Source organism: Streptomyces sp. NPDC003300 (genome assembly GCF_040610915.1).
Classification (GTDB): domain Bacteria; phylum Actinomycetota; class Actinomycetes; order Streptomycetales; family Streptomycetaceae; genus Actinacidiphila.
Map to the genome: position 1 here is coordinate 1 of NZ_JBEXNE010000018.1, position 113696 is coordinate 113696.

The 113696-nt window shown below is 73.0% G+C and carries 99 protein-coding genes and 2 pseudogenes (1 of these 101 running past the window's edge); 49 read left to right on the top strand and 52 right to left on the bottom strand.

Annotated elements, in window-relative coordinates:
* The 3 genes and pseudogenes from ABZX65_RS24305 to ABZX65_RS24315 form a co-directional block, all read right to left on the bottom strand.
* A pseudogene (locus tag ABZX65_RS24305) lies at window positions 1-227 on the bottom strand ((4Fe-4S)-binding protein); the annotation flags it as partial.
* Window positions 224-994, bottom strand: coding sequence for a (Fe-S)-binding protein (locus ABZX65_RS24310; RefSeq protein WP_355343693.1), 771 nt, complete (start codon window positions 992-994; stop codon window positions 224-226). The pseudogene ABZX65_RS24305 and the gene ABZX65_RS24310, both read right to left, overlap by 4 nt.
* A 232-nt stretch (window positions 995-1226) precedes the next feature.
* Complete coding sequence (locus ABZX65_RS24315; protein ID WP_355343696.1) at window positions 1227-2366, bottom strand: NAD(P)-binding domain-containing protein; 1140 nt, start codon at window positions 2364-2366, stop codon at window positions 1227-1229.
* A gap of 175 nt (window positions 2367-2541) precedes the next feature.
* On the opposite strand from ABZX65_RS24315, the gene ABZX65_RS24320 reads away from it, so the two are divergent.
* A complete protein-coding gene (locus ABZX65_RS24320) occupies window positions 2542-3078 on the top strand; it encodes a MarR family transcriptional regulator (RefSeq protein WP_355343699.1) in 537 nt (178 codons plus the stop codon).
* A 13-nt stretch (window positions 3079-3091) separates the two neighbouring features.
* Here the strand turns inward: ABZX65_RS24320 and ABZX65_RS24325 are convergent, their stop codons facing one another.
* From ABZX65_RS24325 to ABZX65_RS24335, 3 genes are all read right to left on the bottom strand, one after another.
* Window positions 3092-3934 carry an NAD(P)H-binding protein gene (locus ABZX65_RS24325; RefSeq protein WP_355343702.1) on the bottom strand — a complete coding sequence of 281 codons (843 nt, stop codon included), beginning with the start codon at window positions 3932-3934 and terminating at the stop codon, window positions 3092-3094.
* Window positions 3935-4164: 230 nt separating this feature from the next.
* Entirely contained in the window at window positions 4165-4998 is an 834-nt protein-coding gene (locus ABZX65_RS24330; protein WP_355343705.1) for a glycoside hydrolase family 3 N-terminal domain-containing protein, read from the bottom strand.
* A gap of 167 nt (window positions 4999-5165) precedes the next feature.
* Window positions 5166-6371 carry an LLM class flavin-dependent oxidoreductase gene (locus ABZX65_RS24335; RefSeq protein ID WP_355343708.1) on the bottom strand — a complete coding sequence of 402 codons (1206 nt, stop codon included), beginning with the start codon at window positions 6369-6371 and terminating at the stop codon, window positions 5166-5168.
* A 434-nt stretch (window positions 6372-6805) separates the two neighbouring features.
* Here ABZX65_RS24335 and ABZX65_RS24340 point away from each other — a divergent pair, with 434 nt between their 5' ends.
* Window positions 6806-7228 (top strand): secondary thiamine-phosphate synthase enzyme YjbQ, encoded by a 423-nt coding sequence (locus tag ABZX65_RS24340; RefSeq protein WP_355343711.1) that lies wholly within the window; start codon window positions 6806-6808, stop codon window positions 7226-7228.
* A gap of 322 nt (window positions 7229-7550) precedes the next feature.
* Complete coding sequence (locus ABZX65_RS24345) at window positions 7551-8780, top strand: extracellular solute-binding protein (protein ID WP_355343714.1); 1230 nt, start codon at window positions 7551-7553, stop codon at window positions 8778-8780.
* A 36-nt stretch (window positions 8781-8816) separates the two neighbouring features.
* Here the strand turns inward: ABZX65_RS24345 and ABZX65_RS24350 are convergent, their stop codons facing one another.
* Complete coding sequence (locus tag ABZX65_RS24350) at window positions 8817-9878, bottom strand: ATP-dependent DNA ligase (protein ID WP_355343717.1); 1062 nt, start codon at window positions 9876-9878, stop codon at window positions 8817-8819.
* Between the two features lie 77 nt (window positions 9879-9955).
* Here ABZX65_RS24350 and ligD point away from each other — a divergent pair, with 77 nt between their 5' ends.
* Window positions 9956-10987 (top strand): non-homologous end-joining DNA ligase, encoded by a 1032-nt coding sequence (gene ligD / locus ABZX65_RS24355; protein ID WP_355343720.1) that lies wholly within the window; start codon window positions 9956-9958, stop codon window positions 10985-10987.
* Window positions 10988-11019: 32 nt separating this feature from the next.
* Here ligD and ABZX65_RS24360 read toward each other — a convergent pair whose 3' ends face one another.
* Window positions 11020-12852: a glycoside hydrolase family 35 protein gene (locus ABZX65_RS24360; RefSeq protein ID WP_355343723.1), complete on the bottom strand. Its 1833-nt coding sequence runs from the start codon at window positions 12850-12852 to the stop codon at window positions 11020-11022.
* A gap of 144 nt (window positions 12853-12996) precedes the next feature.
* On the opposite strand from ABZX65_RS24360, the gene ABZX65_RS24365 reads away from it, so the two are divergent.
* Together ABZX65_RS24365 and ABZX65_RS24370 are read left to right on the top strand one after the other, a co-directional pair.
* Complete coding sequence (locus ABZX65_RS24365) at window positions 12997-14025, top strand: LacI family DNA-binding transcriptional regulator (RefSeq protein ID WP_355343726.1); 1029 nt, start codon at window positions 12997-12999, stop codon at window positions 14023-14025.
* Between the two features lie 243 nt (window positions 14026-14268).
* Window positions 14269-18861, top strand: coding sequence for an endo-alpha-N-acetylgalactosaminidase family protein (locus tag ABZX65_RS24370; RefSeq protein WP_355343729.1), 4593 nt, complete (start codon window positions 14269-14271; stop codon window positions 18859-18861).
* Between the two features lie 78 nt (window positions 18862-18939).
* Here ABZX65_RS24370 and ABZX65_RS24375 read toward each other — a convergent pair whose 3' ends face one another.
* From ABZX65_RS24375 to ABZX65_RS24390, 4 genes are all read right to left on the bottom strand, one after another.
* Window positions 18940-19839: a MauE/DoxX family redox-associated membrane protein gene (locus tag ABZX65_RS24375; RefSeq protein ID WP_355343733.1), complete on the bottom strand. Its 900-nt coding sequence runs from the start codon at window positions 19837-19839 to the stop codon at window positions 18940-18942.
* Between the two features lie 11 nt (window positions 19840-19850).
* A complete protein-coding gene (locus ABZX65_RS24380) occupies window positions 19851-20480 on the bottom strand; it encodes a cell wall protein (protein WP_355343736.1) in 630 nt (209 codons plus the stop codon).
* 11 nt (window positions 20481-20491) lie between these two features.
* On the bottom strand, window positions 20492-20914 hold the full coding sequence (locus ABZX65_RS24385; protein ID WP_188284393.1) for a hypothetical protein: 423 nt from the start codon (window positions 20912-20914) through the stop codon (window positions 20492-20494).
* 724 nt (window positions 20915-21638) lie between these two features.
* Window positions 21639-22214, bottom strand: a complete 576-nt coding sequence (locus ABZX65_RS24390) for an Lrp/AsnC family transcriptional regulator (RefSeq protein WP_355343740.1) — start codon at window positions 22212-22214, stop codon at window positions 21639-21641.
* A 145-nt stretch (window positions 22215-22359) separates the two neighbouring features.
* Here ABZX65_RS24390 and ABZX65_RS24395 point away from each other — a divergent pair, with 145 nt between their 5' ends.
* Window positions 22360-23925 (top strand): FUSC family protein, encoded by a 1566-nt coding sequence (locus ABZX65_RS24395; RefSeq protein ID WP_355343743.1) that lies wholly within the window; start codon window positions 22360-22362, stop codon window positions 23923-23925.
* 83 nt (window positions 23926-24008) lie between these two features.
* Window positions 24009-25055, top strand: a complete 1047-nt coding sequence (locus tag ABZX65_RS24400) for a lactonase family protein (protein WP_355343746.1) — start codon at window positions 24009-24011, stop codon at window positions 25053-25055.
* A gap of 117 nt (window positions 25056-25172) precedes the next feature.
* Here the strand turns inward: ABZX65_RS24400 and ABZX65_RS24405 are convergent, their stop codons facing one another.
* From ABZX65_RS24405 to ABZX65_RS24425, 5 genes are all read right to left on the bottom strand, one after another.
* The gene (locus ABZX65_RS24405; RefSeq protein WP_355343749.1) at window positions 25173-26060 is read right to left on the bottom strand and encodes a hypothetical protein; all 888 of its coding nucleotides are present in this window, start codon (window positions 26058-26060) and stop codon (window positions 25173-25175) included.
* 81 nt (window positions 26061-26141) lie between these two features.
* Window positions 26142-27224, bottom strand: coding sequence for a BadF/BadG/BcrA/BcrD ATPase family protein (locus tag ABZX65_RS24410; RefSeq protein ID WP_355343752.1), 1083 nt, complete (start codon window positions 27222-27224; stop codon window positions 26142-26144).
* Between the two features lie 3 nt (window positions 27225-27227).
* The gene (locus ABZX65_RS24415) at window positions 27228-28067 is read right to left on the bottom strand and encodes a phospholipid scramblase-related protein (RefSeq protein WP_355343755.1); all 840 of its coding nucleotides are present in this window, start codon (window positions 28065-28067) and stop codon (window positions 27228-27230) included.
* A 25-nt stretch (window positions 28068-28092) separates the two neighbouring features.
* Window positions 28093-28770 carry a uracil-DNA glycosylase gene (locus tag ABZX65_RS24420; protein WP_355343757.1) on the bottom strand — a complete coding sequence of 226 codons (678 nt, stop codon included), beginning with the start codon at window positions 28768-28770 and terminating at the stop codon, window positions 28093-28095.
* 98 nt (window positions 28771-28868) lie between these two features.
* Window positions 28869-29963, bottom strand: coding sequence for an NADH:flavin oxidoreductase/NADH oxidase (locus ABZX65_RS24425; RefSeq protein WP_355343759.1), 1095 nt, complete (start codon window positions 29961-29963; stop codon window positions 28869-28871).
* Window positions 29964-30101: 138 nt separating this feature from the next.
* Here ABZX65_RS24425 and ABZX65_RS24430 point away from each other — a divergent pair, with 138 nt between their 5' ends.
* The gene (locus ABZX65_RS24430; RefSeq protein WP_355343762.1) at window positions 30102-30527 is read left to right on the top strand and encodes a helix-turn-helix transcriptional regulator; all 426 of its coding nucleotides are present in this window, start codon (window positions 30102-30104) and stop codon (window positions 30525-30527) included.
* Between the two features lie 145 nt (window positions 30528-30672).
* Here the strand turns inward: ABZX65_RS24430 and ABZX65_RS24435 are convergent, their stop codons facing one another.
* The 6 genes from ABZX65_RS24435 to ABZX65_RS24460 form a co-directional block, all read right to left on the bottom strand.
* Window positions 30673-32046 (bottom strand): FAD-dependent oxidoreductase, encoded by a 1374-nt coding sequence (locus tag ABZX65_RS24435; protein ID WP_355343765.1) that lies wholly within the window; start codon window positions 32044-32046, stop codon window positions 30673-30675.
* A gap of 95 nt (window positions 32047-32141) precedes the next feature.
* Entirely contained in the window at window positions 32142-32828 is a 687-nt protein-coding gene (locus ABZX65_RS24440; protein WP_355343768.1) for a TetR/AcrR family transcriptional regulator, read from the bottom strand.
* Window positions 32829-33055: 227 nt separating this feature from the next.
* Window positions 33056-33760 carry an HAD-IA family hydrolase gene (locus ABZX65_RS24445; RefSeq protein ID WP_355343771.1) on the bottom strand — a complete coding sequence of 235 codons (705 nt, stop codon included), beginning with the start codon at window positions 33758-33760 and terminating at the stop codon, window positions 33056-33058.
* A 23-nt stretch (window positions 33761-33783) separates the two neighbouring features.
* Window positions 33784-34722 carry a M56 family metallopeptidase gene (locus tag ABZX65_RS24450; RefSeq protein WP_355343774.1) on the bottom strand — a complete coding sequence of 313 codons (939 nt, stop codon included), beginning with the start codon at window positions 34720-34722 and terminating at the stop codon, window positions 33784-33786.
* Between the two features lie 81 nt (window positions 34723-34803).
* Window positions 34804-35415 (bottom strand): DUF5134 domain-containing protein, encoded by a 612-nt coding sequence (locus ABZX65_RS24455; protein ID WP_355343777.1) that lies wholly within the window; start codon window positions 35413-35415, stop codon window positions 34804-34806.
* Window positions 35416-35642: 227 nt separating this feature from the next.
* Window positions 35643-36680 (bottom strand): DMT family transporter, encoded by a 1038-nt coding sequence (locus ABZX65_RS24460; RefSeq protein ID WP_355343780.1) that lies wholly within the window; start codon window positions 36678-36680, stop codon window positions 35643-35645.
* On the opposite strand from ABZX65_RS24460, the gene ABZX65_RS24465 reads away from it, so the two are divergent.
* Window positions 36679-38106 (top strand): PLP-dependent aminotransferase family protein, encoded by a 1428-nt coding sequence (locus ABZX65_RS24465; RefSeq protein ID WP_355343783.1) that lies wholly within the window; start codon window positions 36679-36681, stop codon window positions 38104-38106. The genes ABZX65_RS24460 and ABZX65_RS24465 overlap by 2 nt on opposite strands.
* Before the next feature lie 198 nt (window positions 38107-38304).
* Entirely contained in the window at window positions 38305-38838 is a 534-nt protein-coding gene (locus ABZX65_RS24470; RefSeq protein ID WP_355343786.1) for a GNAT family N-acetyltransferase, read from the top strand.
* Window positions 38839-38916: 78 nt separating this feature from the next.
* On the opposite strand, the gene ABZX65_RS24475 is transcribed toward ABZX65_RS24470, so the two are convergent.
* The 4 genes from ABZX65_RS24475 to ABZX65_RS24490 form a co-directional block, all read right to left on the bottom strand.
* Complete coding sequence (locus ABZX65_RS24475) at window positions 38917-39687, bottom strand: amino acid ABC transporter ATP-binding protein (protein ID WP_355344107.1); 771 nt, start codon at window positions 39685-39687, stop codon at window positions 38917-38919.
* Between the two features lie 53 nt (window positions 39688-39740).
* Window positions 39741-40619, bottom strand: coding sequence for an amino acid ABC transporter permease (locus ABZX65_RS24480; RefSeq protein ID WP_355343789.1), 879 nt, complete (start codon window positions 40617-40619; stop codon window positions 39741-39743).
* Window positions 40616-41536 carry an ABC transporter substrate-binding protein gene (locus tag ABZX65_RS24485; RefSeq protein ID WP_355343792.1) on the bottom strand — a complete coding sequence of 307 codons (921 nt, stop codon included), beginning with the start codon at window positions 41534-41536 and terminating at the stop codon, window positions 40616-40618. The genes ABZX65_RS24480 and ABZX65_RS24485 overlap by 4 nt, the downstream gene beginning before the upstream one ends.
* Window positions 41537-41685: 149 nt before the next feature.
* On the bottom strand, window positions 41686-42357 hold the full coding sequence (locus ABZX65_RS24490) for a glycerophosphodiester phosphodiesterase family protein (RefSeq protein ID WP_355343795.1): 672 nt from the start codon (window positions 42355-42357) through the stop codon (window positions 41686-41688).
* A gap of 234 nt (window positions 42358-42591) precedes the next feature.
* Between ABZX65_RS24490 and ABZX65_RS24495 the strand changes: the two genes are divergently transcribed.
* The 4 genes from ABZX65_RS24495 (at window position 42592) to ABZX65_RS24510 (ending at window position 46537) form a co-directional block, all read left to right on the top strand.
* Entirely contained in the window at window positions 42592-43989 is a 1398-nt protein-coding gene (locus ABZX65_RS24495) for a DUF6421 family protein (protein WP_355343798.1), read from the top strand.
* 23 nt (window positions 43990-44012) lie between these two features.
* Window positions 44013-44771 (top strand): SDR family oxidoreductase, encoded by a 759-nt coding sequence (locus tag ABZX65_RS24500; RefSeq protein ID WP_355343801.1) that lies wholly within the window; start codon window positions 44013-44015, stop codon window positions 44769-44771.
* Window positions 44750-45841: a low specificity L-threonine aldolase gene (locus ABZX65_RS24505; protein WP_355343804.1), complete on the top strand. Its 1092-nt coding sequence runs from the start codon at window positions 44750-44752 to the stop codon at window positions 45839-45841. The genes ABZX65_RS24500 and ABZX65_RS24505 overlap by 22 nt, the downstream gene beginning before the upstream one ends.
* A gap of 93 nt (window positions 45842-45934) precedes the next feature.
* On the top strand, window positions 45935-46537 hold the full coding sequence (locus ABZX65_RS24510; RefSeq protein WP_355343807.1) for a transglutaminase family protein: 603 nt from the start codon (window positions 45935-45937) through the stop codon (window positions 46535-46537).
* A gap of 36 nt (window positions 46538-46573) precedes the next feature.
* On the opposite strand, the gene ABZX65_RS24515 is transcribed toward ABZX65_RS24510, so the two are convergent.
* Together ABZX65_RS24515 and ABZX65_RS24520 are read right to left on the bottom strand one after the other, a co-directional pair.
* Window positions 46574-47320, bottom strand: coding sequence for a lysophospholipid acyltransferase family protein (locus ABZX65_RS24515; protein WP_355343810.1), 747 nt, complete (start codon window positions 47318-47320; stop codon window positions 46574-46576).
* Between the two features lie 159 nt (window positions 47321-47479).
* Complete coding sequence (locus ABZX65_RS24520; protein WP_355343813.1) at window positions 47480-47887, bottom strand: DUF4395 domain-containing protein; 408 nt, start codon at window positions 47885-47887, stop codon at window positions 47480-47482.
* 208 nt (window positions 47888-48095) lie between these two features.
* Here ABZX65_RS24520 and ABZX65_RS24525 point away from each other — a divergent pair, with 208 nt between their 5' ends.
* The 5 genes from ABZX65_RS24525 (at window position 48096) to ABZX65_RS24545 (ending at window position 52804) form a co-directional block, all read left to right on the top strand.
* Window positions 48096-48509 carry a thioredoxin family protein gene (locus ABZX65_RS24525; protein ID WP_355343816.1) on the top strand — a complete coding sequence of 138 codons (414 nt, stop codon included), beginning with the start codon at window positions 48096-48098 and terminating at the stop codon, window positions 48507-48509.
* Between the two features lie 264 nt (window positions 48510-48773).
* Window positions 48774-49313 (top strand): flavin reductase family protein, encoded by a 540-nt coding sequence (locus ABZX65_RS24530; protein WP_355343819.1) that lies wholly within the window; start codon window positions 48774-48776, stop codon window positions 49311-49313.
* A gap of 206 nt (window positions 49314-49519) precedes the next feature.
* Entirely contained in the window at window positions 49520-50305 is a 786-nt protein-coding gene (locus ABZX65_RS24535; RefSeq protein ID WP_355343822.1) for an electron transfer flavoprotein subunit beta/FixA family protein, read from the top strand.
* 99 nt (window positions 50306-50404) lie between these two features.
* The gene (locus ABZX65_RS24540; protein ID WP_355343825.1) at window positions 50405-51367 is read left to right on the top strand and encodes an electron transfer flavoprotein subunit alpha/FixB family protein; all 963 of its coding nucleotides are present in this window, start codon (window positions 50405-50407) and stop codon (window positions 51365-51367) included.
* Window positions 51368-51511: 144 nt separating this feature from the next.
* Window positions 51512-52804, top strand: a complete 1293-nt coding sequence (locus tag ABZX65_RS24545; RefSeq protein ID WP_355343828.1) for an aldolase — start codon at window positions 51512-51514, stop codon at window positions 52802-52804.
* A 91-nt stretch (window positions 52805-52895) separates the two neighbouring features.
* On the opposite strand, the gene ABZX65_RS24550 is transcribed toward ABZX65_RS24545, so the two are convergent.
* The gene (locus ABZX65_RS24550) at window positions 52896-53885 is read right to left on the bottom strand and encodes a LacI family DNA-binding transcriptional regulator (protein WP_355343831.1); all 990 of its coding nucleotides are present in this window, start codon (window positions 53883-53885) and stop codon (window positions 52896-52898) included.
* A 177-nt stretch (window positions 53886-54062) separates the two neighbouring features.
* Here ABZX65_RS24550 and ABZX65_RS24555 point away from each other — a divergent pair, with 177 nt between their 5' ends.
* The 4 genes and pseudogenes from ABZX65_RS24555 to ABZX65_RS24570 all read left to right on the top strand — a co-directional run bounded on the left by ABZX65_RS24555 (window position 54063) and on the right by ABZX65_RS24570 (window position 57761).
* Complete coding sequence (locus ABZX65_RS24555; protein WP_355343834.1) at window positions 54063-55034, top strand: ROK family protein; 972 nt, start codon at window positions 54063-54065, stop codon at window positions 55032-55034.
* A gap of 503 nt (window positions 55035-55537) precedes the next feature.
* Window positions 55538-55978 (top strand): annotated as a pseudogene (locus tag ABZX65_RS24560) (MFS transporter); the annotation flags it as partial.
* 278 nt (window positions 55979-56256) lie between these two features.
* Window positions 56257-56421 carry a hypothetical protein gene (locus tag ABZX65_RS24565; RefSeq protein ID WP_355344129.1) on the top strand — a complete coding sequence of 55 codons (165 nt, stop codon included), beginning with the start codon at window positions 56257-56259 and terminating at the stop codon, window positions 56419-56421.
* 305 nt (window positions 56422-56726) lie between these two features.
* Window positions 56727-57761: an NUDIX domain-containing protein gene (locus tag ABZX65_RS24570; RefSeq protein WP_355343837.1), complete on the top strand. Its 1035-nt coding sequence runs from the start codon at window positions 56727-56729 to the stop codon at window positions 57759-57761.
* Between the two features lie 84 nt (window positions 57762-57845).
* Here ABZX65_RS24570 and ABZX65_RS24575 read toward each other — a convergent pair whose 3' ends face one another.
* Window positions 57846-59219: a dipeptidase gene (locus ABZX65_RS24575; protein ID WP_355343840.1), complete on the bottom strand. Its 1374-nt coding sequence runs from the start codon at window positions 59217-59219 to the stop codon at window positions 57846-57848.
* 159 nt (window positions 59220-59378) lie between these two features.
* On the opposite strand from ABZX65_RS24575, the gene ABZX65_RS24580 reads away from it, so the two are divergent.
* Window positions 59379-60632 carry a geranylgeranyl reductase family protein gene (locus ABZX65_RS24580; protein ID WP_355343843.1) on the top strand — a complete coding sequence of 418 codons (1254 nt, stop codon included), beginning with the start codon at window positions 59379-59381 and terminating at the stop codon, window positions 60630-60632.
* A 46-nt stretch (window positions 60633-60678) separates the two neighbouring features.
* On the opposite strand, the gene ABZX65_RS24585 is transcribed toward ABZX65_RS24580, so the two are convergent.
* On the bottom strand, window positions 60679-61143 hold the full coding sequence (locus ABZX65_RS24585) for a nitroreductase family deazaflavin-dependent oxidoreductase (protein ID WP_355343847.1): 465 nt from the start codon (window positions 61141-61143) through the stop codon (window positions 60679-60681).
* Window positions 61144-61293: 150 nt separating this feature from the next.
* On the opposite strand from ABZX65_RS24585, the gene ABZX65_RS24590 reads away from it, so the two are divergent.
* The 3 genes from ABZX65_RS24590 to ABZX65_RS24600 are packed head-to-tail and all read left to right on the top strand — an operon-like array spanning window position 61294 to window position 64206.
* A complete protein-coding gene (locus tag ABZX65_RS24590) occupies window positions 61294-62076 on the top strand; it encodes a TetR/AcrR family transcriptional regulator (protein WP_355343850.1) in 783 nt (260 codons plus the stop codon).
* A 58-nt stretch (window positions 62077-62134) separates the two neighbouring features.
* On the top strand, window positions 62135-63544 hold the full coding sequence (locus ABZX65_RS24595; protein ID WP_355343853.1) for a sensor histidine kinase: 1410 nt from the start codon (window positions 62135-62137) through the stop codon (window positions 63542-63544).
* Window positions 63541-64206 carry a response regulator transcription factor gene (locus ABZX65_RS24600; protein WP_355343856.1) on the top strand — a complete coding sequence of 222 codons (666 nt, stop codon included), beginning with the start codon at window positions 63541-63543 and terminating at the stop codon, window positions 64204-64206. The genes ABZX65_RS24595 and ABZX65_RS24600 overlap by 4 nt, the downstream gene beginning before the upstream one ends.
* Here ABZX65_RS24600 and ABZX65_RS24605 read toward each other — a convergent pair.
* Both ABZX65_RS24605 and ABZX65_RS24610 read right to left on the bottom strand, forming a co-directional pair.
* Complete coding sequence (locus ABZX65_RS24605) at window positions 64167-64613, bottom strand: DUF6332 family protein (RefSeq protein WP_355343859.1); 447 nt, start codon at window positions 64611-64613, stop codon at window positions 64167-64169. The two genes, ABZX65_RS24600 and ABZX65_RS24605, sit on opposite strands and share 40 nt — an antisense overlap.
* Before the next feature lie 184 nt (window positions 64614-64797).
* A complete protein-coding gene (locus ABZX65_RS24610; RefSeq protein ID WP_355343862.1) occupies window positions 64798-66375 on the bottom strand; it encodes an MFS transporter in 1578 nt (525 codons plus the stop codon).
* 87 nt (window positions 66376-66462) lie between these two features.
* Here ABZX65_RS24610 and ABZX65_RS24615 point away from each other — a divergent pair, with 87 nt between their 5' ends.
* Window positions 66463-66858 (top strand): MarR family transcriptional regulator, encoded by a 396-nt coding sequence (locus tag ABZX65_RS24615; protein WP_355343865.1) that lies wholly within the window; start codon window positions 66463-66465, stop codon window positions 66856-66858.
* A 35-nt stretch (window positions 66859-66893) separates the two neighbouring features.
* Here the strand turns inward: ABZX65_RS24615 and ABZX65_RS24620 are convergent, their stop codons facing one another.
* The 3 genes from ABZX65_RS24620 to ABZX65_RS24630 all read right to left on the bottom strand — a co-directional run bounded on the left by ABZX65_RS24620 (window position 66894) and on the right by ABZX65_RS24630 (window position 69653).
* On the bottom strand, window positions 66894-67676 hold the full coding sequence (locus ABZX65_RS24620; RefSeq protein ID WP_355343868.1) for a maleylpyruvate isomerase family mycothiol-dependent enzyme: 783 nt from the start codon (window positions 67674-67676) through the stop codon (window positions 66894-66896).
* A gap of 62 nt (window positions 67677-67738) precedes the next feature.
* Window positions 67739-68152, bottom strand: coding sequence for a hypothetical protein (locus ABZX65_RS24625; protein ID WP_355343871.1), 414 nt, complete (start codon window positions 68150-68152; stop codon window positions 67739-67741).
* A gap of 157 nt (window positions 68153-68309) precedes the next feature.
* Window positions 68310-69653, bottom strand: a complete 1344-nt coding sequence (locus ABZX65_RS24630; RefSeq protein ID WP_355343873.1) for an MFS transporter — start codon at window positions 69651-69653, stop codon at window positions 68310-68312.
* Window positions 69654-69670: 17 nt separating this feature from the next.
* Here ABZX65_RS24630 and ABZX65_RS24635 point away from each other — a divergent pair, with 17 nt between their 5' ends.
* Window positions 69671-70903 carry an ROK family protein gene (locus ABZX65_RS24635; protein WP_355343876.1) on the top strand — a complete coding sequence of 411 codons (1233 nt, stop codon included), beginning with the start codon at window positions 69671-69673 and terminating at the stop codon, window positions 70901-70903.
* Window positions 70904-71670: 767 nt separating this feature from the next.
* Here the strand turns inward: ABZX65_RS24635 and ABZX65_RS24640 are convergent.
* Window positions 71671-72582 carry a DUF2797 domain-containing protein gene (locus ABZX65_RS24640; RefSeq protein ID WP_355343879.1) on the bottom strand — a complete coding sequence of 304 codons (912 nt, stop codon included), beginning with the start codon at window positions 72580-72582 and terminating at the stop codon, window positions 71671-71673.
* 191 nt (window positions 72583-72773) lie between these two features.
* Between ABZX65_RS24640 and ABZX65_RS24645 the strand changes: the two genes are divergently transcribed.
* Window positions 72774-73094: an SHOCT domain-containing protein gene (locus ABZX65_RS24645; RefSeq protein WP_355343882.1), complete on the top strand. Its 321-nt coding sequence runs from the start codon at window positions 72774-72776 to the stop codon at window positions 73092-73094.
* Between the two features lie 273 nt (window positions 73095-73367).
* Here ABZX65_RS24645 and ABZX65_RS24650 read toward each other — a convergent pair whose 3' ends face one another.
* Entirely contained in the window at window positions 73368-73877 is a 510-nt protein-coding gene (locus tag ABZX65_RS24650; protein ID WP_355344110.1) for an ATP-binding protein, read from the bottom strand.
* A 250-nt stretch (window positions 73878-74127) separates the two neighbouring features.
* On the opposite strand from ABZX65_RS24650, the gene ABZX65_RS24655 reads away from it, so the two are divergent.
* Window positions 74128-75357 carry a PLP-dependent cysteine synthase family protein gene (locus ABZX65_RS24655; protein ID WP_355343885.1) on the top strand — a complete coding sequence of 410 codons (1230 nt, stop codon included), beginning with the start codon at window positions 74128-74130 and terminating at the stop codon, window positions 75355-75357.
* A gap of 52 nt (window positions 75358-75409) precedes the next feature.
* Here the strand turns inward: ABZX65_RS24655 and ABZX65_RS24660 are convergent, their stop codons facing one another.
* Window positions 75410-75817 (bottom strand): RidA family protein, encoded by a 408-nt coding sequence (locus ABZX65_RS24660; RefSeq protein ID WP_355343888.1) that lies wholly within the window; start codon window positions 75815-75817, stop codon window positions 75410-75412.
* A gap of 373 nt (window positions 75818-76190) precedes the next feature.
* Between ABZX65_RS24660 and ABZX65_RS24665 the strand changes: the two genes are divergently transcribed.
* The 3 genes from ABZX65_RS24665 (at window position 76191) to ABZX65_RS24675 (ending at window position 79083) form a co-directional block, all read left to right on the top strand.
* The gene (locus tag ABZX65_RS24665; RefSeq protein WP_355344113.1) at window positions 76191-76856 is read left to right on the top strand and encodes a molybdopterin-dependent oxidoreductase; all 666 of its coding nucleotides are present in this window, start codon (window positions 76191-76193) and stop codon (window positions 76854-76856) included.
* On the top strand, window positions 76840-77553 hold the full coding sequence (locus ABZX65_RS24670) for a cytochrome b/b6 domain-containing protein (protein WP_355343891.1): 714 nt from the start codon (window positions 76840-76842) through the stop codon (window positions 77551-77553). Before ABZX65_RS24665 ends, ABZX65_RS24670 begins: the two co-directional genes overlap by 17 nt.
* A 126-nt stretch (window positions 77554-77679) precedes the next feature.
* Window positions 77680-79083 carry a hypothetical protein gene (locus tag ABZX65_RS24675; protein ID WP_355343893.1) on the top strand — a complete coding sequence of 468 codons (1404 nt, stop codon included), beginning with the start codon at window positions 77680-77682 and terminating at the stop codon, window positions 79081-79083.
* Window positions 79084-79197: 114 nt separating this feature from the next.
* On the opposite strand, the gene ABZX65_RS24680 is transcribed toward ABZX65_RS24675, so the two are convergent.
* Entirely contained in the window at window positions 79198-80043 is an 846-nt protein-coding gene (locus ABZX65_RS24680; RefSeq protein WP_188286022.1) for a DeoR/GlpR family DNA-binding transcription regulator, read from the bottom strand.
* 392 nt (window positions 80044-80435) lie between these two features.
* Here ABZX65_RS24680 and ABZX65_RS24685 point away from each other — a divergent pair, with 392 nt between their 5' ends.
* Window positions 80436-82853: a hypothetical protein gene (locus ABZX65_RS24685; protein ID WP_355344116.1), complete on the top strand. Its 2418-nt coding sequence runs from the start codon at window positions 80436-80438 to the stop codon at window positions 82851-82853.
* Here the strand turns inward: ABZX65_RS24685 and ABZX65_RS24690 are convergent.
* The 4 genes from ABZX65_RS24690 to ABZX65_RS24705 all read right to left on the bottom strand — a co-directional run bounded on the left by ABZX65_RS24690 (window position 82823) and on the right by ABZX65_RS24705 (window position 87589).
* Complete coding sequence (locus tag ABZX65_RS24690; protein WP_355343896.1) at window positions 82823-85234, bottom strand: right-handed parallel beta-helix repeat-containing protein; 2412 nt, start codon at window positions 85232-85234, stop codon at window positions 82823-82825. The genes ABZX65_RS24685 and ABZX65_RS24690 overlap by 31 nt on opposite strands.
* A gap of 118 nt (window positions 85235-85352) precedes the next feature.
* Window positions 85353-85982 (bottom strand): hypothetical protein, encoded by a 630-nt coding sequence (locus ABZX65_RS24695; RefSeq protein WP_355343899.1) that lies wholly within the window; start codon window positions 85980-85982, stop codon window positions 85353-85355.
* A 93-nt stretch (window positions 85983-86075) separates the two neighbouring features.
* Window positions 86076-86903: an MOSC N-terminal beta barrel domain-containing protein gene (locus tag ABZX65_RS24700; RefSeq protein WP_355343902.1), complete on the bottom strand. Its 828-nt coding sequence runs from the start codon at window positions 86901-86903 to the stop codon at window positions 86076-86078.
* Window positions 86904-86956: 53 nt separating this feature from the next.
* Window positions 86957-87589: a DUF6643 family protein gene (locus ABZX65_RS24705; RefSeq protein WP_355343905.1), complete on the bottom strand. Its 633-nt coding sequence runs from the start codon at window positions 87587-87589 to the stop codon at window positions 86957-86959.
* 195 nt (window positions 87590-87784) lie between these two features.
* Between ABZX65_RS24705 and ABZX65_RS24710 the strand changes: the two genes are divergently transcribed.
* A complete protein-coding gene (locus ABZX65_RS24710) occupies window positions 87785-89113 on the top strand; it encodes a TerD family protein (RefSeq protein ID WP_355343907.1) in 1329 nt (442 codons plus the stop codon).
* A 69-nt stretch (window positions 89114-89182) separates the two neighbouring features.
* Here ABZX65_RS24710 and ABZX65_RS24715 read toward each other — a convergent pair whose 3' ends face one another.
* Window positions 89183-90340: a glycosyltransferase gene (locus ABZX65_RS24715; RefSeq protein ID WP_355344119.1), complete on the bottom strand. Its 1158-nt coding sequence runs from the start codon at window positions 90338-90340 to the stop codon at window positions 89183-89185.
* Between the two features lie 351 nt (window positions 90341-90691).
* Between ABZX65_RS24715 and ABZX65_RS24720 the strand changes: the two genes are divergently transcribed.
* Together ABZX65_RS24720 and ABZX65_RS24725 are read left to right on the top strand one after the other, a co-directional pair.
* Window positions 90692-91453 carry an aspartate/glutamate racemase family protein gene (locus tag ABZX65_RS24720; RefSeq protein ID WP_355343910.1) on the top strand — a complete coding sequence of 254 codons (762 nt, stop codon included), beginning with the start codon at window positions 90692-90694 and terminating at the stop codon, window positions 91451-91453.
* A gap of 46 nt (window positions 91454-91499) precedes the next feature.
* Window positions 91500-92051 carry a hypothetical protein gene (locus ABZX65_RS24725; RefSeq protein WP_355343913.1) on the top strand — a complete coding sequence of 184 codons (552 nt, stop codon included), beginning with the start codon at window positions 91500-91502 and terminating at the stop codon, window positions 92049-92051.
* A 76-nt stretch (window positions 92052-92127) separates the two neighbouring features.
* Here ABZX65_RS24725 and ABZX65_RS24730 read toward each other — a convergent pair whose 3' ends face one another.
* Complete coding sequence (locus ABZX65_RS24730; RefSeq protein WP_355343916.1) at window positions 92128-93270, bottom strand: O-antigen ligase family protein; 1143 nt, start codon at window positions 93268-93270, stop codon at window positions 92128-92130.
* 188 nt (window positions 93271-93458) lie between these two features.
* Here ABZX65_RS24730 and ABZX65_RS24735 point away from each other — a divergent pair, with 188 nt between their 5' ends.
* The 5 genes from ABZX65_RS24735 to ABZX65_RS24755 all read left to right on the top strand — a co-directional run bounded on the left by ABZX65_RS24735 (window position 93459) and on the right by ABZX65_RS24755 (window position 100897).
* Complete coding sequence (locus tag ABZX65_RS24735; RefSeq protein WP_355343919.1) at window positions 93459-93968, top strand: NUDIX domain-containing protein; 510 nt, start codon at window positions 93459-93461, stop codon at window positions 93966-93968.
* Between the two features lie 384 nt (window positions 93969-94352).
* Complete coding sequence (locus ABZX65_RS24740) at window positions 94353-97130, top strand: BTAD domain-containing putative transcriptional regulator (protein ID WP_355343922.1); 2778 nt, start codon at window positions 94353-94355, stop codon at window positions 97128-97130.
* 343 nt (window positions 97131-97473) lie between these two features.
* Window positions 97474-99129: an MFS transporter gene (locus tag ABZX65_RS24745; RefSeq protein WP_355343925.1), complete on the top strand. Its 1656-nt coding sequence runs from the start codon at window positions 97474-97476 to the stop codon at window positions 99127-99129.
* A 194-nt stretch (window positions 99130-99323) separates the two neighbouring features.
* Window positions 99324-100397, top strand: a complete 1074-nt coding sequence (locus ABZX65_RS24750) for a hypothetical protein (RefSeq protein WP_355343928.1) — start codon at window positions 99324-99326, stop codon at window positions 100395-100397.
* 242 nt (window positions 100398-100639) lie between these two features.
* Window positions 100640-100897, top strand: a complete 258-nt coding sequence (locus tag ABZX65_RS24755; protein WP_355343930.1) for a hypothetical protein — start codon at window positions 100640-100642, stop codon at window positions 100895-100897.
* 76 nt (window positions 100898-100973) lie between these two features.
* Here the strand turns inward: ABZX65_RS24755 and ABZX65_RS24760 are convergent, their stop codons facing one another.
* The 4 genes from ABZX65_RS24760 to ABZX65_RS24775 form a co-directional block, all read right to left on the bottom strand.
* The gene (locus tag ABZX65_RS24760; protein ID WP_355343933.1) at window positions 100974-101378 is read right to left on the bottom strand and encodes a PTS fructose transporter subunit IIA; all 405 of its coding nucleotides are present in this window, start codon (window positions 101376-101378) and stop codon (window positions 100974-100976) included.
* Window positions 101375-102049, bottom strand: coding sequence for a dihydroxyacetone kinase subunit DhaL (dhaL, locus tag ABZX65_RS24765; protein ID WP_355343936.1), 675 nt, complete (start codon window positions 102047-102049; stop codon window positions 101375-101377). The genes ABZX65_RS24760 and dhaL overlap by 4 nt, the downstream gene beginning before the upstream one ends.
* Window positions 102050-102122: 73 nt before the next feature.
* The gene (dhaK, locus tag ABZX65_RS24770) at window positions 102123-103115 is read right to left on the bottom strand and encodes a dihydroxyacetone kinase subunit DhaK (RefSeq protein WP_355343939.1); all 993 of its coding nucleotides are present in this window, start codon (window positions 103113-103115) and stop codon (window positions 102123-102125) included.
* A gap of 197 nt (window positions 103116-103312) precedes the next feature.
* Window positions 103313-104800, bottom strand: coding sequence for an LCP family protein (locus ABZX65_RS24775; RefSeq protein WP_355343941.1), 1488 nt, complete (start codon window positions 104798-104800; stop codon window positions 103313-103315).
* Between the two features lie 292 nt (window positions 104801-105092).
* On the opposite strand from ABZX65_RS24775, the gene ABZX65_RS24780 reads away from it, so the two are divergent.
* Complete coding sequence (locus ABZX65_RS24780) at window positions 105093-106271, top strand: acyl-CoA dehydrogenase family protein (protein ID WP_355343944.1); 1179 nt, start codon at window positions 105093-105095, stop codon at window positions 106269-106271.
* Between the two features lie 255 nt (window positions 106272-106526).
* The gene (locus ABZX65_RS24785) at window positions 106527-108818 is read left to right on the top strand and encodes a tetratricopeptide repeat protein (protein WP_355343947.1); all 2292 of its coding nucleotides are present in this window, start codon (window positions 106527-106529) and stop codon (window positions 108816-108818) included.
* 40 nt (window positions 108819-108858) lie between these two features.
* Here ABZX65_RS24785 and ABZX65_RS24790 read toward each other — a convergent pair whose 3' ends face one another.
* On the bottom strand, window positions 108859-109842 hold the full coding sequence (locus tag ABZX65_RS24790) for an Lrp/AsnC family transcriptional regulator (protein ID WP_355343950.1): 984 nt from the start codon (window positions 109840-109842) through the stop codon (window positions 108859-108861).
* Window positions 109843-110005: 163 nt separating this feature from the next.
* Here ABZX65_RS24790 and ABZX65_RS24795 point away from each other — a divergent pair, with 163 nt between their 5' ends.
* The 3 genes from ABZX65_RS24795 to ABZX65_RS24805 form a co-directional block, all read left to right on the top strand.
* Window positions 110006-111511 carry an MFS transporter gene (locus ABZX65_RS24795; protein WP_355343953.1) on the top strand — a complete coding sequence of 502 codons (1506 nt, stop codon included), beginning with the start codon at window positions 110006-110008 and terminating at the stop codon, window positions 111509-111511.
* Between the two features lie 213 nt (window positions 111512-111724).
* Window positions 111725-112870, top strand: coding sequence for a nitronate monooxygenase family protein (locus ABZX65_RS24800; RefSeq protein WP_355343956.1), 1146 nt, complete (start codon window positions 111725-111727; stop codon window positions 112868-112870).
* Window positions 112871-112928: 58 nt separating this feature from the next.
* On the top strand, window positions 112929-113696 hold the 5' end (the start) of the coding sequence (locus ABZX65_RS24805; protein WP_355343959.1) for an acyl-CoA synthetase. Its footprint extends 786 nt past the window's final position; only the first 768 of its 1554 coding nucleotides appear in the window; the start codon lies at window positions 112929-112931; its stop codon lies beyond the right edge, outside the window.

Consider the following 113696-nt stretch of genomic DNA (forward strand, 5'->3'; position numbering starts at 1 on the left):
TCCTCGAGCTGGAGGAGGTAGTGGTCGAGGTGGCGCAGGGTGTGGTCCTTGACGGCGGCGCCCGCTGCGCGGAGTTGGGGCCAGTCGGCGAGTTCTGCGATGGCTCTGGCGCGTTTGTCGCGGATGGTGTGGGTGGCGTGGGTGAGGTTCGCGCGGAGCTGGGTGTCCTTCGTGGACGAGGCGGCGGCCTTCGGGAACGACGGCAGACCCAGATACGTACCACTCATCGGACCACTTCCTGCCGGTAGGGCTGTTCCTCGGTGGACGCGAGGATCTCCGCCAGATGTACGGCCCGCAGGTCGGCGTCCTGCCGCCGCAACAGACCGTCCAGGTGCATCAGGCAGGAGTTGTCCGCGCCGCACAGCACCTGCGCGCCGCTGTCGAGCGCGTGCCGCACCTTGTCCTCACCCATCGCGGCCGAGACGTCGGGATTCTTCACGGCGAAGGTGCCGCCGAAGCCGCAGCACTCCTCCGCACCCTCCAACTCCCGCAGCTCAAGCCCCTTCACGGCTTCCAAGAGCCGCCGGGGCCGCTCACCGAGCCCCAGCATCCGCAGCCCGTGACAGGACGGGTGATAGGTCACCGCGTGCGGGAAGTACGCGCCCACATCCGTCACCCCCAGCACGTCCACCAGGAACTCCGTGAGTTCGTACGTCTTGGGCACGGCGCTCGCCGCCGCCTCGGTGAGTCCCCGGTCGCGGCTCTCGGCGACGGCCTTGGCGGCGATCCGCGGGTAGTTGTCGCGCACCATGGCCGCGCAGGAGCCGGACGGCGTGACCACGTGGTCGTAGGCGTCGAAGGCGGCGGCGTAGCGGCGGACCAGCGGCTCTGTCTCGTGCCGGTAACCGGCGTTGAACTGGGGCTGTCCGCAGCACGTTTGGGCGGCGGGGAAGTCCACCTCGACGCCGAGCCGTTCCAGCAGGGTGACGACGGCCCGCCCGGTGTCCGGGTACAGCAGGTCGTTCACGCATGTCACGAAAAGCGCTACGCGCATGTCTCCTCCGCGCCGCGCCGCGGCAGGCCGTGCGACTGACGATGACCCATGGCGCTCATACTGCCGCAACGGCGTGACGCGGGGAAGCGAGACATCCGATGTTTATCGGAATCGGTGGCCAGAGCGGCAGGCGTGCCGACGACCGGAGCGGCGGACAACGCGGAGCGCCGCCCCTCCCGGGACGGTCGGTAAGCATCAGGCGTCCCCGTGGGTCGCAGGGGACAACTCGCGTTCAGTGCACGCGTTCGAGCGAACGCTCGCTCGTGGGTTCGGCTGTTCGGGTGGCCAGGAAGGCGCGGATCTCGCGTACGGCGCTTCGCCCCGCCCGGTTGGCGCCGATCGTGCTCGCCGACGGGCCGTAGCCGACCAGGTGGATGCGGGGGTCCTTGACCACGCGGGTGCCGTCGAGCCGGACGCCGCCGCCGGGCTCGCGCAGTTTGAGCGGGGCCAGGTGGTCGAGGGCCGCGCGGAAGCCGGTCGCCCACAAGATGACGTCGGCGTCCAGCGTGCGGCCGTCGGACCATGCGACGCCGTCCGGGGTGATCCGGTCGAAGACGGGCTCGGGCCGCAGGACCCCGCGCACCTGCGCGTCGCGGATCGCGTCGGTCGCGGCCAGCCCGGTGACGCTGACGACGCTCTGCGGCGGCAGCCCCCGGCGCACCCGGTCCTCGACGAGGGCGACCGCGGAACGTCCCCACTCCTGGTCGAAGGGCGCGCTGTGGAAGACCGGCGGGCGGCGGGTCAGCCAGGTGGTGCGGGCGACCTCGGCCAGCTCCATCAGCAGCTGCACCGCCGACGTACCGCCGCCGACCACCAGGACGTGCTTCCCGGCGAATTCCGCCGATCCCCGGTACTCCGCCGTGTGCAACTGCCGCCCGAGGAAGGTCTCCTGGCCCGGGTAGTACGGCAGGAACGGCCGGTCCCAGGTCCCGGTCGCGTTGATCAGCGTCCGCGTGGACCACACACCCGCGTCGGTCTCCACCCGCAGCCGCCCCGCGACCCCCTCCCGTACGGCGGTGACGTCGACCGGCCGCCGGACATCCAGGTCGAACTCCCGCTCGTAGCGCGCGAAGTACTCGCCGACCACCTCGGCGGACGGCCGGTCGGGGTCGGCGTCGCCCAGCGGCATACCGGGCAGTTCGTGTACGCGGTGCGCCTTGCCGTAGGTGAGCGACGGCCAGCGGAACTGCCAGGCGCCGCCCGCGCCGGGGGAGTGGTCGAGGACGACGAAGTCCGTGCCGGACCGCAGCCCCGCGCGGCGCAGGAAATACCCGGCCGAGAGCCCCGCCTGCCCGGCGCCGACCACGACCGTCCGCACGTCCCGCACGCCGGACACGTCCGGCCCGTCCGCCGCGTCACCCAAGTCGTTCATGTTTCACCCAACGGTGAGGGCGAGTGAAAGCTTCCCCGCGCGCGGGCGGCCGGGGACGCGGGAGACGTCGGTGTCCGGGCGGGCGGCGGTCTGCCAAACTGTCTGCGTCGCGCAGAGAAGCGCGACGGCACGGGCGCGGGCCTCCACGGCCGCGCGGAACCACGCAGGAGGCACCATGGCGCGGACCGACGCCCCCACCGGCCGCCGCTCCGATCTGCTGTCCGAGCTGTCCGTGGCCTCGCGCCACTACACGGCGTCGTACGCCCTGTTCAACCAGGCGCTCGCCGACTACTTCGGGCTGCACCCCACGGACGTGCAGTGCCTCAATCTGCTGAGCCTGGAGTCGCGCCCGGTCACCATCGGGCGGATCGCCGAGCTGACCGGCCTCACCACCGGCTCCGCCACCCGGCTCGTGGACCGGCTGGAACGCGCGGGTTACGTGGTCCGTGAGCGGGACACCGAGGACCGGCGCCGGGTCATGGTGACCACCGTGCCCGACCGGATGGCGGACTTCGGCCGTGTGTGGGGCGGCCTGAGCGGCGGCTGGTGGCGGATGCTCGACTCCTACGACGACGACCAACTCGCGCTCCTGCTCGCCCATATGCGCCGCACCGTCGACCTGAGCACCGCGCAGATCGCGCGGCTGCGGGCGGGTGACGTGGCCGACCCCGGCGGCGCGGGCGAGGAGCACAGGGGCGCCGCCGGGGCCTGATCCGCCGTACCCGCTACGGGCGGGTGAAAGCGGCGGCGTTCTCCGCCGCCCAGGACGCGAAGGTGCGCGGCGGACGCCCGATCAGCCGTTCAAGAGTGTCGGTCACCTCCGTGGGCGTACCGTCGAGCGCCTTCCACCAGTCGAGCAGCGCCTCGGCGAACGCCTCGGGCAGATGCTCCGCCGTCTCCGCCCGCCATGCCTCACGGCTGACCGGCACGGCGGCGATCGGCTGTCCCGTGGCGTCCGCGAGCACGTCGACCTGCTCGGCGAAGCTCAGCGACTCGGGCCCCGTCAGGTGGTACGTCCCGCCGCGCACACGGGAATCGGTGAGCGCCGCACAGGCCGCCTCGGCGAGATCGGCCTCGTGCACGGGGTCGGTGTGGGCGCCGGGATACGGCAGATTCACCGCGCCTGACGCCTTGATGGGCCACGCCCACTGGAGGGCGTTGGCGGCGAAGGCGCCGGGGCGCAGCACGGTCGAGGCGATCGGTGAGGCGGCGAGCGCGGTCTCCACCTCCAAGTGGTGCCGGGCGATCGGGTCCCGCTCGGCGTCGGGCTCCATGACGCTGGCGGACGAGAGCAACACCACATGCCCGACCCCCGCCCGTTCCGCCTGCTCCAGGAACGCGCCGATGTGCGACGCCTCGGCGTAGAGAAACACCGAGTCGACCCCCGCGAGCGCGGCGGGGAAGCCGGACGGGTCGTCCAGGCTCAGGGCGGTGGTCCGCACCCCTTCCGGCGGTTCGACCTCCTCCGGCTTCCGCGAGGCGACGCGTACGTCGGCGCCCCGGTCGTGAAGGAGCGCGGTGAGGGCGCGGGCGACGCGCCCGCGGCTTCCGGTGATGAGGACGGTCATGGCGGTGTTCCCCGTTCGTGGAAAGGACTTGGGAGCGGGTGGCACAAGGAGCCGTGCGGCCGACGGAAGGTCGGAGGGAGCAGTCGTGGCGAAAACTATGCGCCACGAAGAATCTGTGTCACGCAGATAAATATGGGCGTCATCTCCAGGGCTGTCAAACGGATCGGTGACAGGGCGCCGGCGCGCGACGGACCCGCGCCGCCGCCGCGATCCGAGGAGCGTGCGCCGCCTCAGGGGGCCGGTGTGCGGGCCGACGGACCCGTGACCCCGGCCGGGGCGGGCATGCGCGGTTCCGAGGCCCAGCGCCGCAGCCGGGAGACGCGTTCCGCCGCCTCCTCCAGCCGGGACAGCGGCAGGTCGCCGTCGGCGACCGCGCGGGCCGCCGCCGTGTGGATCGCGTCGTGCACACCCGCGCCGCTCGCGGGGCCGAGGCGCACCAGGTCGACCCCGGCGATCCAGGCGAGCACGGCCGCGCCCGGCACGCCCCAGCCGTCGACGATCGACGGCGCGTCCAGGGTGTCGCTGACCACGACCCCGCCGTAACCCAGCTCGCCGCGCAGGATGCCGGTGACGGCCGGGCCGCTGAGCGTGGCGGGCAGACCGTCCTCGCCGGGTACCGGGGAGCGCCCCGCGGTGATCGCGCGGACACCGGCCGCGGCCCCCTCGGCGAAGGGCCGCAGGCTGCCCGTACCGGTGAACGGCCCCAGCGCGGCGGCCACTCCGTGCGTCTGGAGGTCGGTCACGAAGACCCGCGTCTCGTCGGCGCGGGTGCCGGGCCGTACAGCGAGGTGCAGATTGGCACCGGCCGCCATGAGTTCGGCCGCCGCGGCGCTGCCGCCACCCGGCCGGTGCGGCTCCGGGTGACCGGTGAGGGCGTCGGGGAGCGCCGCGCGCAGCGTGTCGGACGCCTTGCGCGCCGCCTGGCCGCGGGCGTGCACCGCGACGCCGGGGGTGCCGCGTTCCAGGCCGCGCAGGATCCAGTCGGGAAGTCTCTCGTCCGCGCCGTCGACGGCGGGCAGCAGGCACGAGTCGACGAGCACGGCGAGCCGGTGCAGCGCGTTCACGTGGTGGTCCCCCTTCGGGGCGCGACAGAGGCGGATGTCCCGAGCCCCGGCGATATCCCGAGGCCCGCCGAATGGTACAGACCAATGCCCGGAGGCGGCAATCACCCCAGGTCCGCGTCCCCCCGGTGACGCCCGCGCCCACAGCCGGCCCCACGGCCGCGGACCGCTCAGCGGCCCCCGGACAGCAGCAGCGGCGCCCCGCCCGGAGCGGACGGCGGGCGGCCGTTGGCGGCGGGCACGGCGGACAGTGGCGACGGAAGGGCCTCCAGCAGACCGCGCGCGGCCAGTTCCGGCATGACGCCCTCGCCGAACCAGTACGCCTCCTCCAGGTGCGGATAGCCGGAGAAGATGAAGTGGTCGATGCCCAGCGCGTGGTACTCCTCGATCCGGTCGGCGACCTCCGCGTGGGCGCCGACCAGCGCCGTGCCGGCGCCGCCGCGCACCAGCCCGACGCCCGCCCACAGATTCGGCGAGATCTCCAGCTTGTCCCGCTGCCCGCCGTGCAGCGCCAGCATCCGCTGCTGGCCCACCGACTCGCTGCGGCCGAGCGCCTGTTGGGCCGCGGCGACCGTGTCCTCGTCGAGGTCGGCCAGCAGCCGGTCCGCGGTCGCCCACGCGTCGCGCGCCGAGTCCCGCGCGATGACGTGCAGCCGGATGCCGAATCTGACCGTACGGCCCTCGGCCTCCGCCAGCCCCCTGATCCAGTCGATCTTCCGCTTCACCTGCTCGGGCGGCTCGCCCCAGGTCAGATAGACGTCGGCGTAGCGGGCTGCGACCGGCCCGGCCGCCTGAGAGGAACCGCCGAAGAAGATGTCGGGGCGGGGCTCGGGCGGCAGCGCCACCAGCCCGCCCGCCACCTGGTAGTGCTCGCCGTCGTAGTCGAACGGCTTGCCCTCCCACACCCCGCGCACCACCGACAGGAACTCCGCGGTGCGCGCGTACCGGCTGTCGTGGTCGAGATGGTCGCCGAACCGCTTCTGCTCGGTGGAGTCGCCGCCGGTCACCACGTTGAGCAGCAGTCGCCCCCGGCTGATCCGCTGATACGTGGCCGCCATCTGCGCCGCGAGGACCGGCGAGATCACCCCGGGCCTGAAGGCGACCAGGAACTTCAGCCGCTCGGTGTGCTGGGTCAGCGCCAGCGTCGTCAGCCACGCGTCCTCGCACCACGTACCGGTCGGCGTCAGCACCCCCTCGAACCCCAACTGGTCGGCGGCGCGCGCGATCTGGGCCAGATACTCGATGTCGGGGGCGCGGATGCCGGAGACCGGCGTGATCCGGGAGCGCTTCACGCCTCCGTCGGTGTAGACGTGGCGGTCCACCAGGGTGCGGCCGTCGCCGCCGGTGGGCAGGAACCAGTGCAGGTGTACGGACATCGGGCGGACGCCTTTCGATGGGCGGGATCCGGTGCGGTCCGGCGGGATCCCGGCGCGCGGCACGGGAGGTCCGCCGGATCACCGCGGGGACGTCCCGAGGGGACCGGCGGGGCCGGAACGCGAAGAAGAGCTACGGAAGCGCGGGGGAGGGGAAGCGGCGCGAAACGTCAGCGACCGCGACAACACGCGGCAGACGCCACCCGCAGGAGGTCGATGTGACCACGCGAGGTGAGCATGCAGGGACGCGGCATACAACGACGGTAGTCACGCGTCCGTCGGCAGGTCAACGCCGTCTCACCTCGCGGATGGCGGCTGATCGCGGCGCAAGCCGCCCGCCGGGCCGGAGCCCGCCCCCCCGCCGCCGGGCACGGGACCCCGGCGACCCGCCGCGCCGACACCCCCGCCGCCCCGCGGAATTGAGTGACCATGGACGTATGGCCGACAACCTCACCTCACGCGTCATCGACATCGCGACCGGCTCCAGCGAGACCGTCCACGACCTCACCGACGCCTGCGCGTCGTTCCTGCGCGAGGCGGCGGCCGGGCGCGACGGGCTGCTGAACGTCTTCGTGCCGCACGCCACCGCGGGCGTGGCCGTCATCGAGACGGGCGCGGGCAGCGACGACGACCTGCTCGCCGCGCTCCAGGACCTGCTCCCCGCCGACGACCGCTGGAGCCACCGCCACGGCAGCCGCGGGCACGGCCGCGACCACGTACTCCCCGCGCTCGTCCCGCCGCACGCCACCTTGCCGGTACTGGACGGCCGCCTGGAACTCGGCACCTGGCAGTCGGTCGTCCTGGTGGACACCAACGTCGACAATCCGCGCCGCCAGGTCCGGCTGAGCTTTCTGGGCTGACCGGCGGGCGCTCGCCGAGAAGCGCTGACCCGCACGCCGCGCCGACCACCTGGAGCGCCGCCACATCCCGACGCCCCGACACGCATCGCGCCAGTCATATCCGCCTTTTGCGGCGGATATGACTGGCGCGATTTCCGAAATACCGCGATGTGTTGTACCTGGGCGCTCCGCTTCTTCTGACGGGATATCACGTGTGGTGTTGACCGTTGGTGAAGGCATGCGGAAAACTCGGCACGGCTAATACGGGGCGAGTAATATACGAAGGCGGTAGAAAGCGGTGCGGCGGCGACGATTCCTGGGCTTAGCGGCGGTCGGTGGCTCGATGGTGCTGGCGGTGACCACCCTCGGCGCGTGCGGGAACACCTCACCGCGGAGCAAGGCCATCACCCTGCACGTGGTCGCCACCGACTACAGCGGTCTGAAGACCGCGAGTCCGGTGGCCCAGACCTGGAACAGCCTGGCCCGCTCGTTCGAGGAGCGGAATCCGAACATCACGATCGACGTGCAGTTCGTGCCCGTCGCCGACGCCGACGCGCAGGTCGCCACCATGGTCGAGGACGGCCAGGCGCCCGATCTCGCGCAGCTCGACTCCTTCAGCGCCTTCAGCGACGGCAAGCAGCTCTACAGCGCGGACGAACTGTTCCCGATCAGCATGCAGTCCGCCTTCGTCCCGTCGCTGACGGACGCCGGTTCCGTCAACCACGTGCAGTACGGCATCCCGTGGGTCGCCTCCACCCGGATGTTCTTCTACAACAAGAAGCTCTTCGCCCGCGCGGGCATCACCCGCGCCCCGGAGACCTGGGCCGACATCAGGCGCGACGCCGTCAAGCTCAAGGAGCACGGCGTCCCGGTGCCGTACGGACTGCCGCTCGGCCCGCAGGAAGCGGAAGCCGAGACCATGATGTGGATGATCGGCAACGACGGCGGCTACACCGACAACGTCGGCTCGTACAACCTGGACTCGGTGCGCAATGTCGACGCCTTCGTCTGGCTGAAGAAGAACCTCGTCGACGCCGGTCTCGTCGGCCCCAAGGACCCGGCCAGGACGAGTGTCAGCGATGCCTTCAGCGACTTCCTCGCGGGCCGCACGGGGATGCTCAACGGCCATCTGACGCTGCTTCCCTCCGCGAAGGCGGCCGGAATCGACATCGGAGTGGCGCCGCTTCCCGGAAGGACGGGCCCCAGTTCGCAGGCGCTCGGGAACGCCGACTGGATGATGGCCTTCCGGCAGAAGGGACACCGGGAGGCCGACGCCAAGTTCCTCCAGTACATATACAGCGAAGAGAATTTGTTGAAATTCCAACAGGAGTACAAGTTGCTCCCGGTCACGGTGAAAGTCGCGGAAACGGTCAGGATGGATCCGCGGTACCGCGATCTCGTGCCATTCATGAACCTGCTGTCGGACGCGGCGTTCTATCCCGTCGCCAAGGCGTCCTGGGCCCCGGTCAGCGCCGAACTGAAGAAGGACATCGGACAGGCCGTGCACCGCGACCCCAAGGTCGTACTGGCCGGCCTCCAGCGCGACGCCCAGCGCAGCGACGGCGCCAGGTAGTCCGAGGAGCGGACGAGGGCGCCGCCGCTCGGCCGGTCAGGCGCCCAGCACCTCCGCCAGGTCGTACCCCACCGGCTCCTCCAACTGCGCGTACGTGCACTCCGCGGCCTCCCGGTCCGGGCGCCAGCGGCGGAACTGCGCGGTGTGGCGGAACCGGTCGCCCTGCATGTGGTCGTAGGCCACCTCGACCACCCGCTCGGGGCGCAGCGGGATCCACGACAGGTCCTTCTTGCCGGTCCACCGGCTGGGACCGCCCGGCAGCCGGTCGGCGGCCTGCGCCTCCTCGCTCGCCCACTCCTGCCACGGATGGCCCTCGACGGACGCCATCCGCAGCGGCTCCAGCTCCGTCATCAGCGCCTCGCGGCGGCGCATCGGGAAGGACGCGCAGACGCCGACGTGCTGAAGCATCCCCTCGGCGTCGTACAGACCGAGCAGCAGCGAGCCGACCACGGGACCGCTCTTGTGCAGCCGCATCCCGGCCACCACGCAGTCCGCGGTGCGCTCGTGCTTGACCTTGATCATGACGCGCTCGCCCGGCCGGTACGGCAGATGCAGGGGTTTGGCGACGACCCCGTCGAGACCGGCGCCCTCGAAGCGGGAGAACCACTCCTTGGCCGTGTCGATGTCCTGCGTGGCGGGCGCGGTGAACACCGGCGCCGTCGCCTCCCGCAACGCCTCCACCAGCACCTCGCGCCGGTCCCGCTGCGGCACCGGCAGCAGCGTCTCGTCGCCCACGGCCAGCAGGTCGAAGGCGACGAAGGACGCGGGCGTCACCTCCGCCAGATGGCGGACCCGGGACTCCGCCGGATGAATCCGCTCCAGCAGCGCGTCGAAGTCCAGCCGGCCGCCCCGCACGATGACGATCTCGCCGTCCAGCACGCAGCGCGGCGGAATCCGCTCCCGCAGCGCCTCGACCAGCTCGGGAAAGTACCGGGTCAGCGGCTTGCCCGAGCGGCTGCCCAGCTCGATCTCGTCGCCGTCGCGGAAGACGATCGCCCGGAAACCGTCCCACTTGGCCTCGTAGAGCATGCCGGGCGGGACGGCCGCGGCGGACTTCGCCAGCATCGGCCGCACAGGGGGCATCACCGGAAGGTCCATGCTGGTGATTGTGCGCGGCCCCGCCCGGGGGCGCCCGCCGACGGGCGCCGCCCGGCCGTACGGCCTAGCGTGGTCGCATGGCCGAGACGCTGGAACTGACCGTCGGCGAGCGGGCCGTCCGGGTGTCCCACCCGGACAAGGTCTACTTCCCGCAGCGCGGATTCACCAAGGCCGACCTGGTGAGGTACTACCTCAGCGTCGGCGACGGCATCCTGCGCGCGGTCAGGGATCGGCCGACCACACTGGAGCGCTACATCCACGGCGTGGAGGGCGAGTCCTTCTTCCAGAAGCGGGCCCCGAAGAATCTGCCCGACTGGATCCCCACCGCCCGGATCGCCTTCCCCAGCGGCCGGTACGCCGACGAGATCTGCCCCACCGAGACCGCCGCCGTCCTGTGGGCCGCCAACCTCGGCACCTTCACCTTCCACCCCTGGCCGGTGCGCCGCGCCGACACCGACCACCCCGACGAACTGCGCATCGACCTCGACCCGCAGCCCGGCACGGACTACGGCGACGCCGTACGCGCGGCGCTCATGCTGCGCGAGGTGCTGGACGGACTCGGCCTGACCGGATGGCCGAAGACCTCCGGCGGACGCGGCCTGCACGTCTTCGTGCCGATCGCGCCGCAGTGGACCTTCACCCAGGTACGGCGCTCGGCCATCGCGATCGGCCGCGAACTGGAGCGCCGCGCGCCCGACCGGATCACCACCGCATGGTGGAAGGAGGAGCGCGGCGAGCGGATCTTCGTCGACTACAACCAGACCGCGCGCGACCGCACGATCGCCAGCGCCTACTCCGTACGGCCGTTCCCGCACGCCCCGGTCTCGGCGCCGCTGCGCTGGGACGAGGTGAGCAGCGCCGTGCCCGAGGACTTCGACCTGGGCACCATGCCGGGGCGGTTCGCGGAGGCCGGCGACGTGCACGCCGACATGGACGAGCACGCCTTCCGGCTGGACGCGGCGCTCGAACTGGCCGACAAGGACGAGCGCGAGCACGGCCTCGGCGACCTGCCCTACCCGCCGGAGCACCCCAAGATGAAGGGCGAGCCCAAGCGGGTGCAGCCGAGCCGCGCCAAGAAGGCCGCGTCGGACAGCGACGCGGACGGGTAGCGACGCGAAGCGGTGGCCTCCGGCCGCGCGATTCAGTCGAACGTCTCGACGTACTCCTCGGTCGGCCCCAGCTCCGGCCGGTCGCGCAGCTCGACGCGGTCGCCGAAACGCTCCAGCTCCAGCACCGTGACGGTGTTCTCGCCGGCCGTCAGCAGCGGCGCGGGCACGTAGAGGGTGACCTGCGGGCCGATCTCCCAGTACCGGCCGAGCAGCGTGCCGTTCACCCAGGCGAAGCCCTTGCCGAAGCCGGGAAAGGCCAGGAAGGTGTCGGCCGGGGCGTCCGCCGTGAACCGGGCGGTCGCGAAACCCGCGCCGCCGGACGGCGGGGCGACCGACGGCGCGCGCTCCACGTCGGCCGCGGGCCATTCGTCCAGCGGCAGTCCGTGGACCGACCAGTTGTGCACCAGGCGGCGCTCGACGCGGACCCCGCCGAGGATGCCCTTGCCCTGGCCGAGCAGCGGACCGTAGTTGATCCGGCCCTGGTTCTCGACCAGGAGTTCCAGCAGTACGGGCTCGCCGGCGCCCTCGACGGTGAGCGAGCCGGTCTCCCGGTCGAGCACACCGGCGGGCGCGCCGTCCACGAAGACCTGGGCGCGGTCGTGCAGCCCGTGCACGGTGATCTCCCGCGGGCCGCGCGGCAGACGGGGGCGGGCGCGGTAGAGCACCAGCCCCGAGGGCTGTTCCAGCTCCTCGAAGCTCAGCGGATGCGGGGACGCCACCGGCCGCGACAGCGCGGTGAGCGCGTCCAGCAGACCGGCGCCCCGGACCACGGGCAGCGCGCGAGCGGTGAGCGGCGGCGCGGTCGCGGGCAGCGGCCGGGAGGCTTCGGCCGCGCCGGTCACCGCGAGCAGCCGGTCGCGCAGGGCGAAGAACTTCGGGCCGAGGCCGCCGTGTTCGGCGACCGGCGCGTCCGAGTCGTAGCTGGTCACGGTCGGCTGGAGCCTGTCGCCGTCGTGGTTGGCGCCCGCCCACAGGCCGAAGTTGGTGCCGCCGTGCGCCATGTAGACACTCACCGAGCCGCCCTCGTCCAGGATCTCGGCGAGCGTGGCCTCGGCGCTGTCGACGGTCCGGATGTGGTGCTTCTCGCCCCAGTGGTCGAACCAGCCGTTCCAGAACTCGGCGCAGACGAACGGCTCGCCCGTTCTGCGCGAGCGCAGCAGTTCGGCGGCCTGCGCGGCGCGGGACCCGAAGGTCGCCGTGGTCAGCGTGCCCGGCAGGGCGCCGCCGTCGAGCATCAGGTCGGTCGGGCCGTCCGCGGTGTAGAGCAGTTCGGTGATGCCCCGCTCCACCAGCGCGTCGCGCACCCACGCCACATAGCCGTGGTCGTCGCCGTAGCTGCCGTACTCGTTCTCCACCTGCACGGCGACCACCGGCCCGCCGCGGGCCGCCTGGAGCGCGGCGACGCGCGGGATCAACGCGTCGAACCAGCGCGCCACTTCGTCGAGGAAGGGCCGGTGCGAGGAGCGCAGCCGCATGCCGGGCGTCCCGGTCAGCCACGCGGGCAGGCCGCCGTTGTCCCACTCGGCGCAGATGTACGGGCCGGGGCGCACGATCACGTCCAGGCCGGTGTCCCGCGCGAGCGCGACGAACCGCTCGATGTCGCGCGGGCCGTCGAAGGACGGCCGCCCCCGGCGCGGCTCGTGGAAATTCCACGGGACGTACGTGTCCACGGTGTTGAGCCCCATGGCCGCGAGGCGTTCCAGCCGGTCGGCCCACTGCTCGGGGTGGACCCGGAAGTAGTGCAGCGACCCCGCCAGGACGCGGTGCGGCTGCCCGCCGCGCAGGAACGTGCCGTGCGGATACGACAGCAGGGGCGCGGGTCGGCCGTTGGCGTCCGCGGGTGCGGTGGTGGTCGGAAGGCTCACAGCACCGAACTGTCGCACAGATTGTTATCGATGCCAACGCGGTGCCTTCAGCCGGTCCGGGGCGGGACCACGAGCTGGAGAGTGCCCCCTTTGGGCGGGTGCGACCGCTATCATCGGCGGCAGCGGATCAGCCGGAAGGGACCCATGAAGAACCAGAGCGCGCGCGACGCCTCCCGTCCGCCCGGCATGGCGGATGTCGCACGGGTCGCCGGGGTCTCCGCGCAGACCGTCTCGCGGGCCCTGGCCGGTCACCCCAATGTGCAGGACACGACCCGCGCCAAGGTGCTCGCCGCCGTCGACCAGCTCGGTTATCGCAGGAACAACGCGGCGCGCATGCTCTCCTCCGGCCGCAGCCGCACCATCGGCGTGGTCACCCTCCAGACCAGCTTCTACTCCCGCACCGCCCTCACCCTCGGCATCGAACGGGCCGCTCAGGAGGCCGGTTACGCGGTCAGCACCGCCACCACCGCCTCGCTGGACACCTCCGCCATCGAGAGCTCGATGCTGCGGCTGGCCGACCAGCACGTCGAAGGCGTCGTGCTCGCCGTTCCGCTGATCCATGTGAGCCGCCAGATCGAGCAGCTCACCAGCGCCGTGCCCACCATCACCGTCGACGGTTCGCGCACGTCGGCGACCGAAGTGGTCGCCGTCGACCAGTCGGCGGCGGCGCGGCTGGCCACCCGGCACCTGCTGGACCTGGGCCACGAGACGGTCTGGCACGTCGCGGGACCCGGCGAGTGGCTGGACGCGGCGAGCCGGTCGCAGGGCTGGCGCGCGGTGCTCGAAGCGGAGGGCAGGACGGTGCCGCCGGAGCTGACGGGCGACTGGTCGCCCGCCTCCGGCTACCGCAACGGCCTCATCCTCGGCCGGATCCCCGACGTCACCGCGGTCTTCGTGGCCAGTGACGAGATGGCGTTCGGCGTGATCCGCGCCCTGCACGAACTGGGCCGCAGGGTGCCGGAGGACATCTCCGTCGTGGGCGTGGACGACATCGCGCTCGCCGAGTACTGCTCGCCCTCGCTGACCACGGTGGCCCAGCCCTTCGCCGAGATGGGGGCGCTCGCGGTCTCCCACCTCATGCGGTACATCGCGGACCCGGACGCCACCTTGGAACCGGCCTCCGTGGAGCCGACGCTGGTCGTCCGCGCCAGCACGGCGCCCGCCCCCCGCTGACGGTCAGGCGCCGGCCGACGGCCTGAGGGCGTCACCGCGCGCGGGGGAGTACGTACCCCTGCCGTCCGTGCCGCCGCCTGTCCGCGTTCCCGGACCACACCGGCCGCACGACCGCCCGATATCGGCCGCTATCACCTGTGCAAGAAGCTCTGTCTGGCTCTGGTGTTATCGATGCCATCGCCGCTACAGTCTCCACCACTCCCGACTCGCTCCCGGCTCTTCACGGCCCTAGGTGGTACAGGAATGACCTCGCGCTCGCCCCGATCACCCCACCGCGGAAGGTGGCGGCGGCAGCGGTCCGCGACCGCCGCCGCCCTGCTCGCCTCGCTCGCCCTGCTGTCGGTCGGCGTCACTCCGGCGCTCGCCGCCCCGCCGCAGACGTCGGCCGACCCGGCCGCCGCCGCGGACACCCCGATCGACCCCGCCCAGTACACGCTGGTCCAGGCAGACTCCGAGTCGCCCGCCTACCCCGCGCCCCCGGCCCTGGACGGCACGGCGCTCGCCGCGTTCGACAACGACCCGTCGACGCAGTGGACGGTCGCCTACGACGTGGTCGGCGGCGTCGGCGTCGCCAAGACCCCGATGCCGCACTGGATCACCCTCGACGTCGGCGGCTCCTTCACCCTCACCGGTGTCGACTACTCGGTGAAGAACCAGGCCAACGGCCCGGTCAAGGGCTACCGGATCTTCGTCACCGACGACGCGGCCGTCGCCAAGGACCCGAAGGGGAACTGGGGAGCGCCCGCCGCGACCGGCTCCTTCCACCAGCCGACGAGCAACACCGAGGTACAGACCGTCGTCTTCGACAAGCCCGTCACCGGCCGCTATGTGAAGGTCGAGGCCGAGAGCGCCGTCAACGGGTCCGACAACGCCTCCGCCTCCGAGATCAGGGTCCGCGCCGTCGGCGACACCACGCCCGCGCCCGTCGACCCGCCGCCCCCGGCCGACCCCGCGACCCCCGTCGAGATCAGGCACGGCGCGCTCAAGGTCACCGTCGCCAAGGAATTCCCGCAGGTCATCTCGTACGCGCTGAACGGCGGCACCCTCGCGGGCCAGGCGTCCGTCCTGCACACCTTCGACATCAACGGCGCCGCGCACACCGCGACCACGAAGATGTCCGCGCACGGCGACACCGCGACGTACACCTCGACCTTCGCCGACCTGCCGAACGTCACCATCACCTCGACGATCACCGCGACGGCGAAGAAGACCGTCGTCTTCGCCGTCCGGAAGATCACCGGCAGCGCCGCCCGTACCGTCAACCAGTTCTCGATCCCCGGCCAGTCGCTGCTGTCGGTCGACTCCTCCGACCCGCACGCGAGCCTGGCCCGTACGAAGATCTCCACGGACTCCACGACGACGGCCGACCAGTTCCTCACGATCAGCGCGGCGGCCAAGCCCGACAAGGCGTCCGTCGGCACCCCGTACGGCTTCGTCAGCAACTCCACGCTCGCGGGCGGGCTGATCACCGACGCGACCGACGACGCCGCGCAGGACAACAACGACAACGGCAACACCCGGCTCCAGTCGCGGGTCGTGGACGCGGGCGGCGGCGCGCGCCGCGCGGAGCTGTCCGTCGGCACCTACACCTACGCGCCCAAGGGCGCCACGGACCGGCGGGTGGCGACGTACGCGCTGCCGCGGACCACGGTCGTGCTCTCCGGTGACGCCAACGGCGACAACAAGGTGACCTGGGAGGACGGCGCGCTCGCCTACCGCGCCGCGATGACGCGCCCGCTCGGCGCCGACCGGGTGCCCGAACGCGTCGTGCAGCACATCCCGTTCAACTTCGCGAGCCAGGCCACCAACCCGTTCCTCAAGACGCTCGACAACGTCAAGCGGATCTCGCTGGCCACCGACGACCTCGGCCAGTGGGTGCTGGAGAAGGGCTACGCCAACGAGGGCCACGACTCCGCGCACCCGGACTACGGCGGCGACTACAACGTCAGGGCCGGCGGCCTCACCGACCTCAACAAGCTGGCTTCCGTGGGCGCCGACTACAACTCCGACATCGCCGTCCACGTCAATGTGACCGAGGCGTACCCGCAGGCCAAGAACTTCAGCTCGGGACTCATCCAGGGCCAGGTCAACGGCTGGGACTGGCTCAACCAGTCGTACCACATCGACCAGCGCACCGACCTCGGCAGCGGCGCCGTCCTCGACCGCTTCAAGGAACTGCGCAAGCAGGCGCCCGGCATCAAGACCGTCTACATCGACGCCTACTACTCCAGCGGCTGGCTCGCCGACGAACTGGCCCGCCAGCTCCACGCGATGGGCTTCGAGGTCGCCAGCGAGTGGGCCTACAAATTCGAGGGCGACTCGATCTGGTCGCACTGGGCGAGCGACAAGAACTACGGCGGCGCCACCAACAAGGGCATCAACTCCAACATCGTCCGCTTCATCGCCAACTCCGACCGTGACGTGTGGAACGTCGACCCGCTGCTCGGCGGCTCCGACATCAAGGAGTTCGAGGGCTGGACCGGCCAGGACGACTACAACGCCTTCTACCGGAACATCTGGACCGACAACCTGCCGACCAAATTCCTCCAGCACTACCAGCTCACCACCTGGGACTTCGGCGCCTCCGCCGACCTCACCGGCGGTGTCCACGTCGCGATGGCGGGCGGCAAGCGCCAGGTGACCATGGGCGGCGCGCTCGTCCTCGACGGCGACAGCTACCTGCTGCCGTGGGGCGAGGCCAAGCGCGGCAACGGCACGTCCTCGCCGAGCGACGCCGACAAGATGTACTACTTCAGCGCGTCCGGCGGCGCCCACACCTTCGACGTGACACGGCAGTTCGCGGGCACCAAGCGCTTCACCCTCTACAAGCTCACCGACCAGGGCCGGGTGAAGGCCGCTGACATCACCCCGACCGGCGGCAAGGTCACGATCAGCGGCGACAAGAACCAGCCGTACGTGCTCGCCCCGCACTCCGGCAAGGCGCCGCACACCAACGTCGACTTCGGGCAGGGCACCGGTCTGAACGACCCCGGCTTCAACGCCGGCGACCTCACGGCCTGGAACGCCCGCGGCGGCGCGACCGCCGTACGCACCGCCAACGGTGACAACGTCGCCCGGCTCGGCGCCGCGGCCTCCGGTATCTCGCAGCAGGTCAAGGGCCTGACGTCCGGCAAGACCTACACCCTCAGCGCCAACGTCGAGATCGCCAAGGGGCAGCGCAGGGCCACCACCCTCGCCGTCACCGGCGGCAAGCTGCCCGCCGCCAACACCTTCGACACCACGCCCGCCGCCAACCAGATGGCCGCGGACGCCAAGCAGGGCACGTACTCGCAGCGCGCGTCGGTGACCTTCACCGCGCCGTCCAACGGCAAGGTCACCGTCGCCGTCAGCGCGGTGGCGGGGGGCGTGGCCGTCACGCTGGACGACATACGCCTGATGGCCGACACCACGCTGCCGCTGCCCAAGAAGGCGGCCGGTTCTGGCGGGACCGTCCTCGCACGGGACGACTTCGAGGGCAACCAGCCCGGCTGGGGACCCTTCGTCAAGGGCGACGCGGGCGGCGCCACCGACCCGCGCACCAGCATCAGCGACCTGCACGCCCCGTACAGCCAGAAGATCTGGAAGAACACCTACTCGCCGTACAACTCAGGGACCCTCAAGGGCCAGGCGGTGGACGACGTCATCGGCGGGAACCACTCGCTCAAGGCCCACGAGGAGAACAGCGGTCTGGTCTACCGGACGGTGCCCGCGACCGTGCCCTTCGTGGCGGGCCACACGTACGCGGTCTCCTTCCGCTACCAGACCAACCTCGACGGCCAGTGGGCCTGGGTGACCGGCGCGGACGTCGTCGGCGGCGGAAAGGTCGCGTCCAAGGACGTGACGCGCGACGTGCTCGCGCCCGCGCTCGACACGGCCACGTACTCCAAGGAGATCGTCGCGGGCTGCGGCGACACCTGGGTGGGGCTGCGCAAGCTCGGCGGCGCCAACGGCACGGACTTCGTGCTGGACGACTTCTCGGTGACCGACCTGGGCCCCGCCCCGGCGGGTCCGGCGTGCGCGAGTGTGACGACGCCGCCGACCGCCGAGCTGAGCCCCGGCGTGCCGAGCGAGTACGTGACCACCTTCACCAACAGCGAGCTGACCGACGCCACCGGCGTCGTCCAACGGCTCGACGGCCTGCCCGCCGGGTGGACCGCGGCGGTGAAGACCGAGCACGGCAACAGCTTCGCCACCGTGAAGCCCGGCGCGTCGGTGAGCACCACCTGGCTGCTGACCCCGCCCGCGGGAGCGGCGGGGACCGCCGCCTCCTGGAAGGTCGTGGCGGGCTACACCGACGACGGCGCCACCAAGTCGGTGTCGGCGGACGCCAAGGCGACCGTCGCGACCCGCGCGCTGCTCTCGCCCAGTTCGATGACGGCGACCGCGGACTCCGAGAACCTCTCCTCGGGAGCGGCGGAAGGACCGGTCTCCAACGTGCTCGACGGTGACCCCGGCACCATCTGGCACACCGACTACACCAACTCCGAGGCGCCGTACCCCCATTGGGTGACCCTCAAGCTGGGCGGCCCCGCCGACCTCGACGGCTTCGGCTACCTCGACCGCCAGACCGGCGGACAGAACGGCCGGGTGGCCGGCTACGAGGTCGCCGTCTCCGACAACGGCACTACCTGGACGACCGTCGCCCGCGGCACCCTCGTGGACTCCCCGTCGACCCAGGTCATCGCCTTCGACCGGGTCCGCGCGAGCTATGTCCGCTTCACCGCGCTCAGCGCGCTCAACGGACTGCCGTTCGCGGCGGCAGCCGAGATGCGGGCCTACGGCAGTTACGCCGACACGCCCATCGGTTATCCGCCGGATCCCGCACCGGGCGCCTGACCACGGTCCGAACGGGCACCACGCGGGGCGCGCCCCCCTCCCTGACCGGGGAGGGGGGCGCGCCCCGTCGTTCTCGGGTCAGTTGACCAGCGGGAGGAGCTGAAGGCGCTCGGCCGCCGAGATGAGCGGGTCCACGTCGACCGGCTCCTCCGTGACGTCGTCGATGACGGACACCCGCACCGCGGGCACGGGCGCCGTGTCGATGGTCGCCGCCAGGTCGAGCGCGAACAGCACGTTCACCGGCCGCGCCCCGCGCGAGTCCTCGTGGACGCCCGCGAACCGCAGGATGCGCCAGCCCTCGTCGTCCCAGTGGTCGAGCAGGGCGGAGCGGACGACGGGAGCCGTCGCCTGCCAGGCCAGGGAGTTCTCCAGCAGCTCCACGGACGCCGCGACCGGCACCCGTTCGCCGGAACCGCTCAGCGGATGCCCGAGGACCCGCAGCCGCAGCTTGCGCAACGGCCGCAGCCACCGCTGGTCGAGGTCGGAGGACAGACCGAGCAGTACCGCCGCGGCCACCACCAGGACGACGGCCGACGGCACCGGATCCCCGCCGATCCGCGACCACCACGTACGGTCGGCGGCCACGGCGGCCAGACCGCCCACGACGACCAGACCGGCACGGGTGAAGGACCGCCAGCCGACCGGCCCCTCGTCACGGGCGCTGCACCCGCAGGACGACTCGGGCGCCGTCGCCCGCGCGTACCCCAGATACGCGGTGAAGCCCGCGCCCAGGACCGCCGTTGCCACGGCGGGCGCCACGGCCTCGGGAACGGCGAGCAGCGCCGCCGCGATCAGCAGCTCGACCGCGCCCACCGCGCGCAGTGCCCGGGTGGCGCGGTGGCCGTTGCCCAGGACCCGCACCAGGACGGTGTTCGCGGCCAGTTGGGCCGTACGGCGGCCGAAGAGCTTCGGCGCGCCGGTCACGGCGAGCAGGACCCCGCACAGCAGCGGCGCCAGACTCGGGATGACGGAGATCATCGCGCTCCCTCCTAGTGGCCGACGGTCACGCGGGCGATGTCGACGGTGTCGTCCTCGGGACGCCAGGCGCCGAGGATCTGCGCCGACTGCCCGATCCGCACCCGCGACAGGTCCGAGGTGAGCGCGCCGCCCAGGTACGAGGCGGTGGTCGTCTCGGTGACGATCCGGCCCACGACGGCGTGGTTGTTGCCGTGCGTGAGGTGCAGCCGGTCCTTGGCGATGCCCTGGATCTCGCAGAAGAGATTCACGATGTTGACCCACACCGCGTCGGCCGCGATGGTGCCGTCGGGCATGTCGACACCGCGCGCGTACAGGCCGTCGCCGACCTTGATCTCCGCCGCGGTGGTGGGGCGCAGCTTCCAGACGCTGGTGGCGTTGGTGAGCTGGATGAGGTGCTGGTCGCCGTAGGAGCCGGCGACCTCCAGCACGGTGCCGTTGATCGCGGTGATCCGGCCCTCGGCGAACGCCGACTTGGAGATCGCCGGGTCGAGCGACGGCATCGGCGCGGCGAAGGCGGCGTCCGCGTCGATGCCGCCGAGCGCGGTGGCGCCGACGATGGTCGCACCGCCGAGCGCGGCGGTGGTGAGGAAGCGCCGGCGGTCCATCCGGCCGCGGCCCGCGGGATTCTGGTCGTGGCTCATGTCGGTCCTCCTCACTCGTAGATGTAGACGGGGAGCTTGCCGGAGCTGAGATTGCCGATCGCGGAGAACGCGGCCGGGGTCAGGTCGATGACCCGGTTGGTGCGGCAGACGCCGTTGCAGCACGCGGACTCGCCGCAGAAGCTCTTGGTGCGCGGTCCGCAGTCGGAGACCGTGACGCAGACCGTCGCGCCGGAGCACTGGTGCTTGACGTTCATCACCGAGCCGCAGCCGCGGCGCGCGATCGTCTCACCGCACAGGTCGGGCCGGGTGATGTCGAAGCACGCCTGGGAGGCGTTCGGCCACGCCGCCTGGTGGGCGTTGGACTGGCAGGTGCCGCAGGCACCGGTGCCGGTGCTGCCGCAGGGGCCCCAGGCGCTGCCGCAGCAGAACCAGGTGGTCTCACCTGCCCAGAGACTGGTCGATCCGCAAGCCATGTCGATTCCCTTCGCTCGCGCGCAGGTGTTGTGACCTGCGCATGACAACACAAGGTGCGGGCCGCGTCATGCGTGACACGTGACACGGGGCCGCCGGTGGGGACGGCGGCGGTGCTGGGCGTTCGGCGTCCGGGATGCGCGCGCTCGCGGGGGAGGTGGGGCGACGGGCGGGACCGCGAGGCGGTGGGGCGGTGTGGCGTGAATCGCACGGATGCGCGAGGTGCATGGTGCGCTCGATGTGTGGGGGGATATTGGGGGGTTCGGGTGCTGTGAGTGCTGAGGGTGGCGCGGGTCCTGTGGGGATTCCGGGGCATGTGGGGACGCCGGGAGAATTGCATGCCCATGACAAGGTGTGCGTCGGATGGGTCGGCAGTGATGGTGGAACACGGCCATGATGCGCGCTTCTACGCGCGTCCGCCAGAGGGCGGGAGACACGAGAGGCCCTTGGGGCGGGCGGCACGAGCCGTACGGTGCGGGGTACCGGGCGTTGGCCTCGGGCATCACGGCCGTGGCGCGCCGCGCGGACGCGTGGGCCGTCTTTCGCGGGGTGCCCGGGATGTCGTGATCCAGCCAGCCGCGGCCACGGCGGCTCGCGTACGCCTACGATCTGCCGCCTGCCGCCTGCCGCCTGCCGCCTGCCGCCTGCCGCCTGCCGCCTGCCGCCTGCCGCCTGCCGCCCGCGTATCGGGCGCGGTCGCTGGGGGTGTCGCCCGGCGGTGAAGGGCTACCGGGTCGCCCGCTGAGCGCCACCGCCTGATCCGTCGCCCGATCCGGCGCCGGGCCCTGGGATCCCGGCGGCCCTGCCGCCCGGTCCGCCCTGGCGTCGGGTCGCCGCGCTGCGGCCCACGGCCTCCACCAGCGGCAGCACGCGGTACGGGACCCGCTCGCGCAGGGCGATCTCCGTACGGGTGCGGACCACGCCCGGCAGTTGGATCAGCCGCTGGATGATGTCCTCCAGATGGGCGTTGTCGCGGGCCGCGACCCGGGTGAGCAGATCCCCGCCGCCGGTGATCGAGAGCGCCTCGATGATCTCCGGCACGGCCGCGAGCGCTTCGCCCACGTCGTCCAGGCGCCCCTGCGTCACCTCGATCCGCACGAAGGCCAGCACCGGGTGGCCCAGCGCGGCAGGCGACACGCGTGGTCCCGCCGTGGTGATCACCCCGTCCCGCTCCAGCCGGTCGAGCCGGGCCTGGAGGGTGCCGCGGGCCACGCCGAGTATGCGGGCGTACTCACGGACGCTGGTGCGCGGCTGCTCCAGCAGCAGCCGCAGGATGCGGGTGTCCAGTGCGTCGACGGCCATGGGCCACTGGTCTCCTCATGGTCGATGACAGGGCACCCTCACCGTACCAATGGCACAGCGCCGAGCGACCAGTTTGAGCCACTGCCCGCTCGGGTGCTTTCCTGGTGGTGACGATGGCGTTGCGGTCCTCCGCAACGCCTTTGCCATGTCCGGCGCCGACCGCCGCCGGGCACCCGTACCGGACAGGGGTGGAACCGCACACGTGAAGAAGTTGTTCGTCGCACCGGATCCGGGCCGCGCGCGGCTGCGCCACGCCTCCCGCGCCGTCCTCGGCATCGCGCTCGCCGTCACCGCGGCGGGCCTGGCCGGATTTCCGCTGCCCGCGATGTGCGGCGGCGGTCTCGCCGCGCTGCTCGCCTTCTTCGTCGTCGCCGACCCCCGCGTCGGCCAGCAGGCGGTCACCATCGCCCTGATGCCCCTGACCGGACTGCCGGTGCTCACCGCCGCGGCCTGGCTGCACCCGTACCCGCTCGCCCGCGACGCCGCCTTCGTCGCTGTCGTCCTCGCCGGGGTCTACGTCCGCCGCTGGGGCGCCCGCGGCCACGCGCTCGGCGTCTTCGGCTTCATGATGTTCTTCATCGCGCAGTTCCTGCACGCCGTCCCGGCCGAACTCCCCGAGCTGTACGCGGCGATCGGCCTCAGCCTCGCCGTCGCCGCCACCGTCCGCTTCGGCCTGTGGTGCTACGAACGCGGCGCCGCTCCCGTACCGGCCGTATCTCTTGTCCAACCGCCCGGTCTGCGCAGGCCGACCACCCGGCAGGCCGTCCAGGCCGCGACCGCCGCGGCCGGAGCCCTCGCGCTCGGCCAGGCACTGTCGGAGGACCGCTGGTACTGGGCGGTCGCCACCTCCTGGTGGATCTTCGTCAACACGGCGTCGCGCGGCGAGACCCTGGTGCGCGGCTTCCGCCGCGTGCTCGGCACCGCGCTCGGCATCGTGGCCGGATTCGCCCTCGCCCTTCCCCTGCACGGCGCCCCCGTACCGTCCGCCGTCCTCGTCGCGGTGTGCGTTTTCGGCATCTTCTACAGCGCGGCCGTCTCCTACTCCTGGATGACCTTCTTCGTCACCGTCATGGCCGGCTCCCTCTACGGGCTGCTCGGCGTCCTGCACCCGGCGCTGCTCCTGCTGCGCCTCGAGGAGACCGGGGCGGGCGCGCTCTGGGCCGCCCTCGCCGTGCTGCTGGTGCTGCCGGTCACCACGCACGCCGCCACCGACGCCTGGATCCAGCGCGCCCTGGAATCCGTACGCGACTTCACCGCGCAGGCCGCCCGGCACCTCGCCGGTGAACCCGGCGCCGACCTGGCGGGACGCGCCGCCGAACTGGACCTGGTACTCGGCCGGGTACGCGCCTGCCTGGCGCCGCTGGTGCACCCGCTGAGCCCCCTGCGGGCCCGTAGAGCGCGGGCCGGTCACGTACTGCGCCTCCTCGACGCCTGCGCCCACCAGGTTCGCGGCCTCGCCGAGGTCGTCGCCCACCCCGAAGCGGGCCACGACGAGCGGCTGTCGGCCGCTTGCCGACGGGTCGAGGACGCCGTGCGCCGCCTGGTCGTACGCGGCGTCGAGGCACCGGAACCCCGGCCGGAAACGCCCCGGGACGGCGTGGGACATCCGCACGCCGAACGCGCGCTCGGCCACCTGCGGGTCCTGGAAACGGCGCTCACCGACCTCGCCGCCCCCCTGCACGCCGACCCCCGGGCGCCGCTCGCCGCCTGACCAGTGGGACCCGGGGGCGACGCGGCCGCCGTCAGGTACTAATCTCAGCCGCCGTACAGACATCAGGCGGAAGAGGTACGGCAGTGGCCGGGCACGTTTACATCGGGTCGTTCACTTCGGCGGGCGGGCGAGGGCTCACCACGGCCGCCGTCGACCCGGACACGGGAGCGCTCACCGCGCTCGGCGACAACGCCGAGGTGCAGAATCCGTCCTTCCTCGCCCTGTCCGACGACGGGCGGACGCTCTACACGGTCGGCGAGACCGAGCCGGAGGGCACCGCCGCCGCGTTCTCGGTCGCAGACCCGGCCGCACCCCGGCTGCTCGGCGCGCCCGTGCAGGTGCACGGCGGCTGGCCCACCCACCTCGCCGTCCACCGCGGCCACCTGCTCACGGCCAACTACGCGGAGCCCGGCAGCGTCAGCGTCCTGTCCATCGGCGAGGACGGCGCGCTCGGCGGACTGCGCTCACTGCTGGAGCACGAGGGCGACGGCCCCCACCCCGAGCGCCAGACCGGGCCGCACGCGCACGCCGTGCTGACCGACCCCAGCGGACGCTGGGCGGTCAGCGTCGACCTCGGCACCGACTCGGTGCGGGTCTGCGAACTGGACACCGACAGCGGCGAGCTGGAGATCGAGCGCGAGCTGGGACTGCGCTCCGGGATCGGCCCGCGCCACCTCACCTTCCACCCGGCCGGCCACCACGCCTATGTGATGAACGAACTCGACTCCGTCGTCACCGTCTGCCGCTGGGACCCCTCCATCGGCAGCCTGCGCCCGCTCGCCGAGGTCCGCGTGCTCCCCGACGGCACCGAGGGCGAGAACTACCCCTCGGAACTGGTCGTCTCGCCCGACGGCCGCTTCGCCTGGGCCGCCAACCGCGGCCACAACAGCATCGCGGTGCTCGCCCTGGACGAGACGGGGGAGCGGCTGGAACTGCTCGACACCGTGAGCTGCGGCGGCGACTGGCCGCGCCACCTGACCCTCGACCCGTCGGGCACCCGGCTGTACGCGGCCAACGAGCGCTCCGGCGACGTCACCTGGTTCGACGTCGACCCGGGCACCGGCATCCCCAAGCAGGCCGGTTCGCTGGCGCTGCCCGCCGTGTCCTGCGTGCTCTTCGCCCGGGCCTGACACCGCGGCGGCGGGCTCGCGCGGCCCGCACGACGAGGAAACGGCGCGGGCGGGCGGTCCTGTCGAAGGACCGCCCGCCCGCGCCGTTGTCGTCGCCGTGTCGACGCGCCGCCTCGTTCAGTGCGAGGGCGCGCTCTCCTGCTGCTGCATCGCGATGCCCAGCGCGCCCGCGTAATGCGTGACCACCAGCTTGCCGACCGCCGGGTACGGGCCGAGCGCGTCGGCGCCCGAGCAGCCCGCCTCCGCCGCGGCGGTGTGCAGGAGTTGCGGCGCGATCTCCGGGCCGATCAGGCACGGGGCGAGCGCGAGCCGGCCGGAGCCGGAGGAGCGCAGTTGCTCCGCCGCCCGAGCGATGGAGCCGTCCTCGTCGAGCGCGGCGGCCAGCACCGGCACGGCGAGCCGCGCGGCCAGCAGCAGCCCGGTCACACCCGCGGCCTGCGCCGCCTCCTCGCCGCCGACGGTCGCCAGGATGATCCCGTCGGCCGCGGTCGCCACGGTGAACAGCCGGGCGCGGTCGGCGCGGGCCAGACCCGCCTCGGCGAGCCGGACGTGCAGCGCCTCGGCGAGCAGCGGATGCGGACCGAGGACGTCGGTCAGCTCCACCTGCGCCTTGGTGTCGGCGATGGCCTGCCGGATCCTGCGCAGCACCGAAGCCTCGGGTCCCGCGAGCAGCGGGACGACGACGGCCGCGGTGTCCTCCCCCGACCGCTCGTCCGCGATCGCGGCCAGGACGCCGCGCAGCGCCGGGAATTCGGTCTCCGCGCCGTCCTCACCGTCGACGAAGCCGATCCGCGGATCGAGTCCCGACAGCTCGGAGCGGGCGATGCTCACGACCTCCTCCGCCAGACTGAGCGCGGCGGCGGTGGGAGTGCCGGGGACGGCCAGAACCAGCACCGGCGCGCCCTCGGGCGCGGCCAGCGCCTCCGGTCGGCGGTGACGTCCCGGCTGGCGCGGGCGCGGCATTCGAACGGGAAGGCCGGAGGCGGGCCCTGTGGCAGTGCTCATGGCGACGCATGCTAACGCCTTGGGGCGCCTGGATGTTCGGCCGGGTCGGAGCCGCGGCAGACCTGTCCTGATCTGTCCCTTTCACCGCTCACGTTCGGTCATCGAACGAGTCTGAGCTGTGCCGGAACGCGCCGCGTCGGCACCGGAACGAACCGGTGCGGTACGCGAACGGGCCGGTGCGGCACGGGAGACGAGCCGCAGCAGCGCGGGGTCGGCCGGAAGCGGCAGCGCGTCCCGGTGCAGCGCCCCCGCGATCAGCAGCGCGCCGTCCAGCGGATCCCCGGCCGCCGGTACGAGCCTGGCGTCCGGCAGCATCCGCCCGGCCCGCTCGCGCAGCGGCCCGAGCAGCGGCTCACCCATCTTGAACAGGCCACCGGTCAGCGCCACGTCCACCGCGGCGGCGTCCGGCCGTACGGCAGCCGCCGACTCCAGGATGTGCGTCGCGGCGGCCCGCAGGATGCCGGAGGCCACCGGGTCGCCCCCCGTGGCGCAGGCGGCCACGTCGGGCGCGAACGAGGCCAGTACGGCGGGCCGGTCGGGGCGCGGGTAGAGCCGTGCGGGCATCCCGTCGAGCGGCCCGAAACGGTCCTCCGCGCGGGCCAGCAGCGCCGTGGAGCCGCCCGCCCTGCCGTCGTGCGCGCGCATCGCCGCGTCCAGGCCCGCGCGGCCGATCCAGGACCCGCCGCCCGCGTCGCCCAGCAGATGGCCCCAGCCGTCCGCGCGCAGCCAGCCGCGGCCGTCGGCCGCGGTGCCGAGCGCGATCACGCCGGTGCCCGCGGCGACGACGACGCCCGGCCGCAGACCGAGCGCGCCCGCGTACGCGGTCACCGCGTCACCGGCCAGCGCCAGCGACTCCACCCCGAAGGCGGCGGCCAGGGCGTCGGGCAGCACGGCGCGCAGGTCGGTGCCGAGTGTGGCCATACCGGCCGCGCCGACGCATGCGGCGGCCAGCGTGCCGGCCCCGGCCTTGTCCAGCAGGCCATTCACCAGGGGCACGACCTGGTCGAGCAGGCTCGCGGCGTCGATCCCGCGCTCGCCGGTCACGGCCGGGCGGGCCGAGACGGCGGGCGCGGACACCTCGGTGCCGTCGGCGCGGGCGACGGCCACCCGCACCCCGGAACCGCCGGAGTCGATCCCGAGCACCCAGTCAGCGGAAGCGGGCACGGATCAGCCGAGCCCGCGCGAGTCCTGCTTGAGCGCGGTGTCCACGGTCAGCGCCGAGGCGACGACCATGCTCAGCAGCGGGTCGGCCAGCGGCCGGTGGATCTGGAGGACGTAGTTGTCCGCCGTGGTGAACATGGTCTTGGCCAGGCCCTCCCACGTCTTGGTGATCCGGCCGATCTCCGTCTCCGTGTGGTCCACGATGGCGAAGTTCCACGCCCGCCAGTTCTCTGCCTTGATGGCACCGATCTGCTGGCCGTTGTACATGAACGCGAACTTGATCTTGCCGAAGGCGTTCTGCTGCACGATCTCGCCGAGCGGCTCACCGTTCGAGCGGTGCACCAGCACCTTGGACTTGATGAACTTCGCGGGCCGGGTGAGCACCAACTGCGGCTGCCCGTGCGCGTCCCTGACCTCCAGCTTGTGGGTCAGGAACTGGTCCACGCTGGAGACGAAGCGCAGCACCTTCTTCGCTGTGCTCTGCCCGATCTCGACGACCGAGCCGAGGGTACGGCCCTGCTGGTCGAAGACGCTGTACTCGTTGACCAGCTCGATCAGCTTGGCCTTCTGGTTCACCACCAGGATCGGCTCGGTGAACAGGGTGCCGCCGCCGAACGAGGTCGGCGCTATCCCGGCCTGCTGCTGCACCTGGCGCTGGACCTTGGACGGGTCGGGGGCGCCGCTGACATTCACCTCCCACGCGTTGCCGCCGCCTTGCTGCTGCTGCGGAATCTGGCCGGGGTTCGTGTGCTCCGTCCACTGTTTGCCGTCCCAGTAGCGGAGCAGATTCGGAGTGCCTTGCGGGTCGGCGTACCAGCCCGCCGGAGTATTGGGATGCGTCGTCACCCGGGCAGAGTACCGTCAAGACATGTCAGGGAAGGAGCCAGTCGACCGGCTGCGCACCCTGCCGGAGCAGCAGATCATTGGCGCGGCTGAAGGGCCGTGAGCCGAAGAAGCCGCGGTCGGCCGACATGGGGGAGGGGTGCGAGGACTCGATGGCGGGCAACTGCCCGAGCAGCGGCCGCAGATTGCGGGCGTCCCGGCCCCACAGCACGGAGACCAGCGGACGGCCCCGGGCGGCGAGCGCCCTGATCGCCTGCTCGGTGACCTCTTCCCAGCCCTTGCCGCGGTGCGCGGCGGGCCGCCGGGGCGCGGTGGTCAGCGCCCTGTTGAGCAGCAGCACACCCTGCCGGGTCCACGGCGTGAGATCCCCGTTGGACGGCCGCGGCAGCCCCAGGTCGGAGCCCAGTTCGCGGTAGATGTTCTCCAGACTGCCCGGCAGCGGCCGTACGTCCGGCGCGACGGAGAAACTGAGCCCCACCGCGTGACCCGGGGTCGGATACGGGTCCTGCCCGACGATCAGCACCCGCACGTCGTCGAAGGGCTGCTGGAACGCGCGCAGTACGTTCGCACCGGAGGGAAGGTACGTACGCCCCGCGGCGATCTCGGCGCGGAGGAAGTCCCCCATCGCCGCGATCCGGTCCGCCACCGGTTCGAGCGCCTTCGCCCAGCCCGCTTCGACGATCTCGTTCAATGGTCGCGCTGTCACGGTCCGTCACTCTACTGGCTCAACGGCCGTGCCGCGGACGGGGATCGGACCCGCCCGCGCAACGACGGCTCCGGTAGCGGACCGCCGGGCAGGACCGGTCAGATACCGGCCCGGCGGAAGGCTCGCCCGTACTGCTGCGGCACCGCCACCTCGGAGCCCAGCTCACGGGCGGCGTGCAGCGGCCAGTTCGGCGTACGCAGCAGTTCGCGGCCGAGCAGGACGGCGTCGGCCTGGCCGGTGGACAGGATCGTCTCGGCCTGCCGGGGGTGGGTGATCTCGCCGACGGCCGCCACCGGCAGACCGGTCTCGGCCTTCACGCGGGCCGCGAAGGGCACCTGATAGCCGGGGCCGAGCGGAATGCGTACGCCCGCGGCGTTCCCGCCCGTGGACACGTCGAGCAGGTCGACCCCGCGCACGAGCAGTTCCTTGGCGAAGCGGACCGTCTCGTCCGCCGTCCAGCCGCCGTTCTCCAGCCAGTCGGTGGCCGAGATGCGGAAGAACAGCGGCAGTTCCTCCGGCCAGACCTCGCGCACGGCGTCGACCGTCTCCAGCGCGAACCTGATCCGGTTCTCGAAGGCGCCGCCGTAGCCGTCGGTGCGGTGGTTGCTGTGCGGAGAGAGGAATTCGCCGATCAGATAGCCGTGCGCGCCGTGCAGTTCGAGCACCTCGAAGCCCGCCGCGAGCGCGCGCCGGGCCCCGGCCACGAACTGCCCGACGACGTCCCTGATGTCCGCCTCCGACAGTTCGGTCGGCACCTTGGACTCGTCGGAGAACGCCACCGGGCTCGGCGCCACCGGCTGCCAGCCGCGCTCGTCCGCGCCCAGCGGGCCGCCGCCCGCCCACGGCCGGTCCGTGGACGCCTTGCGTCCGGCGTGGCCGATCTGGATGCCGGGCACGGTGCCGTGGTCCTTGAGGAAGCGGGTGATCCGGCTGAAGGCCGCCACCTGGTGGTCGTTCCAGATCCCGAGGTCGGCGGGGCTGATCCGGCCCTCGGGGCTGACCGCGGTCGCCTCGACCAGGATCAGTCCGGCGCCGCCGACCGCCCGCGACGCGTAGTGCGCGAAGTGCCAGTCGCCGGGCGCTCCCTCGTCGGGCCCCTCGGTCGCCGCCGAGTACTGGCACATCGGCGCCATCCAGGCCCGGTTGGGAATGGTCACGGACCGCAGGGTGAAGGGCTCGAACAGCGCGCTCACGGCACTCTCCTCGTCGTCGGACTCCGTCGCGGGGCTCCACCGGTCGGGGCCTGTCGCCGCGCACTGGTGACGGCTTCTACGATAGACGCCGTAGTACGGCAGGCGTCAAACTACGACGGGTATCGTAATATGACGTTCATGACACTCCCGATTCCGTCCCACGCGCCACCGGCACCGGCACCGGCACCGTTGTCGTCGGCGCCAGCCGCAGGTGCCGACGCCCCGGCCGCCGCCGGGCGCGCGCTGGAGCACCCCGGCACCGGGGAGATCCGGCTCGAAGAGGTGCTGCACGCGCTGTCCGACCCGATGCGGCTGATCGTGGTCCGCAATCTGGCCGCGGCCCACGGTGAAGTGGCCTGCTCCGACGTGCCGTTGCCGGTCAGCAAGTCCACGACCACGCACCACTTCCGGGTGCTGCGCGAGGCGGGCGTCATCAGCCAGATCTACCGCGGCACCTCCAAGATGAACGCGCTGCGCACGGACGACCTCGAAGCGCTCTTCCCCGGTCTGCTCGACCGCGTCCTCGACGCGGCGGCCCGCCAGGCGGCCCGGCTCGACGGCTGACCGTGGGGGCGTCGGGCGCCTGGATCCAAAGTCTGTATCCGAGTCCCTGGATCCGAGTCCCTGGATCCGAGTGCCCGGATTCGAGTGCCCGGATTTCGAGTGGCTGGATTCGACGCGCCTCGATCCGTCCCGTCCGTGACGGGCCTCAGGCCGGTCCCTCCGCGGGCGGCGACGACGAGTGGCCCGCCGCCGTCAACAGCCCTTCCCAGTCGGGGATCTTGACCGTCCCCCGGTCCAGGGAACGGCCCCACTCCGCCTCCGCCGCCTCGATCGCCAGCCAGCCCCGCCAGGCGACCGGCCGTACGCCCGCGGCCCGCAGCCCGGCCAGCGGATCGGCCGACAGCTCTCGCGTCAGCAGACCCGGCGCCTCGGCGAGCAGCGCCGTCGCGGTCTCCTTGGCGCACGGCCGGTTGGTGCCGATCACACCGGTCGGTCCGCGCTTGATCCAGCCCGCCACGTACTCGCCGGGGGAGGGCGTACCGTCGCGCAGCACGCGGCCCGCGTCGTTCGGCACCACCGCGCCCCGAGGGTCGAAGGGCAGGCCGGGCAGCGGCACCCCCTGGTAGCCGACCGAGCGCAGGACGAGTCCCGCGTCGATCTCCTCGCCGCCGCCTGTATCGGACACACCGCCGCGCCCGTCAGGACCCGTTCGGGTGAAACGGACCGCGCGCACCCGCCCGGCCTCGTCGGCGAGGAACGCGGTGGGGCGCAGGAAGAACCGCACATGGAGTCGGCGCGGCCGTCCCCGCGGCGGCTGCGCGGCCCACGAGCGCAGCACCTCCACATTGCGCCGGGCCGCCGTCGGCAGACCGGAGGGGTCGGCGTACGCCGGGTCGAGCGCCAACTCGTCCTCGCGCACGATCACATCGGTGTCGGCCAGCGCGCCCAGCTCACGCAGTTCCTTGGTGGTGAACTTCGCCTGCGAGGGCCCGCGCCGCCCCACCATGTGGATGTCGGTGACGCGGCTGTCGGCGAGCGCCCGCAGCGCCGCCTCCGGTACGTCGGTGCGCCGCAGTTCGTCCGCGCGCCGGGCCAGCACGCGCGCCACGTCGACCGCGACGTTCCCCACACCGATGACCACGGCCGAGCGGGCCCGCAGCGCGAAGCCGTCCGGCGGCTCGTCGGGGTGCGCGCTGTACCAGGACACGAAGCGGGTCGCCGAGTAGCTGCCGGGCAACTCCTCGCCGGGCACGCCCAGTCTGCGGTCGGTCGCGGCGCCCACGCAGTAGACCACCGCGTGGTACAGACCGAGCAGCCGCTCCGGCGTCAGCGGCGCGGGCCCCACGCCGACGTTGCCGAGGAAGCGGACCCGCGGATCCTCCAGCACCTTGCGCAGGCTGCCCTGGAGGGACTTGATCTTCTCGTGGTCGGGCGCGACACCGTATCTGACCAGGCCGTACGGGCACGGCAACCGGTCGAGCACGTCAACCGCGACATCCGGCACCGACTCCTGACGGGTGAGCGCGTCCGCGGTGTACACCCCGCTCGGACCCGAACCGACGACTGCGACGCGTAACACGACGGTGCTCCCTTCGGCGGGATGTCACCAGCATGCGCCCTCCGGACGCGTCGCGGCAGAGCGCCGCACCCGGCGCCCGGTCGAGGCGCACGGTTTCAGCCCACCGGTCGCCGGTCCCCGCCGTCCCCGCCGCCCCCGTCCCCGCCCGCGCCGGCCTTCGCGGGGGCCACCGCGCAGTCCTTCGGCGGCACCCCCAGCGTCCACTCCAGCCCGTACCGCTCGAAGAGTTCGGCCCGCAGCCGCGACAGCGGCATCGGAGCGCCCGGCAGCAGCAGCGCCACGGTCGCGCCCATCAGCAGCGCGCGCAGCAGCCGGTACTCCGCCTCCGGACCCTCGGGTCCCGACACGATTCCCGCGCCGTCCACCGCCTGGCTCAGCAGCGCCGCGAGTTTCTGCTGCTCCGGGCACTGGATGAAACCCTCCGCCTGGAGGATCGACGCCATGTGCGTACGCATCAAGGTGGTGTGCGTCTGCGTGAGGCCGAGGATCGCGTCGATGGCCCGCGCCATCCGTTCCTGGCCGTCCTCCGACCGCGGCTCGCGGTCCAGCGCGGCGGCCAGTTCCATGTGCATCAGCCGGTGCACGGCGGACTGCAACAGTTCGCGCTTTCCCGCGAAGTAGTACGAGACCAGGCCGCGTGCCGACCCCGCCCGCTGGGTGATGTCCGCCAGCGTGGTGGCCGCGTAGCCGCGTTCCTCCACCAGCTCCACGGTTGCCTGGAGCAACCGTTCCCGGGAACGCTGACGCATAGCTTCATTGACCGATGCGCTCCGAGGGGACATTATTTACTCCTGCGTTGACTGGCTGCGAGCCAATATACTCAGCGCAACCCGGCGGGCTTCGCCCTGTCCGGGAGACGGGGGATGGTGCCGGGCCCGGCGGCGCGGGGGATCGCCGGGACCGGCGCCGATCCCGAAAGCGCTTGTCATCGAGGCTCGTGTCCTGAAAGCGCTTGCCCCTTCAGCGGCCGGTTCATGAGCGCTCGGCGCGTACGGTGCGCGGTGCCGCATCAGCCCAGTCGGTAGCCCAGTCGGTCCAGGACGCCGAGCAGCGCGTCGGGACGTGCCGTCACCGGCAGATGGTCCACCAGGAACACCGGGCAGCCCAGCGCGGCGGCGCCGCCGTCCGCCGCACGGCTGTCGCCCACCATCGCGACGTCCGCGGGCTCCAGCCCGAGCCCGTCGCAGGCGATCCGGAACAGCCGCTCGTCCGGCTTCTGGACGCCGTGCTCGAAGCTCAGCGCGAAGACGTCCACCAACTCGTCCAGCCCGTGCTCCCCGAAGACCGGCCGCAGATCCCATCCGATGTTGCTCACCACCGCCACCGGCACGCCCCGGTCCCGCAGGGCCCGCAGCACGCGCTCGGTGTCGGGGTACGGATTCCACGCGGCGGGCGCCATGTGCCGGTCGTAGAGCGCGTCGTGCACATCCCAGGGGAGCGCGACGGTACGGGACAGGCCGCCGTACGCCGCCCGGTGCTCGGCCGCGCTGGTGTCGCGCCGGGCCCAGGCCGCCGCCAATCGCGGCGGAATCCGCTCGGGCGGTCCGCCGCCGGGCAGCGCGCCCGCCCGCTCCAGCGTTCCGGCGTACGCCGCGACCTCGTCGTCGGTGGCCGTGACGCCCTCGGCGGTGAGCGCCGACCGCAGCCAGGACTCGGCCGCTTCGACCCGCATCAGGGTGCCGGAGAAGTCGAACATCACGCCTTTGACGGCCATGGCCCCGCCTCTCCCGCCGCCGCTCAGGTCAGCGCGCCGAGGCCGGGGCCGAAAGCGATCAGCAGCGGGACCGCCGGGACCAGCAGCGCGAAGGCCGTCATCCGCACCCGTTGGCCGAGCGGCAGCCGGGGCGCGGGATCGAGCAGCCGGTGCACGCGGCCGGGCAGCGCGGCGAGCGGCGTGGGGCAGGGGCCGAAGACACCGCGTTCCGCGTTGAGTTCGACCAGCGCGAGGGCGGTGGTGAGGCGGCCGAAGCGGCGCGAGGCGGTGTCGTCGGCCGCCAGTTCCACCAGGTGGTGCACCTGGTCACGGAAGGCGGCGAAGACCGGCACCTGCGGGAAGCCGCCCGCGAGCGCGCCCGAACAGTGCAGCAGCACGTCGTGCCTGGCGCGTACGTGTCCCTGCTCGTGGGCCAACACGGCGTCCAGTTGGCGGCCCTTCAGGCGGCGCAGCGCGGCCGTGGTGATGACCAGTTGGGGCTCGGCGCCGGACAGCCACCAGGCGTCGGAGCGGGCGTCCTCCAGGACCACCAGGCGCTCGCCGGGCGTGACGGTCTCGCCGGGCAGCCGGGGCGCGCGCACGCGGAGTTCCGCGCGGCGCTGCTTGCGCCGCGACCGTGTGCCGCGCACCTCGCGGGTGAGCATCGCCGCGGTCCACACACCGCCGAGCGCGAGCAGGACGGCGATGGTTCCGGCCCAGCGGCCGTACTCGGACAGCGCGTAGGCGTCGACCACACCGCTCGGGGCGAACGCGAAGAGATTGCCGCGGACCGCGGCCCAGGCGGCCGAGGCGGAGAGCGCCATGGCCAGCACGCAGCACAGCAGTACGGCGGCGACCACACACTGCCAGACCCACAGGGCCAGCACCGGTTCGCGTTCCGGCCACTTGGCACGGGACAGCAGACGCGGCGCCATCGCCGCCGCAAGTGCGCCGAGAATCAGCAGCACGAACGGGACCGTCATGGTGATCAGCCTAGGAGCCGCGCGGTTCACGGGGGACGGACCACGACCCGATGTGACGCATGACTCACGGCAGCGAGTCCGTCACAGGGTCAGCAGCATCGCGAACATCCCCAGCGCCATCGCCACCCGGCAGGCCGCCGCGACCTCCGGCGCGTGCCGCAGCGGGACACGGTCCCGGCCGCCGCCCGCGCCTCCTTCCGCCTGGCCGGTGGATATCAGCGGGCCGCCGCCCGGCGCGCCGTGCGCCTGCGCCGGGAGCGCGACCAGGGTGGTGCCGCTGCGCAGGACGTAGCCCGCGAAGTAGAGCAGCAGCAGGCCGGTGAGCAGCGGGGTGCCCGCGCCGGTGGCCGCCATGTGCTCGGCGTGGCCGCCGTGCGCCGACGCCGCCCCGCCCATCGCCACGGCCATGTAGACCATCGCGGCCGAGCACACGGAGTGGTGCAGATGGTGGCCGGGCCGCCGGACCAGCAGCAGCGCCCGTACCCCGGCCAGCGCGAAGACCACGCCGAGGACGACGGCGAACAGCGGCGTCCCCCACGGCCGCGGGTCGAGGACGGACATCGGGACGGCCATCACCGCCATGCCCGCCGCCATCACCGCCTCGTCGCGCGCTTCGCGGCGCAGCAGGCACGCGACCGCGGCGACGGTGCTGAGCGCCACGAGCAGCCAGGCCACCAGCGGTGGTCCGTGCATGCCGTCCTCCCCCTCATCCCCACGCCTCTTCGGCGCGCCCCGGTCCGTGCGGTGACCCTCGGCCGGTCCGGTCCGGTCCGGTCCGTGACGTCCGGTCCGGTCCGTGACGTCCGGCCCGGTCCAGTCCGTGACGACCGGGCCGCCGGACGGTTGTTCGGCGGTCCCAGGAGAACTGCCCAGGTCCGAGGGCGCACACCCGAGCGCATCGGGGTAGTCGGGGGAGCGTGTCACCGCGGCGCGCGCCGTCGCGGATCGCCGTGTGCCACGATCTCGTGCGCGTCGCCCGACCGCAACGCCTCCGGGCCGGCGTCCGGCGCCTCGGCCCCGCGCGCCCGCGCCGCGGCCCGCGACCTGCGTACTTCCCGCGCCTGCCGGGCGCCGGAGCGCTGGGTGACGGCCACGCAGACCAGTACGGCGAGCGCCGCGGGCAGTGTGGCGCGGCCCAGGTGCTCACTGAGCAGCGCGGCGGACCACACCAACGTCAGCACGGGCTGGGCGAGTTGGAGCTGGCTGGCCCTGGTCACCCCGATCGCCGCCATGCCGCGGTACCAGACCATCAGGCCGAGGAACTGCGACACCACCGAGACCCACACCAGCCCGCCGACCGACTCGCCGGTCAGCCGTACCGGCTCCAGCGACAGCGACACGACCGCGGCGGGCAGCGTGAGCGGCAGCGTACCGACCAGCGCCCAGCCGACCACCTGCCAGCCCGGCAGCACCGACGCCAGCCGCCCGCCCTCCACGTAACCGGCGGCGCAGACCAGCAGCGAGGCGAAGAGGAAGCCGTCCCCGGCGGTCGGCGCGCCGCCGCTCTCGCCGAGCGAGAAGGCGGTGACCACCGCCGCGCCCGCGACGGCCGCGATCCAGAACGTACGGGACGGCCGCGCGCCGGTGCGCACGGCCGCGAGCACCGCGGTGCACAGCGGGAGCGCGCCGACGACGACGGCGGCGTGCGAGGTGTCGGTGGTGCGCAGCGCGAGGGTGGTCAGCAGCGGGAAGCCGATGACGACACCGCAGGCGACCACGGCCAGTCCCGCCCAGTGCTCCCGGTCCGGCACCTTCGCCCGGCCCGCCGCGAGGAAGGCCCCGGCGACCGCGGTGGCCAGGACCGCCCGGACCGTCACCGCCGACCAGGCGCCGAATCCGCTCAGCGCCCAGTGGGTGGAAGGGAAGGTGAGCGAAAAGGCGGCCACACCGAGACAGGCGAGCGCGGTGCCCGCGACCGCTACTGAGGCGCGGGGAGTAGCGCTATTCTTATCCTTCATGAATGACGATAGCAGTGCCAGTGCGCTGGCAGAATCCCTCCGAGGAGAGCTGGACCGCTTCTCACCCGGAGCGAAACTGCCGTCGAGCCGGGCCCTGGTCGAGCGGTTCGGGGTCAGTCCGGTGACGGTCTCGCGGGCGCTGGCGACGCTCGCCGCGCAGGGACTGGTCGTCACCCGGCCCGGCGCGGGCACCTACCGGGCCGCCGAGGGCACGGCGACCACCACCGCCGTCGACACCTCCTGGCAGCAGGTCGCGCTCACCGCGGAGGACCCGGACGTGGCACCGCGCGTGGTCGACGCCTCCGGAGTGCTGGGCTGCCTGGTCGGCCCGCCGCAGGGCGTCATCCCCCTCAACGGCGGCTATCTGCACCCCGGCCTCCAGCCCGAGCGGGCGCTCGGCGCCGCGCTGGCCCGCGCCGCCCGCAGGCCCGGCGCCTGGGAACGGCCGCCGCTGGAAGGGCTCACCGCGCTGCGGAACTGGTTCGGCCGCGAGGCGGGAGTCCCGCCCGCCCAGGTGCTGATCACCTCCGGCGGCCAGGCCGCCCTCACCACGGCCCTGCGCGCGCTGGCCGCGCCGGGCTCCGCCGTACTCGTCGAATCGCCCACCTACCCCGGCGCGCTCTCCGCCGCCCGCGCCGCGGGGCTGCGGCCGGTGCCGGTCCCGCTCGACGCGGACGGCGTCCGGCCCGATCTGCTCGCCGACGCCTTCGAGGCCAGTGGCGCGCGGGTCTTCTTCTGCCAGCCGCTCTTCCAGAATCCGACCGGCGCGGTGCTCGCCGCCGGGCGCCGCCGCCAGGTGCTCGACATCGCGCGGGCGGCGGGCGCCTTCGTGGTCGAGGACGACTTCGCCCGGCGGCTCGGCCACGGCGACCCGCTGCCGCCGCCCCTGGTCGCCGAGGACCCGTACGGCACCGTCGTCCACTTCGCGTCGCTCACCAAGCCGACCTCGCCCAATCTGCGCGTCGGCGCGCTGATCGCCCGCGGCCCGGTGATGGAACGGCTGCGCGCCATCCAGGTGGTCGACAGCTTCTTCGTGCCCAGGCCCCTCCAGGAGGCGACCCTGGAACTCGTCGGCGCGCCCTCCTGGCCGCGCCATCTGCGCGCCGTCACCGCCGCACTGCGCGAGCGGCGCGACGCCATGCTCGCCGCGCTCCGGCACCGCCTGCCGGAACTGGTCCCCGACCCGGTGCCCACCGGCGGCTACCACCTGTGGCTGCGGCTGCCCGACGGCACCGACGAGACCGCGCTGACCGGCGCCGCGCTCCGCGCGGGCGTGGCCGTCGCCCCCGGCCGTCCCTATTTCCCCGCCGAGTCGCCCGCCCCGTACATACGGATCACCTTCGCCTACACCACGGGCGCCGCCGAGATCACCGAAGGCGTCCGGCGCTTCGAGGTGGCGCTGCGCGAGACCGCCCCCGCGCTGTGAACACCAGCTCTGTCACGAAGCCCTTCCGCGCGCCGCACACGCGCCCTTCCGCGCGCCGAGCACGCGTCCTGTCGCACGCCGACCACGCGCCCTGCCCCACGTCGAGCACGCGCCCCGTCGCGCGCCGACGCCGCCCGCCCGCGAAGACCTCGGCAGGACCCGTGAGCGCGGCCCGGACCTGGGGATAGCCTTGCCCGCATGGATATCGCCGCTCCCCGCTTCCGCGCCGCCACCCCCGACGACGTCCCCGTCCTGGTCGGGCTGATCGAGTCCGCCTACCGCGGCGACGCGAGCCGCGCGGGGTGGACGACGGAGGCGGACATCCTTCAGGGGCAGCGGACCGACCCCGAGGGCGTGCTGGCCGTCATCGAAGGCGCGGACAGCAGGCTGACGGTGGTGGAGTCCGGCGACGAGGTGGTGGCCTGCTGCCAGCTCGAACACCGCGGCGACCACGCGTACTTCGGGATGTTCGCCGTACGGCCCGCGCTCCAGGGCGCCGGGCTCGGCAAGGTGATCCTCGCCGAGGCCGAACGGTTCGCCCGCGAGGAGTGGGACGTCGCCGAGCTGCACATGACGGTGATCTCGGTCCGCGAGGACCTGATCGCCTGGTACGTCCGCCGCGGCTACCAGCGCACCGGGCAGACCAGCCCCTTCCCGTACGGCGAGGAGCGCTTCGGGCTGCCGACCAGGGACGACCTGGAGTTCGAGCTGCTCACGAAGAAGCTGGTCTGAGACCCGGACGCCCGCCACCCGATCCACCCGTGCCACCCGGTACCCGGCGCCCCGAACCCGGTCGCCCGGCGCCGGCCGTCACAGCCGTCCCGCCTCCGTGATCCGGCGCAGGAAGTCCCGCGTGCGCTGCTCGGCCGGGGCGCCGAACACCTCGGCGGGAGTGCCGCGCTCCAGGATCACGCCCGCGTCCAGGAAGCAGACCTGATCGGCGACATCGCGGGCGAACGCCATCTCATGGGTGGCGATCACCATCGTCATGCCCTGCTCCTTCAGGTCGCGGACCACCGACAGCACCTCGCCGACGAGCTCCGGGTCGAGCGCCGCGGTCACCTCGTCGAGAAGCAGCAGCCGCGGCCTGGTCGCGACCGCCCGCAGGATCGCCACCCGCTGCTGCTGGCCGCCGCTGAGCCGGTCCGGATACTCCGCGGCCCGGTCGGCGAGCCCCAGCCGGGCCAGCAGCTCCCGCGCCCGCTCCTCCGCCTCGCCCCGCGGCACCCCGTGCACCCGGCGCGGCGCCAGCGTGATGTTGTCCAGCACCGTCATGTGCGGGAACAGGTTGTACGCCTGGAACACGACGCCGATCCTGCGCCGTACCGCGTCCTGGTCGGCCCGCGGGTCGGTGATGTCCTCGCCGTCCAGGAAGATCGCGCCGTCGTCGATCTCCTCCAGCAGATTCGCGCAGCGCAGCAGCGTGGACTTCCCTGAGCCGGACGCGCCGATCAGCGCCGTGACCGTGTGCGCGGGCACGTCGAGCGCGATGTCCCGCAGAACGACGGAGGAGCCGTACGTCTTGCGGACCGACTCCAGCCGCAGCACGGGCGTGTCCCGGCTCCGGTCCGGATCGGCCAGGTCCCGCGCCTGGGGCGGTACGTCCTTGGCGAGCCGGTCCCCGCCCGTGCCGCTCATACGACGCCTCCCTGCGACTGCCGCCGGTTCATCCTGGCCGTCACCCAGTCGGTGAACCGCGTCATCGGGATGGTCAGCGCGACGAAGATCAGCCCCGCGACCACGTACGGCGTGTAGTTGAAGTCGCGGCTGGCGATGATCTGCGCCGCGTAGACGGCGTCCACGGCGCCCGCGATCGACACCAGGCCGGTGTCCTTCTGGAGCGACACCAGGTCGTTGAGCAGCGGCGGCACCACGCGGCGCACGGCTTGCGGCAGCACCACGTACCGCATCGTCTGCGCACTGCTGAGGCCGAGCGAGCGGGCCGCGGCGCGCTGGCTCGGGTGGACGGTCTCGATCCCGGCCCTGAACACCTCGGCGACATAGGCGGTGTACGTCAGGCAGAGCGCCAGGCCGCCGAGGAGCACGGGGTCGTTGGTGACGCCGCTCAGCCGCAGCGCGGGCACGCCGAAGACCACCGCGAGCAGGCAGATGATCAGCGGCAGCCCGCGGAAGAAGTCCACGTACGCCGTCGCCAGGGCGCGCAGCGGGAAGAACACCGGGCCGCGCAGGGTGCGCACGACCGCCAGCAGCAGCCCCGCGACCAAGACGACGGCGCCGCACACCACCATCAGCCGCAGATTGAGCCAGAGGCCCTGGAGCACGTCCGGCAGCGCGAGCCGCGCGTAGTGCCCGTTGAGGAACGTCTCACGGGTGCGCTGCCAGCCGGGCGAACTGACGATCAGCCCGATCAGAACCCCGGCGGTCGCCAGGGTGCTGACGCTCGCCACTACCAGGGCGCGGCGGCCGCGGGCGCGTCGGTACAGCTCGCGCTCGATCCGCCGCGCGGACGGCTGGTACGTGTCGACCTGCGCGGGGTCGTCCCGCACGGTCATCCGAGCACCGGGGCGCCGACGGCGTCCGACAGCCACTGCTTCTCCAGGGCGGCCAGCGTCCCGTCGCCGTGCAGGGCGGTGACGGCCCGCGAGACGCACGCGGTCAGCTTGCTGCCCTTGTCGAGGACCAGCCCGAACTGCTCGGGCGAGGAGCCCGCCGCCGCGAACTGCCCGACCACCTTGGCGTCGGTGACCTCGGCCCCGGTGATGTAGAAGGCGGTCGGCAGGTCGACCACGATCCCGTCGACCTGGCCGTTCTTGAGCGCGGCCACGGCGAGGTCGTTGCGCTGGTAGACGGCGGGCTGCTTGGCGGGCTTCACCAGGTTGTCGATGACGTCCAGGCTGGTGGTGCCCACCTGGGCGCCGAGCTTGGCGTTCTTCAGGTCCGCGACACTGTGCGCGTTCGCGATCTTCGAGGTCTTCAGCGCGACGACGGTCTGCCGTACGTCGTAGTAGCCGGGCGAGAAGTCGACGGCCTTCTTGCGCTCGTCGTTGATCGAAACCTGGTTGATGTCGAAATCGAAGTTCTTGGCACCGGGCGCGAACGCCTTGTTGAAGGCCACGGTCTGCCAGACGACCTGGTCCGGCGCGTAACCGAGCTGCTTGGCCACCGCGTACGCGACCGCCGACTCGTACCCCTTGCCGTTGGACGGCTTGTTGTCCGAGAACCAGGGGTCGTACGCCGGATTGTCGGTGCCGACGGTGAGCTTGCCGGGGGTACGGGTGGCGAGCGTGCCGGGCGCGCACGACGCCGTGGTGGCGGTGGTGGTGCCGGGCGCACCGGCCGACGCCGCGGAGGACGAGGGACCGGCGTCGGTCGTGTCGTCCTGGGGCGAGCAGCCGGCCAGTGCGAGGGTGAGCAGGGCAGCCGCGGCGAGCGCGGCACGGCGCGGGGACAGCGAGATCGCGGGACGCATGGCGGGACCTTGGCACCGCGCGGGCGCGTCTGTCCACGCGATTCGGCCAGTTGTCCGGATGCCGGACCTTTGTGTCCGGCACATTGCGCGGAGCCGCGGAGCCGCGGGACCGCGGCGCGCCGGGATGACGCCGGTACGGGACCGCGGCGCTACGCGATGGCCGGTTCCTCGGGGAGGTCGGTGGCGGCGCCGTCCAGCCGCAGTGCGCGGGCCAGGGCCCACTCCTGCGCGGTGTTGACGGTCCAGGCCATGACGGCGATGCCCGCGGCCTGGCAGCGCTCGACGACGTCCAGGTTCACCTGCCGCAGTTCCAGGCTGACCAGGCGGGCGCCCACCGCCTGGGCGCGGGTGACGATCTCCGGGCCGAGGTCGCTGGCGACCAGCACCGTGCGCACGTCGGGCAGCAGCGTACGGATCTCGGCCAGCGCCTCGTCGTGGAAGGACAGCACACTGACCCGGTCGGTCGCGCCGTGCGCGCTCAGGGTGTCGGCCAGCGCGCGGGCCGCCGCCACGTCCTTGATCTCGGCCTGGATCGGCCGGCCGACCGCTTCGAGGACCTCCTCGAAGACCGGTACGCGCTCGCCGAGCCCGGCGTCCAGGCCGCGGATCTCGTCCAGCGTGAGGTCGCGGACCAGGCCGGCGCCGTCGGTGGTGCGGTCGACGTCGGCGTCGTGCATGACGATCAGCGCGCCGTCCTTGCTGAGGTGCAGATCCAGCTCGATCTGGTCCAGGCCCGCCTTTTCGGCTCGGCGGAAGGAGCGCAGGGTGTTCTCCGGCTCGACGCCCATGACCCCGCGGTGGCCGACGGTGAGGAAGCTCATACCGGCACCCTAGCGAGACCGGGCGACGGCGGGCGGAACACGCCGTGACGACTCGGGACCGCGTGCTCAAGCGGCCCCTGAGCGCAAGTTTTAGTGACCCATCCTGGCAGACGACAGGAAGAACAGCGGCCTGTCGACCATCAGGCAGGACAATCTCCACCGGCTCCCCTTGATGGATCAACAAGGTCACGGATACGGTGTCCGGACGACAGTTTCTTTTGTGGAGGAGGGGTCATGGGCGAAGTTCTTTCGGCGAAGGTGGCGGACGGCGGCGGTACGTCCGGCGTGGGCATCGTCGGCCACCCCGCGTGGGCGGTGCTGAAGCAGGCCGTCGAAGCCATCAGGCCCTGGCAGCGCAAGGACGGCTCCATCGACTTCGAGGCCGAGGGCGCGCCCAGCAAGGACGACGCCGAGCGGACCGTGCGCCGGGTGACCGAGTCGGTCGAACAGCTCTCCCCGCTCCTCCCGCACGACGCCGAGTACCACCGCGCCCTGGTCGCCGACCTGCGCCGCTGGTCCGACGACGGCTTCGGCGTCCCGGACTTCCTCGACTCGCTGCTGGCCTTCCAGCCCGCGGCCGACCGCCGCGACGGCCTGCCGCACCTGGTCGTCTTCCCGATGTACACGCAGAACGGAAACCCGGACCGCAATCTGGAGGCCGTCGCCCTGCGCGTCGTCTGGCCCGACTGGCTGGCCGAGCTGGAGCGCAATCGGTACGACAACCCGCTGTTCGTACCGATCACCTTCGAGGACTTCACCCCCGGCTACGACACCAACTCCGCGGTGCTCTTCCCGGAGACCGTCGCCGTCCGCGAGGCCCCCGAGCGCTGGACCTGGGGCGCGATCTTCTGCGACCGCGAGGCCGCCCGCTTCCGCGCGGTGACCGCCGCCGCCGTCGACACCCTCGGCCTGGAACTGCCCGAGGAGGCGGCCCGGCTGATCGCCGACCAGGACCTGGCGCAGCAGACGTACGTCCTGTGGGACATGATCCACGACCGCACGCACAGCCACGGCGACCTGCCGTTCGACCCGTTCATGATCAAGCAGCGCGCGCCGTTCTGGATGTACGGGCTGGAGGAGCTGCGCTGCGACCTGACCACGTTCAGGGAGGCCGTGAAGCTCCAGGCCGAGGGCCACCCGATGGGCCTGGGCGTGCAGTACGCGATCCTCTTCGACCGGCTCTTCCGCTTCCCGGTCACCGGTGAACGCGTCCGCAACTACGACGGACTCGGCGGACAGCTCCTCTTCGCGTACCTGCACAAGCACGACGCCGTACGCTGGACAGACAACACCCTGCACATCGACTGGGAGCGCGCACCGCAGGTCACCAACCAGCTCTGCGCCGAGATCGAGACGCTCTACCGGGACGGCATCGACCGGCCCAAGCTCGTGCACTGGTTCGCTGCCTACGACCTGGTCGCCAGCTACCTCTCCCCGCATCCCGGCTCGGTCTGGGCGAAGGGCCCCGACGCCCTCGACCTGTCCCAGCCCCCGCGCAAACTCGTGGACGACGTGCTGGCGGACGAGTTTCCGCTCAGCATGTTCTACGAGGCCCTTGCGAAGAAGCTGCGGACGGTGATCACCTCGACCAAGGGAATCACCGGCGAGAGCTCACTTCGGGGCGCCGCGTGACCGGTGCGGCCGAGGAGGCGGACATGACGACCGACACGTACACGGGTGGTCTCGACGGAGCGGTGATCGCCGTGGCGGGCGCGGGCGGCCCCGCGGGGCGGGCGGTACTGCAACGGCTCGCGCGCGAGGGCGGCCATGTGATCGCCGCCGACGCCGACCCCGAGCGGCTGGCCGAGGCCGTCGACGCGGCGCGCTACGACGCGGGCGGCGCTGACATCACCGGCGAGATCGTCGACCTGCTCGACCTGGAGGCGACCCAGGACTGGGCCGGCCGGATCGAGAAGGACCACGGCAGGGTCGACGGCCTGGTCCACCTCGTGGGCGGCTGGCGCGGCTCCGCGTCCTTCCCCGAGACCGACCTCGGCGACTGGGACGTGCTGCACAAGCTGCTGATCCGTACCGTGCAGAACACCTCGCTGGCCTTCCACGACGGCCTCATGCGCAGCCACGGCGGCCGGTACGTGCTGATCAGCGCGTCCGGCGCCACCACGCCGACCGCGGGCAACGCCGCCTACTCCGCGGCCAAGGCCGCGGCCGAGGCGTGGACGCTCGCGCTGGGCGACTCCTTCCGCAAGCTCGGCGGCGCCGACGGACCCACGGCCGCGGCCACTGTGCTGGTGATCAAGGCGTTGGTGCACGATGAGATGCGGGCCACGCGCCCGAACGCCAAATTCGCCGGCTTCACCGACGTGCGCGACCTCGCCGAGGCCATCGCGGACGTCTGGGACCAGAGCCCTACGGAAGTGAACGGGACCCGACAGTGGCTGACGCCCCGACCGTGACAGAACAGCTCGCCAGCGACGCCGTGCGCCGCCACGACCCGCAGGTGCGCGGCTTCGCCAGTGACAACTACGCCGGGGTGCACCCGGAGATCCTCACCGCGCTCGCCCTCGCCAACGGCGGCCATCAGCCCGCCTACGGCGGGGACGAGTACACCGGCCACCTCCAGGAGGTCTTCCGCGGCCACTTCGGCCCGCGCGCGGAGGTCTTCCCGGTCTTCAACGGCACCGGCGCCAACGTGACGGCGCTCCAGGCCGTCACCGAGCGCTGGGGCGCGGTGATCTGCGCCGAGTCCGCGCACATCCACGTGGACGAGTGCGGCGCCCCCGAGCGGGTCGGCGGCCTCAAGCTGCTCACCGTCCCGACCCCGGACGGCAAGCTCACCCCCGAGCTGATCGACCGGCAGGCGTACGGCTTCTCCGACGAGCACCGGGCCCAGCCGCAGGTCGTCTCGATCACTCAGACCACCGAACTGGGCACCTGCTACACGCCCGAGGAGATCAAGGCGATCTGCGACCACGCGCACCAGCTCGGCATGGCCGTGCACCTGGACGGCGCGCGGATCGCCAACGCGGCGGCCGGCCTCGACGTGCCGCTGGCCCGCTTCACCACCGAGGCGGGCGTGGACATCCTCTCCTTCGGCGGCACCAAGAACGGCCTGCTGCTCGGCGAGTGCGTGGTCGTCCTCAGCCCCGAGCGGGTGCGCGCCATCGACTACCTGCGCAAGCTGTCGATGCAGCTCGCCTCCAAGATGCGGTTCGTCTCCGTGCAGTTCGAGGCGCTGCTCTCGGGCGACCTGTGGCTGCGCAGCGCCGCCCACGCCAACGCGATGGCCCGCCGCCTGGAGCAGGCCGTACAGGGCGTGGACGGGGTCACCGTGCTGCGGCCCGTGCAGTCCAACGCCGTCTTCGCGCTGCTGCCGCGCGAGGTCAGCGAGCGGCTGCAGAAGCGTTACCGCTTCTACTTCTGGGACGAGTCGACGGGCGAGGTCCGCTGGATGTGCTCCTTCGACACGACCGAGTCGGACGTGGACGGCTTCGCCGCCGCGCTCGAGGAGGAGATGCGGGCCTAGGGCCTGTCCGGCGGCCCGGAGTCGGCCGCATGAGTATGCGGTTGGCGGTAATTCGATTGATCGAGTGGTCGGCGGTTTCCTAGGCTCCCGCATATGGAGCTGATCCTGGAGACCGCCGACCTCTCGGCGTATACGGCCGCCGACGACGTCATCGACCACGGCCACCCGCGAGTGCGCGACACCGCGGCCGCGCTGCTGGCCCGTACCACCGGACCGCATGACTATGCGCGGGCCGCCTTCGTATTCGTCCGCGACACGATCCCGCACTCCTTCGACTCCGGCGACGACCGCGTCACCTGGCGGGCCTCCGACGTGCTGGAGCAGCGCACCGGCATCTGCTACGCCAAGTCACACGCGCTGACGGCGCTGCTGCGCGCCGCGTCCATCCCCGCCGGGCTCTGCTACCAGCGGCTCACGGACAACGACGGTACGGACCCGGTGGTCCACGGCCTGATCGCCCTGCTGCTGCCGGGGCGCGACCACTGGTCACGGCTGGACGCGCGCGGCAACAAACCCGGCGTCGACGCGCGCTTCTCGCTGGACGAGGAACGGCTCGCGTGGGCGGTGCGCCCGGAGATCGGCGAGGCCGACTATCCGCTCGTGCACGCGGCGCCGCCCACGGCCGTACTGGAGGCCCTGCGCGGCGCGCGCGACCGGTCGGAACTGGCCAGGACGCTGCCCACCGAACTGGCGTGAGGACGCCGTCGCGTCCCGCGTCCGGAGGGTCCCGCCTCAGCTCGGCTGGGGCTGCTGCTCGCGGTCCCTGGCCGCCGCTTCCTCCGGCGTCGGGGCGGTGCCGCCCAGATGCGCGGGCAGCCACCAGCGGTCGGCGGGGCCCGAGGGCCTGCCCGGATACGTACGCTGCGCGTCGTCCAGCAGCTCCTGCACCCGCAGCCGCAGCCGCCGGGTGAGCGCGCCCGCCTTCTCGTTCTCCTGCGGGCGCATCTGCTCGCCGATCCGCAGCGTGATCGGGAACTTGCTGCGGCCCAGATTGCGCGGGTGCCCCTTCGTCCACAGCCGCTGAGTGCCCCACAGCGCCATCGGCAGCAGCGGCACACCGGCCTCCATCGCCAGCCGGGCCGCACCCGACTTGAACGACTTCAACGTGAACGACTGCGAGATGGTCGCCTCGGGGAAGACCCCGATGATCTCACCGCCGCGCAGGGCGTCCAGGGCGTGCGCGTACGCGTGCATGCCCTCGGAGCGGTCCACCGGAATGTGCTTCATGGCGCGCATCAGCGGACCCGACACCTTGTGCCGGAAAACCGATTCCTTCGCCATGAAGCGCACCAGGCGCTTGGCGGGCAGCGTCGTCAGACCGCAGAAGACGAAGTCCAGATAGCCGATGTGGTTGCTGACGAGCAGGGCGCCGCCTTGGCGGGGGACGTTCTCGGTGCCCCGGATGTCGAATTTGAGCCCCTGCACCTTGAACATGGTGCGGGCACAAGCGATCACCGGTGGGTAGACGAGTTCGGCCATGTCGGGGCACCTGCTCTCTCCGGGGCGGCGCTCCCGGCGGAAGTTACGCGCCCGTAAGTTGTTCGGCCGCTGAGCGATGGTGCCCCGCCGGCGGGCCCCCTGTCATCCCGGGGACCGGTGCCAAGGCGAGATTCTTCTCACGACCTGCGGCGGAACCCATCAGGCTGCTGCCCGTTTCAGCAGCAGATACACCTCGCACCCCAGGCAGTAGGCGAAAGCGGCGTTGAGGAAGGCGGCGGCGAGCGCGCACGCGGTGGCCGCCAGACCCAGCCACTGCGGGCCCACCAGATAGCCGATGACACCGATCACGGAGAAGCCGAAACCCACCGCCTGCGCGAACCGCGGCGGGGCCGCGTCCTCGGTGCCGGGCGGCGGCCCCAGCCTGGGCCGCACCAGGGTGCGGAAAACCCAGCCATACGGCGAATTCTGCACTCCGGCCACCGCTCCCACGGCGAAGACCGCGGCCTGAACGGCCAGCAGCCAGCCGCTGCCGGTGATCAGCACGACCGCCAGCACCACCGTGGTCAGGGACGCACCGAAGCGGGGCCCTCGTACATCGATCTCCATGACTGAAATAATGGCCGACCAGCGACGGAACGCGACCGCGGGAATCATTGCGTTCGCATGAACGCTGCACGGATCGGAAAGACGCGGGGCGGGAAGCCGCCGGACGTACGGCCGTGTGTGTGACCGGACGTACGACGGTGTGTGTGACCGGACGTATGACCAGGCGTATGAGACGTACGAGATGTGTGAGCGGACGAGGAGCACGGCGTTGACGGGACTTGTGGTCTGCCTGGCCGTACTGCTGGCCGTGAGCGCCTACGGGCTGGTGCACCGGCGCAGGGACGGGAGAATCCGGGTGCGGACGAAGGACGGCGACGAGCGGCTGACGGCCGCTGACCTCGGCGGGCCGCTGGGGGAGCGCGCCACCCTGGTGCAGTTCTCCAGCGCCTTCTGCGCGCCCTGCCGGGCCACCCGGCGCGTGCTCGACGAGGTGGCGGGCATGGTGGACGGCGTCCGGCACGTCGAGATCGACGCCGAGGCGCACCTGGAGCTGGTCAGGCGGCTGAGCGTCCTCAAGACCCCGACCGTGTTCGTCCTCGACGCGGACGGCGCGATCGTGCGCAGGGCCGCCGGTCAGCCGCGCAAGGCGGACGTGATCGCCGCGCTGGGCGCGGCTGTCTGACGAGCCGGGCGGGCCGGCCGATCTGAGGGGCCGTCAGCCTCCGAGGGAGCGCGGTGTGACGGAAATTCCATATTCCGGGCGGGTCTTGACGTGACCCCGTCCGAATCGTCACTCTGACGTTATGTCGCACGACCACTTTCTGTACGCGTATCTGTACGCGCGCGCCGATGTCGACTTCGGTCGGCACTCCAGCGCGCGTTGTCCGAGCTGCTGAGCGCCCACGACCCGCACTCCGCCGCTCGACCGCTTCAGAAGGATCTGACCGTGACTGCCATCAGCGATCACCCCGCCGCCTTTGACTCCTCGGCCTTCGACCCCGCGCCCGGCCCCGCTCTCGACCCCGCCGTCTTCCGTTCGGTCTTCCGCCGCCACGCGGCCGGAGTCGCCGTGATCACCGCCGCGGGCCCCGACCCCGTCGGCTTCACCGCCACCTCCCTGACCTCGGTGTCCGCCGAGCCGCCGCTGCTCTCCTTCGGCATCAGCCTGGGGTCGTCGAGCTGGCCGACCGTCGCCGAGGCGTCGTTCGTCGGCGTCCACATACTCGGCGAGCACCAGGAAGTGCTGGCCGGCACGTTCGCCCGCAGTGGCGCCGACCGCTTCGGCCCCGCCACCGCCTGGGCGTCCGGCCCGCACGGCGTGCCGCTGCTCGACGAGGTACCGGCCTGGCTGGTGTGCCGCGTCGTGGCGCGCATCCCGGCGGGCGACCACCGGATCGTCATCGCCCAGGCCGTCGCCGGCGACCCCCAGGGTCCCGGCCGCCCGCTCCTCTACCACCAGGGCGGCTTCAACTCACTCGGCCACTGACGGCTGCGGCGTCGGCCACATCACAGTTCAAGGTCCTTGCTAACGGGGAACCAGCTCTGTGTACTGGCGAGTAATATTTCTGTCGAGGCAGTTGCTGCGTCCCGGCGGGGAGCCGCCGCCGCGGACGCCTATGCTGCCATTCCGGGGCGGATTCCGGGGCAGTTGGACGAAGACGTTGCAACGATGCAGTAGGTAGGAGAGCTGGCGTGAGTTTGAGGATCGTAGTCGCAGTGAAGTACGTGCCCGATGCCACGGGCGACCGTCACTTCGCCGAGGACCTGACCACTGACCGCGACGCGGTGGACGGCCTGCTCTCCGAGCTGGACGAGTACGCGGTCGAGCAGGCGCTGCAGATCGCCGACGCGGCGGACGACGCGGAGATCACGGTGCTGACCGTGGGTCCCGAGGACGCGAAGGACGCGTTGCGCAAGGCGCTGTCGATGGGCGCGGACAAGGCGATCCACGTCGAGGACGACGGCCTGCACGGCACGGACATCCTCGGCACGTCGCTGGTGCTCGCCAAGGCCATCGAGCGCGCGGGCTTCGACCTCGTCGTGACCGGCATGGCCTCGACCGACGGCACCGCGGGCGTGGTGCCCGCGCTGCTGGCCGAGCGGCTGGGCGTGCCGCAGGTGACGTTCCTGTCCGAGGTGTCGGTCGAGGACGGCAAGGTGACCGGCCGCCGCGACGGCGACGCGGCCAGCGAGCGGCTGGAGGCGTCGCTTCCGGCGCTGGTCTCGGTGACCGACCAGTCGGGCGAGGCCCGTTACCCCTCGTTCAAGGGGATCATGGCGGCGAAGAAGAAGCCGGTGGAGGCCCTGGACCTGTCGGATCTGGGTCTGGACGCGGCCGAGGTGGGCCTGGCCGGAGCGTGGACGGCCGTCGAGGACGCCACGCAGCGTCCGGCGCGGACGGCGGGCACGATCGTGAAGGACGAGGGCGAGGGCGGCAAGCAGCTCGCGGAGTACCTGGCGAGCCAGAAGTTCATCTGACCGGATGCCGGGCGCCCTCCCGGACGCTGTCCCGGGCCCGCTTCCGGCCGTTCCGGTCCGTATCCGCCCCGTCAAACTTTTTCGTAGGAGTGCATTTCCATGGGTGAAGTCCTCGTCTATGTCGACCACGTGGACGGTGCCGTCCGCAAGCCGACTCTCGAACTGCTGACGCTGGCCCGCCGGATCGGTGAGCCGGTCGCGGTCCACCTCGGCCCCGGCGCCGACGCCGCCGCCTCCGTGCTGGGCGAGCACGGCGCCGTGCGGGTACTGGCCGCCGACGCGCCGGAGTTCGCCGACTACCTCGTCGTACCGAAGGTCGACGCGCTGGAGGCCGCCGCCAAGGCGGTGAGCCCGGTCGCGGTCCTGGTGCCGTCCTCCGCCGAGGGCAAGGAGATCGCCGCGCGGCTCGCGCTGCGCCTGGGCTCGGGCCTGATCACCGACGCGATCGACGTGGAGGCCGGCGCCGACGGCCCGGTGGCCACGCAGTCGGCGTTCGCCGCCGCCTTCACGACCCGCTCCCGGGTCAGCACGGGCGTCCCCGTCATCACGGTGAAGCCGAACTCCGCGCCGGTCGAGGCGGCTTCGGCGGCCGGGACGGTCGAGGCGCTGGAGGTGGCCTTCGGTGAACTGGCCACCGGCACCAAGGTCGTCTCGCGGACCCCGCGGGAGTCGACCGGGCGTCCTGAGCTGACCGAGGCCGCGATCGTGGTCTCCGGCGGTCGCGGTGTCAACGGCGCCGAGAACTTCTCGGTCATCGAGGCGCTGGCGGACTCCCTGGGCGCGGCCGTGGGCGCGTCGCGCGCGGCGGTGGACGCGGGCTGGTACCCGCACACCAACCAGGTCGGCCAGACCGGCAAGTCGGTGTCGCCGCAGCTCTACATCGCCAACGGCATCTCGGGCGCGATCCAGCACCGCGCGGGCATGCAGACGTCCAAGACGATCGTCGCGGTGAACAAGGACGCGGAGGCGCCGATCTTCGACCTCGTCGACTACGGCGTCGTCGGCGACCTCTTCCAGGTCGTCCCCCAGCTCACCGAGGAGATCAAGGCCCGCAAGGGCTGACCGACCCCTCCCGACGGCCCCCGCACGCCAGCCGCGTGCGGGGGCCGTCGTCCGTCCGGCGCCCCGCTGGTGGGGTGTTGACCTCGGCCTACGGCACGGCTAGCTTCACTTCAACGATTTGTTGAATTTCCGGGAGGGTGGCACATGGCGCAGGGCTCAGCGGGCGCGGCGGCGGCCGGTACGACACTGGCGGACGCGGTACGGGCGGACATCGGCGCCGGTCTGGCCGGCACCGACGCCGTACTGGCCCGCCGTTACCCCGGCGACCCCGGCACCCGGCAGCCCGTGCACACCGTCTACGTACCCGCCGACGCCTTCGGCCCCCGGACCGTACGCGACTGGGGCGACCAGGCGCTGGCCGCACTCGACGCCCACGCCCCGGACGCCGCCGCGCTCGCCGCCGTACTCGGCCTTCCCGCGGGGCCGTCCACCGGGCTGGCCGCCGAGGTCCACGACCGGGTGCGGGCCAAGCTGGAGCGCGAGCCCGTCGAGGACCTGCGGATCGACTTCGAGGACGGCTACGGGCCGCGCCCCGACACCGAGGAGGACGCGGCGGCCGTGGCCGCCGCCCGCACCGTGACGGCCGCCGTCGCGGACGGCAGCGCGCCGCCGTACGTCGGCATCCGGATGAAGTGCATGGAGGCGGCGGTCCGCGACCGGGGCATCCGTACGCTCGACCTCTTCCTGACCGCCCTGCTGGACGGGGGCGGTCTGCCCGACGGGCTGCTGCTGACACTGCCCAAGGTGACCTTCCCCGCGCAGGTCGCGGCGATGGCGCGGCTGTGCGAGGAGTTCGAGCGGGCGGCCGGGCTGCCGCGGGGGCGGATCGGCTTCGAGATCCAGATCGAGACCACCCAGTCCATCCTCGGCCCCGACGGCACGGCGACCGTGCCGCGGCTGATCGACGCCGCCAAGGGCCGCGCCACCGGTCTGCACTACGGCACCTTCGACTACAGCGCCGCGTGCGGGGTCAGCGCCGCCCACCAGTCGATGGACCACCCGGCCGCCGACTACGCCAAGGCGGTCATGCAGGTCGCCGCGGCGGGCACCGGCGTCCGGCTGTCCGACGGCTCCACCAACGTGCTCCCCGTCGGCCCGGCCGCGCAGGTGCACGACGCCTGGCGCCTGCACTACGGCCTGGTCCGCCGCTCACTGGCCCGCGCGTACTACCAGGGCTGGGACATGCACCCCGCCCACCTGCCGACCCGCTACGCCGCCGTCTACGCCTTCTACCGCGAGGGCCTGGACGCCTCCGCCGCCCGCCTCGCCGCCTACGTCGCCAAGGCGGGCGGCGACGTCATGGACGAGCCCGCCACGGCCCGCGCTCTCAGCGGCTACCTGCTGCGCGGCCTCGACTGCGGCGCCATCGACGCCGAGGAGGTCACCGAGCGCACCGGGCTCGGCCGAGGGGAGCTGGACACGCTGGCGGGCCGTTAGGGGCCTGTCCCGCGGATCGCGGACGCCCCCTGACGCGGCGGGCGCATGCCCGCCGGACAAGGACCGATGCCGTTACGGGCCCGGCGGGTGCTCAGTCGGACGGGGGGATCTCGCCGGAGCCGCGGGCGATCAGGCGGGCGGGGAGCTCCAGCCGGGCGGGGGCGGCGTCCGCGCCGCCCTCCAGGCGGCGGAAGAGCAACTGCGCCGCGCTGCGTCCGAGCCCCGGCGAGTCCTGGGCCACGACGCTGACCGGCGGGTCGAGCAGATCGGCGAGTTCGAAGTCGTCGAAGCCGACCAGGGCGACCGGGCGCGGGTGGTGGGACAGCACGCGCACCGCGGTGACGGTGACGCGGTTGTTGCCCGCGAACAGCGCGGTCACCGGCTCGGGACCGGACAGCAGGGACGCCAGGACGGCGCGGACCCGCTCGGGGTTGGTCGGGCCCATCGAGTACCACTCGGGCCTGATGGTCAGCCCCGCGTCGGCCATCGCCTCGCGGTAGCCGCGCAGTCGCTCGGCGGCGGTGTGAATGCCCGGCTGGTCACCGATGAAGCCGATCCTGCGGTGTCCGTGCGCGATCAGATGCGCGACACCGTCACGGGTGCCGCCCGCGTTGTCGGTCAGCACCATGTCCGCGTCGATCCGGCCCGCGGGACGGTCGACGAAGACCGTGGCCACCCCGGCCTCGATCTCCGGGACCAGATACCGGTGGTCGTCACCCGCGGGCACCACGATCAGCCCGTCCACCCGGCGGGCGCAGAACGCCAGCACCAACTCCTGCTCACGCCGCGGGTCCTCGGCGCTCGACCCGGTGAACAGCAGCGCGCCGTTGGCCCGCGCCACGTCCTCGACCGCCCTGCTGAGCGGGGCGTAGAACGGGTCGGCGAGGTCTTCGAGCACCAAGCCGACGCTGGCGGTGCGGCGGGTGCGCAGCAGTCGCGCGCTGTCGTTGCGCCGGAAGCCGAGCGCGTCGATCGCCGCCTGGACGCGGGCGACCGTGTCCGGGGTGACGCCGGGCTCCTCGTTCACCACCCGCGACACCGTCTTGAGGCCGACGCCCGCTCGGGCGGCGACATCTTTCATGGTGGGCCGGGGAACTCGTCCAGAACTGTGGGTCACGATCGTAGTATTCCCTGCGGGAAGAGTTGGACAACGTTGTCAGAGTTAGGCGAGACTATCTCTGGTGCCGTTTCCGCGGAACCCCGGGCGATTCGCCAGGATATTCGTCAGGAACGTCAGGAAAGAGGAGATCCCCGAGCGATGCACCCCCAAGGCGCTACCGGTCCACTCGTGGCCGCAATCGACATCGGCGGTACGAAGATCGCCGGGGCGCTCATCGACGCGGAGGGGCGACTGCTGGCGCGGGCGCTGCGGGCGACGCCCGCGGGGGAGGACGGCGAGACGGTGGTGCGGGCGGTCACCGACGTGATCGCCGAGCTGCGGGCCACCGCCGTGTGGCCCCGCGTCGTCGCCGTCGGCATCGGCAGCGCGGGTCCCGTCGACGCCGCGCACGGCACCGTCAGCCCGGTCAACGTGCCAGGCTGGCGCGAATTCCCGCTCGTCGCGCGGGTGTCCGACGCGGTCGGCGGCCTGCCCGTCGTCCTCACCGGCGACGGCGTCGCCATGACCGCGGCCGAGCACTGGCAGGGAGCCGCCCGCGGTTACGACAACGCGCTGTGCATGGTCGTCTCCACCGGGGTCGGCGGCGGTCTGGTCCTCGGCGGCGCCCTCCTTCCCGGGCCCACCGGCAATGCCGGGCACATCGGTCACATTAGCGTCGACCTCGACGGTGATCTCTGCCCGTGCGGGTCGCGCGGCTGCGTCGAGCGGATCGCCAGCGGGCCGAACATCGCGCGCCGCGCGCTGGACGGGGGCTGGGTGCCGCCCGCCGGTGCCGCGCCCACGGCGGCGGCCGTCGCCGAGGCCGCGCGCGGCGGGGACGCCGTGGCGCTGGCCTCCTTCGACCGGGCCGCGCAGGCGCTCGCGGCCGGGATCGCGGCCACCGCGACGCTCGTCGAGATCCATGTCGCCGTCATCGGCGGGGGTGTCGCGGGGGCCGGGCCGATTCTCTTCGATCCTCTCCGGGAGCACCTCGCGCGGTACGCCACGCTCTCCTTCGCGGCCGGGGTCGATGTCGTGCCCGCCAAGCTCGGGACGGATGCCGGGTTGGTCGGGGCGGCGGCGGCTGCGGCGCAGGCGCTGCGGTTGGACGCCTTTACGACGACGATCTGACGGGGCGGCTCGCCGCCGGGTCCGCGTCCGCGAGGGCGGTTCCTGTGGGGGCGGGGGCCCGCGGCGTGCTCGGCTCTTGTCGGCCCGGTGGCCCGACAATCCGAAGAGGTGACCGCCTCGCGGGGGCCGGCTGCGGTCCGCGGCTGCGCGCTGGCTGGGCGCGCAGTTCCCCGCGCCCCTCAAAAGACCTGGTGTGCCCTCTGGCGATTGGTGACGGCGGCGCACCGTGCGCGCCGAGATCTCGGTGCGCTCTCTTCCGCGAGGTGAGGGCATCTGGGGGTGGGCCCCGAGACCTTGGCCTCCGCGCGGTGTGCTTCGCGTCGTGGACGCCACCGCGTGCCGTGTCTCGTCAGGGGGCGCGCACTCCGGTGCCGCGCAGCCGATGACGGCGCTGATCGCCTTGAGGGCCTTCCAGGGGCTCGGCGCGGGCGGTCTCGCCGTGGGCGCCTTCTCGCTGGTCGGCGCGCTGGTGCCGCCGCGGCGAGCGGGGCCGCTATCAGGGCATGACCGCCTCGGTCATGGTGCTCGGCACCATCGGCGGCCCGTTGCTCGGCGGTTTCGTCACCGGCCACCTCGGCGGGCGCTGGGCCTTCTCCGTCAATCTGCCGCTCGGCCTGCTCGCGCTGGTGTGGTGCCAGGTGATGCTGCGGCTGCCCGCGACCCGCGACCCGCTACCCGCCTCCCGCGGCAAGGCCGGGACCGACTGGCTCGGCATCGTCCTCATGACCTTCGCCCTCTCCTCGGTTGTGCTCGCCGGGACCTGGGCGGGCAACCGTTACGCCTGGGCCTCCTGGCGGATCGGCCCGCTGGCCGTCGCCGCCGCGCTGGGTCTGGCCGCCTTTGTCGCCTCGCAGCGTCGCGCGGCCGAACCCGTCCTGCCGTTGCGGGTGTTCGACACCCGCAACGTCCGGCTCTCGTCGATGATGATCTTCGCGGTGGGCGCCGCGATGTTCGGTGCCACGCTCCATCCGCCGCTGTACCGGCAGAGCGTCCAGGGCGCGTCGGCCACCAGCTCCGGCCGGTGCGGGGCTCGGCCTGCTGATGCGGATGCCCACGACGATCGCCCAGAACAGCGTCGGGATGCGGGACATGGGCGTCGCGTCCGCCGGCACCACGCTCTTCCGTACGGGCGGCGGCTCGCTCGGCGTGGCCGTCTTCGGCTCGCTGTTCACCCGGGCCACCGAGGGGCGTCGGCCGGGCGCGGGCGGCGCGGGACGCGTACTTGCGTTCCGGCGCGACGGGGACGCATCAGATCTTCATGGTCGCCGCGGCCGTCTGCGCCGCTGCCTTCCTGGCCGCGCTGTTCGCCGAGGAGGACCCGCTGCGCGGCAAACCGGGTGCCGCGCCGAGGCCCGCCCGTGCCGCCGCCGTGGCGGAGTCCCGTTGAGGGGCGGGGCGTTTCCGAGGACCGGGAGGCGGGAGCGACCCGCGCCTTCCACCGCATCGCGTGCGGTGCCCGGCTCGACGCGGCGGGCGCCGCCCGGTCCGCGGTGAGCACAGGGTGGTGCCCGCGGAGGCGGCGACGCGGCCCGGGCCGCGCTCCGACGGCCCGCACCGCGACGGTCCGGTGTCCGTCACGCTGGCCTCCCCGCGCCGACCGCTGCGGCCGGTACGCGCCGCCGCGGGCCACGGCGCGTTTGCCGCCCACGATGATCCGGGCAATTCGTAGGGGTCTACGGAAAAGGGGGCACCGTGATCATCTGGGTGAACGGGGCGTTCGGCGCGGGGAAGACCAGCGCCGCACTGGAGATGCTGGAGCTGATACCGGAAAGCACCCTGTACGACCCCGAGGTACTCGGCGGCTGTCTGCGCCAACTGCTGCCGGAAAAACGGCTCCAAGAAGTGACCGACTATCAGGACCTGGCCATATGGCGGCGATTGGTGGTCGAGACCGCCGCCGCTCTCCTCAATGAGGTGGGCGGCGTTCTGGTGGCCCCGATGACCCTGCTGCGGCAGGACTACCGCGACGAGATCTTCGGTGGCCTCGCGTCCCGTGGCATCGAGGTCCGGCACGTGCTGCTGGAACCAGGAGAAACGATCCTGCGTGAACGCATCGCCACCAGGGACGACCACCCCGACCGCACCGGAACGAACGACCGGGCCCGCCGCTGGGCGCTGGACCGCATCGCCGACTACGAGAACGCCCTGCCGTGGCTCGCCCTGGATGCGCACATCCTGTCCACCGCGGGCCTGACCCCCCGTCAGACCGCGCTGCGGGTCACCGAGGCCGTCGGGCGCGGCGCCGGGGCCTGCGGGATCGTTCAGACCCCCGAACCGACCGCGGAGACCGTGGCGTCCGGCGTCCTGCTCTTCGACGACGCCGACCGCGTCCTGCTGGTCGACCCGACCTACAAACCCGGCTGGGAGTTCCCCGGCGGCGTCGTCGAACGCGGCGAGTCGCCCGCGCGCGCCGGACACCGCGAGGTCGCCGAGGAACTGGGGCTCGAACTCGCCCGCGGCCTCGAACTCCTCGTGGTCGACTGGGAACCGCCACGCCCGCCCGGCTACGGCGGGCTCCGCCTGATCTTCGACGGCGGCCGGGTCGCGGAAGCGGACATCGGCCGCCTGCTGCTGCCCGGCGCCGAACTGCGCGGCTGGCGCTTCGTCACCGAGGACGAGGCCGCGGGACTGCTCCCACCGGCCCGCCTCGACCGGCTGCGCTGGGCGCTGCGCGCCCGCGAACAGGGCCGCCCGCTCAACCTGGAGGCCGGTCACCCGGCCGAATGACCCCGCCCCGCCCGGCCGCCGCTGCCCCCGCCGCCGCCCACCCGGCGTGGACGGCGGTGACGGCGGCCGGGTCCCGCGGTTCGGTCAGGCCGCGCCGCCCGCGGACTTGGAGGCCGCGTAGTGGCCCAGGAACAGCGCCTCCGCCAGCGACAACCGCTCCAGCTCCCGCGGCGACACGCTCTCGTTGACCGCGTGGATCTGCGCCTCCGGCTCGCTGAGGCCGATCAGCAGGATCTCGGCTCGCGGATACAGGGTCGCCAGGGTGTTGCACAGCGGGATCGAACCGCCCTGCCCGGCCACCGCCAACTCCTCCCCGTACGCCTCCCGCATCGCGTCCGCCATCGCCGTGTACGCCGGGCTCCCGGTGTCCGCGCGGAACGGCTGACCGCTGCCGCGCTGCGTCACCTCCACCTTCGCGCCCCACGGAGCCGCCGCCCGCAGATGCGCGGTCAGCGCCTCGGCCGCCTGCTCGGCCGCGGTGCCCGGCGGGACCCGGACGCTCACCAGCGCGCCCGCGGTGGCCTGTACGGACGGGGTCGCGCCGACGACCGGCGGCGCGTCGATGCCCAGCACCGTCACCGAGGGACGCGCCCAGATCCGGTCCGCGACACTGCCCTTGCCGACCAGCTCCACACCGTCCAGCACCTTGGCGTCGCGCCGGAAGTCCTCCTCCGGGTAGCGCAGCCCCGGCCACTCGCCCGAGGCGTCGAGACCGTCGATCGTGGTCGAACCGTCCGCGTCCCGCAGCGACGCCAGGATCTGGATCAGCGCCCCGAGCGCGTCCGGCGCCGCCCCGCCGAACTGCCCCGAGTGCAGGTTGCCTTCGAGCGTCGAGACGCGGACCTCCGCCAGCACCATGCCGCGCAGCGTCGAGGTCACCGTGGGCAGCCCCACCCGGAAGTTGCCCGCGTCGCCGATCACGATCGCGTCGGCGGCCAGCAGCTCCGGGTGCTCCTCGGCGTAGCGCTCAAGACCGCCGGTGCCCTGCTCCTCGGAACCCTCCACGATCACCTTGATGTTCACCGGAGCGCCGCCGTGCTCGCGCAGCGCCCGCAGCGCCGTGAGGTGCATCAGCACGCCGCCCTTGCAGTCGGCCGCGCCACGCCCGTACCAGCGGCCGTCCCGCTCGGTCAGCTCGAAGGGCGGGGACAGCCACGCCGATTCGTCCAGCGGCGGCTGCACGTCGTAGTGCGCGTACAGCAGCACCGTCGGCGCGCCCTCGGGCCCCGGCAGCCAGCCGTACACCGACTGCGTGCCGTCGGGGGTGTCCAGCAGGGCCACCTCCTGGAAGCCCTCCGCCCGCAGCGCGTCGGCCACCCAGACGGCCGCCTTCTCGCACTCGCTCTTCGGGAACTGTCGTTCATCGGCCACCGACGCGTACGACACCAGCTCCGCCAGCTCCGTCCGGGCACGGGGAAGCAGGGCGGCGACGGTATCGGCGAGCGGGGTGCTGGACATAGGTGCTCCTAGCAGGAATCAGGTGGCAACATCGGTCGTTGGTGCACACAACGGGGTCGCTGCCGATGGTGCCACAGCGAGATGTTCCGGACGGGCGCAATAGGATGCGGCTGAACAGGGGCAACACAGCCGGACAGGCCGAGCGGGAGCGAAACAGACGTGAGCGGTGAGCAGGCGGCGCAGGACAGCGGCGCGAACGACGGCGAGGCGCTCGCGGTCTGGGACGTCGTGGTGATCGGCGCGGGCCCCGCGGGGGCCACCGCGGCCCACGCCGCGGCCGTGACGGGCCGTCGGGTCCTCCTCTTGGAGAAGTCCGAACTGCCGAGGTACAAGACCTGCGGCGGCGGCATCATCGGGTCCTCACGGGACGCCCTGCCGCCGGGATTCGAACTACCCCTGCGCGACCGGGTGCACGCGGTCACCTTCAGCCTCAACGGCAAGCTGACGCGCACCAAGCGCTCCCGGCAGATGCTCTTCGGGCTGATCAACCGGCCCGAATTCGACAACGCCCTCGTGGAGGCCGCCTGCGAGGCGGGCGCCGAGCTGCGCACCGGAGTGACCGTCTCCCGTGTGGAGCAGCACGGTCCCGGTGTCCCCGACCGTCGCACCGTCGCCGTCGTGCTCAACGGCAGCGGCGGCCCGGCGGGCAAGGGCGTCGAGGAGACCGTCTACGCCCGCGCCGTCGTCGGCGCCGACGGCAGTGCGAGCCGGATAGGCGCTCATGTCGGCGTCAAGCTCGACCAGGTCGACCTCGGCCTGGAGGCGGAGATCCCGGTCCCCACGTCCGTCGCGGAGGACTGGGCGGGACGGGTGCTGATCGACTGGGGCCCGCTGCCCGGCAGTTACGGCTGGGTCTTCCCCAAGGGCGACTCCCTCACCGTGGGCGTGATCTCCGCCCGCGGCGACGGCAGCGCCACCAAGCGCTACCTGGACGACTTCATCGCCCGCCTCGGTCTGGCCGGGTTCGAACCCAGCGTCTCCTCCGGCCACCTCACCCGCTGCCGCGCCGACGACTCCCCGCTCTCCCGGGGCCGCGTCCTGGTCTGCGGCGACGCCGCGGGCCTGCTCGAACCCTGGACGCGCGAGGGCATCTCCTACGCGCTGCGCTCCGGCCGTCTGGCGGGGGAGTGGGCCGTGCGCATCGCCGAGTCCCACGACGCGGTGGACGCCAGGCGCCAGGCCCTCAACTACACCTTCGCGGTGAAGGCCGGGCTCGGCGTCGAGATGGGGGTCGGCCGCCGCATGCTGACCCTCTTCGAACGTCGCCCCGGAATGCTGCACGCCGTGCTCACCACATTCCCGCCCGCCTGGCGCGCCTTCGCGGGCATCACCCGCGGAAAGAGCTCGCTCGCCGAACTCGTCCGCACCCACCCGCTCGCCCGTAAGGCACTGGAGGCCGTCGACCGGGCCTGACGTCGGCCCCGGCCCGGCTCCGGGCCCTGTGCCGTACTCCCGCGCCTCACTTCCCGTCGGTGGCGTGGACCTGGAAGATCGGGTGGTTGGGCGCTATCGCGCGCAGCTCCTCGTCGGTCGAATCCGGGCCCACGCCGTCGAAGAAGGCTCCGACCTCGGCCTTCCAGCGCTTGAGGTAGGCGCGCAGGATGGCGGGCTTGTCGTCGTCGGCCACCTCGGTGGCGGTGAACTCCTCGACCTTCTTGCCGAGGTGCAGTTCGCCGCCGCCGGCCACCCGCATGTTGTAGGTCCACTGGACGTGGCCGCGCGGGGCCACCAGATACCGCCGGTCCTCGAAGGTCAGCAGATTCACCGGGGTCTGCCGCCACTCACCGCTCTTGCGGCCCCGGACGGCCAGCACCCGCGAACCCCAGACGCTCAAACCGCGCCGGGTCAGCCAGCCGACCGTGCGATTGAGGACGTTGACGGTGAACCAGCCGGGCTTCTTGACGTGTGCGACCTGCTCAGACATGGCGATCTCTCCGATTTCTCGACTGCTGTCGTGACCGCTGTTGTGAGCGGTGCTCTCGCTTGAGAACAGTGTGCCAGCGCCTCGTGAGAAAAAGCAAGAGCACTGCTCTCTTTCTTGGCTGATGCTCTTGGAGATGGCACACTGGCTGCCATGAGCGTGATCAGAGGAGCCAGGGAACGGGCGAGGATCGAAGTCACCGCGGCCATCAAGGAAGAGGCCAGACGCCAGCTCGCCGCCGAGGGAGCGGCGCGGCTCTCGCTGCGCGCGGTCGCACGCGAACTGGGCATGGTCTCATCCGCCCTCTACCGCTACTTCCCGAGCAGGGACGATCTGCTCACCGCTCTCATCATCGACGCCTACGACGCGATCGGCGCGGCGGCGGAGGACGCCCTGGCGAGCGCGGTGGAGCAGGGCGCGGCACCGGCCGACCGATGGGTCGCGATCTGCCGCGCCGCCGGCGAGTGGGCCGTCGCCCATCCGCACGAGTACGCGCTGATCTACGGCTCACCCGTACCCGGCTACACCGCGCCGCTCGACACCATCGGCCCCGCCTCCCGCGCCGCCCTGGCCCTGTTCTCCGTCGTCCGCGACGCCCACCGCGACGGCCTGCTCACGCAGCCGCCCGGCAATCCGCTCGCCGCCCCCGTCCGCGCCGACGCCGCCCGGCTCGCCGCGGAACTGGCCCCCGATCTGCCGGTGCGGACGGTCGCCGCGCTCGTCGCCGCCTGGGCGCAGCTCTTCGGGCTGATCAGCTTCGAGGTCTTCGGGCAGTTCAACCGGGTGGTCGAGGCCCGCCGTGAATTCCTCGAACTGGCAGCCGCGGGACTGGCCCGCCAAGTCGGCCTCGGCGCCGCCGCGAGCGCCTCGGCGGACACCCCTGACGACATACCCGCGGACGCGTCGGCGACGGACGGCGTACTCCCCGCGAAGTAGTCGCGGTGCCCCCGTACAGCGGACGCCGCCTCCCGGACCGCGGTCTAGCGTGGAACGCATGAGCCACGAGGAGCCGACAGGGCCGCCGCGCCACGGAATCCCGTTCGCGCGGCCCGTCTGGATCCCCGCACTCGCGCTGGCCTTCGTCCAGGTCGTCGGCACCCGCGTGGCGTCGGGCCACCAGACCGGCCGGGTCGACCTGGACTGGCTCGGCTACCTGCTGCTGCTCGCGGGCCCGGCACTCCTGCTCCTCCGCCGCCGCGCGCCGGTCGTCGTGGCCGCCGCGACCTGCGGCGCGACGCTGCTCTACATCACGCTCGGCTATCCCTACGGCCCGGTCTTCGCCAGCCTCGTCGTCGCCTTCTTCAGCGCCGTCGCCGCGGGCCACAGAAGGGCCGTGCCGGCCATCGCCCTGGTGTTCCTCGCCGGACACACGCTGATCGGCCAGTGGCTCTACCGCTACCTGCCGCCCTCCGGCGACAGCCGCGCGTCCTGGACGGCGACCTCTGCGGCCGGTGCCTGGCTGCTCGCGGTGCTGGCCGCCGCCGAGCTGTACCGGGTACGGCGCGAGCAGATCGCCAGGGACCGCCGTGAGCGGGCCGAGGCCGAGCACCGCAAGGCCGACGAGGAGCGCATGCGGATCGCCCGCGAACTGCACGACGTGCTCGCGCACAGCATCTCGGTGATCAATGTGCAGGCGGGCGTGGCCCTCGCGTTGATGGACCAGCGGCCGGAGCAGGCGCGGACGGCGCTGGTCACCATCAAGGCCGCCAGCAAGGAAGCGCTGGGCGAGGTACGGCAGGTGCTCAGTACGCTCCGCGCCCCCGGCGAGGCACCGCGCTCGCCCGCACCGGGCCTCGACCGGCTCCCCGAACTGGTCGAACAGGCGGGCTCCGCGGGCCTGAAGGCCGAGGTCACCGTCGACGGCGCACCGGCCCCGCTGCCGCCCGGCGTCGACCTCGCCGCCTTCCGTATCGTGCAGGAGGCGCTGACGAACATCGTGCGGCACTCCGGCTCCCGCGCCGCCCGTATCCGCCTCGGCTACCGGTCCGGCAGCGTGGAAGTGACGGTCGACGACGACGGACCCGCCGTCGCGGGCGGCGAGAGCGGCGGGGGCAACGGCCTGGTCGGCATGCGCGAGCGGAGCGTCGCGCTGGGCGGCACGCTGGAGGCGGGCCCGCGCCCCGACGGCGGCTTCCGGATCCGCGCGCTGCTGCCGATCGTCGCGCCGGGCGTACCGGCCGGCGGCACCGAGGCCCCAATCGGCCCGACGCCCGGACCCTCCGCCCCGGCCGACCGCCCCGAGGGCCCGACCCCACCGGCCGCCCCGCCGACGCCACGCGCCGTACGATCGGGCACGGTCGAGCCGCCGCCGCAGGACCGCGCCGACCGGCCCACCCCCGCCGACGGAGCCGCTGAGGCGACCGAGTTCACCAAGGCCGCCGAGGCCACCGAGGAGCGTTCGTGATCCGCGTGCTGCTGGCCGACGACCAGGTGCTGGTACGCGCCGGATTCCGCGCGCTGCTGGACGCGCAGAGCGACATCGAGGTGGTGGGGGAGGCGGCCGACGGCGAGGAGGCGCTGCGGCTGGTCCGCGACATGACCCCCGACGCCGTGCTGATGGACATCCGCATGCCGCTGACGGACGGTCTCGCCGCCACCCGCCGGATCACCGACGACCCGGCGTTGTCCGAGGTCAAGGTGGTCATCCTCACCACCTTCGAACTCGACGAATACGTCTTCGAGGCGATCCGCGCCGGAGCCTCCGGCTTCCTGGTGAAGGACACCGAGCCGGACGAACTGCTACGCGCGGTAAGGGCGGTGGTGGAGGGCGACGCGCTGCTGTCGCCCGGTGTGACCCGACGGCTGATCGCCGAATTCGCCGCTCGTTCCAAGGAGCCCGCGCAGGCGGTCGGCCTGGACCAACTCACCGAGCGGGAAAGGGAAGTGATGGCGCTGGTCGGCATCGGGCTGTCCAACGACGAGATCGCACGCCGCCTCGTCGTGAGCCCGCTCACCGCCAAGACGCATGTCAGCCGCGCGATGGTGAAACTCGGGGCGCGCGACCGGGCCCAACTGGTCGTGATGGCCTACGAGTCCGGGCTCGTCCGGCCCGGCTGGCTGGGCTGACCCGACGTCACCGACCCACCACCCGAAGGCGAACGGCCGGCCTCCGTACCCCACTGCGCCCCCGTATCAGGACCGGTTCCGGTGCCCGACTCGGCGCCCGCGCCCCTCTCGGCGCCCGCGTCCGCGCCGACCGGTGCCCCGGGTAACGGAATCCGCTCGTGCAGCGCGTGCCCCCGCTGCTCGAAGCGGCGGAGCGTCAGGGCGACGCGCCCGCAGAAGGCGGCCGCGGCGACGATCACCGCGGCGGTGAACCACCCTTCGCGGGCCGTGCCGTGGGCCTCGTCCGCCATGACCGGGCTCACCACCGCCAGAAATCCGACCGCCGCCAGCACGGCGCCCGACACCATGGCGAAGACCATTTCGACTGTGATGGCGTCGCGTTCCGCTTGCGTACGGCTTCCGCGCATCCCCCGCCCCTCCCGTCGCAATCGCGATGCGGCCAAGTCTGCCATGGCACGACCGGCCCCGCGCGATGCCTTTTCGCGCGGGGCCGGTCGTCAAGTGCCCGGATCACCAAGGGAGTCGGAGGACGCCGGAAGGGACGCGGGATGGGAATCGGACAGTCGGCCGAGCGGTCGGCCGACCGGGTGATCAGTCGCGCACGGCGACCTGTTCCGATTCGTCGGCCGCCTCGGCGGAGCCCGCGGAACCGGCAGACCCCGTGGCAGCCGCGGAACCGGCGGCGCCGGTCCGTCCCGCGCCCCCGTTCTCGAAGTCGGCCGAGGACGCGACCAGGATGCCGTAGGACGCCTTCCTGCGGGTGAACAGCCCGGACAGGGTCAGCAGCAGGCCCACGAGACCGATGCCGGTGACGACCCACAGGCCGGGCCGGTAACTGTCGAGAATGGCCTGCTTGTTCGCCGGGTGATCGCCGCCGGCTGCGGTGACCACCGCGGTGACCACGGCGAGGAAGATGGCGCCGCCGACCTGGAAGGAGGTGTTGAGCAGCCCGGAGACCATGCCCTGCTCATGGTCCTTGACGCCGTTGGTGGCCTGGATGTTGAGGGAGGGGAAGGCCAGCGCGAAGGCGGCGCCGAGCAGCAGCATCGACGGCAGGATGGCCGCCGCGTAGTTCGGGTCCAGATTGATCCGGAGGAAGAGGATGTAGCCGATGACCAGCGAGGTGAAGCCGACGGCGATCACCCGTGGCGTGCCGAACCGGTCCACGATCGGGCCCATCCGGGTGGACAGGACCGCCACCAGTGAGCCCGCGGGCAGGAAGGCGAGCGCGGCGTGCAGGGCGCTCCAGCCCAGCACGTTCTGCATGTACTGCGTGACGAGGAACTGGAAGGCGACGTACGAGCCGAAGAAGGTGGCGCCGCCGAGGTTGGCCCTGATCTGGCTGGACGAGCGCAGGACGCCGAGCCGGATCAGCGGGGACGAGGAGCGGTGTTCGATGGCGACGAAGGACGCCAGCAGGACGGCGACGGCGGCGAAGGAGACCAGCGTGCGGGCCGAGGCCCAGCCCGCCTCGGACGCCGAGACCACGGTGAACACCAGCAACAGCATCGAGGCCGTGCCGGTGACGGCGCCCGGCAGGTCGTATCCGCGGCCCTTGCCGCTCTCGCGCGGGCTCTTCGGGATGAGCTTCAGACCGGCGGCGAGGGCGATCAGCGCGACCGGCGCGGGCAGCAGCATCGTCCAGCGCCAGCCCGCCTCGGTGAGGAAGCCGGAGAGCACCAGACCCATGGAGAAGCCGGTGGCGCCGCAGCTCGAGTAGATGGTGAGGGCGCGGTTGCGGACCGGGCCCTCGGCGAAGGTCGTGGTGATGATCGACAGTCCGGCGGGCGCGGTGAACGCGGCGCTGAGGCCCTTGATGAAGCGGGTCGCGATCAGCAGTTCACCTGAGTCGACCAGGCCGCCGAGCAGTGAGGCGACGGCGAAGACGCCGAGCGCGATGAGGAAGACGCGGCGCCTGCCGAGCAGGTCGGCCGCGCGGCCGCCGAGCAGCAGCAGGCCGCCGTAGCCGAGGATGTAACCGCTGACGACCCACTGGAGCGAGGACGTGGAGAGGTCGAGGTCGTGGGCGATCGAAGGCAGCGCCACGCCGACCATCGACACATCGAGTGCGTCGAGGAAGAGCGCCGCGCAGAGCACCAGGAGCGTGCCCCACTGCAGGGCACTCCATCGCTCCTCGGTGCGGGGGACGGTAGGAGACGGAGAGGTCATGGAGGCGAGACTTACATGCGCACGCATTCAATGCAAGCGCATTTAATGTCCGTGCATGAAGGGTTCGCTTTCTGCTACCGTGCAGACATGACCGGCGACAAGGGTGAGCGGGCGCTCGTGGACGAGTGGCGGCAGATCCTTGCCGTTCACGCGCGCACGGCATGTGAACTCGACCGTGCGCTGCACCAGTACGGGCTCGGCGCCAGCGACTTCGAGGTGCTGGACCTGCTCGCCTCCGGCGACCCCCAGGACGGCGGCTGCACCTTCCGCGTCCAGGAGCTGGCCGACCGCGTCCACCTCAGCCAGAGCGCGCTGTCCCGGCTCGTCGCCAGGCTGGAGAAGGACGGTCTCGTCGACCGCGGCATCTGTAGTGAGGACCGCCGGGGCGTACGCGTCGGCCTCACCGAGACCGGTCGCGCCCGTTACGAACAGGCCCGCCCCTGCCACCGCGCCGTGCTGGAACGGATGCTCGTCCAGAGCTGACCCCGTTCGTCAATCCGCGGGCCCCGGTCCGTTCGTCAGGTGATCTTCGCCGTCCGACGCCACAGCTCCACCAGTGCGTCGTCACCCGTCACCGACAGCCGCTCGTACGGCCCGCGGTTCCACAGCGCCAGATAGAGGTCGGCCGCCGAGCCGGTGACGGTGCAGTCCGCCTCACCGGGCGCGTCGCGCTCCGCGGTCGGGGCCTCGGGCGAGAGCCGCAGCAGCCACTCGCGGGCGCCGCCCGGCACGTCGGCCGCCCGGACCCGCAGCGTGCGCGGCCGGTCGGTGCGGAGCCTGGCCCGCCGCCTGGCCTGGAAGCCGGTCAGCAGCTCGTCCACGCCGTCCGCCGCGAAGCCGGTGGCCACCGGGGACGGGTCGCGGCCGAGCGCCGCCTCCGCGTCGATCCGGTGGATAGTCGTCTCATGGGCCTGGCGCCGCGCCCAGAAGGCCAGCGGCGAGGGTGCCGCCAGGAAGAACCAGCACGTCAGATCGGCCGGGGCGGTGACCAGCGCTTCCGTCAGCCGCCGATGCGTACCCCGGTACCAGTCCACCAGCTCCGGGTCGTCGGGCACCGCCGGGTCCAACGGCTCGCGCTCCATGCGGCCTTCGGCGACGTACCCGGTGGCCCAGCGGTGCACCGCGCCGGTGTGCGCCAGCAGGTCGCGCACCCGCCAGCCGGGGCACGGCGGCACGGGCGCGTCGAGACCGGCGCCGCCCGCCGCGTCGGCGAGCAGCGTGCCCTCGTCGCGCAGCGTGTCGATGAACTCGGCTGTCTCCATGCTCCCCGTCCGCTTCCCCGTCCGCTGATCGCTCTCCATGCGCGGATTCTCGCAGGACGGTCACCGTGCGGGCGAGGGAGTAAACGGGGCCGGCGGCCCGCTCAGCGGGTGGGCCGGGCGCCCGTCTCCGCGGCCGTCGAGCCGTCGGCGGAGCGCTCGCCCCTGGTGTCGGCGCGGCGGCGGGCGTACCGGGCCGCGTAGCCGAGCAGTACGGCGTTGAGCGCCGCGGAGACCAGCGCGGCCACGACGGTCAGCGTCCAGCCGGACCAGCCGAAGGCGGTGCCACGCGTGTCCATGCCGCCGACCGCGGCGAAGAGCGCCCAGATCAGCGGCGTCCACGGCAGGGTCAGCAGCACCAGCAGGACGGCGGTGAGCGAGGCGTTGCGGTGCGAGAAGACCGCCGTGTCCAGCAGCATCAGCGCCAGCGCGGCGCCGACGACGTACAGATAGCCGCGGGAGATCCGTTCCCGGTGCAGCGGGCCGGTGGCGGTGGTCAGCCAGGACGGTATGCGCATCGCTCCTCCTTGCGGTTCCGAACCCGTACGGTTCCGGCCCGTGAGGCTCCGACGCCTTCGCCCCGCCCGGTCTCCGGGCCCTACGCTTCCGGCAGTGGATCTCGCGGCCGGGGACCAGCATGCCGTGATACGTGCCGGTGAGCGCCTGTTCCGTCGGTCACTTCTCGGCACGCGCGGCGCTGTTCCGTACGCCGTAGGCGATGGCCGCCGCGACCGCGGCCAGGGCGGAGACGGTGGTCAGCGCGGTGGGCAGGCCGACGGCGTCGGTGAGGAAACCGATCGAGGGCGGGCCGAGCAGCATGCCGCCGTAGCCGAGGGTGGAGGCCGCCGCGACGCCGCCCGGGCCGGTCAGTTCGCCCGCCCTGGCCATGGCGGTGGGGAAGAGGTTGGCCAGGCCGAGCCCGGTGACGGCGAAACCGGCCACCACGACCGGGGTCGACGGCGCCAGCGCGCCGATCAGCATCCCCGCGGAGGCGGTGAGGCCGCCCAGCACCAACGCCCGTGTCTGTCCCAGACGTTCGATCAGCGCGGTACCGGAAAGGCGGCCGAGCATCATCGCGCCCGCGACCGCCGCGTAACCGGCCGCCGCGATGCTCGACCCGCCGTGCAGATCCTGCTCGATGTGCAGCGGCCCCCACTCGGCGAGCGCGCCCTCGCCGTACGCGGAACACGCCGCGATCAGCCCGAAGAGGAGGACGATCAGCCCCGTCCTGGCGGGCTTGCCGGGCGCGGTCTTCGCGGCGGGCGCGTGCACAGGGTCCGCCGTCGCGGTGACCGCGTCGGCAGGTGCCGCGACCGTACGGGCCGGGCCGTCCGCGAGCGGCGGTTCCGTACGGGCCTGTACGGGTCCGGCCGTCTGGCGTGCCGCGACCGCCGACGGCTGGCGCAGCGGGTGCGCCAGCAGGACGCGTCCGGCGAGGAAGACCGTCAGCAGGCCGATCGGGGTGAGCAGCAGCAGGTGCGTGGCGGCCGACAGGTGCGGTGCCAGCAGGCCGCCGAGCCCCGCGCCGAGCAGCCCGCCCATGCTGTACGCCGCGTGGAAGCTGGACATGACCGGGCGGCGCATCGCCGCGACCAGGTCGACGGCGACGCTGTTGATCGCCACGTTCATGCCGCCGTAGGCCACCCCGAACAGCAGCAGGACGAGGCCGAGGGCGAGTGCCGAGTGCGTCCTCGGGGGCAGGGCGATGCTCAGGGAGAGGAGGATGCCGGTCAGCACCGTCACCCGGCGGCTGCCGAAGCGGCGGCAGAGCCGTCCGGTGAGCACCATCGTGGCGATGGCGCCGACGGAGACACCGAGCAGCGCGAGGCCCAACTGACCGGCGGTCGCGCCGGTCTGGGCCTTGATCGCGGGAATGCGGACGACCCACCCGGCGAAGAGGAAGCCGTCGACGGCGAAGAAGACGGTCAGGGCGACGCGCAGGCGGCGTAGGGCAGGAGAGGGTGGGGGAGTGTGGTGGGATCGGCCGAGGGCCGTCCCTATTTTGTTTAGCGTCGGCACAAAGTCAGAATAGAGGGGTGACACAGATTCGGACAAGGCTTGAGAGGGGTCGGGGCGCGCTCGGCCCGGCACTCTCCCTCGTGCACACCGGCCGCGCGGCGACCCGCGCCCTGCTCACCGCGGAGCTCGGAGTGACCCGCGCCACGGCCGGGGCGGTGGCCGCGGAGCTGGAGGCGCTGGGACTGATCCGGGTCGACACCCGGCCCACCGGCCCCTCCGGCGCCCAGGGCCGTCCCTCGCACCGGCTCGACGTGGCCCCCGGCGGACCGGTCGCGCTCGCCGCCCAGGTGCACGCCGACGGATTCCGGGCCGCGCTGGTCGGACTCGGCGGCGAGATCGTCGCCACCGCGCCCGGCTCCATGACCGTGCACGCCGACCCCGCGCATGTGCTCGCCGCGGTCGTGGAGGCCGGAGCGGAGCTGCTGAGCGCGTCGGGACGGGTCTGCGTCGGCGCGGGCCTCGCCGTACCGTCCGCCGTCGCGGAGCCCGAGGGCACCGCACTCAACCCGCTGCACCTCGCGTGGCCCGCGGGCGCCCCCGTACGGCAGGTGTTCGCGAGCCAGATCGCCCGCGTCGGCATCACGGGACCCGACGGCGACCCCGTCCCCTCCTTCATCGGCAACGACGTCAACGTCGCCGCGCTCGCCGAACACCGGCACGGCGCGGGACGCGACGCCCAGCACCTGCTCGTCGTCGCCTCGGGACACCGCGGTGTCGGCGGCGCCCTGGTCCTCGACGGCCGTCTGCACACCGGCAGTTCAGGGCTCGCCCTGGAGGTCGGCCACCTCACCGTGCTGCCCGACGGACGCCCCTGCCACTGCGGCAGCCGAGGCTGTCTCGACGTCGAGGCCGACCCGCTGGCCTTCCTCGAAGCGGCCGGTCGCGCGCCGGGGCCCGAGGGCTCGCTGCTCCAGCAGTCCATCGACCTGCTCCGCAGGGAGTACGACGACCCGTCCGACCCTTCCGTCCGCGACGCCGCGCACACCCTCATCGACCGCCTCGGGCGCGGTCTGGCCGGACTCGTCAACGTCCTCAACCCCGATCGCATCCTTCTCGGCGGCCTGCACCGCTATCTGCTGGACGCCGATCCGGAGCGTTTGCGGGCTGTTGTCGCCGATCACAGCCTTTGGGGGCGCAGCGGTAGTGTGCCGCTGCTTGCTTGTGCTCTGGACCACAACAGCCTTGTCGGGGCGGCGGAGTTGGCGTGGCAGCCGGTGCTGGATGATCCGCTGGCGCTGCTGGGCGGGTGAGGGGTGCCCGTTGGTTTGAGGGTTCGCCGCTGCGCGGTCTGTCTTTCCCGCCCGCCCACCCCTGCGGGTGCTTTGTCGTCTGCGGGTGCCGCTTGTGCCTGGGTCGGTGCCGGTCCGGGGCACCTCCTCGGGCGACGAACGTGTCCGCACTTCGATGACGTCCAGCCCTTGTCCGTTCGTCCCCCTGCGGGGGCACCCCGGCCCGTCCCCTCCCGGTACGTCGGCGTCCGCCTGTCCGGTGGGGGTGGCCGAGGGGGGTGGGTAGGGGCTCTGCCCTGCGCCCCCGACCGCCCGGCGGGGTGGGCGAAAGGGGGTGGGTGGGCTCGGGTACGTCGGCGTCCGCCTGTCTGTGGGGGCCGGGGTGGGTGTCCAAGATTGTGAGGGTGCCCCGGGTGTCTTCCGCCCTGAGGGGGCGCTCTCCGTCGATCCCACGGTGGAGGAACGGCCGGGCGCCGTCGCCGGTCTTTGGGACTTTCCTCAGCCACAGCGGACCGTCGGACGCCGACGTGCCCGAGCCCCCACCCACCCCCTCTCGGCCACCCCCACCGGACAAGCGGACGCCGACGGGCGAGGAGGGGACGGGGCGGGGTGCCCCCGCAGAAATACGTTGACGGCCGGGTGCCGGATTCGCAGAGGCCAGGTGGTACGGATTTCGAGGAGGTGCCCCGGACCGGCACCGACCAGGCACAGGCGGCACCCGCAGACGACAAAGCACCCGCACGGGTGGGCGGGCGGGCGGGCAAGACAGACCGCGCAGCGGCGAGCCCTCAGAAGAGCGGCGGCGGGGCTTGCTTGGCCGGCGCGGTGACGGCCGTCGGGACGTCCGTTGGCGCGCCGTGCGGCGCGCGCAGCAGGGGCCAGCCCTGGGCGAGCCGGGTGTCGAGCAGCAGAAGGCGGCCCGAGTCTTCCGCCCCCTCCGGCTCCGAGACCCGCACGTAGACGTCGTAACCGGCCGCCGCCCTGACCGTCCCGGTGACCGTGCTGCCCGGCGGCAGCGCGGTGATGCGGGCGGCGGGAGGCGGGAGTTGGCCGGGTGAGAGGCCGAACAGGACGGCGTGGTCGACGACTTCGCAGGGCCGAGCCCGCAAGGTGTCGGGCAGCAGGCCGGCCACCGAGGCGTGCAGGCCGCGCAGTTCGGCCGCGCGGGCCTCCGCGTCGGGCAGCGCGTAGCGGGCGGCGCGCTTGGCCGGAGCGGAGACGCGGTCGGGGACGCCGAGGGCCGCGCCCAGGATCGTCTCGGTACGGCGGGCCGTCATCAGGGGCCCCTCGCCGAGGAAGGTGAAGCAGACGGCGGCCTGCTCCCGCAGCCTGGCCGCGCCGCGTTCGGCCGCCGTGATGCCCACCTTGAGCAGTCCGGGGCCGAACCAGGCCAGATAGACGGCGTACGGCCGCGGATCGTCCGCCTTGGTGTCGGCCGCCACCGAATACGAACGGTCCAGCGCGGCGCACCGCTCGCACTGGTCGCGCCGTACGTCGGGAGGCAGCCGCGCGCCGTAAGGACACGTCACGTACCGGCCGCCGCGCCACACCCCCGCGCAGGTGCGTACCGCGTCCGCGCCGACGGCCAGGGACAGCGGTCCGCCGAGCCGCAGCGGGCTCGACCGGCCGCGGTGCACCGGATGCCACCACGTCCACTCGGGACCGCCCTGACCCCAGCCCAGTCCCGTGCAGCGCCACATGTCCCCGACCCTAGGGCAGGGGTACGACAGCGCCCGCCCTCGACCGGAGCAGCGCCGGGGCCGCCGCGTACTGCGCGGGTGGTAGCGCGGGTGCCGCTGGCCGTACGACGACGGGCGGCCCGTGGAGGACGAGGCTCGGTGGTGTCGGAAGAAGCCTCCCGACCCGGCATCCACCGAGGAGTTGACGAGCGATGAACACCCTGGCTTGGCATGACGGCGGGCCCGGCCCGTGGATTCTGTTCCTGCCCCTGATCTGGGCGGCCGCGGTCGTCACCGTGATCACCGTGCTGCGCCGCACCGTCTGGCGCGGACGCGGGCGCGGCGCCCCCTGGCGGGCCGCGCCCTGGCGGTCGGAGGCGGCCGCCGAGGCCGCGGAGAACTCGCCGGTCACCCTGCTCGGCCGCCGCTTCGCCGCGGGCGAGATCGACGAGGACGAGTACTGGCGCCGACTGTCGGTCCTGGACGAGCGCTTCGGCCGTGACCTGCGCGAGGGCAAGGGCGGTACGGCGTGAGCGCGCTGCCCAGCGGCCCGCGCGACGGGCGGCCCAGCTGGACGTCCTGCGGGCCGTCACCACCGAGTGAGCCAGCGGGGCACGGCGGCCCGGCACGACAGCGGGACACGACAGCGAGACACGACAGCGGGGCACAGCGGAGGAGCGCGCGCACAGACGGACCGGCCGTCGTATCCGCACGGGGGGATACGACGGCCGGTTCCGTGGCCTCGCGGATCGCCGCGCAGGCACCGTACGGGATCGCCGTGACGGGCGGCCTGCGCACCGGGTCGGTCAGGCGACCGGTATGGCGATACTGGCGGCGACGGCGGCGATGCGCTCACGCGGGGGCTCGAAGGCCACAGCGGCACGCAGCGGGACCAGCGACGGCCGCGGCATCGGTGTGCGGAGCACGAACCACACGACCTTGCCGCCGTCCTCGGGCAGCAGATCGGTGCCCCAGCTGTCGCTCACCGCCTCCACCATGGCCAGCCCGCGACCGGCGGTCGCCAGCGGCTCCGCGGCGGCCGGTGCCAGCTTCGGCAGCCTCGGGTCGTTGTCGGTGACGGCCACCGTGAGGCGGTCGGACGCGTGCGACAGACGCACCGAGCAGTGCTTGTCGGGCTTGGCGTGGCGGTGGACGTTCGCGAGCAGTTCGCTGATGCCGAGCGACGCCGCGTCGATCAGCGGGTCGAGTCGCCAGTAGCGAAGCTGGGCGGACACGATGCGCCGGATCTGCTGGATCCGGTACGGATGCGCGTCGAGTTCGAGCGCACACTCTCTGTCGGTTTGGTCGGCTTGCATGATCACGGCTGCGACTCCCTCCGCGGCGGGGGCCGGAACACCGCGGGGCGGGTCCGGGACGTACGCCGCTCCGATGGGAACACCTGAGCGAAAATGCGTAGAGTGACTGCTACAGCACTCCGTGATGCGATTTCAGAGTCTCCCCAGGTGGCCGAATCCGCAACTTCCGGGACCGTCGCCCGCCTGCGCAAAGGCCGACGGGCCAGTGCTGGACCGCTTTCCGGTGGTTTAGACGCTTATGATCCACGGCATGGACGCGAACGATTCGGACGAGACCGGCGAGCGATCGGACGGGGCGAGCGGCGCGGGAAGAACCGCCGAGGGGGCCGGAGCGGCGGGGGCGACCGGAGCGGCCGGGGCGGGTGACCGGGCGGGCGGCCGTACGGGCACGGTGGACGTCGACCGCACCGACACCGGCTACCGCGCCTGGCTGAAGGAAGCCGTCCGCAAGGTCCAGGCCGACGCCAACCGGTCCGCCGACACCCACCTGCTGCGCTTCCCGCTGCCCGAGTCGTGGGGCATCGACCTCTACCTCAAGGACGAGTCCACCCACCCGACCGGCTCGCTCAAGCACCGCCTCGCCCGCTCGCTCTTCCTCTACGGGCTGTGCAACGGCTGGATCCGCCCCGGCAAGCCGGTCATCGAGGCGTCCAGCGGCTCAACCGCCGTGTCCGAGGCCTATTTCGCGGGTCTCATCGGCGTGCCCTTCGTCGCGGTCCTCCCGCGCACCACCGCGCACGAGAAGCAGCGGCTGATCGAATTCCACGGCGGCCGGTGTCATCTCGTGGACGACCCGCGCACGGTCTACGAGGTCTCCGCGCGGCTCGCGGCCGAGACCGGCGGGCACTACATGGACCAGTTCACGTACGCCGAGCGCGCCACCGACTGGCGCGGCAACAACAACATCGCCGAGTCGATGTTCCAGCAGCTCCGCCGTGAGCGGTACCCGGACCCGGCCTGGATCGTCGCCACCGCGGGGACCGGCGGCACCTCGGCGACCATCGCCCGCTATGTGCACTACATGCAGCACGACACGCGGATCTGCGTCGCCGACCCGGAGAACTCCTGCTTCTTCGACGGCTGGCTGACCGGTGACAAGTCCGTTTCCTGCGACCGGGGTTCACGGATCGAGGGGATCGGGCGGCCGCGCATGGAGCCGAGCTTCGTGCCCGGCGCGATCGACCGCATGATGAAGGTCCCGGACGCCGCCTCGGTCGCGGCCGTACGCGCCCTCGACACGGCCATCGGCCGCAAGGCGGGCGGTTCCACCGGCACCGGGCTGTGGAGCGCCTTCAAGATCATCGCCGAGATGGTCGCGGAGGGGCGCACCGGCAGCGTCGTCACCCTGATCTGCGATCCGGGCGACCGCTACCTCGACAAGTACTACTCCGACGCCTGGCTCGCGGCGCAGGGCCTGGACATCGCGCCGTACGCGGCGGCGATCGACGCCTTTCTGGCGCACGGCAGTTGGCCGAATTGACGCCACGTCAGATACGAGGTCGGCGCGGTCCGGCGCCGGACCCAGTGCCTGATCAGATCGCCGCCAGCGCGTCGATCTCCACCCGGAACGCGGGGTTGACCAGCCCGGCGACCCGTACCAGGGAACACGCGGGGAGCCTCTGCGGGACCAGGAATTCGTCCCGCACCCGCCGGAAGGCGGCGAGGTCGGCGAGATCGGTGAGGAAGACGGTGAGCTTCACGATCCGGTCCGGCGTCGCGCCCGCGGCGGCCAGCGCCGCCACGAGATTGACGAATACCTGCCGGATCTGGGCCTCGGCGTCGTCCCCGCCGACCAGCGTGCCGTCCGCGTCGAGCGGCACCTGACCCGACACCGCGACCATGCGTCCGGTGAACGCCACCGCGTGGCTGTACCCGTTGACCGGCGGCAGCCCTTCCGGCCGCTCGTAGTGCGCGATGTCCGACTGATCCTTGTCACCCATGACGGGCATGGTGGCACAGCCGTGTGCCGGTCCCCGCACCCGCACCCGCCGCGACCTCGCGGAACGCACAGCGGACGCGGATAAACGGACCCGGATGTGACGAAACTCTGACGGAGTGCCGCCGACCCTGGCCAGCGGGCCTCCGGCGTGCTCGAATCGAGGAATGGAAGACAGCACGTCCCACCCGGTGAGGTCACCGGAACCGCTTCCGCCGTCGGCAGTCCCGCACACCCCGAAATCGCCGGACACCCCCAGAACGCCGGACACCCCCCAACCGCGGGACACCCCGGACTCGCAGGACGCTCAGGACTCCCCGGAAGGCGCGGAATCGGAAGGGCGCGGCACCCCCGTGGGTCGCCGAGTCATCCTCGGCATGCTGGGACTCGGCGCCGTCGGCGTCGGCGTGGGCAGCGCCGTCCAGGGCAAGCTCGACACGATCCTGGCGTCGGTCAGCGCCAAGGACCCCACCGGGGTGACCGGACTGCTGCCCGGCGGCGGCGGTTTCCGCTTCTACTCGGTGTCCAACTCCATCCCGCACCGGGGCGAGAACGACTACCGGCTGACCGTCGGCGGCCTCGTCGACAAGCCCGCCTCGTACCGCCTCGCCGATCTGCGGGCGCTGCCGCAGGTGCGGATGGTGCACGACGTGCAGTGCGTCACCGGCTGGCGGGTGCCGAGCACCGCGTTCTCCGGGGTGCGGCTGTCCACCCTGCTCGACGCGGCGGGCGTCCAGGCCAAGGGCGGGGCGATCCGCTTCAACTGCTTCGACGGCGTCTACACCGAGAGCCTCACCATGGAGCAGGCCAGGCGGCCCGACATGCTGGTGGCGCTCACCATGAACGACAAGCCCGTCACCGACGCGCACGGCGGACCCGTACGGCTCTACGCCGCGCCCATGTACTTCTACAAGTCCGCCAAGTGGCTGTCCGGAATCACGGTCACCAAGGACGTCGAACCCGGCTACTGGGAGCACTACGGCTATGACGTGGACGGATGGGTCGGCACGTCGAACGGCCGCCATGATGACCCGACTACGTGAGGCACGGGCCGTCACCGGGCTGCGCCGCTTCACCCGCGCCGAGACCTGGGTGCACCGCTCACTGGCCTGGCTGATGGGCGTGTGCGTGTTCACCGCCGCCTGTCTGTACTTCCCGCCGCTGTCGGAGATCGTCGGCCGCAGACGGCTGGTCGTCACCGTCCACGAGTGGTCCGGCATCCTGCTCCCGGTACCGGTGATCCTGGGACTGGCCTCGCGTGCCTTCCGCCGGGACGCGAGCGGGCTCGGCCGGTTCTTCCCGCACGACTGGCGCTGGCTGCGCGCCGCGCTGCGCACCCGCAGGCGCGAGCCGAGCCTGGCGGGCAAGTTCAACGCGGGCCAGAAGCTCTTCGCCGCCTTCAGCGTCGGCGCGGTGCTGGTGATGATCGGCAGCGGGCTGATCATGTGGTTCCCCCGGATGTCCCCGCTGCTCTACCGCACCGGCGCCACCTTCGTGCACGACTGGCTGGCGCTCCTGCTGGCCGCCGGGATCACCGGACACGTCTGGTTCGCCAGCAAGGACCCCGAGGCGCGGCGCGGCCTGCGCACCGGCTACGTACCGCGCTGGTGGATCAAGGAGGAACACCCGCTGTGGCAGCCGGAATCCCCGACCGAGGGTGACGGGGAGGGGAGCGGCGGCGGCCGTGCTCCGGGGAGGACGGGGAAGTCGGGGAAGACCACGGCGCGCGGGCCGCGCTGAACTCCGGTGCGCCCGCGGCCGGTTCGCGGTCGCACGTACCTTTCGCGGCAGTTCTGTTACGGGCCGGACACCGGGCGGTCGCTCCGGGGCCACCGGGGTTTCGCGGGACGCGCCTAGCGTCGCCGCATGACGACGTCTCAGGTGACGCGGCCCCCGGCGGGCGACCCGCCGGCGGTGGTGGCCGTAACGGTCAGGCAACCGGAGACGATACGCGCGCCGCGGCGCGGCCTTCGACGGGGGAAGGCCGGGCCGCGGCGGCTCGGTACCAGGGCCCTGACGGCGCTGGCGCTGCTGGCCGCGCTGTGCGCCGTCGCGGTCGCCGGGGCGATCGGCGTACGGTCCGACACCGCGGGCCTGCGGGACGCGGTGACCCAACGGGCCGCCGTGGCGGGTCAGTTGCGCTTCGCCCTGGCCGACCTGGACGCCCAGCGGGCCGACACCCTCGCACCGGGCAGATCCGCCACCGACGCACAGGTCGAGGTCGGCAACCAGCTCATCGCGCTGATCACCGCGCAGCAGCGGCGCGCCGAGATCAGCGACCTGCTGCGGCAGCTCGCCGCCGACCGCTCGCAGAGCGTCCGGGTGCGGGACCTGCTCGACGGGCTCGGCCGTTACGACGACCTCAGCGGCCGGGCCGCCTACGTGGACGAGCAGCAGCCCGACCGCACCGCGGGCCACCCGCCGCCGCGCGCCGTGGCGATGAACGTCCAGGCCGGGCAGATCATGCACGACCAGCTCCTGCCCGAGGCCACGGAGCTGTCCGCCGGGTACGAGGCGAGGGCGGCGCAGTTGGAGTCCGCGGCCCGCTCGGCCGCGCTGCGCTGGGCCCTCGTCATCGGTGTTGTCGGCCTGCTGACGCTCGGCTTCCTCCTGTGGTGGCAGTGGGAACTGGCCACCGACTACCGGCGGTTGTTCAACCCGGCGCTGGTCGCGGCCACCGTCGCCGCGCTGCTCGTCACCCTCGTGGGCACTCTCGCCCTCACCTCGTCCGCCGACGCCGTGACCGCGGCCGGCCGCGAAGGGCTGCGCCCCTGGTCCCGGCTGGCCGAGGCCCGCGCCACCGCCGCGCAGGCCGCCGCCAGCGAGAGCCGCTGGTTCGTCCACGACGCCGCCTACGGGGTCGCCGACCAGCGGCAGTTCGACGGTCTGGTCAAGCGACTCGACGCACTGCTCAGCCCCGACGGATACGCCACCGCGGCCGAACGCGCCGCGTACGAGGACGTTCTCACCCGCTACGGCCACTTCCTCGCCGACGACAAGCGGCTGCGGTCACTGAAGTCGCGGGGCAGGACGGACGAGGCCGCGGTTGTCCTGACCAATGTCGGACGCGGTGACGTGGCCTTCGACTTCTGGGACTTCGCCACCACCCTGGACGTCCTCGCGGGCCGTCAGCTCGACGACTTCGACACGCACGCGAAAGCCGCCCACGACGACCTGGCGGGCTGGCCCCAGATCCCGGCGGGCGCGCTCGGCGCGGCCGGTGTGCTGGTGCTCCTCGCCGTGCGCGCACGCTTCGCCGAATACCGCTGAGCCGCTGGACGGGCTGGGTCGAGTCCCTGACCGACCGGAGCCGAGTCCCTGGACGGCCTGGGCCGAAGCCCTATACGAACTGAGCCGAGGTCCTGAACACCCTTAGCCGGGCGGTCAGTTGTCGGCCGCGCCCGTCGAGCCCTCCGGCTCCTCGGCGACCATCAGCTCCGACAGGTGCTCGGCGATCTCCGCGCGCAGCACCTCGGGAATGCCCGCGTCCGTCACGAGAGTGTCCACGTCCTCCAGCGAGGCGAAGGAACTCAGGCCCACCGTGCCCCACTTGGTGTGGTCGGCGATCACCACGACGCGGCGGGCGGACCGCACGAACTGCCGGTTGGTCTCGGCCTCCGCGAGGTTCGGCGTCGACAGGCCCGCCTCCACGGAGATGCCGTGCACGCCGAGGAAGAGCAGGTCGAAGTGGAGGGACTGGATCGCCCGGTCCGCGACAGGGCCGACCAGCGTCTCCGACGGGGTGCGCACACCACCGGTGATGACCACGGTCGCGCTCGCCTCGCCGCTGTGGGCGCCGGTCCGCCGCTGCCCCGACTGGAAGACGTCCGCGACCCGCACCGAGTTGGTGACCACGGTCAGATCCGGCACGTCCAGCAGATGGTGGGCCAGCGCGAAGGTGGTCGTGCCGCCCGCCAGCGCGATGGCGCTGCCCGGCGTGACCAGGGTCGCCGCCGCCCGCGCGATGGCCTCCTTCGCGCCCAGCTCAAGCGCCGACTTCGCCTCGAAGCCCGGCTCGTGGCTGCTGGCCTCGACGACCGGCACCGCGCCGCCGTGCACCTTCTCCACGACACCCTGCCGGGCCAGCGCGTCGAGATCGCGCCGCACCGTCATGTCGGAGACGTTCAGCCGCCGCGTCAGCTCGTTGACCCGGACACCGCCGCGCCGCCGCACCTCGTCGAGGATCAGGGCCCGCCGCTGCTCCGCGAGCAGGTTCTGGTTGTCGCTCACCCGTGACCCCGTCCCGTCCGTCTCGTTGTCCGCGATGCCGTCCACCGACGTGCTGCGGTCATCTTTCCATGAGCGGCGACATCGCGTGTACGTCAGGTGACCGGACCGGTACGACTTCCGACCATCGACATCACGATTACGGCACGGCTGCCGGGCTGACGGCTGCCCACGGGCCGGGCGGGCACCACCGGAGGGAACAGCGAGGGACGGGGGACGCGGTGTCACCACGAGCGGGAGCGGGAGCGGAAGGCGGAACGGACGCGCGGGCGGCGGAAGCGGAGGCGAGAGCCGAAGCGGAACCCGAGGCGAACACCGGACTCGAAGCCGGTACGTGCGAGACGCTCGCGCTGGAACTCCTCGTCCACGGAGTCGGCGGCACCACCCCCGCCCTCATGCTCGACGACTCCCGCATCGTCTGCGTCGCGGGCGACGACATCGCCGGGATACACCGCCGCGTCCGCGACGCCGACGCCGAGGCGCACCCCGAGGAACACCGCGACGGCCCGGTGGCCGAGGCGTACTGCTGGTCCAACCTCACCTCGGGCAACGGCAGCCGCGCGCTGTGGCTGCTGCTCCTGCCGTTCATGATCGCCAACCTGGCGCACTGGATGCGCCCGCCGTCCACCCGGCACCGGCTGCGCCGCGGCTACGACGTCCTCGTCCGGCTGATCGCGCTGACCCTCACCGTGCTGCTGGTCGCCGCCGCCTGCGAAGTCGCCCTCGACATCGTCGCGTGGCAGTGCGCGGGCCGGGCCGCCTGCGCCCGCGACAAGGCGTGGCTCGGCTTCGCGGCCGTCGAGCGCGGAGGCTGGTGGAGCGAGCCCGGCCGCCGCCTCGCCCTGGCCGCCACCGCACCGCTCGCCCTGACCTGCCTGCTGTGGTGGCTGTCCCACCGCACCTGGTACGCGTACGAGTCGCAGCGCCCGAACGACCGGCAGGCCCCGCCGCCCGGCTCCGGCACCCCCGCCCTCGCGCTGCCCGGATTCTGGTACGGCCGCCGGTCCGTCGCCCGGCTGCGCACCGCCCACACCGCCGCCGGCCTGCTCACCGTCGCCGCCGCCCTGTGCGTCCCGGCCCTGCGCTACGACCACGGGCACGGCGGGCGGGCGCTCCCGGCGGTCGGCTGGACGCTCGCCGGGCTGCTCGCTGTCCTCGGCACGGCGGCCGTCGTCGCCGCGTGCCGGGCCCGCCGTACCGAGAACGACGTGGACGACACCACCGACCGGCTCACCACGCGGGTCCTGCTCAACGGCACGGCGGCGGCACTGACCGCGGCCGTCGTCTACGGCGCCTGGCACCGGCCCGGCTGGACCTCCGCCGGACGACTGCCCGCCGCCCAGACGTTCACCGTGCTCACCGTGCTCCAGGGCGCGCTGATCGCCGCGCTCGCGGTGACGGCGCTGCTCCTGCACCGCTCGCCTCCGCCGGAGTACGCGCCGACGTCCGCGACCCCTCGCGGGTCCGACGACGCGCGCGACGATTCACCTGACGACGTGCCTGACGACGCGCCCGACGATTCACCTGACGACGCCCCCGACGACCTGCCCGCCGACCGCGGGGTCGCGCTGCGCGGGCTCGCCGGGCCCGCCGTCGCGCTGCTGGCCTGCGCGATGGGCGGAGTGCTGACCGGCGGGGTGGCGCAGCGGTGCGCGGACTGGCTGGACCGGGGTCCGACGCCCGGCGAGAAGGGCAGCTCGCTGGCCGGGCCGCCCGCCGTGCTGACCTGGGAGGCGTCCGTGATCCCCGCCGTCCTCGCGGTGCTCCTGCTGTGCGCCGCCGCGGTGATGTGGCGGCTGCGGCGCCGGGAGCGGGAGCTGCGCGCGGAGGTCGAGCGGATGTACCCGGACGAGCCGCACCACAGGACCAGGACCCGGCAGATCGCCGGGACCCTAGCCCGCGCCGGGCTGACCGACACCGCGCCGACGCTGATCGCCGTGGTGTGCGCGGCGTCGTTCGCCCTGGGCGCCGGGGCCCTCGTGGGCGCCCTGCGCTCGGGCCGCACACCGGGGGAGACCGCCGCCGGGGCGCCGGGCGTCCTCGACGCGGTCGCCGGCACCGCGCAGGCGCTCGGCTCCTGGATGGTCGGCGCCGGAGTGGTGGCGCTGATCGCGCTGGGACGGCGGGCGTACCGCGACGCCTCCGCGCGCCGCACGGTCGGCATCCTGTGGGACGTCGGCACCTTCTGGCCGCGCGCCGCGCACCCCTTCGCGCCGCCCTGCTACGCCGAGCGCGCGGTGCCCGACCTGAGCTGGCGGATCCAGACCTGGACGCGGCGCACCGGCGGCCGGATCATCCTGTCCGGCCACTCGCAGGGCAGCGTCCTGGCCGCCGCCGCGGTCTGGCAGCTCGACCCGGCCACGCGCGCCCGCGTCGCCCTGCTCACCTACGGCTGTCCGCTGGCCCGGCTCTACGGCCGCTGGTTCCCCGCCCACTTCGGGCCCGACCGGCTGCGCGCGCTGCACGACGACATGCACGCCTGGCGCAATCTGTGGCGCCGCACCGACCCGATCGGCGGCCCCGTCCACCTCGGCGCCCGCTCCAACGCACCGGAGGAGCACGGCAGTTCGGCCGCGCCGTACGTCGACCGGGGTCCGCTGCTCGACCCCGTCGCGTACGGCCGCAGTCTGTACCACCCGCTGCCGGAACCGGTGCTCGGGCACTCGGACTTCCAGGCCGACCCGGCCTTCGCCGAGGAACGCACGGCGCTGCTCGCCGAGTTGGCGCGGTCAGGGCCGGAGCGGGCCGTACGGTCCGCCCCGGCGCCGACCGCGCTGCCCGCTCAGGGCAGCTCCGGCAGATCCTCCGGGTAGAGCAACTGGAGTTCCTCGTGCGTGGGTTCCTCGACCTGCGCGAGCCGTCCCGCGTGCCGCTCGACCATCGCCTCGAACGTCTGCCGGGCCGCGCGGCCGTTGCCGAACCCCGGACCCTTCGGGATCGCGGTGAAGTACTTGAGCAGCGCCTCGCCCGCGTCGTCCGCGAGTTGGTACTCCTGCTCCAGGACCTGCGACTCCACGATCCGCAGCAGCTCCTCCGCGGTGTAGTCGCCGAAGGTGATGGTCCGTGAGAAACGCGACGCCACACCGGGGTTGGAGGCGAGGAAGCGCTCCATCTCCGCGGTGTACCCGGCGACGATCACCACCACCGCGTCCCGGTGGTCCTCCATCAGCTTCACCAGCGTGTCGATCGCCTCGCGTCCGAAGTCCCGCCCGGAGTCCTCGGGGGCCAGCGCGTACGCCTCGTCGATGAACAGCACACCGCCGCGGGCCCGTTCGAACGCCTCCTGGGTACGGATCGCCGTCGACCCGATGTGCTCGCCCACCAGGTCCACCCGCGCCACCTCGACGAGATGGCCGCGCTGGAGCACACCGAGCGACGCCAGGATCTCCCCGTACAGCCGGGCCACCGTGGTCTTGCCGGTGCCGGGGGAGCCGGTGAAGACCAGGTGGCGGCGGAGCGAGGGCGCCTTCAGACCGGCCTCCTGGCGGCGGCGGCCGACCGCGATCAGGTCGATCAGCGTGCGCACCTCGCGCTTGACGCTGTCCAGGCCGACCAGCGCGTCCAGGTCGCCGAGCACGTCGTCGCTGTCCCGCGCGACCTGCTCGGGCGGCGCGGTCTCGGCCACCGGACGCTGCTCCGGAACACCGCCGAGCAGCCCGTACGACTGTGTCGCCGCGGCCTGCTGCACGGTCGCGGCGCCCGAGGGCACCGGCACCGGATCGGCCTCCGTCGCCGCCCGGTCGCTGGTGCAGTCCTCGGTGACCGGGCCCGGCTCGGCGAATTCGTAACCGCCGCGCGCGCAGCGCTCGGTACGGCAGCGGGTCAGCGTGGACCGGCAGCCGTCGATGATGTGGAAGCCGTAGCCGCGGCTGCCGGTGACCCGGACGGCGGTGAAGGTGCCGCGGCCCTCGGCCGAGACGTAGATGCCGGACTCGGCCGCGTTGGTGACCGTGCAGCGGTCGAGCGCCGGGTCGGCGCCCTTGGTGACGATCACCCCGGTCGCGGTGTCGTCGATGGTGACCTGCGCGAGGGTGCCGCCGCTGCCGTGGTCGCGGAACCAGGCGCCGGTGGCGGCCTCCCGGATCCGGCAGTCGTCGAGCTGGACGTTCGCGCCGTCGCTCACCGACACCGCGGTGTTGCGGATCTGCGAGAAGTCGGTGTCCACGACATCGGCGCGCGAGCCCCGGTCCAGGACGAAGAGCGCGTCCGGCACGTCGTGGACCCGGCAGGAATCCAGTATGGCCACGGCGCCGTCGCTCACCCAGACCGCCGGGTAGTCGCCCGTACTGTCGTGGATCTCGCACTGGTTGGCGTCCACGCGGGTGCCCGGGTCCCACACCGACAGGCCGTTGCGGCCGAAGCGGCGGACCTGGCAGCGGGTCAGCGTCAGCACCGAACGCGCCCGCAGGTCGACCGCGTTCTCCGGGATGTCGTGGATGTCGCAGTCCGCCATCGCCAGCACCCCGTCGGTGTCCAGCGAGATGCCGTCGCCGGTCGTGCGGTGCACCTGGCAGTCGGTGAAGTGCGCGGAGGCGCGCGCGGAGACCTGCACACCGCTGCCGCGGATCTCGTAGACCTCGCAGCCCACCGCCTCCAGGGCGCTGCCCTCGCCGGTCACCGACAGGCCGGAGCCCGAGGTGTTGTGCACCCGGCAGCGCTCGAGGCGCGGCGCGGCCCCGCCGCGTACGGCGATCCCGCTCTGGCCCGCGGCGACCACCTCGCACTCCTCGAACAGCCCGCCCGCGGCGTCCAGCACGCTGATCCCGAGGCCGCCCGGATTGTCCACCGTGCACTGCCGCACCGTGGGCCGGGCGCCGTCGCGCACCTCAAGGCCCACGGCGGAACGGGTGTTGATCCGCAGGCCCGTCAGCTCGGGCGCGCACGCCTCGACGAGCAGCGCGGCGGCCGAGATGTCCTGGCCCTCGACCACGAGGTCCTGGACGGTCGCGGCGGCCCGTACGGTCAGCGCCACGCCCGAGGCCGGGGCGATCCGTACCGTCCCGGCGCCGTCGGCGCAGCGCAGTGTCACCGCGCGGTCCAGCACCAGATTCTCCCGGTAGGTGCCTGAACTCACCGAGAGGATGTCACCGTCCGCCGCCGCTTCGACCGCGGCGGCCAGGGACTCGTACTCGCCCGTACGGCGGCGCCACCGCGAGCTGTTCGGATTGGTCACCTGGACCACGCCATGTGCCATCGGGCTGCTGTGCCCCCACCTCTTGCATCTGCTGACCGGGGACCCACCGTAGCGTGCGCGGAAGGCGGCTGTTGACGAACACCGGTCCGCCCGCGGTCCCGCCCGGTCGTCGCGCCGCTCAGCCGCCCGCTCCCGCGCGGCCCCAGTCCTGGCCGACGCGGGCCCAGTCCCGCTCCCAGCTCGTCAGCCGGCGGCTCATCAGCCGCCACATCACCAACTGCCGTACGATCATCAGGAATCCGGCGGCGGACGTCGCGGCCGCGGTGCCCGCCAGCACGGAGTGCGTGGCGGCGGTGGCCGAGTCCAGCGGTGGCGCGACCAGTTCGCCCGAGCGGTCCGTCCACAGCCAGATACCGCCCTTGCGCCAGACCTCGATGTCGCCGGGCACCGTCGCGCTGTAGACGGATTCGCCGTCCGGGGACTTCCAGCGCAGCAGATCGCCGCGGCGCGGATCGGCGGTGCCGACCTTGTCGGCGACCACGGGCGTCGTCGTGTCCGGCGGATCCAGCACGGTGGCGGGGACCAGCCGCCGCTGCGCGTTCTCGGTGCGCACCACCCGCTGGAGGGCCCGGTCCACCGAACTGCCCGCCCACCAGCCGAGCGCGGGGGTCGCGCAGAGCAGCACCACGGTGGCCACGCCGAGCCATGCCTCGACGAGATCGGAACGGCGCCGCAGCGGATTGCGCCGCCACCGCCAGCCGAACTTCCTGAGCCGTGTGCGGTGACGCTGCCGACTCTGGCGATTCATGGACGGACCCCCTTCACACCCGTTCAACTACCGCAAACGGCGCGACTCATGCGTGTGGATCCGCGGGGGTCGCGGGAGCGCCGCGGCGACGCGTTACTCCACGATGGTCAACGGGTCGCCGACCCGTAGGGTTCCGGGGTTCTCGGGGATCAGATTCTGGCCGAAAACAAGACTCGAACCGATCCTGCGGTACTTGCCGAGGGTGTGCAGCGGCTCCTTGCCGCGCCCGGCGCTGCCCTGATCGGTGGTGGTGATCACGCACCGCCCGCAGGGTTTGGGGACGCGGAAGGTGACCTCGCCGATCCGTACCCGCCGCCAGTCGTCCTCGGCCCACGCCTCGGTGCCGTCCACGACCGCGTTCGGCCTGAAGCGGTTCATCGGCAGCGGGCCCTCCTCGGCCCGCTCGCCCTGCGCGATCAACGAGTTGAGGGCGGCGAGCGAGGCGGTCGTGGTCACCAGCAGCGGAAAGCCGTCGGCGAGGCTGACCATGTCGCCCGGCGCGGAGAAATCGGGGTCGACCGGCCGCCGGACCGCGGGGTCGTCCATGTGCATCAGCCGCACCGGGCGGCCGAGATACCCGCTGAACCAGTCGTCGGCCGCCTGCCCCGCGGGCACGACCTCGATCTTGTGGGCGAAGAGCGTCACCGTCTCCAGCGGACCCGGCTCAGGCACGGCGACATCGAGCGGCGGCAGCCCGGGACCGGTCAGCCGCAGACCGCCACCCCCCACGGGTTCGGCGGCCAGCAGCGCCATACGCGGCTGTTCCCGCTGTGTCACGGCCTTGCCCCGCTCGCGGTCGACCAGCATCCAACGGCGGTCAGCGGTGAGCCCCCACGGCTCCACGACCGCCGTCCGCATGCTGATTCCACGCAGCGACTTGACCGGGTAGATGTGCAGCGCGCTGAGGACGGTCGAGGTCATACCGCCATCCTGCCAGCACGCGCGCCGGGCCGATCGGCCCGGGAGGTACCTGATCAGCCCTGGTAGTAACCGCCTCCGGCGGCCGGGGGAACACCCTGGCCGAGATTGCGCCGCGGATACTGCTCCTCCGGGTGGCCGCCGGGCGCCTGCCGCGGCGGTACGGGACGCGGCGGGACCGGCCGCGCGGCCTCGTAGCCGGAGGGGGAGGGCTGCGGCGGCTGCGCCGGGTACCCGCCGCCGTTGCTGTAACCGTTGCCGGTGCCCGTCCCGTTGGAGCCGCCGCCGTTGAAAGCGCCGCCGTTGCCGCCGTTGAAGGCGTTCCCGTTGAAGCCGCCGCGCGGGGCGGCGGTCTGCTGCGGGATGTACGGCGCGGGCGGCGGCTGGTACGCGGGCGTCGGGTAGCCGTTCTGCGCGGCGGGCTGCGGCTGGGTGTACTGCGGCGAGGGGGCCGACGGCCCCGACGGCAGAGCCGGGAGCGCGGGCAGCGCGGGAAGGTTGCTGCCGGGGTAGCCGCTGTATCCGGTGCCTGTCTCGTACGGGGTGTAGGACGGCACGCGGATGGGGGCGATCTGCGGTGTGCCTCGCTCGGCCACGAGGCTGTCGTAGATCGGGGTGTCCGGGAAGGACGAGGACGAGGGGTAGTAGCCGCTGTAGCCGCCACCATAAGAACCGCGGGGGGAGCTCATGAGCCATAAGTTAAGCCCACGATGTGGTCGTTGGGGAGACCGATTAGCGGGTTGTTTGCGCTGCGTGTTGCGCGGTCCTGTCCCCAATATGAGCGAATCCGGGGAAAACGGTCAGCGTCTCATCATGTGATCAGGTAAAAGCCGTGCGTCCTTGGTGTTACCGGGCGTCTCGGCGCACGTGCGAGGGGGCATCCGATGACGCTGCGCAAGGGCGAGAACATGCCGCTGCCCACGGCGGTCCTCCAGGTGGAGTTCACCAGGCGGGCGGGTACGGGCATCCCGCGCGCCGACGTCTGCGCGCTGCTCGTGGCGGACACCGGGGCCCGCGATGCGGACGATCTGGTGCACGCCGCCGCACCCGTGCACCCCTCCGGCGCGGTGCGCTACGCGGCTGGTGGAACGCCGGATCCGGACCCGGCCGCAGGCACGGTCACTGACACTCTTTCGGTTGACCTCGCGTCCGTCGAAACGGCCGTCACCTCCGTGCTGATCGTCGCCCGCTCCGACGGCGGCACCTTCGGCCGGATCCCCGGACTGCGGCTGCGCGTCACCGACGGGGGAGCGGAGGTCGCGCGCTTCGACTGCGAGGGGGCCACGGCGGAGACGGCGTACGTCCTCGGCGAGTGTTACCGGCGCGGCGGCGGCTGGAAATTCCGGACGGTCGGGCAGGGGTACGGCTCCGGGCTCGCGGGGCTGGGCGCCGCGTACGGGCTGCGGGCGGATCAACTGCCGGAGCGGCTGCCGGACGTGGTGCCAGAGCCGGTACCCGATCCCGTACCTGAGCCCATGTCCGACCCTCTGCCCGAGGCGACACGTGCCGTCGCTCCGGAGCCGACCGTGGTCGTACCCGTCGCACCACCCGCCCCGATGGCGCCGCCCGTTCCGGCTTCGGCACCCGCCCCCGTACGGCTGTCCAAGGTCACGCTCACCAAGGACGCGCCGGCGGTCTCGCTCACCAAACAGGGCGGCGCCACGGGCGCGTTGCGGGTCAATCTGAGCTGGCGGGTCGACCCGGCCCGCGGCGGCGGGCGGTTCCGCAAGGGCGGCGGCGTCGACCTCGACCTGTGCGCGCTCTTCGAACTCTCCGACGGCAGCAAGGGTGTGGTGCAGGCCCTCGGCAACGCCTTCGGCTCGCTCTACCAGCCGCCGTTCATCCTGCTCGACGGCGACGACCGCACCGGCGGCAGCGCGTCCGGCGAGAATCTGACCGTCAACCTCGACCACACCGCCCACTTCCGGCGGATCCTCGTCTTCGTCACGATCTACGAAGGCGCTCGCAGCTTCGCGGGACTGCACGCCACCGTCACGCTCCAGCCGCAGTACGGCGCCCCGGTCGACTTCGTCCTCGACGAGTGCACCGTGCAGTCCAACGTCTGCGCCCTCGCGCTGCTGGTCCGCGAGGGCGACGACCTCGTCGTACGGCGCGAGGCGCGCTATCTGGTGCCCAGGCGCGGCGTGAGCCCGCAGCGCACGACGGACTACGCGTACGGCTGGGGCCTGAACTGGACGCCGGGCCGCAAGTGAGGCGTGGCTGAAGGGACTTGGTGCGGACCTCGACGGGCTCCGTGCCGACGGGCTGGGTGCCGACGCGCCCTAGACGGAGGCGTCGGGCCGCGCGTAGGTGCGGCCCTTCCAGGCCGCGCCCCGGCCGCGGTAGTGCTCGACCGCGGAGTCGACGGTCATCAGCAGATACAGCGCCGCCGTGTACGGCAGGGTCGGCGCCAGCCACCACGGCTGACCGTAGTACCGCAGCATCGGTACGTAACTGGCCGCCATCGCCGCCCACGCCGCGAGCCCCAGCGCGCACAGCGGCCAGGCCCCGGCGATCGCGCCGCCGACCGCCGCGAGCGGCGGCACCAGATAGATCAGCGCGAGCCCGAGCACCGTGCCGAGCAACACCGCCGGATTGTGCCGGAGTTGCGCGTACGCGCTGCGCGAGACCATCCGCCACAGCTCGCCCAGGTCCGGGTAGGGCCGCACGCTGTCCACGCGTTCGGCGAGCCCGAGCCAGATCCTGCCGCCCGAACGCTTCACCGCGCGGGCGAGCGCCACGTCGTCGATCACCGACTGCCGGATGGAGTCGGGCACGCGGGCGGCGGCCACGGCCGACGCGCGGATCAGCACGCAGCCGCCCGCGGCGGCGGCCGTACGGGAGCGGGCCTTGTTGATCCAGCGGAAGGGGTAGAGCTGCGCGAAGAAGTACACGAAGGCCGGGACGATGAGCTTCTCCCAGCCCGTCTCCACGCGCAGGCGTGCCATGAGCGAGACCATGTCGAGGTCGCGGGAGACCGCGGCGGCCGTCAACTCGCGCAGACTGTCCGGCCGGTGGGCGATGTCGGCGTCCGTCAGCAGCAGGTAGTCGGGGCCGCTGCGCTCGGCGGCCAGCGTGATGCCGTGCCGTACCGCCCACAGCTTGCCCGTCCAGCCGGGCGGCGGCTCGCCGGGCGAGGAGACCGTCAGCGGCAGACCTCCGTGCCGGTCGTGCAGCGCGCGGGCCAGGTCCCCGGTGCCGTCGGTGCTGCCGTCGTCGATCAGGAAGACCTCGGCGTGGCCCGGATACTCCTGGGCCAGCAGCGACGGCAGGCTCACCCCGATCACCTCGGCCTCGTCCCGCGCGGGCACGACGATCGCGATCGACGGCCACTCGTCCAGCGCGCCCCGCCGCGGCAGCCGCACATCGGTCCGCCAGAAACCCCCCTGCCCGACCACCAGCCACACCCAGGCCAGCAACGACACCCCTGCGATCACCATCAACACCGTCACGCCCCGCAGTCTGCCGCACCCACCCCCCACCACCCGCCGCGCCCCGCCCTCCCCGAAGCCCGATCGGACCGCCTCCCTGCCCGCCCAAGGCCGCCCGACGGCTGCGGTACCCACCGCCTGCGGCGGCGACGACTTCGGTCCGGGCCGCGGCCATGGCCTCATCCGCCCGGGCGCGGCCCCCTGCCACCCGGCGCCCCCACCCTCCTCGACGCGGATCGGGCCGAACCTCCGACCGCCGCGCGGCGGCGGCTTCGGCGGTGCGGGGATCGGCATCGGGGCGTGGGCGGGTCGTGGGTGGTGACGCGACGGCGGGGCGGGGGGCGTCGCTAGAGTGGCGGGGTGAAGATCGCACTGGTGGACTCCGGGATCGGACTGCTCGCGGCGGCGGCGGCCGTACGGCGGCTGCGGGTGGACGCGGATCTGGTGCTGTCGTCCGACCCCGAGGGAATGCCGTGGGGTCCGCGCGGCGCGGACGACGTGACCGGGCGGGCGCTGGAGTGCGCGCGGGCCGCGGTCGCGCGCCGGCCCGACGCGCTGATCGTCGCCTGCAACACCGCGACCGTGCACGCGCTGCCCGCGCTGCGGGCCGCCTTCGAACCGGCCGTGCCGGTCGTCGGCACCGTGCCCGCGATCAAGCCCGCGGCGGCGGCCGGCGGCTCCCTCGCCATCTGGGCGACGCCCGCGACGACGGGCAGCGCGTACCAGCGCGGACTGATCGCGGAATTCGGCAACGGCGCGCACATCACCGAGGTGCCCTGCCCCGGTCTCGCGGACGCCGTACAGCACGGCGACACCGCGGCCGTGGCCGCCGCGGTCGCCGCCGCCGCAGCGCTGACCCCCGCCGGAGCGCGGGCCATCGTGCTCGGTTGCACGCACTACGAACTCGTCGCCGACCGGATCGCCGCGGCCGTCCCGGGCGCCGTGCTGTACGGCTCGGCGGACGCCGTCGCCGCGCAGGCGCTGCGCCGTGCGGGGTCCGCCGCCCGGGCGACCGGCGGCGGCCGGATCGAGGTCGTCCTCAACGGCCGGTCGGCCCCCCTCCCCGCGGCGGCGCTGGCGTACGCCGAAGGCGCCTCATTGGTGACACCCGCCACCGCCTGAGTGCATAGGGCTGCCTTCTGGTGGGTATCCCAGTACCCTTCACAGCATGACGCACCCTCCTCGGCCGGAGAGCGGCGCGCCCCAGGTCTGGACGGGGCGGGCCCGTAACCGCATGCAATGGGTGCTCGCCGCCTGTGGCGCCGCCTGCATGGCGCTGGGCATCGAGCTGGCCGTGGAAGGCCCCGACGCCGCCTCGGGCCTGGCCCCGCTGGTGATGTCCGTGGTGGGCTGCGTGGCCGTCGGACTGCTGGTGCTGTTCGGCACGGTCGCCTTCACGCATGTCAGGGTCCGGGTCGACCACGACGCGGTCGACGTGCGCTGCGGCCACATCGGAGTGCCGCGCCGCCGTATCCCGCTGGAGCAGGTCAGCGGCGCCCAGCTCGCGCCCCTGGTCAGCCCGCGCAACTGGGGCGGCTGGGGTTACCGCTGGCGCCCCGAGGAGGGCACCGCGGTCGTCGTCCGCCGTGGCCAGGGCCTGGTCATCGACCTCGGCAGCGGTCGCCGCTTCACGGTCACCGTCGACGACGCGCAGGGCGCCGTGGACACCATCCGCGACCTGCTGACGCTGCGCACCGCCCGCCACACCTCCGGCGCCTGACCCGCGTCCCGCGGGCCGGAGACGCCCAGGCCCGCACACCCGTATCCGGGGCGGGCCCCGAGGCCGCGCCACCCGGTCAGCGCAGTGGACCGAATCCGTCGTCCGGCAGCAAGAGGCCGGACGCCGACCCGGCCACCGGCGGGCAGCCGTCGTCCGGCAGAGGGCGGGCCGTGGCCATGCCCGCGAGGAACCCGGCTCCCGCTGTGACCACGGCGTAGCTGAGCACGTGGTCGACGGTGGCGAGCAGGGCGAGCCCGGTGAGGGCGGCGCCCGCGGTGAGGACGACGGGGGTCGGGCGCGGCGAACGCCACAGGGCGTACAGCAGCCAGCCGAAGGCGACGGCGAGCAGCGCCGCGCCCGGAATGCCCTGCTCGGCGGCGAGCTGAAGCGGCGCGGACGGCGGTGAGGCGGCGACGGCGGTGGTGGCGTCCGCGGGCGGACCGGCGTTCTCCTCGGTGAACCGCTCGGGCCCGACCCCGCGCAGCGGGTGCCGCTCGGCCAGGTCGATCGCCTCGTGCCACAGCTCGACCCGCGGCTGGGTGAGCTGGCCGGTCAGCGATTCGGACAGACCCGACGGCAGGGCGTCGACCGCGACGGCGTAGCTGCCGCCGACGGCGAGCGCGGCGGCCAGCGCCAGCCCGCACAGGCCGAGCAGCCGCCGCCGCATCCGGGCGGCGGCCAGCGAGTACAGGACGACGGCGATCCCCGCCGCGAAGCCCGCCGCCGAGCCCAGCGCGAGCGCGGTGACGGCCGCGCCCGCCGCCACGAGCCGCAGCCCGAGCCGCCACCCCTTGCCCCGGACCGACCACGCGGCGCAGCAGGCGGCGCCGACCGCGAGGACCAGCAGCGCGGCGTCGGCGTTCGGATAGCCGAGCGGCGGCGCGTCGGGGTGCGCGGACAGCCGGCTCGGCGGGACGAGGACCAGGGCGAGTACGGCCACGGCCGCGACGGCGGGCGCGAGCACCGGCAGCAGCGCGCCGAGGATGCGGCCGGCCGCGTATCCGGCGCTGACCGCGAGGATGGCGAGCAGGGTGCCCTCGGGGCGGGCGGCGCGGCCCGCGGCGGCGATCAGCGTCCAGACGCCGCAGCAGACGAGGAGGGCGATGCCGACGGCGTCGGTGGTGCCGCTGTACGGACGCGGTTCGCGCCGCGGCGGGCGCGGCGCTCCGGCCGCCTTCGTACGCGTGGCGCCCGGCGTCCCGCCGGCCGTCGTGTCCATCCCCCGGTACCCCCTGCCACCCGGGCGCGACGGGGTACCGTCACACCCGCGTTCCCCGCGTGGGCGCTGTCTGTCGCCACCGTAACGGGTGACACCCCGACCTGTGGATACGTCGTACGGGAACCCGGCACCACGTGGGAAACCTGGTGCTGGTGTGGCGTTCACCGTCGTTCTCGTACGCTCTGGGCATGGCGATTCCCGAATTCATCCGAGACATCCGCGCGAAGGCGGGGGACACCCTGCTGCTCCTGCCGGGTGTGGTGACCGTCGTCTTCGACGACCGCGGCCGGATCCTGCTCAACCGCCGTACGGACACCGGAAAATGGGCGCTCATCAGTGGCATCCCCGATCCGGGCGAGCAGCCCGCCGAGGCGGCCGTCCGGGAGATCGAGGAGGAGACCGGGGTGCACGCCGTCGTCGAGAAGGTGCTGAGCGTCTTCACCAACGAGCCGGTGAGGTACGACAACGGCGACCGCGCCCAGTACATCGACATCGTGCTGCGCTGTCGGGCCGTCGGCGGCGAGGCGCGGGTGAACGACGACGAATCGCTCGACGTGCGCTGGTTCGCGCTGGACGAACTGCCGCCGCTCGGCCCGATCGCCCGCGGCCGGATCGACATGGCGCTGCGCGACGACCCCACGTGGTTCGCGCCCGCCACCGCTCCGGGAGCGGCGCACCCCGGATACCCGGTCCCGTAACAGCCGCACCGAGGACACCGGCCAGCGCGGGGGTACGAACGAGGCCCAGGTGCGGAGCCGCCCCGTGCCGGTTCCGAACCCGGGCCTCGCCCAGGGGAGGCACCGCGCGTGTCCCGGCCATCGGCCGCCGGGACCCGAGGCGTATGCCATCGAGCCGATCTTCACGCCACACCCCCGTTGGGTGGCGGAAGACCGCCAAGCTTGTTTGCCTTCACCGCACTGATCGACTAATCAATCGACTACATCGACTACTCAGCTGAAGGGCCTGGCTCAAGCATTGGGCACGGCGGCCTCAACTCGTCCTCAACTGGTCCTCATTGGAGCCCGCGGTCTATGATGCAGTTTCCGATCACAACGCCGGGCGAGCCCGGTAAGGGGGACGGCGTGAGGTTTCGGGTCCTCGGCGCCTTGGAGGCCTGGTCCGGTCGGACCCGAATACCCTTCGGCGGGCCCAGGGAACAGCGAGTCCTCGCGCTGCTGCTCCTCGAAGCCAACAGGACCGTATCGCTCAGCCACCTCGTCGACGCCCTCTGGGACGAGACTCCGCCCGCCACGGCCGGAAAGCAGATCCGCAACGCGGTGTCGCGACTGCGCTCGGCGCTGGTCGCCGCTCCCGGCGGGACCGGGGACATCACGGCCGTCGGAGACGCGGGATACCGGATGGCGGTGAGCGAAGGCGCGCTGGACAGTGCCGAATTCGACCGTCAGGTGGCCGCCGCGGAGTCGGCGCGCGTCGCGGGCGACCTCGCCGAGTGCGTGGAACTGCTGGGCGCGGCGCTGGAGTTGTGGCACGGACCCGCGCTCGCCGGCCTCTCGGGGCGGGTGATCGAGGCCAGGGCGGCGGCCTGGAACGAACGGCGGCTCGCGGTCCAGGAGACCTGTACCGACCACCAGTTGGCCCTCGGGCGGCATACGGAAGTGGTCGCCTCGCTGTCCGCGATCGTCGCCGAGTACCCGCTGCGCGAGAAGCCGGTCAGCCAGCTCATGCTCGCACTGCACCGCGGTGGCAGACAGAGCGAGGCGCTCGCCGCCTTCCACGGGCTGCGCACCCGCCTGGCCGACGAGATGGGGCTGGACGTACCGCCCGCGCTCGACCTGCTGCACCAGCGGATTCTCGCCAATGATCCCTCGGTCGCCGCCCCCGAGAAGCCGCGCGCCACGGAGGGCGGACCGGTCGCCGCCCCGGCCCGCGTGCCCCGCCAACTCCCCGCCGCTTCACGGCACTTCACCGGCCGCCGCAGACAGCTCAAGCTCCTCGACGAACTCCTCGACCACGCCGTGCAGTTCGGCGGCACCGCCGTCATCTCGGCCATCGACGGCACCGCGGGCATCGGCAAGACGACGCTGGCCATCCACTGGGCGCAGCGCAACGCCGAGCGCTTCCCCGACGGCCAGCTCCACGTCAATCTGCGCGGATTCGCTCCCGGCTCCCGCCCGTTGGCGCCGGTCGAGGCGATCCGCGGCTTCCTCGACGCGCTCGGGGTGCCCGCCGAGAGCGTTCCCGAGGAACTGGACGCCCGCGCCGCGCTCTACCGCACCCTGCTGGCGGGCCGCCGGGTCTTGATCGTTCTGGACAACGCGCGCGACACCGACCAGGTCCGGCCGCTGCTGCCCGGCAGCACCTCCTGCGCCGTGGTGATCACCAGCCGCAATCAACTGACCGGCCTGATCGCCGCCGAGGGCGCCACCCCCGTCACTCTCGACCTGCTCAGCGCGGTGGAGTCGCTGGACCTGCTGGCCCGCCGCCTCGGCCCCGAGCGCACCGCCGCGGAACCCGAGGCAGCCGCCGAACTGGTCGAGCTGTGCGCCCGGCTGCCGCTCGCCCTGAGCATCGCCGCCGCCCGCGCCCTCGTCTCGCCCCGGCTGTCGCTCGCCGACCTGGTCGCCGCGCTGCGCGACGTACGGCACCGGCTCGACACCCTCGACATCGGCGACGCCTCCACCGACCTGCGCGCGGTCTTCTCCTGGTCGTACGGGCACCTGTCGGAGTCCGCCCGGCGGATGTTCCGGCTGCTGTCGGTCCACCCGGGACCCGACATCACCGTCCCGGCCGCGGCGAGCCTGACCGGGGTGACCGTCGCCGAGGCACGCCGCGCGCTGTACGACCTGACCCGCGCCCACCTGGTGATGGAGCATGTGCCGGGCCGCTTCACCTTCCACGACCTGCTCCGCGCGTACGCCGGTGAGCTGACCGCCACGCACGACACCGAGGCGGAGCGCCGTACGGTCCTGCTGCGGGTGCTCGACCACTACCTGCACACCGCCCACGCGGCGGCCAGGCTGCTGAGCCCGGTGCCGATCCCGCTGACGCTGGGGGACCCGGAGCCGGGCGCGGTGCCCGAGACGCTCGCCGACGCGCGGCGGGCTGCGGAGTGGATGGAGGCCGAGGAGCAGGTCCTGATGGCCACCGTCACGCAGGCCGATGTCAACGGCTTCGACGTGCACTCCGACCGGCTCGGCTGGATCCTGATGGGCGTCTCCGACCGGCGCGGCCCCAACCCGGCGTCGCCGCCCGACCCCTGGGGCCCCCGGCGCTCCGGCGTGCACCGGGGTCTCGGCACCAGCTACTCGTGGCTGGTCGCCTACCCGGCCGCCCTCACCCACCTCGAACACTGCGCCGGGGTCTACCGCGACCTCGACGACAGCACCGGTCTCGCGCACACCTACTTCGGCCTCAGCTCGGTGCTCGAACACCGGGGCCGCTACCAGGAAGCGCTCGAATACGCCCAGCAGGCCGCGGAGTTGTTCAACGTCGTCGCGCACCAGCACGGCGAGGCGCGGGCCCGTAACGCGGCGGGCTGGCTGCTGGGCAGGCTCGGCGACTTCGCCGCCTCCCTGACGCAGTGTCAGCAGGGCCTGGCGCTCTACAGCGTGCTCGGCGACCGGCCGATGCAGGCGGTCGCCTGGGACAATCTGGGCTACGCCCACCACGGGCTCGGGCAGTACGCGGAGGCCGTCGATGCCTTCGAACGGTCGCTGGAGATCACCCGGGCGTTGGGCGACCTCGCCGAGGAGGTCGTGACGCTCAGTTATCTGGGTGACACCCATCACGCCGCCGGTGACACGGCCGCCGCGGCCGAGGTCCGCCGCACCGCCCTGACCATTCTCGAAGGGCTCGAACCCCGCGAGGTCGCCGTGCTGCGCGAGGTGACCCACCTGTAGCCGCCGGTTGACGGACCAGAAGGCGTCTGTCACGGTTTTCCCAGGGGCTTGTCCTGCCCCACAACAGCCTCCGTGGGGGAACTCCCCTTCACACGGGGGCTTTTCGCCGCCCTGACCGCGCCGCGGGCGCCGGGCGAGCACACCCCCGCACCCGCGCGTTCACCTCGGCGATTCCCGCCGGTGGCCGCGCCGGTGTCACGCCTGTGATCCCTGCCTCACCGCCCGACGGCGATGTCACATCCGCTCGCGGAGGGCTCCTCTTGGGGCCGTAGAGCTGATCGTCGCCGCCTCGAACGACACACGCGACCGTGAGCGCCTGCCACGCCCACGGCAAGGAGGAATTGTGAACAAGTTGCGGGGCAACCCGTGGGCGATCCTGACGGTGCTGTCCATCGGGTTCTTCATGACACTGCTCGACCTGACGATCGTCAACATCGCCATTCCGGACATGGTGGAGCACCTGAACGCGTCACTCGACCAGATCCTGTGGATCACCAACGCGTACACCCTGGCGCTCGCCGTACTCCTGATCACCGCGGGCCGGATGGGCGATCTGACCGGCAAGAAGAACCTCTTCGTCTACGGCGTCGCGCTGTTCACCCTGGCGAGCCTGGCCTGCGGTCTGTCGCAGAACCCGTCGCAGCTCATCACCTTCCGCGCGATCCAGGGCATCGGCGCCGCGATGCTGCTGCCGCAGACCCTCTCCCTGATCATCGACGTCTTCCCGCACGAGAAGCGCGGTGTCGCGCTCGGCATCTGGGGCATCGTGGCCGGTGTGTCCGGCGCCGCGGGCCCGGCCGTCGGCGGTGTGCTCGTCACCAAGATCGACTGGCGCTGGATCTTCTTCGTCAACATCCCGCTCGGCGTCCTGGCGGTGGCCGGCGCCCTGCTGTTCATCCCCAACGCGGAACGAACGGTCAAGCACCGCTTCGACGTTCCAGGCGTCGTCCTGCTGTCGCTGACCCTCTTCCTGCTCTCCTTCGCGCTGATCGAGGGGCAGAAGTACAACTGGAACGGCTGGATCTGGACGTCGATCGCCGCCTCCGCCGTGGTCTTCGCGGTCTTCCTGGTCTACCAGCGCGGCCAGCAGGACAACGAACCCCTCGTGCCGTTCTCGCTGTTCAAGGACCGCAACTTCACGATCATGAACTTCGTCGGCATCGCGATCTCGTTCGGCATCGTGGGCCTCTTCCTCCCGATCACCGTCTACCTCCAGTCCATCCTCGGCTACAGCGCCATGAAGTCCGGCATCGTGCTGCTGCCGCTGTCCGTCGGCACCTTCGTGATGGCCGGGCCCGCGGGTGTGCTCTCCGAGAAGCTGGGCGGCAAGTACATCCTGATGACCGGCCTCGTGCTGTACGGCGGCGGCCTGCTGTGGGTGATGTCCGTGGCCGACGTCGGCCAGAGCTGGACCGGCATCGTGGCACCGCTGTTCATCATGGGCATGGGCGCGGGCTGCACCTTCACCCCGATGGCCACCGAGGTCATGCGCAATGTGCCGCCCAAGCTCACCGGCGCCGCGTCCGGCGTCAACAACGCCCTGCGGCAGGTCGGTTCCGTGCTCGCGGGCGCCGTGGTTGGCGCGGTGCTCCAGGGGCAGCTCGCCTCCTCCCTCAAGGACCAGGCGGCGCAGCGGGCCGGGAGCGTACCCGCGGACTACCGCGAGGGGTTCGTGAAGAGCTTCGACAACGCGGGCAAGCACCTCGAAGTGGCAGGCAACACCTCGGGGTTGAAGCTCCCCTCGGACGTCCCCGCCGACGCGGCGCACCGCATCCAGGACGCGGGCACCGCGGTCTTCGGGCACGGCTTCATCGACGCCATGCACCCGACACTGCTGGTGTCCGTCGTGGTGATGGCGCTGGGCGCGCTGTCCTGCCTGCTCGTCAAGAAGATCGACGGCGCCTCGGCCAACCCCCACGGGCTGCCGCTCAGCGCGGACGAGATCGCCGCCGCGGAGGCCGCCGCCTCGCCCGCCGACCCGGCCCCCGCCAGGGGCTGAACCGGTACAGGGCGACAGCGGTGCGCGGGCTCCGTTCCCCGGTTCGAGGGGGAGCGGGGCCCGTTTCCCGCACCGCGCCGCCCCGCCCCGCACCGCGCCGCCCGCGACTCGCCGCACCGTACTGCGACTCACCGCACCGCACCGCCCGCGCCCGACCGCCGCTTCCGCGCAACCCCGAGGGGACCGTGCCCGCCATGCCCGACGCCACCCCCAGCCAAGACGACGCGTACGACAGCACGCACGACGACACGTACGACACCGCCGTCAACGAGGCCCTGGAACGGCTCGGTCACGCCGGGTTCTTCCTCGGGTCCGGCAATCAGCTGCGCGGATTCGCGCTCCACGCCCCGATGGGAGCCGAGGCGCTGGCCGCCCTCGGCCACGGCGACCAGGTACCGGACTGGGTTGAGTGGTACGCGGGCCACCGCGGCCTCGGCGCGCCGCCCGACCTCTTCGCCCCCATCGACGCGGCGGACCCCGACTCCTGGCGCGCCGCGCTCGGCGAGGCCCGGCGGCTCGCCGACTGGGCGACGCTGTTCCGGCGCGAGATCGACGGCGCGGGCTGGCGGGAGACCCTGGTCAAGTGGTGGCCCCGGCTGACTCCCGGCATGTTCGCCGGTTTGACCCACGGCGTGATCCGTACCGCGCACGCCGTACGCGGCATCACCGCCGTCGGCGCGCCGAGCACCGTACAACTCCATGAACTGGCCAACGGCCTCGCCTTCTGGGCCGCGCTCTACCAGCCGCCGGACGGCGCCCTCGCGCGCGGCGCGAAGGCCGTGGGCGCGGTCAGGACACTCGGCCGCCGACCGAAGTCCAAGCTGTTCGCCGCCGCCGACGCGCGGCTCGAACAGTCGGTGGACGCCGCGCTCGCCGAGCTGACCGCGATCGGCGCCGGGCGGTACACCCTGATGCGGCCGGGCGGCAATCCGGTGCCCGCCATCCACGCCGTCACCGCGCCCGCCGCGGTCCGGATGACGCTGCCGCACCTGCCGCCGCAACTCGCGCTGCCCTCCTACGAAGCGGTCCGCGACGTGTCGGGAACGCTGCTCAACATCTTCACCGGACGCGGCGAACCCGACCCCGCCGCACCGGCCGTGGACGCCCACGACCCCGCGGAGCGCCGCCGGATCGTCGAGGCCGCGGTCGAACTGCGCGACGAACACGCCATCAAGATCGCCGAGGTGGCGCGGCGCGAGTACGCGACCTACGAGGACCCGCGCTGCTTCGCCGCCGCCCACCACGCTGTACGGCTGCTCGGCGGCTAGGGCCTGTCCGGCGGATCACGAACGGCCCCTTCGCCCCATGGCACGCACGGGCCTGTCCCGCGGACCGCGAAGGCCCTCGGCGAAATGTCCTGCGAAGTGCCCCGCGAAGCGCCGTGTGGAGGGCCCTCGCGCGGGTCGGAAGAACCTCCCCCAACCCCCGTCTGAGCAGCGGCCTTTGTCAGTGCTTGGCGGTAAAATCGACAGTGTTCGAGAGGGTTGGCCGACGCCTCAGGAGGATGCCGATGGCCGTTGCCGCACTGCCCCTACTGTCCTTGCCGAAGAAGCCGCTTCCCGCCGGACGGCCGCGTGAGTGGTACATCGCGCACAACCGTCGGCTCAAGACGATGCGCCTGGTCATCGCCCTGCTCGACTCGGGCGTCTACGACCCGGCGCAGGCGAGCAACCGCCGGATCCACGACACCGCCGAGCGCATCGGCGTCCACCCGCCGTCCGACATCACCTGCCGTATGGTCCGCGCCCTGATCAGCTACGGCCGCTGACCCGCAGCAGCCCGCGGGCCCCCGCCGTCACCCGTGTGGGACGGCGGGGGCCCGCGGTCTTCTCCGGCGCCTCAGATCACAACTTGCGGTAGGTGTACGCGTCTTCGGCCGCCGCGGCCACCGCGTCCAGGTCCGCGCCGGTCGAGGCCGTGACGACCGCGGCGACCGCGCCTTCGAGGAAGGGGGCGTTCAACAACCGGCTGCCGGAGGGCAGTTCGTCGTCCGCGAGCAGCGCCTTGACGGTGAGTACGGCGCTGCCCAGGTCCGCGATGACGGCCACCCCCGCGCCCTGGTCGACCGTACGGGCGGCCGAGACGATCAGATCGGAGCTGGTGCCGAGCCCGCCGTCCGGGCCGCCGCCGGCCGCGACGACCGGCACATCGGTCGCGCCGCCGGTCAGTCCGGTGGCGAGCGCGACGACGGAGGCCGCGACGGAGGCGCTGTGCGACACGAGCACTATGCCGACTATCGGGGTGGTCACGCGGCACCGTCCCGCGCCGTGGCGGCCAGCGCGTCGACCAGGAGGGCCGCCGAGGTCGCGCCCGGGTCCTGGTGGCCGACGCTGCGCTCGCCGAGGTAGCTGGCCCGGCCCTTGCGGGCGCGCAGCGGCGTGGTGGCCTTCGCGCCCTCGTCGGCCGCGGAGGCCGCGGCGGCCAGGCCCTCGGCCAGCGAGCCGCCCGCGTCGAGCGCGCCGGTCAGCGCGTCCACCGCCGGGAGCAGCGCGTCCAGCATCGTCTTGTCCCCAGCCGACGCGCCGCCCAGCTGGGCGACCCCGTCCACCCCCGCGCGCAGCGCGTCCCGCAGCCGGTCCGCGCCGACGGCCTCCTCGTCGCCCAGCTCCTTGCCCGCCTTGCGCAGCAGCGTGCCGTACAGCGGCCCCGACGCCCCGCCGACCGTGCTGATCAGCGTCCGGCCCACCAGCACCAGCACGCCGCCGGGCGTGCCGGGCGGTTCCTGCTCGACGGCGTCGCGCGCCGCGATGAAACCGCGCCGCATATTGCTGCCGTGGTCGGCGTCGCCGATGGGCGAGTCGAGTTCGGTCAGCCGCTCGGACTCGCGGTCGACGGAGGCGGTGGCCGTGTCCAGCCAGCGCCGCACGAAGTCCGCGTCGACGGTGGAGCCGGCGGATCCGGGGGAGGGGAGGGCATTCATACGGTTGTACGGTCCTTTCGGCGGTGGCGGCCGGTGGCCGGGAGCGGTCGGTACGGCGCGGGAGAGCAGGCGCTCAGCAGCCCCAGCGCAGCGCGGGCGTCGAGACCGGCGCGTCCCACAGCCCCAGCAGCTCCTCGTCGACCTGGCAGATCGACACCGAGCAGCCCGCCATGTCGAGCGAGGTCACATAGTTACCGACCAGTGTGCGCGCGACCGGGACCTTGCGTTCGGTCAGGGCCCGGTGCACCTCGGCGTTGAAGCCGTACAGCTCCAGCAGCGGCGTCGCGCCCATCCCGTTGACCAGCACGATCACCGGTCCGTCCGGCTGTAGGTCCTCCACGACCGCGTCGACCGCCACATCGGCGATCTCGCCGGACGTCATCATGGCCCGGCGCTCGCGCCCCGGCTCGCCGTGGATGCCGATGCCCAGCTCCAGCTCGCCGCTGGGCAGGTCGAAGGTCGGGGCGCCCTTGGCGGGCGTGGTCACGGCGCTGAGCGCCACGCCGAAGCTGCGCGAGGACTCGTTGACCCGGCGGGCCACGGCCGCCACCCGGTCGAGCGGCGCTCCCGCGTCGGCCGCGGCGCCCGCCAGCTTCTCCACGAAGAGCGTCGCACCGGTACCGCGCCGTCCCGCGGTGAAGAGGCTGTCGACCACCGCCACGTCGTCGTTGACCAGGACCTTGGCGACCTGCACGCCCTCGTCCTCCGCCATCTCGGCGGCCATGTCGAAGTTGAGCACGTCACCGGTGTAGTTCTTCACGATGAACAGCACCCCGGCCCCGCTGTCGACCGCGGCGGCGGCCCGTACCATCTGGTCCGGCACGGGCGAGGTGAAGACCTCGCCGGGACAGGCGGCGTCCAGCATCCCGCGCCCGACGAATCCGCCGTGCAGCGGCTCGTGCCCGGAACCACCGCCGGACACCAGACCGACCTTCCCCTCGTACGGCGCCCCCCGCCGCACGATCACCCGCCGCTCGACGTCGACGGTCAGCTCCGGATGCGCCGCCGCCATCCCGCGCAGCGCGTCGGCGACCACGGTCTCGGCGACGTTGATCAGCATCTTCATCAGTACCTCCTGAGAAGGTCGGCAGTGCGGCGCCCGGGGGCCCTCGTCCAGGTCAAGGGGCCGGACGCGGTTCGGGGACCGCCTTGCCCGGTCGGCCCACGGCATGCTCCGGCCGGGCTGTCGCGTCTCCCCCCAGTATCGCCGCATACGCGCCGCACAGCGCGTTCCGCACCCGCGTGCTCAGGTGAGCGGGACCGTCAGGGCGCGGAGACCGGGATCCAGGGGGTGGCGCGGAAGGCGGCGCTCGGGGTCAGGGTCTCGCCACGCACGGTGACCGCGGGTCCGGTGGCGACCCGCGCGCAGGCGGCCTTTCCGCCGGCGGTACGGCCGAAGGCGTGGGTCAGGGGCGGGGCCGGAGTCGGGCGCGGGGTGGCGGTGGCCGCCTCGCCGCCGTAGGGGTCCCGCGTCGCGTCCCCCGACGGGTCGCCGTCGTCACCACCCGTGACCCCCGCCGTGGAATCCGCGGAGTCCGTGGGGCCCGTGGCGTCCGTCGGATCGTCGGGCTTGCCGTCGATCGCCCGGGAGTCCGTGACGGTCAGCGGGAGGTCGGCCGCGATGGCGGCGAACAGGCGGCGGCCGGAGTGCGAGACGACCACGCGGTCGGGATCCTCCGGATCGGGCATGTTGGGCATGGTGACGAACGCGATCCGCGCCGACGGCACCTTGCGCAGGTCGTCGATCAGGCCGACCAGCCGGGAGACGCTCCCGAGCCGGGTGTCCACGGTCAGCGCCCGGGTGGCCGCGTCCGCGAGGTCCAGCAGCGAGGCCGGGTCGGTGAACGTGCTGTTCTCGCGCAGCCGGTGGGCGAGCGCGCCGAGGAAGAGATGCTGCGCGTCCGTACGGCCGAGGTCGCTGCCGTCGCCGAACGCGTGGCGCGAGCGCAGGAACTGGAGCGCGGCCGTGCCCTGGAGTTCGTGCCTGCCCTTGGCCAGCTTCAGGTGCGAGTAGGAGTCGTACACATTGCGGTCCACGCAGACCGGGACGCCGCCGACCGCGTCGGACATCCGGACCACGCCCGCGAAGTCGGCCATCACGAAGTGGTCGATGGGGATCCGCGTGAGCGCGTGCACGGCCGCGACCGTACAGCCGGGCCCGTAGCGCAGCGTGGAGTTGATCTGGGCGTGCCGGGGCTCGGTGACACCGCCGTGCGGGTCGCGGCAGGCGGGCAGGTCGGTCACCGTGTCGCGGGGGATGCTGAGCACCGAGGCGTGCGAGCGGTCGGCGGAGATGTGCAGCACCATGCCCACGTCCGCGTTCTGCCCCGGGCCGCAGTCGCCGCCGAGCCGGCAGTCCTCCGGGTCCGCGCGGGTGTCGGAGCCGATCACCAGCACATTGATCGGGGTCCTGCCGAAGGCGTCGGCCCGCTCGGTGCCCGCGTCGCCGCCGACCCCGCCGAACAGGGGCAGATCGCGGATGTTGCCGTCCAGGCGGAGGTAGAGGAAGGCACCGGTCGCGGCGGTCAGCAGGACCAGGACGGAGACGGCGAGCGCGGTCACCCGCATCGTCCGCCGCCCTCGGTACCGCCGGACGCCGAGGGCTGTGGCGCCCGGCGCGGACGGCATGTCCTCCTCGGGGGCTTCCCCGCCTTCGGCTCCCGGTTCCCCTCCTTCGGCCACCGGTTCCCCGCCGGCCCCCGGCGGCCCGGTCCGGTCGTCCTCGTGGGGGTCGTCCTGCCCGTCGGCCATACGTGTGTGCGTCCCTCGCGTCCGTCCACGGACCGGTGGACACGGCGCCCACCAGCGAAATTGCAGTATCACCCACGGCGGCGGCGAATCCCGGCTGCCCGCGGGCGGGGTGTCGTGGACCGTCGCGGCACCCGGCCGCGCCCGTTACCGCGCCGGGGTATCGGCCGTCGCCGCCCCTCGCACGGCCCTTCCGAATTTCTGGAACGCGTTCTACTGTGTGCGCCGGTATCGGGGCAGCGGCCGGCACCGCCGACGCGTCCCGACGGGAGTCCCGAAGAGTTCAGGAGGGGCCGTGGACCTGGAATACACGCCCGAACAGCGGCGGCTGCGCGCCGAGTTGCGCGACTACTTCGCCGGTCTCGTACCGGACAACGCCTACGCCCGGCACGACGACCCCGCCGCACGCAAGGACTTCTACCGGCGGACGATCCGCGAGCTCGGCGCCGACCGCTGGCTCGGGATCGGCTGGCCCACCGAATTCGGCGGGCGCGGGATGACGCCGATGGCGCAGTTCATCTTCTTCGACGAGGCCGCGCAGGCCGGGGTGCCGCTGCCGCTGATGGCACTCAACACCGTCGGTCCGACGATCATGCAGTTCGGCACCGACGAGCAGAAGGCGTATTTCCTGCCGAAGATCGTCGCGGGCGAGATCGACTTCGCCATCGGCTACTCGGAGCCCGACGCGGGCACCGACCTCGCCGCGCTCAAGACCCGCGCGGTGCGCGACGGCGACACGTACGTGGTCAACGGCCAGAAGATCTGGACCACCAACGGCGACACCGCCGACTGGGTGTGGCTCGCGGTGCGCACCGATCCGGACGCGCCGCCGCACAAGGGCATCAGCATGCTGCTGGTGCCGACCACCGACCCCGGCTACTCCTGCACGGTGATCAACACCCTGGCCTCGCACGACACGACCGCCAGCTACTACGACGACGTCCGCGTGCCCGTCACCCGCAGGGTCGGCGAGGAGAACAAGGGCTGGCGGCTGATCACCACCCAGCTCAACCACGAGCGGGTCACGCTGGCCGCGCACGGCACCATGGCGATCCGCGCCCTGCACGACGTCCAGCGCTGGGCCGCCGACACCAAGCTCGACGACGGCCGCCGCGTCATCGATCTCGGCTGGGTCCGCGGCCGGCTGGCCCGCGCGCACACCCGGCTCGACGCCATGAAGCTGCTCAACTGGCAGATGGTGGACGCCCTCCAGCGCGGCACCCTCACCCCGCAGGACGCCTCCGCGGTCAAGGTCTACGGCAGCGAGGCCCGGCGGGACGCGTACGCCTGGCTGATGGAGGTGACCGCGGCGGCCGGACCGCTGAAGGAGGGCTCGGCGGGCGCCGTGCTCCACGGCGAGCTGGAACGCGGCTACCGCAGCGCCGTCATCTTCACCTTCGGCGGCGGCAACAACGAGATCCAGCGCGAGATCATCTCCTGGATCGGACTGGGCATGCCGCGCGTCCGCCGCTAGGACCTGTCCGGCGGGTGCCCGGCTGTTCGGCCCCCGCCGGGGCGCGTCCCCGTGGCGGTCCGGCGGGTCGGAGCCGTCACCCCGCCGTCGGTCCTACGGGTGGGGCCCGGCGTCCGTCACCCGTCACCCGCCCGGCGGGCCCGCGGCTTCGCGAGTCCGCGGCCGTTTTGCCCTGATGCGCTGTGCCGCTTGTCGGCGGTCGCGGCCATACTGGGACCGGGGAAGCACCGAGGACCACGGGGGCGGCGGCACGCGATGGCGGCTGGACATCACGACGGACACGACCAGGGACATCCACAGGGACACGGCCAGGGACGCGAACAGACCTACCAGCAGGGGCGCGAGCAGGGACACGGACCGGGACGCGGGCAGGGGAACGGCCCCGAGGGACTGGGGACCCTCATCCAGGGGCGGTACCGGCTGCACGAACTGATCGGCCGCGGCGGCATGGGCGAGGTCTGGCGTGCGCTGGACGAGTCGCTGGGCCGCCGGGTCGCGGTGAAGTGCCTGAAACCGGTCGGCCACGCGGGCGACGCGGGATTCACCCGCATCCTCCAGGAGCGCTTCCGCCGCGAGGCGCGCGTCGCGGCGTCCCTCCAGCACCGCGGGGTCACCGTCGTGCACGACTTCGGCGAACACGACGGCGTCCTCTACCTGGTGATGGAACTGCTCGACGGCCGCAATCTGCTCCAGGTGCTGGACGACGCGCGGCGCCATCCGCTGCCGGTCCCCGACATCACCGACATCGCGGAACAGGTCGCGGACGCCCTCGCGTACACGCACACCCAGGGCATCGTGCACCGCGACCTGAAACCGGCCAACATCATGCGGCTCAGCGACGGCGCGGTGAAGATCTGCGACTTCGGCATCGCCCGGCTCGGCCACGACATCGGCTTCACCTCCCGGCTCACCGGCACCGGCATGGCGATGGGCACCCCGCACTACATGTCGCCCGAGCAGATCGGCGCGGTCTCCGAGGTCGACCAGCGCAGCGACCTCTACTCGTTGGGCTGCGTGCTGTACGAACTGGCCACCGGACGGCCGCCGTTCGACCTGGAGGACGCCTGGTCGATCCTGGTCGGCCACCGCGACACCGCGCCCGACCCGCCACGGATGACGCGGCCGGAACTCCCCGCCGAACTGGACCGGTTGATCCTCGACCTGCTCGCCAAGGACCCGGAGGACCGCCCGCAGGACGCCGCTGACGTCGGCGGCCGGCTCAAGGCCATGCGGGCGGCGGCGGGCGCGGCCGCCGCCGAGCGTCCCTCGGCGCTGCCGTCCTGGGCCAGCGGACTGACCACCGGCTCCGCCGCGCGCTCCACCCGCGCGCACCGCATCCCCGACGCGCCGCACCACGAACTCACCGGCGCCTGGTCCACCCGCGTGGTCGTCGCCGCCGCGGGCCCCGACACCCTGGCCGCGCTCGCCGCCCGGCACACCGAGGGCATCGACCTCGGCCGGGTCGGCAACTGGCGGCAGGCGTACGACCTGCACACCTCCGTCGCCGCCGCCCGCGACCGCGCGCTCGGCACCGAGCACCCCGACACCCTGGCCAGCCGCCACGAGGCCGCCTTCTGCCTGGGCAGGCTCGGCCGCACCGAGGAGTCGCTGCGGCTGTACGAGTACATCTCGGACGTACGCCGCCGGGTCCTCGGCCCCGACCACCCGGACACGCTGGTGGCCCGGCACGAGGCCGCGTACGCGCTGGGCAGCCTCGGCCGTTACCTGGAGGCCCACCAGATCTACTCGGCCGTGCTGGCGGCGCGCGAGCGCACGGTCGGCGCGGACCACCCCGACACCCTGCACTGCAAGCACAATCTGGCCTTCAACCTGGGCCGTCTCGGCCGGACGGACGAGTCGTACGCGATGGCCGTCGAGGTCGCCGACGCCCGCGCGCGGGTGCTGGGCGCCGATCACCCCGAGACGCTGGTGACCCGCTTCGAGGTCGGCTACGCGCAGGGCCGCGCGGGCCGCTGGGCCGAGGCGCTGGCCACCTACCGCGACGTGGCCGCCGCGCGCGCCCGGGTGCTGGGCGCCGACCACTCCGACACGCTGGCCGCGCGCTACGAGACCGGCATCTGCCTCGGACGGCTCGGCCGCAGCGGCGACGCCCTCGCGCTGTACGAGGAGTTGGTCGAGGCCAGGACCAGGACCGGGGGCTCCACCGACGCCGAGACGCTGCGGGCCCGGCACGCGCTCGGGGTCAATCTGGGACGGCTCGGCCACTGGGACCGGGCGCTGGCCGAGGCACGCGACGTGGCGGCGGTGCGCGAGCGGGTGCTGGGCGCGGAGCACCCCGACACCCTCGTCAGCAAGCGGGAGATAGCGGTGGGGCTGGGCTGGCTGGGCCGCTGGTCGACCGCGCTCGCGGTCTACCACGAGGTCGCCGAGGCGCGCGAGCGCGTGCTGGGCGCCGATCACTCCGACACCCTCACCAGTCGCAACGACGAGGCGCACTGCCTGGAACAGCTCGGCAGGACCGCCGAGGCGCAGGCCCTGTACCGCCGTGTCTCCGCCCAACAGCAGGGCGCGCCCGAGCGGTTGTGAGCGGCGGGTCCGATCCGGTCCCGGCCCCTCGGCCCCGTCCTCAGCCGATCCGGAGGGTCGCGGCGGCCTTGTAGGTGCGCAGGACCGGCGCCGTCTCGATCCGCGCGATCGGGTCGAGCGCGACCTCGCGGGTCAGATAGCGGTGCAGTTCCTCCGCGTCCCCGCACAGCGCCTGCGCGACCAGATTCGTCGGCCCGGTCGTCGCCGCGACCATCGCCAGTTCCCGGTGGCCCGCCAACTCCGTGGCGACCGCGTCCAGATGCGCGGGCTTCACCTGCATCCACAGCAGCGCCGACACGGTCACGCCCAGCACCGCGGGTTCGATGTCCACGTCGAGGAAGAGCGCGCCGCGCGTGCGCAGTTCGGCGAGTGTGCGGGCGACGGTGGCGGCCGTGGAGCCGGTCGCGGCGGCGAGTTCCGCGTAGCTGATCCGGGCGTCGTCGCGCAGCGCGTCCAGCAGGAGGCGGTCGGAGCCGGTGAGGAGATACGGCGAGGCGTCCGGCTCCTCGGCGGCGCTCTCGGCGCGCAGCCGCGCCCGCTGTGCGGCGTCCAGGACACCGACCCGTCCGTGCCAGGCGGTCGGTCCGCCGACGTAGGTGTGCAGGAGGTAGTGCGCGGACACCGCGGTGATCCCGGCGGTACGGGGGATGTCGCGCAGCAGCAGCGCGTGCGCGTCGGGGCCCGCGGGCTGGGTGTGGATGATCGCGACGATCTCGGTGCCGCCCGAGGTCAGCCGTACCCACGAGGTGTCGGGGCGCCGCGCGAGGGCGACCGCGATGTCGTGCGCGGCGCGCGTGGCGGCGGTCAGCCGTACGAACCACTGGTGGATACCGGCGCTGCGCGGCGCGGGCAGCGCGACCACCCGGAGGCCCGCGTGCGCGTACAGGCGGCGGTAGCGGCGTACGACGGTCTGGGTGGAGCAGCCGAGGACGTCCGCGACGAGCGTGAACGGCGCCCGGCCGTCCACTTGCAGGGCGTGGATCAGGCCGCGGTCCAGATCGTCGAGTGCGAGCGCCTTCGCCATATCAGCCGACCTCGATGGAAGTAATCATCGAATTCTGCCACGGAAATGGAAGCGGGTGCCGTACGGGCGGGACGGTGGTGGTCGTCGGTCACGGGGCCGGGGCGTCGCGAGACGGACCACGCGCACGGACGACGGACCGCGCACCCGTACGCAGGGGAGAGGCATGTCCCGCAGCACAGGACACGAGACGCACGACACGTACGACCCGCACGGCGCGCCCGCCGTGACCGGGGGTCCCGGCGCGGGTGAGGGACCAGCGGCCGGTTCCGTACCGCCGTCCGCGTACCCCTGGCGGTGGATCGCGCTGGCCGCCGTGCTGGTCGCGGAGGCGATGAATCTGCTGGACGCCACGATCGTGCAGGTCGCGGGCCCGGTCATCCACACCGACCTCGGCGGCGCGGCAGCCGCCATCCCGTGGTTCAGCGCCGCCTACACCCTCGCGTTCGCGCTCGGGCTGCTGACCGGCGCCCGGCTCGGCGACATCGCGGGCCGCCGCCGGGTCTTCCGGATCGGGGTGACGGCCTTCGCCGTCACGTCGCTGGCGTGCGCGCTCGCGCCGACCCCCGAGACGCTGATCGGACTGCGGGCGCTGCAAGGCGCGGCGGCGGCGCTGATCATCCCGCAGACCTTCGGCCTGATCCGCGCGATGTTCGACGGCGACGAACTGGCCAAGGCGCTGGGCACGATCGGCCCGGTGATGGGCCTTTCCGCGGTCCTCGGCCCGGTGCTCGGCGGGGTCCTGACGCACGCCGACCTGTTCGGCTCGTCCTGGCGCGCCTGCTTCATGGTCAACGTCCCGCTCGCCGTCGTCGTGCTGGCCGTCGCGCGACGGCTGCGCGAGGACCGTGCCCCGGTCCGGCCGCGCCTCGACCCGGCGGGGACGGCGCTGGCCATGGCGGGCACCGCGCTGGTGGTGTGCCCGCTGGCCACCGGCTCGCCCGGAGCGGCCGGATGGGCGGTGGCGGCCGTCGGCGCCGCCGTACTGGCGCTGTTCGTCGTCCACCAGCGGCGCACCGCGCGCGGCGGCGGGGCGCCGCTGATCGAACCGGCCCTGCTGCGCGGCCGTGCCTTTCCCGCCGCGCTCGCCACCTCCACGCTGTTCTTCGCCGTCATGAACGGCGTCATGATCACCGTGGTCCTCCATCTCGAACTGGGCCTGCGCCGCGGCCCGCTCACCGCGGGACTGACCATGCTGCCCTGGTCGCTCGGGCTGTCCGCGGGGTCGGTGGCCGCGGGCGGCCGTCTGGTCCCGCGCTACGGGACCCGCGTCATGCACGCCGGGATCGCCTTCCTCGGCGTCGGGATCGGCGGCGCGGTCCTCGCCTACCGGTCCGCCGCGCCCGACGCGTACCCGACGGCGCTGCTGTTCGCGCTCGCCGTCGCGGGCCTGGGCACCGGGCTGTTCACCCCGCCGTTCTTCACCACCGCGCTGAGCGGCGTCGGCCGGCAGGAGACCGGCTCGGCCGCCGGGCTGCTCAACGCCGTCCAGCAACTCGGCGGCACCATCGGCGTCGCCGTGATCGGCGGCGTCTACCTCGCGGGGGACGGCACGCCGCGCGCCGCCGCGCAGGCCGCCCTCGGCACGGCCGCCGCGATCCTGGCGGCGACCGCGGTCGCGGCGGCGGTGATGACGGTGCGGCGGGGCGACGAGGGCGGCGACAGCCGCTGATGTGACGGGGGGGCGGCCGGGAGTGTCGCCGACGTGACGGGGCGGCGGCCGGGAGCGCCGCTGATGTGACGGGGGGGGGGCGGCCGGGAGCGCCGCCGAGGTGTGGCGCGCTCGGGCGTCGCGCCCCCGCGCGACGGGCGCGGGTCACAGAAATCTGACACTGCGTCAGAAAATCTCTTCCCTCTCCAGACCGGCTGCGGCATCCTGCCCCCCATGGAGACCGAGCTGAGCACACGGCTGGGCATCGAGTACCCCGTCTTCGGCTTCACGCCGTTCCCCGCGGTCGCCGCCGCGATCAGCCGCGCGGGCGGCATGGGCGTCCTGGGCGCGGTCCGCTACTCCGCCCCCGACGAACTCGTCCGCGACCTCGACTGGTTGGACGGGCACACCGACAAACTGCCGTACGGCCTCGACGTGGTGATGCCCGCGAAGAAGGTCGAGGGAGTCACCGAGGCGGACGTCGAGGCGATGATCCCGCCGGAACACCGCGCCTACGTCGAGGCGTTGCTGACCAAACACGGCGTCCCCGCACTCGCCGCCCACGAGCGCGCGGGCTGGCGGATCACCGGCTGGATGGAGAAGGTCGCCCGCGACCAGCTCGACGTCGCCTTCGACTACCCGATCAAGCTGCTCGCCAACGCGCTGGGCTCACCGCCCGCCGACGTCGTGCGCCGGGCCCACGACCACGGTGTGCTGGTCGCCGCGCTCGCCGGCAGCGCCCGGCACGCGCGGCACCACCAGGAGGCGGGCATCGACATCGTGGTCGCCCAGGGCTACGAGGCGGGCGGCCACACCGGGGAGATCGCGAGCATGGTGCTCGTCCCCGAAGTGGTGCGCGCCGTCGACCCGTTGCCGGTGCTCGCGGCAGGCGGCATCGGCACCGGCGAACAGGTCGCCGCCGGGCTGGCGTTGGGCGCGCAGGGCGTCTGGCTCGGCTCGGTCTGGCTCACCGCCGCCGAGGCCGATCTGCACTCGCCCGCCCTCACCCGCAAGCTGCTCGCCGCGGGCTCGGGCGACACCGTCCGCTCCCGCGCCCTCACCGGCAAACCCGCCCGCCAGCTCCGCACCGAGTGGACCGACGCCTGGGAGGACCCGGCAGGCCCCGGCACCCTGCCGATGCCGCTCCAGGGCCTGCTGGTCGCCGACGCCGTCTCCCGCATCCAGCGCTACGAGGTCGGCCCGCTGCTCGGCACACCGGTCGGCCAGATCGTCGGCGCGATGAACCAGGAGCGCCCCGTCCAGGCCGTCTTCGACGACCTCACGCGCGGCTTCGAGCGCGCGATGGACCGGCTGAACCGTATCGCCGGACGCGGCGCGCGGGACGGCGCCGCCCCCGGCCCAGGGCGTGACCGGCGCTGACCGCCCGCACGCGCAGAACAGATCTGCTCCGGCAGACACGACCGCTGAGGAGGACCGGATGAACACGTCCACGCCCAACGGCTTCTGGGCACAGGCCGAACAGGACCCCGGCCGTACCGTTCTCACCGCGCCCGACGGCGAGCAGTGGAGCGCCGAGCGGCTGCACGCGGCGTCCAACCGGCTCGTGCACGGGCTGCGCGCGGCCGGATTGGAGCCCGGCGACGCCTTCGCCGTCGTCCTGCCCAACGGCGTTGAGTTCTTCACCGCCTATCTCGCCGCCTTCCAGGCCGGTTTCTACCTGGTGCCCGTCAACCACCACTTCGTGGCCCCCGAGATCGGCTGGATACTCGCCGACTCCGGCGCCAAGGTGCTCATCGCGCACGAGCGCTTCGCCGAGGCCGCCCGCGAGGCGGCCGACGAGGCGGGGTTCGCCTCGGACCGGCGGTACGCGGTCGGCGACATCGACGGCTTCCGCCCCTTCGCCGACCTGCTCGCGGGACAGCCCGCCACCGCGCCCGACGCCAGGACCAGCGGCTGGGTCATGAACTACACCTCGGGCACCACCGGCCGCCCGCGCGGCATCCGCCGCCCGCTGTCGGGCAAGCCGCCCGAGGAGACGTATCTCGGCGGATTCCTCGGGATCTTCGGGATCAAGCCCTTCGACGGCAACGTCCACCTCGTCTGCTCACCGCTCTACCACACCGCCGTGCTCCAATTCGCGGGCGCCGCCCTGCACATCGGGCACCCGGTGGTGCTGATGGACAAGTGGACGCCGGAGGAGATGCTGCGCGTCATCGACCGCTACCACTGCACCCACACGCACATG

Bases quoted from the DNA above. Each gene is read 5' to 3' on its own strand.
- ABZX65_RS24310 (WP_355343693.1), bottom strand. From the start codon at position 994: ATGCGCGTAGCGCTTTTCGTGACATGCGTGAACGACCTGCTGTACCCG.
- ABZX65_RS24315 (WP_355343696.1), bottom strand. From the start codon at position 2,366: ATGAACGACTTGGGTGACGCGGCGGACGGGCCGGACGTGTCCGGCGTG.
- ABZX65_RS24320 (WP_355343699.1), top strand. From the start codon at position 2,542: ATGGCGCGGACCGACGCCCCCACCGGCCGCCGCTCCGATCTGCTGTCC.
- ABZX65_RS24325 (WP_355343702.1), bottom strand. From the start codon at position 3,934: ATGACCGTCCTCATCACCGGAAGCCGCGGGCGCGTCGCCCGCGCCCTC.
- ABZX65_RS24335 (WP_355343708.1), bottom strand. From the start codon at position 6,371: ATGTCCGTACACCTGCACTGGTTCCTGCCCACCGGCGGCGACGGCCGC.
- ABZX65_RS24340 (WP_355343711.1), top strand. From the start codon at position 6,806: ATGGCCGACAACCTCACCTCACGCGTCATCGACATCGCGACCGGCTCC.
- ABZX65_RS24345 (WP_355343714.1), top strand. From the start codon at position 7,551: ATGGTGCTGGCGGTGACCACCCTCGGCGCGTGCGGGAACACCTCACCG.
- ABZX65_RS24350 (WP_355343717.1), bottom strand. From the start codon at position 9,878: ATGGACCTTCCGGTGATGCCCCCTGTGCGGCCGATGCTGGCGAAGTCC.
- ligD (WP_355343720.1), top strand. From the start codon at position 9,956: ATGGCCGAGACGCTGGAACTGACCGTCGGCGAGCGGGCCGTCCGGGTG.
- ABZX65_RS24365 (WP_355343726.1), top strand. From the start codon at position 12,997: ATGAAGAACCAGAGCGCGCGCGACGCCTCCCGTCCGCCCGGCATGGCG.
- ABZX65_RS24370 (WP_355343729.1), top strand. From the start codon at position 14,269: ATGACCTCGCGCTCGCCCCGATCACCCCACCGCGGAAGGTGGCGGCGG.
- ABZX65_RS24375 (WP_355343733.1), bottom strand. From the start codon at position 19,839: ATGATCTCCGTCATCCCGAGTCTGGCGCCGCTGCTGTGCGGGGTCCTG.
- ABZX65_RS24380 (WP_355343736.1), bottom strand. From the start codon at position 20,480: ATGAGCCACGACCAGAATCCCGCGGGCCGCGGCCGGATGGACCGCCGG.
- ABZX65_RS24385 (WP_188284393.1), bottom strand. From the start codon at position 20,914: ATGGCTTGCGGATCGACCAGTCTCTGGGCAGGTGAGACCACCTGGTTC.
- ABZX65_RS24390 (WP_355343740.1), bottom strand. From the start codon at position 22,214: ATGGCCGTCGACGCACTGGACACCCGCATCCTGCGGCTGCTGCTGGAG.
- ABZX65_RS24395 (WP_355343743.1), top strand. From the start codon at position 22,360: ATGTCCGGCGCCGACCGCCGCCGGGCACCCGTACCGGACAGGGGTGGA.
- ABZX65_RS24405 (WP_355343749.1), bottom strand. From the start codon at position 26,060: ATGAGCACTGCCACAGGGCCCGCCTCCGGCCTTCCCGTTCGAATGCCG.
- ABZX65_RS24430 (WP_355343762.1), top strand. From the start codon at position 30,102: ATGACACTCCCGATTCCGTCCCACGCGCCACCGGCACCGGCACCGGCA.
- ABZX65_RS24440 (WP_355343768.1), bottom strand. From the start codon at position 32,828: ATGTCCCCTCGGAGCGCATCGGTCAATGAAGCTATGCGTCAGCGTTCC.
- ABZX65_RS24445 (WP_355343771.1), bottom strand. From the start codon at position 33,760: ATGGCCGTCAAAGGCGTGATGTTCGACTTCTCCGGCACCCTGATGCGG.
- ABZX65_RS24450 (WP_355343774.1), bottom strand. From the start codon at position 34,722: ATGACGGTCCCGTTCGTGCTGCTGATTCTCGGCGCACTTGCGGCGGCG.
- ABZX65_RS24455 (WP_355343777.1), bottom strand. From the start codon at position 35,415: ATGCACGGACCACCGCTGGTGGCCTGGCTGCTCGTGGCGCTCAGCACC.
- ABZX65_RS24465 (WP_355343783.1), top strand. From the start codon at position 36,679: ATGAATGACGATAGCAGTGCCAGTGCGCTGGCAGAATCCCTCCGAGGA.
- ABZX65_RS24460 (WP_355343780.1), bottom strand. From the start codon at position 36,680: ATGAAGGATAAGAATAGCGCTACTCCCCGCGCCTCAGTAGCGGTCGCG.
- ABZX65_RS24470 (WP_355343786.1), top strand. From the start codon at position 38,305: ATGGATATCGCCGCTCCCCGCTTCCGCGCCGCCACCCCCGACGACGTC.
- ABZX65_RS24480 (WP_355343789.1), bottom strand. From the start codon at position 40,619: ATGACCGTGCGGGACGACCCCGCGCAGGTCGACACGTACCAGCCGTCC.
- ABZX65_RS24485 (WP_355343792.1), bottom strand. From the start codon at position 41,536: ATGCGTCCCGCGATCTCGCTGTCCCCGCGCCGTGCCGCGCTCGCCGCG.
- ABZX65_RS24490 (WP_355343795.1), bottom strand. From the start codon at position 42,357: ATGAGCTTCCTCACCGTCGGCCACCGCGGGGTCATGGGCGTCGAGCCG.
- ABZX65_RS24495 (WP_355343798.1), top strand. From the start codon at position 42,592: ATGGGCGAAGTTCTTTCGGCGAAGGTGGCGGACGGCGGCGGTACGTCC.
- ABZX65_RS24500 (WP_355343801.1), top strand. From the start codon at position 44,013: ATGACGACCGACACGTACACGGGTGGTCTCGACGGAGCGGTGATCGCC.
- ABZX65_RS24510 (WP_355343807.1), top strand. From the start codon at position 45,935: ATGGAGCTGATCCTGGAGACCGCCGACCTCTCGGCGTATACGGCCGCC.
- ABZX65_RS24515 (WP_355343810.1), bottom strand. From the start codon at position 47,320: ATGGCCGAACTCGTCTACCCACCGGTGATCGCTTGTGCCCGCACCATG.
- ABZX65_RS24520 (WP_355343813.1), bottom strand. From the start codon at position 47,887: ATGGAGATCGATGTACGAGGGCCCCGCTTCGGTGCGTCCCTGACCACG.
- ABZX65_RS24540 (WP_355343825.1), top strand. From the start codon at position 50,405: ATGGGTGAAGTCCTCGTCTATGTCGACCACGTGGACGGTGCCGTCCGC.
- ABZX65_RS24545 (WP_355343828.1), top strand. From the start codon at position 51,512: ATGGCGCAGGGCTCAGCGGGCGCGGCGGCGGCCGGTACGACACTGGCG.
- ABZX65_RS24550 (WP_355343831.1), bottom strand. From the start codon at position 53,885: ATGAAAGATGTCGCCGCCCGAGCGGGCGTCGGCCTCAAGACGGTGTCG.
- ABZX65_RS24555 (WP_355343834.1), top strand. From the start codon at position 54,063: ATGCACCCCCAAGGCGCTACCGGTCCACTCGTGGCCGCAATCGACATC.
- ABZX65_RS24575 (WP_355343840.1), bottom strand. From the start codon at position 59,219: ATGTCCAGCACCCCGCTCGCCGATACCGTCGCCGCCCTGCTTCCCCGT.
- ABZX65_RS24585 (WP_355343847.1), bottom strand. From the start codon at position 61,143: ATGTCTGAGCAGGTCGCACACGTCAAGAAGCCCGGCTGGTTCACCGTC.
- ABZX65_RS24590 (WP_355343850.1), top strand. From the start codon at position 61,294: ATGAGCGTGATCAGAGGAGCCAGGGAACGGGCGAGGATCGAAGTCACC.
- ABZX65_RS24595 (WP_355343853.1), top strand. From the start codon at position 62,135: ATGAGCCACGAGGAGCCGACAGGGCCGCCGCGCCACGGAATCCCGTTC.
- ABZX65_RS24605 (WP_355343859.1), bottom strand. From the start codon at position 64,613: ATGCGCGGAAGCCGTACGCAAGCGGAACGCGACGCCATCACAGTCGAA.
- ABZX65_RS24610 (WP_355343862.1), bottom strand. From the start codon at position 66,375: ATGACCTCTCCGTCTCCTACCGTCCCCCGCACCGAGGAGCGATGGAGT.
- ABZX65_RS24615 (WP_355343865.1), top strand. From the start codon at position 66,463: ATGACCGGCGACAAGGGTGAGCGGGCGCTCGTGGACGAGTGGCGGCAG.
- ABZX65_RS24620 (WP_355343868.1), bottom strand. From the start codon at position 67,676: ATGGAGAGCGATCAGCGGACGGGGAAGCGGACGGGGAGCATGGAGACA.
- ABZX65_RS24625 (WP_355343871.1), bottom strand. From the start codon at position 68,152: ATGCGCATACCGTCCTGGCTGACCACCGCCACCGGCCCGCTGCACCGG.
- ABZX65_RS24640 (WP_355343879.1), bottom strand. From the start codon at position 72,582: ATGTGGCGCTGCACGGGACTGGGCTGGGGTCAGGGCGGTCCCGAGTGG.
- ABZX65_RS24645 (WP_355343882.1), top strand. From the start codon at position 72,774: ATGAACACCCTGGCTTGGCATGACGGCGGGCCCGGCCCGTGGATTCTG.
- ABZX65_RS24650 (WP_355344110.1), bottom strand. From the start codon at position 73,877: ATGCAAGCCGACCAAACCGACAGAGAGTGTGCGCTCGAACTCGACGCG.
- ABZX65_RS24655 (WP_355343885.1), top strand. From the start codon at position 74,128: ATGGACGCGAACGATTCGGACGAGACCGGCGAGCGATCGGACGGGGCG.
- ABZX65_RS24660 (WP_355343888.1), bottom strand. From the start codon at position 75,817: ATGGGTGACAAGGATCAGTCGGACATCGCGCACTACGAGCGGCCGGAA.
- ABZX65_RS24665 (WP_355344113.1), top strand. From the start codon at position 76,191: ATGCTGGGACTCGGCGCCGTCGGCGTCGGCGTGGGCAGCGCCGTCCAG.
- ABZX65_RS24670 (WP_355343891.1), top strand. From the start codon at position 76,840: ATGACCCGACTACGTGAGGCACGGGCCGTCACCGGGCTGCGCCGCTTC.
- ABZX65_RS24675 (WP_355343893.1), top strand. From the start codon at position 77,680: ATGACGACGTCTCAGGTGACGCGGCCCCCGGCGGGCGACCCGCCGGCG.
- ABZX65_RS24685 (WP_355344116.1), top strand. From the start codon at position 80,436: ATGCTCGACGACTCCCGCATCGTCTGCGTCGCGGGCGACGACATCGCC.
- ABZX65_RS24690 (WP_355343896.1), bottom strand. From the start codon at position 85,234: ATGGCACATGGCGTGGTCCAGGTGACCAATCCGAACAGCTCGCGGTGG.
- ABZX65_RS24695 (WP_355343899.1), bottom strand. From the start codon at position 85,982: ATGAATCGCCAGAGTCGGCAGCGTCACCGCACACGGCTCAGGAAGTTC.
- ABZX65_RS24700 (WP_355343902.1), bottom strand. From the start codon at position 86,903: ATGACCTCGACCGTCCTCAGCGCGCTGCACATCTACCCGGTCAAGTCG.
- ABZX65_RS24705 (WP_355343905.1), bottom strand. From the start codon at position 87,589: ATGAGCTCCCCCCGCGGTTCTTATGGTGGCGGCTACAGCGGCTACTAC.
- ABZX65_RS24710 (WP_355343907.1), top strand. From the start codon at position 87,785: ATGACGCTGCGCAAGGGCGAGAACATGCCGCTGCCCACGGCGGTCCTC.
- ABZX65_RS24715 (WP_355344119.1), bottom strand. From the start codon at position 90,340: ATGGTGATCGCAGGGGTGTCGTTGCTGGCCTGGGTGTGGCTGGTGGTC.
- ABZX65_RS24725 (WP_355343913.1), top strand. From the start codon at position 91,500: ATGACGCACCCTCCTCGGCCGGAGAGCGGCGCGCCCCAGGTCTGGACG.
- ABZX65_RS24730 (WP_355343916.1), bottom strand. From the start codon at position 93,270: ATGGACACGACGGCCGGCGGGACGCCGGGCGCCACGCGTACGAAGGCG.
- ABZX65_RS24735 (WP_355343919.1), top strand. From the start codon at position 93,459: ATGGCGATTCCCGAATTCATCCGAGACATCCGCGCGAAGGCGGGGGAC.
- ABZX65_RS24750 (WP_355343928.1), top strand. From the start codon at position 99,324: ATGCCCGACGCCACCCCCAGCCAAGACGACGCGTACGACAGCACGCAC.
- ABZX65_RS24755 (WP_355343930.1), top strand. From the start codon at position 100,640: ATGGCCGTTGCCGCACTGCCCCTACTGTCCTTGCCGAAGAAGCCGCTT.
- dhaL (WP_355343936.1), bottom strand. From the start codon at position 102,049: ATGAATGCCCTCCCCTCCCCCGGATCCGCCGGCTCCACCGTCGACGCG.
- dhaK (WP_355343939.1), bottom strand. From the start codon at position 103,115: ATGAAGATGCTGATCAACGTCGCCGAGACCGTGGTCGCCGACGCGCTG.
- ABZX65_RS24775 (WP_355343941.1), bottom strand. From the start codon at position 104,800: ATGGCCGACGGGCAGGACGACCCCCACGAGGACGACCGGACCGGGCCG.
- ABZX65_RS24785 (WP_355343947.1), top strand. From the start codon at position 106,527: ATGGCGGCTGGACATCACGACGGACACGACCAGGGACATCCACAGGGA.
- ABZX65_RS24790 (WP_355343950.1), bottom strand. From the start codon at position 109,842: ATGGCGAAGGCGCTCGCACTCGACGATCTGGACCGCGGCCTGATCCAC.
- ABZX65_RS24795 (WP_355343953.1), top strand. From the start codon at position 110,006: ATGTCCCGCAGCACAGGACACGAGACGCACGACACGTACGACCCGCAC.
- ABZX65_RS24800 (WP_355343956.1), top strand. From the start codon at position 111,725: ATGGAGACCGAGCTGAGCACACGGCTGGGCATCGAGTACCCCGTCTTC.